This is a genomic window from Streptomyces sp. NPDC014623 (assembly GCF_043088245.1).
Classification (GTDB): domain Bacteria; phylum Actinomycetota; class Actinomycetes; order Streptomycetales; family Streptomycetaceae; genus Streptomyces.
The window spans coordinates 1-111,181 of the sequence record NZ_JBIBZU010000015.1 but is presented as its reverse complement, the minus strand read 5'-3'; the positions used below and the strand labels follow the sequence as shown (position 1 = coordinate 111,181).

Below are 111,181 nucleotides of genomic sequence, written 5' to 3'. Positions count from 1 at the left end.
TTCGTCCAGGACGTGGCCGGCTGGCTGGCCTCCGGTGAGCTCAAGTACCGCGAGACGAAGGTCGAGGGCATCGAGAACGGCTACGACGCCTTCGTCGGCCTGCTGCGCGGCGAGAACACCGGGAAGATGATCGTCTCGCTGGACGCCTGAGCGGCTCCGGCCGCCCGTGGAACCGTCCGTCACCGTCCTTCGCGGTCCGAGGAGGGCCACACGTACGGCAGATCGGGCGGCACGTCCGGGAACAGGGGGCGGTAGTACGCCGGGTCCTTGCGCACGAGTGCGGAGCGATGGCTCTCGTGCAGGGCCTCGTCGCCCAGCCACGGGGGCAGTTCGCCCGCCGCCGCGAGTTCCGTGTCCGTCCGGACGGACGTGCGCCGGAGCGATGCGGCGAGGTCCTTGCGCAGCGTCTCCGCACAGGTGTCCGCCCGGCCCTCGGCGGTCCACACGGCGCACACGTCCAGGCCGTAGCGCACGAGTGCCTCCTCGTAGCCGGTCCACATGCGGACCGCGGGGTGGTGGCGCCAGCCGTAGCCGGGGACGGTGAGGCCGCGCAGGACCTGGATCGCCTCGACCCGCTGCTTGCCCAGCCTTCGCGGGTCCAGCGCGAGGGCGCTCCGGCGGAAATCGGCGTACGGCAGGAATGTCTGCATGACCCATGCCTATCCCGTGTGCGCCCGACGGTGGTCCCGCTCACGCGGTGTCACCCGCTAGGCTCCGTTCAGGCCGTCGCGATCGTGGGCGCGAGTCGCGGCGCACCAACAGCAGGAGGATCACCCGCATGAGCATCCAGAACATCGACGTGGCCTACACCGCCGTCGCCACCGCGGAGAACGGCCGGGACGGCCGCGTCTCCACCGACGACGGCAAGCTCGACGTCGTCGTCAACCCGCCGAAGGAGATGGGCGGCAGCGGTGCGGGGACCAACCCCGAGCAGCTCTTCGCGGCCGGCTACAGCGCCTGCTTCCAGGGCGCGCTCGGTGTGGTCGCCCGCCAGGAGAAGGCCGACATCTCCGGTTCGACGGTGACCGCGTCGGTCTCCATCGGCAAGACCGAGGCGGGCGGCTTCGGCCTGGAGGTCGCCATCAGCGCCTCCATCCCGAACGTCGACACGGCCACCGCCCAGGCGCTCGTCGAGAAGGCGCACCAGGTGTGCCCGTACTCGAACGCCACCCGGGGCAACATCAAGGTCGAGCTGTCGGTCGCCTGACCCCGGCCTGACCGCGTACGCCCGAGGGCCGCATCCCGTCGCAGGGGTGCGGCCCTCCGGCGTGTGCGGACGGCTGTGGCCGTGGAAGCGCGCGCGGGGCATTGACGGCCGTGGAGGTTGAACCCTACGGTCCCGTTCGAGGTTACGATCAGTATTCGAAATATCGAACAAGTGAGGAAGCCATGACCCGCACCGCGCGCTTCACCCTCGATCCGGCCTTCACCGTCGGCGACGTCGACCCCCGGCTCTTCGGCTCCTTCGTCGAGCACCTCGGCCGCTGTGTCTACGACGGCTTGTTCGAGCCCGGCCACCCGTCGGCGGACGAGGCCGGGCTGCGCACCGACGTCCTGGATCTCGTCCGTGAACTCGGTGTCACCGCCATCCGCTACCCCGGCGGCAACTTCGTCTCCGGCTACCGCTGGGAGGACAGCGTCGGGCCCGCCGACGAGCGACCCCGCCGCCTCGACCTCGCCTGGCGCTCCACCGAGACGAATCGTTTCGGCCTCTCCGAGTACATCGACTTCCTCAGGAAGATCGGCCCGCAGGCCGAACCGATGCTCGCGGTCAACCTCGGCACCCGCGGCGTCCAGGAGGCCATCCAGCTCCAGGAGTACGCCAACCACCCGTCCGGCACCGAACTCTCCGACCGCCGCGCCGCCCACGGTGACAAGGACCCCTTCGGGATCAAGCTGTGGTGTCTGGGCAACGAGATGGACGGGCCCTGGCAGACCGGCCACAAGACCGCCGAGGAGTACGGACGGCTCGCGGCCGAGACGGCACGCGCGATGCGGCAGATCGACCCCTCCGTCCAGCTCGTCGCCTGCGGGTCCTCCAGCCGCGCCATGCCGACCTTCGCCGCCTGGGAGGCGACGGTCCTCGCCGAGACCTACGACCTCGTCGACTACATCTCGCTCCACGCCTACTACGAGGAGACCGACGGTGACCGCGACTCCTTCCTCGCCTCGGCCGTGGACATGGAGTCCTTCATCGAGAGCGTCGTCGCGACCTGCGACCACGTGGGGGCGCGCCTGAAATCCACGAAGAAGATCAACCTCTCCTTCGACGAGTGGAACGTCTGGTACCTGAGCCGCTACCAGCAGGAGGCGGAGGAGAACCCGCTCGACTGGCCCGAGGCCCCGAGGCTGCTGGAGGACAACTACAGCGTCACCGACGCCGTCGTCTTCGGCAGCCTGCTCATCGCGCTGCTGCGCCACGCGGACCGGGTCACCGTCGCCTGTCTCGCCCAGCTGGTCAATGTGATCGCACCGATCATGACCGAACCCGGAGGGCCGGCCTGGCGGCAGACCACCTTCTTCCCCTTCGCCCAGGCCGCGCGGTACGGAAGGGGCCAGGTCCTGGACGTACGGGTGGACTCGCCCACCTACGCGACGGCGAAGCACGGCGAGGCGGACCTGCTGCACGCCACCGCCGTCCGGGACCCGGAGACGGGGGCCGTCACGGTCTTCGCCGTCAACCGGAGCCAGGACGCCGTGCTGCCGCTCGAAGTGGCCCTGGCGGGACTGGATCTGGACCGGGTGGCCGAGCACCAGGTCCTCTCGGACACCGACCCGGAGGCCCGTAACACCCTCGCCGACCCCGAGCGGGTGCTCCCGCACGCCGCCGAGGGCACCGAGCTGGCGGGCGGCACGCTGAAGGCGTCCCTGGAACCGCTGTCCTGGAACATGATCCGGCTGGTCCGGTGACGGCGGACGGCGCCCTTCCCCGGTCAGGGGGAAGGGCGCCGTCCGGTCGGACGGGAAGGACTCAGCGCGCCGAGAAGGCGTGCACCGTCGTCGAGCGGAAGGTCTCGCCCGGCCGCAGCACCGTCGAGGGGAACGACGGCTGGTTGGGGGAGTCCGGGAAGTGCTGGGACTCCAGGCAGAACGCGTCCCCCTGGCGGTAGACCCGGCCCGAGGTTCCGGTCAGCGTGCCGTCGAGGAAGTTCCCCGTGTAGACCTGCATGCCGGGCTCCGTCGTGTACATCTTCATCACCCGGCCGGAGCCGGGGTCCGTCACGGTCAGCGCGTACTCCGGGCGGGCCGTGACCCCCTTGTCCAGGACGTAGTTGTGGTCGATCCCCTGCCCGTGACCGATCTGCTCGTGCGGGGTGCGGACGGCCTCCCCGAGGGCACGGGAACGGCGGAAGTCGAACGGCGTACGCGCCACCGGGGCGAGCTCGCCCGTCGGGATGAGCGTCGAGCCGACCGGCGTGTAGCGGGCGGCTGCCAGCTCCAGCAGATGACCGTCGACGCTGCCACTGCCCTCGCCCGCCAGGTTGAAGTAGGTGTGGCTGGTCAGGTTGAGGACGGTGGCACGGTCCGTGGTCGCCGTGTAGTCGATGCGCCAGTCACCCCGGGAGGTGAGGGTGTAGACGACACGGACGGCGAGCGTGCCCGGGTAGCCGGCCTCGCCGTCCGGGCTGGTCCGGGTCAGGACCAGTCCGACGGTGCCGCGTGAGGTGAACGGCTCGACGTCCCAGACCCGCTTGTCGAAGCCCTGGTCGCCGCCGTGCAGGCTGTTCGGGCCGTCGTTGACCGGCAGCTGGTGCGTGGCACCGTCGAGGGTGAAGCGCCCTTCGGCGATGCGGTTGCCGTACCGGCCGATCAGCCCGCCGAAGTACGGGGACTTCGCCACGTAGTCCGGGAGGTTGCCGAAGCCGAGCGAGACGTTCGCCGTGCGGCCCCTGCGGTCGGGGATCTCCAGGGACTGGACGACACCGCCCCAGGAGAGGACCTTCAGCCGGGTACCGCCGTTGGCGAGGGTCCAGCGGTGCACCTTCGTCCCGTCGGAGAGGGTGCCGAAGAGCTCCTTGGACGGGGTGCGCGCGGTGGCCGCGGCGTGCGCGGCCGGGGTGCCGGCGGCCACGGTCAGCCCGGCGGCTGCCGTGGCCGCCAGGACGGTGCGTCTGCTGGTTCCGGTCATGGAACGACTCCTGTCGGAAGAGGGGAGGTCACGAGCCGACCTTGCGCTTGTTCCAGACGTCGAAACCGACGGCGGCCAGCAGGACGAGACCCTTGATGACCTGCTGGTAGTCGGTGCCGATTCCGACGAGGTTCATACCGTTGTTCAGCACGCCCAGGACCAGACCGCCGATGATCGCGCCGAGGACCGTGCCGACGCCGCCGCTCATCGACGCGCCGCCGATGAACGAGGCGGCGATGGCCTCCAGTTCGAAGTTGAGGCCCGCCTTGGGGGAGGCCGCGTTGAAGCGGGCGGCGAACACCAGTCCCGCGAGGGCCGCGAGCATGCCCATGTTCAGGAAGACGAGGAAGGTGACCTTCTTGTCCTTCACGCCCGACAGCTTGGCGGCGGGCAGGTTGCCGCCGATGGCGTAGATGTGGCGGCCGATGATCGCGTTGCGCATCAGGTAGCCGAAACCGACGACCAGCACACCGAGGATGAGCAGGACGACGGGGGCGCCCTTGTAGCTGGCGAGCAGCAGCGTGACGACGAGGACGGCCGAGACCAGTGCGACCAGCTTCAGCACGAACAGCTTGGCCGGCGGCACGTCCAGGGCGAACTCCTGCTGCCGCTTGCGGTCCCGGACCTCCTGGAGCACCACGAAGACGATCAGCGCGAAGCCCAGCAGCAGGGTGAGGTTGTGGTAGTTCGTCTCGGGGCCGACCTCGGGCAGGAAGCCGTTGGCGATCTTCTGCAGGTCCTTCGGGAAGGGGCCGAGGGTCTGGCCCTCCAGGAAGATCTCCGTCAGCCCGCGGAAGAGCAGCATGCCCGCGAGGGTCACGATGAACGACGGTATGCCGAGATAGGCGATGAAGAAGCCCTGCACCGAGCCCGCGACGGCACCGATCGCCAGGCAGAGCACCACGGCGAGCGGCCAGGGGAGACTGTGCTCGACCATCAGTACGGCGGCCATCGCGCCGATGAAGGCGGTCAGCGAGCCGACCGAGAGGTCGATGTGGCCCGCGATGATGACGAGCATCATGCCGATCGCGAGGATCAGGATGTAGCTGTTCTGCAGCACCAGGTTGGAGACGTTGCGCGGCAGCAGCAGGTCGCCGTCCGACCACACCGCGAACAGCACCACGATCAGGCCGAGGGCCATCAGCATGCCGTACTGGCGCATGTTGCGGCGCATGCCGCCGAGCACCAGCTGCAGCAGGCTGCCGCCCGAGGCCGGTCCGCCCTTGCCGGGCGGTACGGGTGCCGGGGTCTTGGCGGTCAGGTCCGTGCTCATCGCGTTACCTCTTTGTCCTTCGTCATCTGACGCATCAGCGCTTCCTGCGAGGCCTCGGCCCGCGAGAACTCACCCGTCAGCCGTCCCGCGGCCATCGTGTAGATGCGGTCGCACATGCCGAGCAGCTCCGGCAGTTCGGAGGAAATGAAGACGACCGCCTTGCCCTGGGCGGCCAGTTGGTCGATGACCGTGTAGATCTCGTACTTGGCGCCCACGTCGATGCCGCGCGTGGGCTCGTCCAGGATCAGCACCTCGGGACCCGCGAAGATCCACTTGCTGAGGACGACCTTCTGCTGGTTGCCACCGGACAGCTTGCCCACCGGCTCGAAGACGGTCGGTGCCTTGATGTTCATGGACGTGCGGAAGCCCTCGGCGACCTGCCGTTCCTCGTGCTCGTCGACCACGCCCCGCTTGGCGACCTTGCCCAGCGCGGTCAGCGAGATGTTCCGGTTGATGGTGTCGATGAGGTTGAGGCCGTAGTGCTTGCGGTCCTCGGTGGCGTACGCGATGCCGTGCCCGACCGCCTCCGGGACCGACTTCGTCCGGATCTCGGTGCCGTCCCTGAGGACGGTGCCGCCCGCGTAGCGGCCGTAGGAGCGGCCGAAGACGCTCATCGCCAGCTCGGTCCGGCCGGCGCCCATGAGCCCGGCGATACCGACGATCTCGCCGCGCCGCACCTCGATCGAGACGTCGTCGACGACCTTGCGCTGCTGGTCGATGGGGTGGTGCACGGTCCAGTTGCGGATCTCCAGGGCGGGCGCGGTCCCCTCCTCGGGGTGGTGCGGTGTCCGCTCCGGGAAGCGGTTCTCCAGATCGCGGCCGACCATTCCGCTGATGATCCGGTCCTCGGTCGTCTCCGCCGCCTTCACGTCGAGCGTCTCGATGGAGCGCCCGTCGCGGATGATCGTGACCGAGTCGGCGACCCGGCGGATCTCGTTCAGCTTGTGCGAGATGATGATCGAGGTCATGCCCTGTTCCTTCAACGAGAGGATCAGGTCCAGGAGTTTGCCGCTGTCCTCGTCGTTGAGCGCCGCCGTCGGCTCGTCGAGGATGAGCAGCTTCACCTTCTTCGACAGTGCCTTGGCGATCTCCACCAGCTGCTGCTTGCCCACACCGATGTCGGCGACGCGGGTCTCCGGGTGCTCGTCGAGACCGACCTGGCGCAGCAGTTCACCGGCGTGCCTCAGGGTGTCGTTCCAGTTGATCAGCCCGCGCCGGGCGTGCTCGTTGCCGAGGAAGATGTTCTCCGCGATGGAGAGGTACGGCACCAGCGCCAGCTCCTGGTGGATGATCACGATGCCGTGCTGTTCGCTCGCCCGGATGTCCTTGAACCGGCAGGTCTCGCCATCGAAGAGGATGTCCCCTTCGTAGCTGCCGTGCGGATGGACCCCTGAGAGCACCTTCATCAGGGTCGACTTGCCGGCGCCGTTCTCTCCGCAGATGGCGTGGACCTCGCCCTGACGGACGGTCAGCGTGACGTCCGAGAGCGCTTTGACACCGGGAAAGGTCTTGACGATCGAGCGCATTTCCAGGACGGGTCCCGCCATGGTCTTGCCTTCCAATCCTTGAGGGGGCCCGGTTACTTGAGGTCGTTCTCGGTGTAGTAGCCGTCGTCCACGAGGGCTTCCTTGTAGTTGGCCTTGTCGACGCTGACCGGCTGCAGCAGGTAGGCGGGGACGACCTTGACGCCGTTGTCGTACGACTTGGTGTCGTTGGTCTCGGGCTTCTTGTCGTTCAGGGCGGCGTCGACCATGCTCGAGGCGACCTTGGCGAGCTTGCGCAGGTCCTTGTAGACGGTCTGGGTCTGCTCACCCGCGATGATGGACTTCACGGAGGCGAGCTCCGCGTCCTGCCCCGTGACGACCGGCATCGGCTTGGCCTCGGTGCCGTAGCCGTCCGACTTCAGGGCGGAGAGGATGCCGATGGAGATGCCGTCGTACGGCGAGAGCACGGCGTCGACCCGGGTGGAGCGGTAGCTGGACGTCAGCAGGTCGTCCATGCGCTTCTGCGCGGTGCCGCCGTCCCAGCGCAGGGTGGTGACCTGGTTGAGGGCGGTCTGCTTCGACCTGACGACCAGCTCGCCCTTGTCCACGTACGGCTTGAGGACGTTCATCGCGCCCTGGAAGAAGTACTTGGTGTTGTTGTCGTCGTTGGAACCGGCGAACAGCTCGATGCTGAAGGGGCCCTTCTTGCCGTCCTCCAGGCCGAGCTTGTCCACGATGTACGTGCCCTGCAGCTCGCCGACCTTCTCGTTGTCGAACGAGGCGTAGTAGTCGACGTTCTCCGTGCCGAGGATCAGCCGGTCGTAGGAGATCACCGGGATGCCGGCGTCCTTGGCCTGCTGCAGCACGTTGTTGAGGGACTTGTTGTCGATCGCGGCGACGATCAGGGCGTCCACGCCCTGCGTGATCATGTTCTCGATCTGTGAGACCTGCTGGTCCGGGTCGTCCTCGCCGTAGACGAGCTTGGTCTTGTAACCCTTGCCCTTCAGCTCCTTCACGACGTTGGCGCCGTCGGAGATCCAGCGCTCGGAGGACTTCGTCGGCATCGCGATGCCGATGGTGGCACCGGCGGCGCCACCCTTGTCCTCCTCACTGCCGCCCTCACCGCTCTGACCGCAGGCGGTCAGGGTGAGGGCCAGGGAGGCGGCGGAGGCCATGGCGGCGAGTGCGGCTCTGCGGTTGCGCATAGTCATCATCCTTGATGGGGGACAGGCTCGTTCCGGTGGCGCGGGCCCGCCCGGAAAGCTGCGGTCGGACGGCCGGGAACGGGTGTGTGGGATTGTGCGCGGCTGTGTCTTCTTCTGTGGAGCGAAGTGTCCGGAACGTTATGAGGAGATCCCGAACCGGTTGAGCGGGCCCGGCAGCCGGCTGCCGAGCGGAGCCATGTCCCCGTCCGCCCCGTGCCGCGCGAGCAGGTCCAGCGCGAGCCTTCCGCGCCGCACCCGCTCCTTGGCCGTGGACAGCGCCAGCTCCCGCAGGTGCTGGCCGTACGGATAGATTCCGGGAGACCTGGACAGGCCGAACTTCAGGTAGAGCGGTGCGCCGCGCCGGATCAGTTCGGCGACCTCGTACATCCGCACGTAACCGCCGAGATCGTCCGGCGCCTCGATGTAGAGGTCCATCGGGGCCCGCGAGACCCGGCGGATCTCGGTGAACTGGGCGAGCGTCAGGTCGGACGGGACGTTGATCGAGTCGGCGCCGAGCTGCTCGAACACGGCGTACGAGGCCGGGTTCACCGGTCCGATGAGCGCGGACACCTTGAAGGTGGTGTCCGCGGGCAGGACCTCCTGTTCACGCAGCCTGTGCAGGGTCCACAGCACGCCCTCGTCCGCCACGAGCAGGCACTTCACACCCAGTCCGGTGGCGCGCAGGGCGTCCTCGACACAGCCGGCCAGGGCGTCGTGGCCGCGGGAGCGCAGCCCCGCCCCGCCGGAGTCCGTGCGGACCGAGGCGCCGGTGTCCCAGGTGCCGCGCGGTCCCGTGAACAGGCAGAGCTCGATGTCCCGTTCGGCGCAGCCCTCCACCATCTCGGTGATCTCCGCGTCGGTCAGCATCCAGATGCCGCTGCCCTGGCTGATGCGGTGCACCGGGACGTCGAGCCTCGCGGACTCCTTGAGCACGACGCCGAGGGCCTCCGGTCCTTCCACGGACGGCACCTCGGTGCGCCAGCTCCCGCCGCCGGGGAAGGAGTGCGGGGAGGCGTCCGCCGGGGACAGGGGCGCCGGGCCGAGACCGAGCGCGGTGAGTGCGGCGTCACCGGGACGGCGGACGCCGGCGGCACCGGGGGGAGAGACAGGGACGTCGTTCACGGCTGGTCCTTCATGTTCGGTATTTCGGACGACATTCGGTTCTTTGGGAGTGCGCCGGTGAGTACACCGGTACGGAGGCGGCCAGGGTGCCGCCGCACCGGTCTGCGGCTCAGGTCGGGGCCGTCACGGCCGCAGCAGCACCTTCCCGGTCTCCGGATCCCCGGAGCCCACCAGCGCCACGGCCTCGGTGAACCTCTCCAGCGGGAACTCGTGGGTGATCAGCGGAGCCGGATCGAGCAGCCCGGCCGTGAACGCCCGCACCGCGTAGGACCAGGCGGCCGAGGGCGCACCGAAGACGCTGCGCACGGTGAGCTGGCTCAGCGACAGGTGCACCGGGTCGATGCCCACCGCACCGGGGGTGAACATCCCGGTCAGGACCACCCGCCCGCCGCGACGCGCCAGCAGGCAGGCGCCGGCCGCGGTGGACGGCGCTCCGGCGGTCTCCACGACCAGGTCGTAGCGGCCCCGCACCTCCTCGGCCTCCTCGGGTACGCGGGCCTCGCCGGCCCCGAAGTCCAGTGCCAGGGAAGCGCGTTCCTGCCGTGGGTCGATCACGGTGAGCTCCGCGGGCGACACCGCCGCCAGCAGCTGCACCGCGAGCAGGCCGAGTGTGCCCGCTCCCAGTACGGCGATCCGCTCACCCGGTTCGGGCGCCCCCGCCCGTACCGCCGCAGCGATCACCGCGGCCGGCTCCAGCAGGGCGGCGGCCCGCAGATCCGCGTCGTCGGCCAGCGGGTGCAGCAGCCGTGCCGGGACCACCAGGTGGTCGGCGAACGCCCCGGGCCGGGTGAACCCCGTCTCGTCGTACCCCGCCGTGCACAGGGAGGTCTCCCCGTACCGGCACCGCTCGCAGCGCCCGCACGCCCGGAAGCCCTCGGCGACCGTGCGCCGTCCGGTCAGCGCGGGGTCGACGCCCTCGCCCACCGCGTCGACGGTCCCCGACCACTCGTGGCCCGGCACCACGGGGTAGCGCACGTAGGCGGGGTCCCGGTGGCCGTCGTACACCTCGCGGTCGCTCATGCAGATCCCGGCGGCGGCCACCCGCACCCTGACCTCGCCGGGCCCCGGCTCCGGGAGCGGCCCCTCGTCCAGCCGGTGACTGCCCGGCCGGTCGACGGTCAGCGAGCGGGATACGGAGGTCACTTGGGCTGCCTCTTCTCCCAGCCGTCCGCCCACAGGTCGAACCGTGCCTGCTGCTGCGGGAACTCCGCCGCCGCGTCCACGTCCAGCTCCACGCCGAGGCCGGGGGCGTCGGAGAGCTCGAAGCAGCCGGTGGCGGGGTCGACCGTCGGGGCGCCCTTGACGACCTTCTTGATGTCCGCGTCCGCGAAGTCGTTGAAGTGTTCCAGGATCTTGAAGTTGGGCGTGCAGCCCGCGACCTGGAGGCTGGCCGCCGTCAGCACCGAACCGCCCACGTTGTGCGGGGCGACCAGCGTGTAGTGGGTCTCCGCGGTCGCCGCGAGCTTGCGGGTCTCCAGGATGCCGCCGATGTGGCCGACGTCCGGCTGGATGATGTCGACGGCCTGCGACTCGAAGAGCTCGCGGAACTCGATGCGGTCGTGGATGCGTTCACCGGTCGCGATCGGCAGATCGACCTTCCCGGCGACCTTGCTCAGCGCCTTGAGGTTCTCCGGCGGCACCGGCTCCTCCAGCCAGGCGGGCTTGAACGGCGCCATCTCACGGGCGATCCGCACCGCCGTCGACGGGCTGAACCGGCCGTGCATCTCCAGCATCAGCTCGGTGTCGGGCCCGATGGCGTCCCGCACGGCCTCGATGAGGGACACGGCGTAACGCGTCTCCTCCTGGCCCAGCTCGAAGTGCCCCGTGCCGAAGGGGTCGATCTTCAGAGCCCGGTAACCGCGCTCGACGACTCCCTGCGCCGCCTTGTGGTACGCCTCGGGGGTGCGCTCGGTGGTGTACCAGCCGTTGGCGTAGGCCTTGACCCGGTCGGTGACCTTCCCGCCCAGCAGCTGCCAGACGGGGACACCGAGCGCCTTGCCCTTGATGTCCCAGCAGGCCATCTCGATGACCGCGATGCCGGACATCACGATCTCCCCGGCGCGCCCGTAATCGCCGTACTTCATCCGGTTGACGAGGTCCTCGATCGCGAACGGGTCCGAGCCGGTGATGTGGTTGGCCGACGCCTCGCGCAGGTAACCGAGCAGGGCGTCCGTGCGGCCCAGCATCCGTGTCTCACCCACACCGGTGAGGCCCTCATCGGTGTGAACCTGCACGTAGGTGAGGTTGCGCCACGGCGTGCCGACGACATGCGTGCTGATTCCGGTGATGCGCACGAGTGTTGCCTCTCCACGTGTTCGGTATTTCGTCGCTCGTTCGAAATGCTGGCGTGACCGTAATGACGGGCCAGGGGAAGTGTCAATGGTTCGCGTAAGACCGGCCGGCACATGAGGGACGGAAGAAGGAGCGGGCCGGGTGCGGGCGGCTGCAGGGCGGAGGGCCGAGCCGGTCGGTCCTCCCCTGTTCGGGGCGGGCCGAGGGCTCGGGGAGGACCGACGGCAACGCCGCAGGCGTGCGGGCCCTGTTCCGCGACGCCGCTCCTCCGCGTGCCGGCCGGCCTGGGTACGCTGACGCCATGAGCGATCTCGGGGCGGGTTTCGGTTACTTGGTCAAGGGCCAGCGCTGGGCCTTCGGGCACGGCCGGTGGTTCGGCTTCGGCCTGCTGCCCGCCCTGGTCACCCTCGTCGTCTACGCGGGCGCGCTGGTGGGACTGGGCTACGGCGCCGACGACCTCGTCGCCTGGGCCACCCCGTTCGCCGACGACTGGTCCTCGCCCTGGCTCGGGCTCCTGCGCAACACCCTGGTCGCCCTGGTCTTCGTCTTCGGGCTGTTCCTCGCGGTCATCACCTTCACCGCGGTGACCCTGCTGGTGGGCCAGCCGTTCTACGAGTCGCTCTCCGAGGAGGTCGACCGCAGCGAGGGCGGCGAGGTACCCGAATCGGGTCTGCCGCTCTGGCGCGAACTGTGGATCTCCGCGCGCGACTCCGTCCGCATCCTGCTGCGCGTCGCGCTGTACGGGGTGGTGCTCTTCGCCCTCGGGTTCGTCCCCGTCATCGGGCAGACCGTGGTCCCCGTCCTCGGCTTCTGCGTCTCCGGCTACTTCCTCTCCGAGGAGCTCACCTCCGTCGCCCTCCAGCGCCGCGGCATGGTCCTGAAGGACCGGCTCGCGCTGCTGCGCGGCCGCCGCATGATGGTCCTGGGCTTCGGGGTCCCGCTCGCGCTCGCCTTCCTCGTGCCCTTCGTCGCCGTGTTCCTGATGCCGGGTGCCGTCGCCGGGGCCACACTGCTGGCCCGGGAGCTGACGGCGCCGCCCGCGGCGGCGCCGGTGCCGGCCCCGGCCCCGGCGCACGAGCCGCACTCACTGCGCAAGGGCCGGTGAGGCCGCCGGACCGTCCGGCCCGGCGGCCTGCCGCCCGTCAGGCGCCGTGGACCTCCAGCGCGGTCCGGACGGCGGACTCCAGGGCGCCCTCGATCCAGGCCGGCTTGACGGACGTGTGGCAGCCGGCGAAGTGCAGCGGCCCCTCCGGGGCGCGGACGTCGGGGAACAACTCGGTGTGCTGGCCCGGCAGCAGTACCGACGCCTCGCCGTACGCGTACGGGTCGCGCATCCAGGACTGGGTGCGGCCCACGCCCGTGTAGAACACCTCGATGCGCTGCCCGTACACGTCCTGCACCCCGCCCAGGGTGCGCGGATAGCGCTCGTCGTCGTCCAGCGAGTCCCACTTCAGGGCGTCGTCGGCCCAGCTGTACGAGGCGAGCAGGACCCCGCCCCTGCTGCCCTCGACCGGGTGTGAGGGCTGGTACATGAACCGGTTGGCGTTGTCCGTCACCGAGCCGCCGCCGATGACGCGGGCCGCCTCCGGCTGGTTGCGTGCGGTGGCCCGGCAGGCGGCGTAGTGCACCCGCTGGCCGGGCGGGATGTGGCCGTGCGGTACGGAGGGGTGCGCACCCAGCAGCGAACCGTCGGCCGGAGCCCTGCCCAGCCGGTAGGCGTCGTACAGGCCGGGGCGCACGGCCTCCAGTTCACGCTTCCAGTCCGCCTCGTCGAACTCCCACCAGCGGCGGCTGAATTCGAGCAGCACCTTGGTCGCCGCGTCGTAGTGGACCTCGGTGACCGCCCGCCGCTTGCCGTACGACAGCGCGGGAGTCACCGGAATGTGCCGCAGCCCGGAGAAGGGCACCGTGATGATCGCCCGGTCGCCGGTGAAGGTCTCCCGGACGACGGGGCCGGCCCGGCCCTCCGAGACCGTCTCGACGCGCACCCCGTCCTTGCCGTGGCCGATCCGGGTGACGCGGCGGTCCAGGCGCACCAGGCCCTTCACCTGCGCGTACATCGCGTCGGCCAGGGTCGCGGTGCCGTCGGGCAGCTCGAAGAAGGAGGTGGCGGGGCTGATCAGCGAAGCCCCGATGAAGCTGTGCAGGAACGCGAGGTGGAGGCGCGAGGTCATGTTCTCGACGGTGCCGATGAGATCGATGGTGCGCTCGTCGAGCTTGGCCGCCTCGGTCAGGTACCGGTACATCGACCAGTGCCCGTACCGCTGGAGGATCCGGGCCCAGCCCTCGACCAGGGCCGTTCCCTCCTTGCCCTCGATCTCCTCGCGCACGGGGGCGAAGGCGTCGCGCACGATCTGCGAGGCGGGGGTGTTCTCGTGGGCCGCGGGCACGCCGAAGGACCGGTTGACCGCCTGCGGCTTCGCCGCGTAGTCGGCGCGGCGCATCCGGACACCGTTGACGTGGATCCAGGTGCGGTTGGCGGGCCGTCCCTCGCCGTCCACGTCGACCAGGTGGAAGCGGCGCGTCTTCAGCCCGAGGTGTGCCATCAGGCCGGTGACCAGCGGGTGGCTGTCCGGAATGCGCATCGCGCCGGCCTCGGCGTACTGCTTCGGATCGGCGAAGGGCGGGGCCGACTTCTCGTGACCGCCGGTTCGGAAGGTCTTGATGCGTCCGCCGACACGGTTGCCGTTGGCCTCGATCACGGTGACCTTGTGACCGGCCTCGTGCAGCAGCCGCGCCGCGGTCAGCCCGGCCGGCCCCGCGCCGACGACCAGCACCTTCTTGCGTGCGCCCCGGGTGCGGGGCAGGCCCTTGCCCAGCAGGACCTCACGGTAACGGGGCACCAGGTCACGGTCGTTCCCGTCGCGCACGAGGATGGCGCGGGCGACGGTGAGACAGGTCTCCCAGTCGGATCCGGGCGCCGCTCCCGGAGCGGCGGCAGCGGTCCGGGGCGTCGCGGCGCCCGCGGAAGGGGTGACGGCGGTGACGGCGAGGGCCGCTGCCCCGGCCGTGACACCCGCGATCAAGGAGCGGCGGGACGTGGAAGCGAGTGGCGGTCCATCAGGTGTGGTCATGCCGATCACCCTGATGGCAACCGCCCTGCGGACGCGCCGGATCGGCGCCGGTTCACCCGCCGGTGATCATGGGCATGTGCGTGTTGACGCGGGCCGTAGCCCGCCGGCCCCGGGCGTCCTCAGCGCACCGAGAAGCCGTACACCGTGGTGGACGTGAACTCCTCGCCCGGCCGCAGCACCGTGCTCGGGAACTCCGGGTGGTTGGGCGCGTCCGGGAAGTGCTGCGTCTCCAGCGCGATCCCGGCGCACGGCACGAACGGATCCCCGCCGAAGTGGTCGGCGGTGTACAGCTGGAGCCCCGGTTCCGTGGTGCGCACGGTCAGCAGACGGCCCGACCCGGGGTCGTACAGCTCGGCGGCCGGCTCCCCGCCGGTCTCCTCCAGCGCGTAGTTGATGTCGTAGCCCGGGCCCACCGGCTTCGGCTCCCGGAAGTCGAACCGGGTCCCCTCCACCGGCAGGAACTCACCCGTGGGGACCGACTCCGCGTCCCCGGGGGTGATGTGCCCGGCCGCCAGGCGCAGTTCGTGCCCGAGCGCGCTTCCGCTGCCGGCCCCGGCCAGATTCCAGTACGTGTGGTTCGTCAGGTTCACCACGGTCGGCGCGTCCGTCGTCGCCCGGTAGGCGATCCGCAGCGCGCCGTCCCCGTCCAGGGTGTACGTCACCGAGACCTCCAGGCGCCCCGGGAAGCCCTCCTCGCCGTCCTCGGCGACCAGGGAGAGCCGCACACCGTCCGGCACCTCCCCGGCGCTCCACACCCGCTTGTCGAAGCCGCGCTCACCGCCGTGCAGGGTGTTACGGCCCTCGTTCCGCGTCACCCGGTGCGTACGCCCGTCCAGGACGAAGGAACCGCCCGCGATCCGGTTCGCGTACCGCCCGACCACGGCGCCGAAATAAGGGCTCGTGTGCGTCTCGTACCCCTTGACGTCCGGCAGCCCCAGGGCCACCTCGGCCCGGGTGCCGTCCCTGCCGGGCACCGCGACGGACTGCACCACCGCGCCGTACGTCAGCACCCGCACCCGGGTGTCCCGGCGCTCCAGGGTCCAGCGCCGGACCGGCGTGCCGTCCGCGAGCGTGGAGAAGTCTTCGCTGTGTACCGCTGCACCCGTCGTCACGATCAAGAACCTTACGCCGGGGGGCCGGCCGCCGTGACATTGCGGTAAGCGATTTCTGCCAGCCTGGCCTGCCCGTTGCGGCCGGGGTGGAACCAGTCCCATTCGCTGAGCTGCTCACCGGTGAACCGGTAGTCGAACACCGCCCCGCCGTCGTAACGGCAGCGCTCGTCCCGCGCGCAGACGTCCCGCAGCGCCTCGTTGTACGCGACGACCCTGTCCTGCACCGCGTCCCGCCGTGCGACGGCCGCGGCGCCCATGTCATCGGCGTCGCCCAGCATCGACCGGCAGATCCCCAGCTTCCAGATCTGCTTGCCCAGCGGATTCCCGCGGCCGGTCGACCAGAGCCGCTTGAGGTCGGGCACGCTCGACACGTAGACCTGCGCCTTCGGGGCCGAGGTGCGCAGCTGCCGCATCGACGCCTCGAAGGAGGCCCGGAAGCCGGCGACCGGAGTCATGAGATCCACCGTGTCCCGGCAGGCGTCGTTCGCGCCGATCATCACCGCGACCAGCTCGGGACCGTTCGCCGCGGCCAGCGCCATCTGTTCCGGCAGCTGCGCCATCCTCGCCCCGGAGACCGCGTGGTTCCAACTGTGCGAGGCGGCCTTCGACGCCCCGAGAAGACGTACGGCCAGGCTCCTCACCCCGTTGTCCGTGCCGGTCGCCCAGGACACCTCGGGGCAGTCGGCCAGCACCGCGCAGGCGTCGAAGCCACGGGTGATGGAATCGCCGACGGCTGCGACGGAGGCGGGGCTCGGGTCCCACGCAGGCGAGGGCGAAGGGCTCCGGGACTCCGTGGTGCTCCGGGCGGCGCCGCCGTCCGAGGTGCAGCCCGAGAGCGCGGCGGCACCGGTCAGCGCGACCGCCGCCAGGGTGACGGCGGCGCCCCGGACACGACGGGGTGACGAACGCTCAGGCATCCTTGCTCCCCTTTCGGCCACGCGGGTGATCGTGCCCCTGGCGCAACCGGACAGCCCCAGGTGGCGGGCCTCCGCGCCCTCACGGGTGAATGCTCTGCGAATCATGGCCCCGGGACCGACCGTACGTCACGCGGTCACTCCCGGGGCACGGTAGCTTTTCCCCGTCGAACCAGTGGCACCCGGCCGACACGCGTACGAAACAGCTGTTCCGGTAAGTTGTCTCATGTCACATACCGTTCCTTTTCAGGAGATTCACTCCCGATGCTGTTTACTGATGACAACCTCGGGAGCCGACCGGGAAGAGGCGGTGCGGGCGTGAGGCCGCTGGGGAAGGCGAACCTCGTCCCACACTGGAGGTCCCGGTGACGACACGTGGAGTCCTTTACGTCCACTCCGCACCGCGCGCGCTGTGCCCGCATGTCGAATGGGCGGTGGCGGGTGTGCTGGGTGTGCGGGCACAGCTGGACTGGACCAGGCAGCCAGCCGCGCCGGGCACCTGGCGGTCCGAGTTCTCCTGGAAGGGCCGTGCCGGCACGGCCTCGGAGCTGGCTTCGTCCCTCCGCGGCTGGGAGCTGCTGCGCTTCGAGGTGACGGCGGAGCCCTGTCCCACGGCGGAGGGCGAGCGCTACAGCTCCACGCCGGGCCTCGGCATCTTCCACGCGGTCACCGGCATGCACGGTGACATCCTGGTCCCCGAGGACCGGCTGCGGGCCGCCCTGGAACGGTCCCTGCGGGGCGAGGCGGACCTGGAGGCGGAGGTCGCGAAACTCCTGGGCAAGCCGTGGGACGACGAGCTGGAGTCCTTCCGCCACGCGGGAGAGGGCGCGCCCGTGCGGTGGCTGCACCAAGTGGTGTGACGCGGGCTCTCCCCGGCCCGGCTCCCTCGGGGCAGGGGGCGCGGAAACGTTTGCCCGCCGTCTCCGGCGGCCGCGCCGGTGACCGCCGTGCGAACCACGGGCAGTCCGTCACCCCGGGGCGGGGAGCCCCCGCCGGCCCGGCTGGGCGGCTCCCTGCCGTCCGGCAGCTCGACGTGTGCATGTCTTTCCCCCTCGCCGGCCGAACGGGTTGAGGGCGCTGCCCAGCTTCTTCGCGCCGTCGGCGATGCCGTCCCCGGTGTCCGAGGCCTTGTCACCCCCCGTTCCCGGCCGGCCGGCCCCACGAGCGGACCGCACGCATGCAGGAGGCCCGCCTCCCGGGGCGGGAAGCGGGCCTCGCGGCAGGAGAGCTCGGGTCAGACCGAACGGAACGCCAGGACCACGTTGTGGCCGCCGAAACCGAACGAGTTGTTGATCGCGGCGATCGGCCCCTCCGGCAGCGCCCGCGGCTCGGCACGCACGATGTCGGCTTCGACCGCCTCGTCGAGGTCGTCGACGTTGATGGTCGGCGGCGCCGTCCGGTGGTGCAGCGCCAGCACGGTCGCCACGGTCTCGATACCGCCCGCGCCACCCAGCAGGTGACCCGTCATGGACTTGGTGGCGGAGATCGCGACGTGGTCCAGGTCGTCACCCAGCACCGCGCGCAGCGCCTTGATCTCCGCGACGTCACCCTGCGGCGTGGACGTGGCGTGCGCGTTCAGGTGCACGACCTCCGACGGCTTCAGGTCCGTGGAGTCCAGCAGGTTCTGCATCGCCGCGGCGATACCGCGCCCGGTGGGCTCGGGCTGCGCGATGTGGTGGGCGTCGGCGGACAGGCCCTGGCCCAGAACCTCGCAGTAGACCCTGGCGCCCCGCGCGGCGGCGTGCTCCGCGGACTCCAGGATCACCACACCGGCGCCCTCGCCGAGGACGAAGCCGTCACGGGCCGTGTCGTACGGACGGGAGGCCTTCTCGGGCTCGCCGTTGCTCTTGGACATCGCCATCATGTTGGCGAAAGCCGCGATCGGCAGCGGGTGGATGGCCGCCTCGGTGCCACCGGCGACGACCACGTCGGCGCGGCCGGTGCGGATCATCTCGACGGCGTAACCGATGGCCTCGGCTCCCGACGCGCAGGCGGAGACCGGGGTGTGCACACCGGCCTGGGCGTTGACCTCCAGGCCGACGTTGGCCGCCGGGCCGTTGGGCATGAGCATGGGCACGGTGTGCGGGGAGACGCGGCGTACGCCCTTCTCCTTCAGCACGTCGTACTGGTCGAGCAGGGTGATCACGCCGCCGATGCCGGAGGCGATGACCGAACCCAGACGCTCGGGCTGGATCTTCTCGTCCTCACCGGCCCTGCCGGTGAAGCCCGCGTCGGCCCACGCCTCGCGGGCCGCGATCAGCGCGAACTGCGCCGAGCGGTCCAGCTTGCGGGCGAGCGGACGGGGCAGGACGTCACCCGGGTCGACGGCCGCGAGGGCGGCGATCCGGACGGGCAGGTCGGCGAAACGTTCGCCCTCGAGAGGCTTGACGCCGGAACGGCCGGCTACCAGACCTTCCCAGGTCGATGCGGAGTCGCCACCCAGCGGAGTGGTTGCGCCGATACCGGTGACGACCACGGTGCGATTGGTCGGGCTCACTGGAAAATCTTCTCCACGTGTAGAGGGTCGTGAATCAGCGGCGCCACCGCCGGGTGGCGACACACGGAACGGGCTGGGATCAGCCCTGGTGCTTCAGGATGTAATCGGCGGCGTCGCCGACCGTCTTGAGGTTCTTGACGTCCTCGTCGGGGATCTTGACGTCGAAGCGCTCCTCGGCGGCGACGACGACCTCGACCATGGACAGCGAGTCGACGTCCAGGTCGTCGGTGAAGGACTTGTCCAGCTGGACGTCCTCGACCGGGATACCGGCGATCTCGTTGACGATCTCGGCGAGACCGGTGACGATCTCTTCCTGAGTGGCGGCCATGTTGGCGCTCCTTCGATGTGTTTCTGCGGGGTTCTGGTGGACGGACCGAAAGGTCCGGTGTGCCTAGGGGAGGGTAACGACCGTCGCGGCGTAGACGAGACCCGCCCCGAAGCCGATGATGAGCGCCGTGTCGCCGCTCTTGGCCTGGCCGGTCGCCAGAAGCCGCTCCATCGCGAGCGGGATCGAGGCGGCCGACGTGTTACCGGTGGTTTCCACGTCACGCGCGACCGTGACGTGTTCCGGCAGCTTGAGCGTCTTCACCATCGAGTCGATGATCCGCATGTTCGCCTGGTGCGGAATGAAGACATCCAGGTCCTCCGGGGAGATCCCGGCCGCTTCCAGCGCCTGCTGGGCGACCTTGGCCATCTCGAAGACGGCCCAGCGGAAGACCGCCTGGCCCTCCTGCGTGATGGCCGGGAACTTGACCTCGCCCCGTTCGTTGAGCGGAAGGTTCGAGACGTCGCCGATGTGGAAGTCGTTCCACGCCACGGTCTGCTTGATCGTCTCGGACTTGTCGCCCTCGGAGCCCCAGACGGTGGGGCCGATGGCCGGCTCCTGGGACGGGCCGACGACGACCGCGCCCGCGCCGTCACCGAACAGGAAGGCCGTCGCGCGGTCCTCCAGGTCGGTGAGGTCACTGAGCCGCTCGACGCCGATGACGAGCACGTATTCCGCCGAGCCCTCGACGATCATGCCCTTGGCGAGGGTCAGGCCGTAACCGAAACCCGCACAGCCGGCCGAGATGTCGAAGGCGGCGGGCTTGCCCGCGCCGATCCGGTGCGCGATGTCGGTCGCGACGGCGGGGGTCTGCTTGAAGTGGGAGACGGTGGAGACGATCACTCCGCCGATCTGCGCGGGGGTGATCCCGGCGTCCGCGATCGCCTTGCCGGAGGCCTCCACGGACATCATGGACACGGTCTCCTCGTCGGAGGCCCAGTGCCGGGTGGCGATACCGGAGCGGGAGCGGATCCACTCGTCGGACGAGTCGATCGTCTCGAGGATCACCTCGTTGGGCACGACGCGGGTCGGGCGGTAGCCGCCGACACCCATGATCCGTGCGTACGGGGCGCCCTTGCTGGGCTTGATCTTCGACATGCTCTCGGGCTCCTTAGGCGCCTGCGTGCTCGGAGATGAGCGCGCGGGCAGCGTCGAGGTCGTCGGGGGTCTTGAGCGCGAGGGTCTTCACGCCGGGCAGCGCGCGCTTGGCGAGCCCGACCAGCGTCCCGCCGGGCGCGGCCTCGATGAGAGCCGTGACACCGAGCCCGGCGAAGGTCTCCATGCACAGGTCCCAGCGGACCGGGCTGGCGACCTGGCCGACGAGCCGCGAGATGACCTCGTCGCCGGTGGCGACCGTCTTCCCGTCCGCGTTCGACACGTACGTCACCTTCGGGTCGGTGACCGTCAGGGCGGAGGCGGCGGCACGCAGCTTCTCCACGGCCGGGGCCATGTGGTGCGTGTGGAACGCGCCGGCCACCTTGAGCGGCACCACGCGGCGTACGCCTTCGGGCTTGTCCTCGGTCAGCGCGGCGATCTGTGCCGCGGTGCCGGCGGCGACGATCTGCCCGCCGCCGTTGACGTTGGCCGGGGTGAGCCCCAGCTTCTCCAGGTGCGGGACCGTGATCTCCGGTTCCCCGCCGAGGAGCGCGGCCATGCCCGTCTCGGTGACCGCGGCGGCCTCGGCCATGCCGAGCCCCCGGGTGCGTACGAAACGGAGTGCCGCCGCGTCCTCGATGACACCGGCCAGCGCGGCGGCGGTGATCTCACCGACGCTGTGCCCGGCGACCACGCCGGGCGAGGCGTCCAGGGCCGCGGCGGAGAGGAGACCGGCGGCGACCAGCAGCGGCTGGGCCACAGCCGTGTCGCGGATCTCGTCCGCGTCGGCCTTCGTGCCGTAGTGGGCGAGGTCGAGCCCGATGGCGTCGGACCATCCCGCGATGCGGTCGGCGGCACCGGGGAGTTCGAGCCAGGGAGTCAGGAAGCCGGGCGTCTGAGCGCCTTGGCCGGGAGCGACGAGTACGAGCACCCTCACACTCTCTCTTGTGGACGGCCTCGGACGCCCGTGGGGACAGGGACGAAGAACCGTCGGGGGAATTGTTGAAGTTCGACAAAAGTCTAGGACTGAGTGTCTCCGGCGGCCAAGCGCCCCAGGATGAGGGCGATTCGCAGAGTGAACGCGGAACGGACGTCGGAAGGAGACCAGCCGGTGACGTCGGTCACACGTCGCAGCCGGTAGCGCACGGTATTGGGGTGCACGAACAGCATGCGTGCCGCGCCCTCGAGGCTGCTCGCCTGCTCCAGATAGACACTCAACGTCTCCAGAAGTGCTGAACCCGCTTCTTCGAGCGGTCTGTAGATCTCCTCCACCAGCTGATCGCGCGCGGCCGGATCACCGGCCATCGCACGCTCAGGAAGGAGATCGTCCGACAGGACGGGCCTCGGAGCGTCCTGCCACGCCGAACAGGCCTTCAGACCGGCGGCCGCGGCCTGCGCGGACCGGGTGGCCGCGAGGAGGTCGGGCACCACGGGGCCGGCGACGACCGGACCGGCCGCATAGGGGCCGATCAGCGACTTCGCGACGTTCAGAGGGTTGTCGCTGCCACCCGCGATCACGACCAGACGGTGTCCGAGGACCCCGGTCAGGACCTGGAGCTTGGCGTGCCTGGCCGCCCGGCGGATCGCCTCCACGGTCAGCTCGCTGTCACCGTCGGGAGCGGTCCCGAGGACGACGCACACGTGCTCGGGGGAGTTCCAGCCGAGGGCGGCGGCCCGGGAGACGGCACCTTCGTCCGCCTCGCCGGACAGCACCGCGTTCACCACGAGCGACTCCAGCCGGGCGTCCCACGCCCCGCGGGCCTCGGCGGCCTGCGCGTACACCTGGGCGGTCGCGAAGGCGATCTCGCGGGCGTAGACGAGCAGCGCCTCGCGCAGCGCCGACTCGTCGCCGGGCGCCGCGACCTCCTCGATGGCGGTCTCCATGACCTCGATCGTCGTACGCACCATCTCGACGGTCTGCCGGAGGGTGATCGCCCGGGTCAGCTCGCGCGGAGCCGTGCCGAAGACATCGGTGGAGATCGCCTGTGGTGTCTCCGGGTGCCGGAACCACTCGGTGAACGCGGCGATACCGGCCTGGGCGACCAGGCCGATCCAGGACCGGTTCTCCGGTGGCATCGCCCGGTACCACGGCAGCGTCTCGTCCATACGGGCGATGGCGTTCGCGGCCAGCCGGCCGGAGGACTGCTCCAGCCGTTTCAGGGTCGCGGCGTGGAGATGGGCGGCATGCGAGGCGGGCTGCTCAGGATCGGGTCGGGGCACGACACAAGACTGCCTTATCGGGACAGGGGGCCGGAGGGGTGGGGCGGAAGGCCGCCCGGCGGGGATACCTTGGGGGCGTGATGGACGTACGCCGCTCCGGGGACCGGTTCCGCGGCGGGGACCCGGCCACGGGTGACTCCGCCGGCATCGAGACGCTGCACGCGTTCTCGTTCGGGCGGTTCTACGACCCGGACAACCTGCGCTTCGGGCCGGTCCTGGCCTGCAACGAGGAACGGCTCGCCCCGGGCGCGGGCTTCGACGAGCATCCGCACAGTCACACCGAGATCGTCACCTGGGTGGTGGAGGGCGAGCTCACCCACCGCGACTCGGCCTCCCACGCCACCGTCGTACGGACCGGGGACGTCCAGCACCTGAGCGCGGCAGCCGGGGTGCGGCACGTGGAGCGCAACGACGGGGAACACCCGCTGACGTTCATTCAGATGTGGCTGGCCCCCGTGGAACCCGGAGGGGAGCCCTCGTACACGCACGTCGCGGGGATCGCGGACTCCACCCCCTACGCCCTCCCGGAGGCGGGCGCGACGCTCCACGTGTGCCGGCAGTCCGAGGGCGGGCGGACCGCCGTACCGGACGCGGCGGGGGTGTACGTCCACGTCGTGCGGGGCGAGGTGGGACTTGGCGACGAGCAGCTGGGGGAGGGTGACTCGGCGCGGATCACGGAGCCCCGGGACCTGGAACTGGTGGCGCTGCGGGACGCCGAGGTGCTGATGTGGGAGCTCGGCTCGGTGTGACGCGTCACGACTCCCTCCCCAGCAGTCCGGGTCCGAGCGCCTTGACCACCGTGTGCGCGCTACGGCGGTCAGCTCCGTCCTCAACCCCGCCACCCCGCCCGGGCCGGCCACATGAGCGCGGGCCGGCCGGCCGGCCCCGTCGCGGACTACGAGGCAGCCCTGCACGGGCCCCGGGAGGCCGAGGCCCGTATGGTCGAGGACCTGTGCGACGGCCTCGCGGAGACGGCCGAGGCCCATGCCGGGGAGGGCGTGCCCTACCAGCAGGCCGTCCGCCTGGCGGTGCGGGACTTCGGGGCCGCCGAGGAGATCGCGCCGGTCTGCCAGCGTGAACCGACCATCGCCCAGGCCCGGCACACGGCCCGGACGGTCATCCTCGTCGCGCTCTTCCTGATCGCCTGCTGGTACCTGGCCCGGACGTCCGGCCTCCCCGGAACGGCCTGGCAACTGCCGCGTACGGCCCAGTCGCTGGCGGTGTATCTGGCCGCCGTCGCGATCGCCGCCGCGCTGCTCGCCGCGTCGACGCTGGCCGCCACGGGCACACTCGCCCGTCGACTGCCCACGCCACGCCGGCTGCCCCTGGTGGTCGCATGGGCGGGCACCACGACCAGCGTCACCACGGCGGTCGCGACTCTCGCGCTCGCCGTCGCCGCCGCGCTCGCCACGGACTGGCCGCTGCTCGCCCTGGCCGGTGCCCTCTCGGCCGCCTCGCACGCCGTGGTGGCGTCCTCGGCCCGCGCCAGCCGCCGCTGCGCCCGCCTGATCCTCGTCCAGGGGCCGGGGGCACCCGGTGCCCGGTCCTGTCGACCCGGCGATCTCGACGGTGCCAGGTGAGAGGAGTCCGCTCTTCTCGGACCGGTGGTAATAGTCAGTTCTGCTTTCAGGTACGCGCGACGAGGACGACGGTCTGATGCGTCGTGGACGATCGTCAGCGAGGGAGATGGCGAGGGCAGGGGTGGCAGCGACCCCGGTGGGGGCCACGGCCACATCACGGGAGCCACTCGCTGAGTGCGACGTGAGGAGGCCGCAGGGGGGCCGCCGCCCGGCGGCCCCCCTGCGGCCTCCTCACTTGGCCTTCATGTCGCCGGCGATCATGGACGTGGTGGACGCCAGACGGCCGATGCCCTTCTGTACCTCGCGTATGCCCGCAGAGGCCCGTGCCTCGTCGTTCTTGCCGGCTCCGGCGACGCACTCGTCGCCTCCGTGCTCGAACGCCGTCAGGGCTTCCTCCCAGAAGCCCCGGGCGTTCTCGCTCGGGAGGGTGCCGAGCTCCTTGGCTTCGTCCACCTCTGTCAGCAGCTCCTCGCAGGCGCTGCTCCAGACATCCATCGGGCGGACACTCACCTCGTTGACCCGGCCCGAGGCGTCGGAGAGGGCCTTGATGCTGCTCTCGCCCCCTGAGGACCACCAGTCCTCCAGGTCTTCGGCCGGTGTCGAGCTACAGCCGACGAGCAGCGCCCCGGCGGCGGCGGTCGCGAGCAATCGGACGTGAAAACGCATGAAGCCCCCTTGTTCGGTCGTGCTGATGCTGTCAGGAATGACCCGGCCGGGTACGAACAAAGCGGGAACTGCGGGCAGGCGCCGAGGATCCCGACCAGCTCCGGTCCTCCGGCCCCCGGCCGACCGGCATCGCGGGCCGCCGGCCGGCTACTGCTTGCCGGTGCCGACGGGGTCCACCACGACCTCCTGGCCCGGCGCCGCCGCTGACTCGCGGCGGGTATCCACCCGGGCCGGCGTACCCCTCCGGAGTGCTCAGCCCTTGGGTGTCCGCGCCGGCCCGTCCAGTTCGCGCATGGCCTGCCCGTGGGAGCTCATCCGGCGCGACACGGTGCCGATGGTGAAGAGCCCCACCCCGGCGGCCGACACCGGCAGGGAGACACCGAGCACCGCTATGGCCTCGGGCCAGTCCCGTTCGTCCGCGCAGTGATCTCCGTTCCTGAGGCCCTCGTTGGCCGTGCCGCGATCGGTGAACAGACGGGACTCGCATTCCGCCGGATAATCGTCGTCGGGCACCTCGTCCACCTCGTACGGCATGAGCAGCAGTACGGCGCACCAGGCCCACAGCAGCGCGGCCAGGGAGAGCAGGACCAATCCCCACGTGCGTGTCTTCCCTGCCCGGGCCCGGAAGTCCTGGTCATAATCACGTGATCGCATAGCGGCCGAATCTATCGGAGCCCCCTCGCGGGGAGCCTGCCCGGTGTGACCGGCGGGATCAGCCCCCGGGAAGCCTCAGCCAGTCGTCCAGGGCAGTGAAGTCCGCGTCGGTGAGGCCTCGCCAGGCATCGACGCGAAGGAGGAGAGCCCGCCCCGGGTGGTGCGCCTCCACCCAGGCGCGGTCGGTGTCGTTGATCTCGTCGTCGACCCAGGCGAAGGGGCGTCCCGCGGCCCACCGGAGGAGGGCCGGGGTCTTCCAGTGGAGACCGTCGGTCCCGACCGCAGGGGGCGGTTCCGGCCGGCTCACGACGGGCAGTTCGGGCAGACCGAGCCACGGCGCGACGCACTCGTTCGCCTCGGACTCCCACGTCGTGGCCCACACCAGCTCGCACGGCAGCGCCCTCAGCCGGGGGCCGAGGTCCGGGTCGATCCTGGCAATCAGCGGATTCCCGCCGGTGCCGCCGGCTCCTTGCTCCGGCTCGAAGACCGGATACCCGTCCGGGAGTTGGCGCCGGGTCGCGCCGAAGGGGATGAGCGGACCATCGACATCGAGGAAGAGGAGCGGCGGCGCGGAATCGGACATGCCTGGAAGGTAACGCCCTCGGTCAGTCCCAGTCCGCGTCGACGTAACCGAGGCGCCGGTTCATCGCGATGACGCCCGTGTTCGCCGGGTGGTGGATGGTGCGTACGCGGTCCACTCCGCACAGGGTCGCGAACCCGATGCCGTACGTCTTCATGGCGAGCGCGACGCCCCGGCCCCGGTAGGGGGCCCTGACCCCGGTCATCTCGTTGAAGACGTGCCCCGACGCGCGGCGGTCCGAGGTCGCCGCCATACCGCACCACTCGTCACCGTCGAGTGCGATCACGACACCACGAGGGTCGTAGGAGGGCACGGCGAGCCGCCGCTCGACGTACTGGTCGTAGGTGTGGAACGCGCCGCGGCCGGGGATGTCCGCGGAGCACTCCTTGTTGAGCTCGTACAGGCTGCGCCACCGGCTTTCGGTGTCGCCCAGCTCGGCCATCGTGGTCAGCCGGATGCCCGCGTCGCGGCAGCGCTCGACGTACGGGGCGAAGCGGGCGGCCCGGAAGGCGGTGACGTCCAGCTCCAGCTTCACCCAGCGGACGTCCGGCACCTACCGCAGCCCGTCCACGAACGCCTGCCAGGCGTCGGCACCCAGGACGAGGACGGGACCGGCCGGGTTCTTGCTGTCGCGGACGGGGACGGAGGCGGAGCAGCCGTCGGCCACCTCGACGCAGTCGCCGCCGTTGGTTCCGCTGTACGAGGACTTCCGCCAGGCGGCGCCGCCGGTGACGGTGCACTCGACGCACTCGCCGCCGGTGCTCCCGCTGTAGCTGGACTTACGCCACACCGCGCTCTTCAGGTTCGGACCGGTCGCCATAACGCTCCTCCATCACACGGGTGATCAGTGCCGCGGAATCCTCGACGGAGAGGGCGGCGGCCTGCAAATGAGCGTAACGGCGCGCGGCCTCCCTGATGGTCTCGGGGTTGGCGGTCATGTGGCCGGAGATGAGGTCCTCCGTGTAGATGATGTCCGGGTCCTTCTCGAATCGCATCGCCGTGAACGAGCCATCCAAGCTTGTGTGTTCACCCATGACGAACGGCAGCACCTGGATCCGCATCCACCGGTGCCCGGTGAACTCCAACAAGCGGGCGAGTTGGTTCCGCAAGACCTCGTGGCCGCCGATCGGCCGGTGCAGCACCGCCTCGTCCAGGATCGCCCAGGCCAGCGGCGGCTGTTCCCGCTCCAGAATCCGCTGACGTTCCATCCGGGCTGCGAGGAGGCCGTCCAGATCGTCTGGCATGCCCGTCGTCAGCACCGCTCGCGCGTACTCCTCCGTCTGCAACAGCCCGTACACCAACTGCGCCTGTTACGTGGAGATGTACGTCGCCTTCGCCTCCATGTCCGCGTACTGCTGGAACCAGGTCGGCAACTGGCTCCGCAGGACCAGGCCGACCAGCCGCGAGAACACCCCGTCCGTGCCGAGCGCGGCGTCCAGGCGCTCCGAGAAGTCGCGGGTCGGCACCTTCTTCGTCGTCTCGATCTGGCCGATCAGCGAGCCCGTGCAGAAGATGATCTCGCCGAGCTGGCCCTGTTTGAGGCCGTTGGCCTCCCGCAGGCGGCGCAGCTCCCAGCCGTAGTAGTCCAGAGGAGAAGCGCTGGGGTCGAGTGACTGCACGTTGGCCACAGCGGGGTGCCTCTCGCTTCAACGCCTGGCGGCGTTCGTTTCGGGTCGTAGCCGAGAGTAATCAAACCAGTGCACTCTGGTGACATGAATCACGTATCCGATACCCGGACCGGTGACGCGGAGGCCGCGGTCTACCGCGCCGACCTCGCGATGGGGGAGCACTCCGCCCGTCATCTGCGCCGCATCCTCCGGCTGTATCTCACCGGCTGGGGCCTGCTCGACGTGGCGGACGCGGCGGAACTCGCCCTCACCGAGCTGATCGCCAACGTCGTACGGCACGTTCCCGGCCGCCGCTGCCAGACCCTCATCTTCCTGCTCCCGGCAGGAGGCGTGCGGGTGGAGGTCGCCGACCCCTGCCCCCGGCTGCCCCGCCCGGCCGTGGGGGACCCACTGGACGAGGGCGGGCGGGGGCTGCTGCTGATCGGCGCCGTCACCGACACCTGGGGCGTGGAGGTGCGCCGCGACGGCTGCGGGAAGACGGTGTGGTTCGAGTGCTCTCAGCGGCCCGAGGTGCCCAGCTCCGCCAGCACCGCGTCGGTGAACGGCGTCCAGACCTCGGCCGCCCACGGTCCGAAGGCGCGGTCCGTCAACGCGACGCACGCCGCGCCCGCCGTGGGGTCGATCCACAGGAACGTGCCGGACTGGCCGAAATGTCCGAAGGTCCCGGGGGAGGAGGAAAGCCCGGTCCAGTGCGGTGACTTGGAGTCACGGATCTCGAAGCCGAGTCCCCAGTCGTTGGGGTTCTGATGGCCGTAGCCGGGGAGCACGCCCTTGAGGCCGGGGTGGACGACGGTCTGCGCCTCCAGGACCGTCCGCGGGTCCAGGAGGCGCGGTGCCTGCACCTCCGCGGCGAACCGCACCAGGTCGTCGACGGTCGAGACACCGTCCTTCGCCGGGGAGCCCTCCAGGGTCGTCGACGCCATGCCCAGCGGCTCCAGGACGGCCTGGCGCACGTACTCGGCGAACGGGATCTCCGTGGCTTTCGCGATGTGGTCGCCGAGCACTTCGAAGCCCGCGTTGGAATACAGCCGCCGGGTGCCGGCGGGCGCCGTGACCCGGTGCTCGTCGAAGGCGAGACCGCTGGTGTGCGCGAGGAGGTGGCGGACGGTCGAGCCCTCGGGGCCGGCCGGTTCGTCCAGCTCGACGGCGCCTTCCTCGTAGGCCACCAGCGCCGCGTAGGCCGCGAGCGGTTTGGTCACCGAAGCCAGCGGAAAGCGGTGCGCGGTGGGACCATGGGTACCCAGGAGCGTGCCGTCCGAGGTGACGACGGCGGCTGCCGCGGTGGGGACGGGCCAGTTCTCGATCATCGCCAGGCTCTGCATGGGTACGAGCCTAACGGGAGCCCGAATCCGGGACCGGCCCTGATACCGCTTGCCTGGAGTGCACTCCAAGGTCCTAGCGTGGAGGACATGACGCTGATGGAAAGCATTTCCGCACGCACGGACACCTGCGCTTCGGCCCCGACCGCGCATCCGCGCCCCGAGGGCCAGGACCGCTACACCATCAGCGAGGTCGCCGCCTTCAGCGGACTCACCGCGCACACCCTGCGCTGGTACGAGCGGATCGGGCTGATGCCGCACGTCGACCGCTCCCACACGGGCCAGCGCAGGTTCAGCAACCGTGACCTGGACTGGCTGTCCTTCGTCGGCAAGCTGAGGCTGACCGGCATGCCGGTCGCCGACATGGTGAGGTACGCCGAACTGCTCCGCGAGGGGGACCACACCTTCGCCGAACGGCAGGAGCTGCTGGAGACGACCCGGCGGGACGTGAGGGCACGGATCGCCGAGCTCCAGGGGACTCTGGCCGTGCTCGACTACAAGATCGACTTTTATGGCGGCGCCCGTGCGGCGTCGGAAAGGGTCTGACGACATGAGCGAGACCGGAAAGACAGCGACCGTACGGCTCGGTGGCGACGGCCCCCAGGTCGGTGTGCAGGGACTCGGCTGCATGGGGATCAGCGAGTTCTACGGGGACACCGACGAGGCGGCCGCCCGGGACACCCTGGAGGCGGCGCTGGAAAACGGCGTCACGCTCTTCGACACGGCCGACATCTACGGGCGCGGCGCCAACGAGACCTTCCTCGCGCCGTTCGTCGGGGCGCACCGCGACGAGATCACGCTGGCGACGAAATTCGCCGTGGAGCGGACCGACGACCCGCACTACCGGGGCGTACGCAACGACCCCGCGTACATCCGTGAGGCCGTCGAGGCCAGTCTGCGCCGGCTGAACACCGATGTCATCGACCTGTACTACATGCACCGCCGCGACCCGCTCGTCCCGCTCGCCGAGTCGGTGGGCGCGATGGCCGAGCTGGTGCGGCAGGGCAAGGTGAAGCAGCTCGGGCTGAGCGAGGTCACCGGGGACGAGCTCCGCGAGGCGCACGCCGTGCACCCCGTCGCGGCCCTTCAGTCCGAGTGGTCGCTCTTCAGCAGGGACGTGGAGCGCAGCGGCGTGCCCGCGGCCGTCGAGCTCGGGGTGACCCTCGTGCCGTACTCCCCGCTCGGCCGTGGGTTCCTGACCGGGTCGTTCGCGGACGCGGCCAAGGACCTGGGGGAGGACGACTTCCGTAAGCACCAGCCGCGCTTCACCGGCGAGAACGCGAGGACGAACGCCGCGCTCCTGGAGCCGGTGCACGAGATCGCGGCGGCGCACGGTGTGACGGCCGCGCAGGTCGCCCTGGCCTGGGTGCATCAGCGGGCCCAGGTGCACGGCCTGACCGTGGTGCCGATCCCCGGCACGCGCAAGCGCAGCCGTCTGCTGGAGAACGTGGCGGCGGCCCGGCTCACACTGACCGGGCAGGAGCTGGAACTGCTGGAGCCCATCGCGGGCCGGGTGGCGGGGGACCGCTACCCGGACATGAGCAGCACGGCCACCGCGCGCGAGTAGCTGCGCCCACGCCTGCGGCCGAGGAGTTCCTGGCGGCCGGGGACTCCTCGGCCGGCTCACGGCCTCTCGCGTCACAGGAGCCGCTCGCACCCCCCCAGACGATGATGAAGGCGGCGGCGACGGCGAGCATGATGCCGGCTCCGAGCCGGTCCGGCCGCTGCCCGGCACGTGTAAGCGCAGCCGCCTGCCGGAGAACGCGGGGCGACCGGGCCGGTCCTGACCCCGCAGGAGCTGGAACTCCCGGAACCCGTCCCGGGCCAGGCGGTGGGGGCGGGCAGCCCGGGCATGAGCAGCACGGCCACCACGCGGGAGCAGACGGCTCCCGGCGGCCTCGGACCGGCGGTCAGCGCTCGGCCGGATAGTCGTGGGCCCACCTCTGTGCGACCGGATACCCGGAGCTCCCGAGCGTCGAATTGACCTGAGAGGGGAAAGAACCGCCGCCCTGGCCGTAAGGCGCGTACTGCACGTTCTCCCACTGCCCGTGGGTGCTGTCCGGGGGTGACCAGGAATGCTTCTCGTTCGGGCTCGGATAAAAGGGGCGGTCGAAGTTTCCGGTGTTCTCGAGGGCCCGGGTGAATTCGCCTGCGGGGCGCCGGTGGCGGCCCCGGTCGCGGCGCACCCGCGTGAGACGGCCGTCCGCGTACAGCAGCTGGGCACGGGAGACCAGTTGCGTCAGTCCGACGCCGAGTTGGGCGGCGAGGGCCGCAGCGTCGGTGCCTTTGTTCCAGCCGTCCACCAGCAAGGAGTCGCGGGCGTGTGACCACTCCTTCGTCTCCGTGGGCGCCGCAGGGCTCTCCTGCCGGGGCGCGAACTGTTCCACGCGGGGCGACGGAATGGAGGGCTGTTTGGGCTGCGGCCGTACGGTGACCGCGGGATCCGCCCCCCGGGGGGCGGACGGGGGCGCGCCGTTGCCGGAAGCGGACTTCGTCGCCGCGTCGACGTCCGGAGCACCGCCCGACGCGTGGCTGAGCAGTGCCCCGGCGAGCGAGCGGGCATCGCTCTTCCCGACGGTGCGACGGGCGATCCGCACCTCGCGTTCGTTCAGCCCCAGCAGTTCGGCGACCGCGGCGTCACTACCCACAGTGACGGCGAAAGCGGCAAGAGTCCTTGCACGCTCCGCCTGGGCCCCGTCGAACACCGACTGCGCCTCGCGCACGCGGTCGTCCGCACCGCAGAAGGCGTCGGCCAAAACGGCGTGCCGCTTCCACATCTCCCTGGCTTCCACAGTCGGACAACGCCGTTGCGGCTGAATAGGGTTCAGTGAGTTCCTGAAATGACCCGATTGGACCTGCGGGATCATACCTGACGAAAATCATCCCGACTGACATTCCCGGCCGTTCGTGCTTTTTGTTCGCGAACCGGGAGTGTTCGTGACCGTCCCGTCATCCGACCGGCATGATTTTCTGCAGGCGCAGTATCCGCAACGTCCGCTCCGTCTCCTCCTGATGGTGCCGGTAGGAGGTGAGCCGGTGCCATTCCGGATCCGGGACGCCGGGGAGCGTGTGGCCGCGAGCGACCCAGGTCCTGAACAGCTTTCCGTACATCGGCGTCTCCGTTCCCTCCCGGCCTGCTGCCGGGGATTCCGGATGCGGTCGCGACCCGGGCCGGGGTTCCGCAGTCCTGGGGCCGGGCACGCGTCCCGTTCTTCCGGACGCGTCCCCCGGAACGAAGAACGCGTAGCCGGTGCCCGTCACCGTTGCCGTTGCTGCCGGAGCATCAGGTGTACTCATGCTTCAGGAACGAACGCCCGCCCCGCTTGTCACTACTCGTGCAGGTGTCCCACGGCGACGGCTGCCTCCCGTGCGGCAGGCTCGGGCGAGCATCCAGGCGGTGGCCTCAGGCCGGCCGCAGGGCGAATACCGCGAAGCCCACCGCGAGCAGTCCGGCCGCCGCCCGGCGCGCATGCCCGGCACGGCTTACCGTCTCCCAGGGCGCCTCGAACCGGCGGGCGTAACGGGAGATCAGCACCAGCAGGGCGGCGAACAGCGGCATCCACGCCAGCCTGGCCAGGATCCAGCCGAGCGAGTCCGGACCGGTCGTCAGCCCCGGCACCGCGCCGGCGAACGACGCGGGGACGGCCGCGGCCAGCATCGCCGTCTGATGCCAGCACAGGATCGTCATCGCCGACAGGTTGATCACCACCACGGGAGCCCACAGCGCGGGGCGGCGCAGCGCTTGCCCGAGCCGGCCGTGCAGCAGGATCGCCGCACCGCTCTGCGCCGATGCCAGCGCGAGGACCAGCAGTGACGGGGGATGTGAATTGGTCCGCGCCTCACCCGGCACGCCGACCATGGACGCCGGGTAGTGGAAGGCCAGCAGCAGCACCGCGAACAGCGCCGTGCCACCGATCAGCAGGAGCCGGGCCCCGCGCCGGCCGATGCGGCCCTGCCCCCAGGAGACACCGAGCTGATAGGCGAAGAGCCAGCCGGGCAGGACGTTCAGCAGGCTCAGCCAGGACGGCACGGCCTCCGCGTACGGACCGTAGCGCAGGAAGTCGACGACGGCGACCGAGCCGATCAGCGGGGCCGCCGCCCAGCCGCCGAGCCACCGGGACAGCCGCACGCAGTACGGCGTGAGCGCCGTGACCACGGCGTACACCCCGACGAACCAGAGCGGCTGGATCACCAGTTTCGCCCCCGTGCGCAAGGTGGCCTCGGGCACCCCGACGGTGTACAGCACCGGGACCACCAGCGCCCACACGACGGTCACGCCGAGGACCGGCCTGCCCAGCCTGACCATTCGGGCGCGCAGCCAGGCGCCGGTGGTGGACGGCCTGCGGCGGTGGGAGAGGACGGAGGCGTAGCCGCCGACCAGGAAGAACACGCCCAGCATCTGGAGCACCCAGCTCACCGGCGAGAACACGGCGAACGTGGAGAGCGGGCTGGCGTTGTGCAGGGCGCCGTCGGCGTCCGGCGTGAATCCGCCGAGCAGCCAGTGACCGGCCGGGACGGCCGTCAGCGCCAGGGCGCGCAGCCCGTCGACCGCACGGTCGCGGTGGGCGGGAGTCCGCTCGTCGATCCGGGAGACGAGCTGCCGCACGCTCATCGGGAGACCCCCTCGGCGATGGCGGCGAAGGCGCGGAGCGAGTCCGTGCCGGGGACGAAGTAACCGGTGTGGCCCTCGGCGTCCCGCGCGGGTACCCTGCGGGCCCCGAAATCCGGGCCGGCCGGGTCGGCACCGTGCCCGAGACCCGCCACCTCCACATGCGGTACGTCATCGATCCAGTCGGTGTCGTCCTTGGCCGCCCAGACCCGCGCCCGGGTGCGCAGACCGGCCACGTCGTCGGCGCGCATCCCGGGGGAGCCGAGCACGACGAGATCCGTGGCGCGGAGCCCGGAGGCCGCGAGCCCGCACACCACCGAACCGTAGCTGTGGCAGAACACGACGGGTGCGGGCAGCCCGTCCGCCGCCAGCCCCGCCGCGAACCGGGTCAGCCGTTCCGCGCCCGCCTCCGCCAGCGTGCCCGTCGCCGCGTCCAGGCCGAGGCCGACCGGGGTGGTGTAACCGGCCCAGGCGATCACCGCGTTGCCCGGACCCGTCTCGGAGTACAGCGACTTCGCCATGCCCGCCGGAGTGCCGTACACGTCGCCGCGCCGGTCGAAGGTCCCGGCGTCGATGTCCGAGCCGGGCACCACGACGGACACGTGACGAGCGGAGCGCAGGTCTCCGAACACCTCGGCGACCTGGCCCCGCCCGCGCGGGTCGAACGCGAGGATCTGCCGTCCGGGTGCGGCGAGACCGGAGTACCGGGGGTCGTGGGAGGCGCGCAGGGCGCGGGCGTTCGCGCGGTAGCGGAGCTCCAGCGGGACCCCGTCCAGATTGCCGGTCACCAACGGGTGCCGCTCCAGAAGCGCCTGCCGCTCGGTGTCGCCCAACGTGCGGAAGAATTGCTGGACCTGATACGGCGTCGCCCGGGACGGATCGGGCAGCTCCCGTCCCAGCGCCCCGTCGGCGCGCCACGATGCGCTGCCGGGCGGCGGCCCGGTGACCGCCCGTTGGGTCTTCCCGGACGCCCAGCCGGCCGTCCCTGCCACCACTGCGGTCGCCAGTGCGACCGCGGCCAGCGTCCTCGCGAATCGGCGCATCGTGCCCTCCCCGTCCTGCTCGTGCACACCGCCCGGCGTGCAGGAGAGGAAGGTAGGGAGACGGTGGGGGGCGGGGCGTCACCCCGCGGAGCCAACTGTCCGGCGATACCGGAGTAGGGGGTGTACGGGGGGAGATCCCCACGCAGATCCGGGGGGCACCGTGACCTCACGCCTCCCCGGGCGTCACCAGCCCCGACTCGTACGCGAAGATCACGGCCTGTGCCCGGTCCCGGAGCCCGAGCTTGGCGAGCACCTTGCCGATGTGCGTCTTCACCGTCTGCTCGGCCAGCACCAGCCGCGCCGCGATCTCCTGGTTCGACAGGCCCCGGGCTATCAGCTCCAGGACCTCCGTCTCACGGGGCGTCAGGCCGTTCAGCCGCAGGGCGGATCCCCCCGACGGCGCCGCCGGCCGCTGACGCGCGAAGTCCGCGATGAGACGCCGGGTCACGGACGGTGCGAGCAGCGCTTCCCCCGCCGCCACGATCCGCACCGCCGAGATCAGGTCCGCCGGCGGGGCGTCCTTCAGCAGGAACCCGGACGCCCCGGCACGCAACGCCTCGTAGACGTAGTCGTCGACGTCGAACGTGGTGAGCATCAGGACCTTCGGCCGGTGGACCACACCCGCCGGCGGGCCCAACAGCTCACGGGCGGCTGCCAGTCCGTCCATCTCCGGCATCCGGACGTCCATCAGGACCACATCCGGATGCACCGTCCTGCTGACCTCGACACCCTTGCGCCCGTCCGGGGCCTCGCCCACCACGTCGATGTCGCTCTGCGCCGTCAGCAGCGCGGCGAACCCGGCCCGCACCATGGCCTGGTCGTCGACGATGATCACGCGGATGGTCACGGGTCCTCCGGATGCAGGGATGCCGAGGGCGGCTCGGGCGGTGGCAGCGGCAGCCGCGCGGCCACCCGGAAGCCCCCGTCCGGCAGGGGGCCGGTGCGGAGTGTGCCGCCGGTCAACCGTACGCGTTCCCGCATGCCCACCAGCCCGTGGCCCGTCCCCGACGTCTCCAGCGGCGAAACCCGTTCCCGCGGCCTGTCGTTGACGACCAGCACCGTCAGACGGCCGTCGTGCACCGTGACCGACACCCGCGTCCGCGCACCCGGCGCGTGCCGGACCACATTGGCCAGCGCCTCCTGCACGATGCGGTACGCCGACAGGTCCACCGCCTGCGGCACACCGCCCCGCTCCACCGCATCGGCCACCTCCGCCGCCAGCGACAGCTCGGCCGGGAGCCCGGCCCGCACCGTCGCCTCCACCAGCTGCTGCACCCGCTCGAGACCGGGCTGCGGGGCCAGTTCGCCCCGGCTGCCGTCACTGCGCAGCACCGACAGCAGCCGCCGCATCTCGGCCAGCGACTCCCGGGCCGCCGCCGCGATCGACGCGAACTCCGCCTGCGCCTCCTCACCGAGCCCGCTGATCCGGTACGGAGCCGAGTCGGCCTGCACGGTGATCACCGACATGTGGTGCGCGACCACGTCGTGGAGCTCCCGGGCGATCCGGGTGCGCTCCTCCAGCAGCGTGCGCTGTGCCCGCTCGGCCTCGCTGATGGTCCGCTGCTCGACGAGCCGGCGCTGTGCCTCGCTCCGCTCCCGTACCGCGGCTCCGCTCACGAGCACCACCGCGCCGAGTACGAACAGCAGGAGCGCGCCGCCGTCGCTGCGCGCCGGGGCGATCAGGTGCAGCAGCAGCCCGGCCGCGCCCGTCACCAGCCACACGCCGGTCACGGTCCGCCGGCTCTCGCGCAGTCCCAGGGCCAGCAGCACGAAGAGGTAGCCGACGAGGGCCGGCGGGGTCCACGGCCAGATGGTGCCCTGCTGCTCAGGCAGCGCCAGGAGCACCAGGGCGCCCGCGATGTCGGCGGTGCAGACGATCCACCAGGCCTGCAGGGGTCTGTGCGCCAGCATCAGCAGGGGGACGGCCTGCCCGGCGGCCAGGGAGCCGGCCACTCCGCCGGACACCCCGTAGTCGTTGGTCAGCACGTCGATGGTGACGGGGACGAAGACGGCGGCGAGGGCGATCACGACGGCGTACGGCAGCAGCCGCAGCCGGGGTCTCGGGGAATCGGCGAACAGCGCTGTCGGCGGATGGGACGCGTGGGACAGCCCGTGGGCGAGCTCGCGCAGATTGCGGCGGGCGGCGCTCAGCAGGCCGTCGGCGGGCGGGGGCCCGGCGGAGGAGGGAGGCATGACCGGGCCAGAGTAGGCACGCGGTGTGCCGGACGGCGTCATACCTGGGGGTGGACCACGGGCCCGGCCCCCGTACCGGGGTAGGGGGCGCGGAGCCCCTGCCGGCGCCGGGGCCGAGGACCCCGGGGCACCCCTACAGCTCGGCGAGGAGCTCCGCCTTCTTCGCGCTGTACTCCTTGTCCGTCACCAGACCCGCCTGGTGCAGGTCGCCGAGGTGGCGCATCCGCTCGGCGATGTCCGCCGGGTCGCGCCGAGCGCCACCCACCGGGACGGCCGCTGCCGTGACGGGGACCGACTGGGTCCTGCGCACCGCCTCCAGGACCGCCGCGGCGAAGGGCAGTGACTCGTGGACCGGCCCGTAGCCCAGACCGAACACGACAGAGGCGGGGTCCTGGTCCGGCTGGACCCGTGCCACGGCCGGCTGTCCCGCGCGGGACACCGGGCCCGTGGCGGGGCCGCCCGCCTCGGAGTCCGCCGCGCCGCGGGGCACCAGCCGGAGATATCCCTCGAAGGCCTCGGGCGAGCGCCACTCGATCCCGGCCAGTTCCGCCACGGGAAACGTCTGGTCGCCCGCCTTCCACTTGGCGCTCGACGCCCCCGTCCAGAACCACCGGAAGGAGACCAGGGTCCCGTCGAAGCCGGCCCGGCCGTCATACGCCTTGAAGTGCATCGGTGCCTCGGGGGCCGCCACCATGAAGCGTTCGGCGGGCCGGGACGCCTCCGGACCGAGCAGGGCACGCAGCTCGTCGGCGTAGTACTCGGCGAGTGTCTCGCGTTCGGCGGGCAGCACCAGGCGGTAGGGGTCGTCGCCCTCCTTGAGCTGCCCGGCCGCGGCCTCCAGCAGCGGATCGGCACCGGGTCTCGGCACCGCGCGCAGGACCACCGTGCCCCGCTTGCCCGGGGTGAGCGACACCGACGAGAGCGCCGCGTACGGAACGCGGCGTTCGTGCAGGCTCTGGAAGAGCCTCGGCGTACGGATCCCCCGTTCGAAGCGGATGAGCACGGAGTCGGTGTCGAACTCCCAGGTGGCATGAATTCCGGCCAGCACATCACCCATGTGCCTCATCGTATGTGGCACAGGCCCGCACGTCCCCCTTCGGTACAGGCGAAATCGGGCAGGACCGTTCGCCGCTCTTCACACGCGTCAGACGTGTTTCTACGCGCGTCAGACTTCTGGATCGCCGGAAATCTCCCGGTGGCACACCCCATCGGCGGTCGCGCAGCTGACCGAGTCGTAGGCACCCACGCCGATCGCGGCGAAATTGCTGAGGCTCTCCGTGCCCGGCTCGAAATAGCCGCTGTGCCCGACCGCGCCGCTCGCCGACACGATCCGCGCGCCGAAGGCCGGGTCGATCGGATCGGCGCCGTGTCCGAGCCCGCCGACCGCCATGTTCGGCACGTCCGCGATCCAGTCGCCGCCGTCCCGCATCGCCCACACCCTGGCCCGGGTGTGCAGGGCGTCGGCGGTGTCCGCCCGCATCCCGGGACTGCCCGCGACCGCGATGTCGGAGACCCTGGCCGGCAGTTCGTGCGCGGCCATCCCGCACAGCACGGAGCCGTAGCTGTGGCAGAACAGCGATACCCCCGACGTGCCGGGCAGCCCGTCCACCAGGGAGTTCAGCCGCACCGCCCCCTGCGCCGCGAGCCCGCCCAGCGCGGCGTCCATACCGATCCCCGCAGGCGCCGTGTAGTCGGCCCACGCGATGACCGCCGTACGCGAACCGGGGCGCGCCGAGCGCTCGGCGCCGTACAGCGACCGCGCCATGCCGACGGGCGCCGCGTTCCTCCTGATGCCGCTGCGCTCCAGCGTCAGAAGGCTCGTGTCGACGCCGGGCACGACGATCGAGACCCGCTCGGCCCGGTCGAGGTCGCCGAAGACCTCGGCCGCCCGGCCACGGCCCGACGGGTCGAAGGCGAGGATCTGCCGGTCACCGGCGAGCAGGGAGCGGAAGCGCGCCAGCCGGAGCACGGCCTGGTGCCGACCGTCCGGCGAGAGCCGTGTGTCCCGCGTCCGTTTCTCCTCCGCCGACTCCGCCTGCAGCAGGGCACGCCGGTTGGCCCGGTAGCGCAGGGTGACGGGCGCCCCGTCGAGATTCCCCACCACCAGCGGGTACTTGTCGGCCAGGGCGGTCCGCCGGCCCGCGGTGAGCGTCGCGAAGAAGTGGGCCAGCCGGTGCGCCGGGGCGCTCACGTCCGGAAGGGAGCGGCCGGCTGTCCGGTCCTTCGCCCAGGCGGCGAGCGCGGACTCGCGCAGCGACACGGCGTGCTGACTGCGCACGGCGGTCCACCCGGTGCTCGCCAGCATCACGAACACGACCGCGACGGCGAGCAGCGCTCGCCACGCGGTGAGAGTGGGGGAGGAGTCGAAGGAATTCACTGCGCCCCACCCTAGAAGACACGTGCGTGACGCCGAGGCGGGGGTGACGCGGATCACCCGACCGCGGGGAATCGGCCGTGCGTCCTTTACGCTCCGTGTGCGAAGACTTCACGCTCCACCGCTCCGGAGCCCTGCCCCGTACGCGAAACAGCGGGAGCGGCCGGAGCGTTGTGAGTTCGGTCATGCGCCGGCGACGAGGGGTGCGCCACAACTGCGAGGTCCGCGCGAGGGGGCCTACGCGGTGCGCCAGCTTCCGGAGAGCGCAGGTCCGAGCTGGTCCAGGTGGAGTTCGGTCAGTTCCCGGAGCGTGTCCTCGCCCGCGTCCTTCCGCCGCCCCCACAGCTGCCCGGTCAGCCGCATCACCCCGGAGAAGGCGGCGACGGCGACCCGGGGGCGCGGGTCCACCTCCAGGTCGAGTCCCTCACGCTCCGCGATCAGCGAAGCGATCTGCTGCTCCAGCCCTATGTGGCGCCGCATGTGGGCGGCGTGCAGTGCGGGGGTCGATTCGATCACCCGGTAGGCGCGCATCTTGAGTTCGGCCGTGACGTCCTCGCCACCGGTCTCGGAGGCGGTGTTCCACGCGTTCAGAGCGGCCCGGCGCATTGCCTCGACAGGGGCCTCGGCGGCGGGACGCCGACGCAGTTCCTCGAGGAAGCGCCCGTCCACCGCCTCCTGGACGGCGAAGACCACGGCCTCCTTGTTCGCGAAGTAGCGGAAGAAGGTGCGCTGGGAGACCTCGACGGCCTCGACGATCTCGTCGACGGTGGTCCGCTCGTACCCCTGGGTGGTGAAGAGCCGGAGGGCGGTGTGCAGCAAGGCCTCGCGGGTGCGCCGTTTCCTGCGTTCCCGCAACCCGTCCGGAGTCCCCGGTGCGGGAACTCCGGCTGTCTGCCTGCGTGTCACGTGCCAGACCTCTTCTCGCTGCTTTTCCCTGCTCAGCCTACCTGTGAGCTAAGTGACAGCTACTGTCTCGTGAAATACTTTGTCAACTGTCAGCGACTGACATAACGTCCTGCGCATGACTAGTCGGACCACTGTCGAGAAGGCGCCGCGGGAGCCTGAAGACACCCTTGCCCCCGCACCGGCGGAGGGACTGCGCGGTCACCCATGGCTGACGCTCTTCGCCGTCGCCATCGGCGTGATGATGGTGGCACTCGACGGCACGATCGTCGCGATCGCCAACCCCGCCATCCAGCAGGACCTCGGAGCCTCCCTCGCCGACGTCCAGTGGATCACCAACGGTTACATGCTCGCCCTCGCGGTCTCCCTGATCACCGCCGGCAAGCTCGGTGACCGCTTCGGCCACCGGCAGACGTTCCTGGTGGGCATCGCGGGATTCGCCGCCGCCTCGGCCGCCATCGGCTTCTCCGGCAGCGTGACGCTGGTGATCGTCTTCCGGGTGCTGCAGGGCCTCTTCGGGGCGCTGCTGATGCCGGCGGCGCTCGGTCTGCTGCGCGCCACCTTCCCCGCCGAGAAGCTGAACATGGCGATCGGCATCTGGGGCATGGTGATCGGCGCCTCGACCGCGGGCGGCCCCATCCTCGGCGGCGTGCTCGTGGAGCACGTCAGCTGGCAGTCCGTCTTCTTCATCAATGTGCCCGTCGGCGTGATCGCGCTCCTCTTCGGCCTTGTCATCCTCAGGGACCACCGTGCCGAGAACGCGCCGAAGTCCTTCGACATCGGCGGCATCGTCCTGCTGTCCCAGGCGATGTTCTGCCTCGTCTGGTCGCTGATCAAGGGTTCCGAATGGGGCTGGGGCGACTGGAGGACGCTCGGTTTCCTGGGCGCCGCCCTCGTCCTGTTCTTCGTGTTCGCGCTCTCCCAGAAGAACGTCCGCGAGCCGCTGATCCCGCTGGCCATGTTCCGTTCCGTACCGTTGTCGGCCGGTGTGGTCCTGATGGTGCTGATGGCGTTCGCCTTCATGGGCGGCCTGTTCTTCGTCACCTTCTACCTGCAGAACGTCCATGGCATGAGCCCGGTCGACAGCGGTCTGCACCTGCTGCCGCTCACCGGAATGATGATCGTCGGCTCCCCGCTCGCCGGCGCCGCGATCACCAGGTTCGGCCCCCGGGTGCCGCTGGTCGGCGGCATGGTGTCCGTCGCGGTCGCCATGTTCGGCATGTCACAGCTGGCCATCGGTACCGGCACGCTGACCATGTCGCTCTGGTTCGCACTGCTCGGCTTCGGCCTCGCGCCGGTCATGGTCGGCGCCACCGAGGTGATCGTGGGCAACGCCCCGATGGAACTCTCGGGCGTCGCGGGCGGGCTCCAGCAGGCCGCCATGCAGGTCGGCGGCAGCCTCGGTACGGCCGTCCTGGGCGCCGTCATGGCCGCCCAGGTCGACGCGAAGCTCGACGGCAACTGGAAGGCGGCGGAGCTTCCGCCGGTCGACCCGGCACAGCTGGACCAGGCGTCCGCCGCCGTCAAGGTCGGTATGCCGCCGACAGCCCCTGGCACCCCGCCGGAGATCGCGGCGAAGATCACGGGCGTCGCCCATGACACGTTCGTGTCGGGGATGAGTTCGGCCTTCATGGTCGCGGGCATCGTCGCGGTCGTCGCCGCCCTGGTCGCCACACTCACCAAGCGCGGTACGAACGCCGGGGCCGGGACGGGCGCAGGCCACATCTGACCTCCCGACGGCATCTGGCCGCCCCGGGCCCCAGGCGTCAACCCGGTGCACCCGACAGCCCCGCCGGACGGTTCCGGCGGGGCTGTCGCCTATCCGGGTGGTCCGCCCCCGGTCCCCTTCCCGGCCCGTGTCCGTCCGGGTCAGAGTGCGGACATGCGGGCCACCCGGCTCGCTCGACCACGGGGGTTGATCCACCATGCGCATGACCGTCCTCGCCGCCACCCTGGCGGCCACCGCACTCGTCCCGGCCACAGCCCTGCCCTCAGGCGCCGTGCCCTCCGCGCACTCCGCGCAGGAGCGCTCCCCCGGCGCCCCGCACGCCGTGCCGGCAGGTCTCGCACCCTGTGCGGCGGGACAGCTCTGCCTCTGGGCGGGACCCGACTTCACCGGGGCCAGGCACGCCCATGAGCTGTCCACCGTGGACATCGAGAGCTGCGTCCCCCTGCCCGCCGGCAGTCACGCCCAGGCGCTCGTCAACCGCACCGGGCGGCCCGTCACCACCTACCAGTCCGCCGAGTGCGCGGAGACCGGCGAGTTCGAGACGTACCCGGGAGACGGCACGTGGGTGCCCCGGTCGCCGTACACGGTGCGTGCCTTCAAGATCTGGGAGAACTGACCGGCCGGCGAACGCCGAAGGGCGGCGGAGCCGTGAAACTCCGCCGCCCTTCTTCCGGAACTCTGTGTTCCTTACGCGTCCCCGCCCGCCGGGCCGGGCTCGGCGGCGGCCACGTCCAGCAGCTCGTAGCGGTCCAGTGCCGTCTTCAGCGCCGAACGGTCGATCTTGCCCTCCTTCGCCAGCTCGGTCAGCACCGCGAGCACGATCGACTGCGCGTCGATGTGGAAGAAGCGGCGCGCCGCGCCCCGGGTGTCGGCGAATCCGAAACCGTCCGCGCCCAGCGACTGGTACGCGCCGGGAACCCAGCGCGCGATCTGGTCGGGCACGGAACGCATCCAGTCCGAGACCGCCACGAACGGGCCCTCGGAGCCGGACAGTTTCCGCGTCACATAGGGGACGCGCTGCTCCTCCTCAGGGTGGAGCAGGTTGTGGCGCTCCACCTCCACGGCCTCACGGCGCAGCTCGTTCCAGGAGGTCGCCGACCAGACGTCCGCCTTCACGTCCCACTCGTCGGCGAGGATCCGCTGGGCCTCGACCGCCCACGGGACCGCCACACCGGACGCCAGGATCTGGGCCGGGACCCGGCCCTTCTCGCCGCCGCGATAGCGGTGCACGCCCTTGAGGATGCCCTCGACATCCACATCCGCCGGCTCGGCCGGGTGCTGGATCGGCTCGTTGTAGACGGTGAGGTAGTAGAAGACGTCCTCGCTGTCCTCGCCGTACATCCTGCGCAGACCGTCCTTGACGATGTGCGCGATCTCGTATCCGAACGCCGGGTCGTAGGAGACGCAGGCCGGGTTGGTCGACGCGAGCAGCTGCGAGTGGCCGTCCGCGTGCTGCAGACCCTCACCGGTCAGAGTCGTACGACCGGCGGTCGCACCCAGGACGAAACCGCGCGAGAGCTGGTCGGCCATCTGCCAGAACTGGTCACCGGTGCGCTGGAAGCCGAACATCGAGTAGAAGACGTACACCGGGATCAGCGGTTCGCCGTGCGTGGCGTACGCCGAGCCCGCGGCGATCAGGGAGGCCGTGCAGCCGGCCTCGGAGATGCCGTCGTGCAGCATCTGGCCCGTCGGCGACTCCTTGTACGCGAGGAGGAGCTCACGGTCCACGGACTCGTACTGCTGACCGAGCGGGTTGTAGATCTTCGCACTCGGGAAGAACGCGTCCATGCCGAACGTGCGGTACTCGTCGGGTGCGATCAGCACGAAGCGCTTGCCGATCTCCTTGTCCCGCATGAGGTCCTTCAGGACGCGGACGAAAGCCATGGTGGTGGCGATCGACTGTTGTCCTGAACCCTTCTTCGCGGTCGCGTACGCCTTCTCGTCCGGAAGGGGCAGCGGCTTCGCACGCACCACACGCGTCGGGACGTAACCACCCAGACTCTTGCGGCGGTCGTGCATGTACTGGATCTCCTCCGAGTCGCGGCCCGGGTGGTAGTACGGCGGGTTGCCGTCCTCCAGCTGCTTGTCGGCGATCGGGATGTGCAGCCGGTCGCGGAAGCGCTTGAGGTCGTCGGCCGTGAGCTTCTTCATCTGGTGGGTCGCGTTGCGGCCCTCGAAGTTCGGTCCGAGCGTCCAGCCCTTGACCGTCTGCGCCAGGATCACCGTCGGCTGACCCTTGTGGGCCTTCGCCGCCGCGTACGCCGCGAAGACCTTCCGGTGGTCGTGCCCGCCACGGCCCAGGTGCAGGATCTGGTCGTCGGACATGTCCTTGACCATGTCGCGCAGCCGCGGGTCGTCACCGAAGAAGTGCTCACGGATGTACGCCCCGGTCTCGGTCGCGTACGTCTGGAACTGGCCGTCCGGGGTGGTGTTCAGCTTGTTGACCAGGATGCCCGTGCGGTCCTGCGCGAGCAGCGGGTCCCAGGTGCGGTCCCAGACCAGCTTGATGACGTTCCAGCCGGCCCCGCGGAACTGGGACTCCAGCTCCTGGATGATCTTGCCGTTGCCGCGTACCGGGCCGTCGAGGCGCTGGAGGTTGCAGTTCACCACGAAGGTGAGGTTGTCCAGCCCCTCACGGGCGGCGATGGAGAGCTGGCCGAGCGACTCCGGCTCGTCCATCTCGCCGTCACCGAGATAGGCCCAGACATGCGACCGGGACGTGTCGGCGATACCGCGCGCCTCCATGTAGCGGTTCATCCGCGCCTGGTAGATCGCGCCGAGCGGTCCGAGGCCCATCGAGACGGTCGGGAACTCCCAGAAGTCCGGCATCGACCGCGGGTGCGGATAGCTGGACAGCGCGTGCCCGGCCTTCGACTTCTCCTGGCGGAAACCGTCGAGCTGCGCCTCGCTCAGCCGGTCGAGCAGGAAGGCGCGGGCGTAGATGCCCGGGGACGCGTGCCCCTGGAAGAAGATCTGGTCGCCACCCCGCCCGTCGTCCTTGCCGCGGAAGAAGTGGTTGAAGCCCACGTCGTACAGCGAGGCGGAGGAGGCGAAGGTGGCGATGTGGCCGCCCACACCGATCCCGGGGCGCTGCGCGCGGGAGACCATCACCGCCGCGTTCCACCGGGTCGCGTTGAGGACCTTGCGCTCGATCTCCTCGTCGCCGGGGAAGAACGGCTCGTCCTTCGTGGCGATCGTGTTGATGTAGTCGGTGCTCCGCATCTCGGGCACGGCCACGCGCTTCTCCCGCGCGCGCTCGATGAGCCGGAGCATCAGATAGCGGGCCCGCTCGCGCCCGCGCTCGTCGACGGCGGCGTCGAGGGAGTCGAGCCATTCCTGGGTCTCTTCGGGATCGAAGTCCGGGACCTGGCTCGGAAGGCCGCCAATGATGATCGGGTTGCGATCGGATGCGGAAGCCACGCTGTTCCTTCGCTGTTCGGTGGTGCTCTTCGGGGCCTGGTTGTGGGCAACGTACCCCCGGGAAGGCTGCTGTACGCCGCCTCCATCGTGTACCGCGAGGGCGTGGACGTCATCTCTACCGTGGGGTAACCCAAGGTTCCCGGACGCCGTGTGCGGGCACCAGGATCAGCAGTACGGGGGGCGGCCCTGCCCAAACCGCAACCATACGCCCAACCCGTCCAAGTGTTCCCAAAGCCCGTTCGAATCCGAATGGCGGAGCGAAACGGCATAAGCTGAGGAAGGACGTAAAGGGTCCGGACATCGTTTCCGGCCCCGCAGGAGACATGCCGGAGGTTGCGGCGACGTGGCAGGGAACGTCACCGTTTAGGCGGTCTCGGACGCCGGGTACTTGCGCGATTCGCCGAGCCCGTGTGGACTACGGCCAACGCCCCGCGCACGCGCGTGGCTGAAGCATTTTCCGAAACATGATCAGGAGGCAACCCGTGAGCGCGACCGCGGACCACGCGGAGGAACGGACCAACACGGCCGCAAGGCTGGGGTTCGAACCCGGACAGGTGGTCCAGGAGATCGGCTACGACGACGACGTCGAGCAGGAGCTCCGTGAGGGCATTGAGGCCACAATCGGCCAGGAACTCGTCGACGAGGACTACGACGACGTCGCTGACGTCGTCCTGCTCTGGTTCCGCGACGAGGACGGCGACCTTACGGACGCGCTGGTGGATGCCATTGGTCTGATCGAGGACGGCGGGGCGGTCTGGCTGATGACGCCCAAGACCGGCCGCGACGGATACGTCGAGCCGAGCGACATCAACGAGGCTGCCCAGACAGCTGGTCTTGCCCAGACCAAGAGCATCAGCGCGGGCAAGGACTGGACGGGCAGCCGTCTGGTCACCCCCAAGGGGGCCAAGGCCAAGCGCTGAGCTCTTTCACCACCCGAGGCCCCCGGCGGCACCACGCCGCCGGGGGCCTTCGTACGCGCCCGGCGGGTCCGTGCGGGCCTCCCCGGGCACGGCGGGGGACGCTGCGTAGGGTGGGTGTCACCCGGACGGCCCAGGCCGGGGAAGTGTGACGTCTGTGAAGGGATGCGTTCTCCATGGTGATCGAGGTCGGTACGCAGGCTCCGGATTTCGAGCTGAAGGACAACCACGGGCGGACCGTGAAGCTCTCCGGCTTCCGTGGCGAGAAGAACGTCGTGCTGCTCTTCTACCCCTTCGCCTTCACCGGTGTCTGCACGGGGGAGCTGTGCGCGCTCCGCGACGAGCTGCCGAAGTTCGAGAACGACGACACCCAGCTGCTCGCCGTCTCCAACGACTCGATCCACACCCTGCGCGTCTTCGCCGAGCAGGAGGGCCTCGAGTACCCGCTGCTCTCGGACTTCTGGCCGCACGGGGAGACCTCGCGGGCGTACGGCGTCCTCGACGAGGACAAGGGCTGCGCGGTGCGCGGCACCTTCATCATCGACAAGGAGGGCGTGGTCCGCTGGACCGTCGTCAACGGCCTGCCGGACGCGCGCGACCTGAACGACTACATCAAGGCACTCGACTCGATCTGATCCCGGCAGGTTCCGGCGCCGGCACCGCGGGGGTCCGGCGCCGGGGGCCTGGTGTGCGGAATCGAGGGCCCGGGGTCCCGGAGGTGCGGGATCCGGGGTTTGCGGCCTGCCGGATCCGGGGATCTCCTGGCGGCGAGCGGCCAAAAGCCTGTTTTGGCCGGGAACCGGTCACTAGGATCCAATCGTTGATCCGATGCCAACGCACGACGGGGGTGCTGGTGTTCCGCCGGCCCTCGCAACACTTTTGGAGGACTCGTGGGAGTCAGCCTCAGCAAGGGCGGCAACGTCTCGCTGACCAAGGCCGCGCCGAACCTGACCGCCGTCATCGTCGGTCTGGGCTGGGATGCCCGGACGACCACCGGCGGTGACTTCGACCTCGACGCCAGCGCGCTGCTGACGAACGCCGAGGGCAAGGTCGGAAGCGACGGGAATTTCGTCTTCTTCAACAACCTCAAGAGCCCTGACGGCTCCGTCGAGCACACCGGCGACAACCTCACCGGTGAGGGCGAGGGCGACGACGAGGTCATCAAGGTCAACCTGGCCGGCGTCCCGGCCGACGTCGACAAGATCGTCTTCCCGGTCTCGATCTACGAGGCCGAGAGCCGTCAGCAGAGCTTCGGCCAGGTGCGCAACGCCTACATCCGCGTGGTGAACCAGGCGGACAACACCGAGCTCGCCCGCTACGACCTCAGTGAGGACGCCTCGACGGAGACCGCCATGGTCTTCGGCGAGCTCTACCGCAACGGCGCGGAGTGGAAGTTCCGCGCCATCGGCCAGGGGTATGCCTCGGGTCTGCGCGGCATCGCGCAGGACTTCGGCGTCAACGTCTGAGCCGGTCCGGAGGCGACTCCGGACACCCGCAACTCCATCGCGTCCGGCGTCGCACCTGTGTGCGGCGCCGGACGCGCTCGGCAGGGCGCTCCGCGTCCGTAAGGCGCCCGCGCCGGGCCGAAAGACCGTCCATCGACTCGGGGAGGACACACCATGGGCGTCACGCTCGCCAAGGGAGGCAACGTCTCCCTCTCCAAGGCCGCACCCAATCTCACGCAGGTGCTGGTCGGGCTCGGCTGGGACGCACGATCCACGACGGGGGCCGACTTCGACCTCGACGCCAGCGCGCTGCTGTGCCAGTCGGGCCGGATCCTCGGCGACGAGTGGTTCGTGTTCTACAACAACCTCACCAGCCCCGACGGCTCCGTCGAGCACACCGGCGACAACCTCACGGGGGAGGGCGAGGGCGACGACGAGTCCGTCATCGTGAACCTGACGCAGGTGCCGGCGCACTGCGACAAGATTATTTTCCCGGTATCGATTCATGAAGCCGACAATCGTGGGCAGACCTTCGGTCAGGTCAGTAATGCCTTCATCCGCGTGGTGAACCAGGCGGACGGTCAGGAACTGGCGCGGTACGACCTCAGTGAGGATGCCTCGACGGAGACGGCGATGATCTTCGGCGAGCTCTACCGCTACGGCGGGGAGTGGAAATTCCGTGCAGTCGGACAGGGGTACGCGTCAGGGCTCCGGGGCATCGCTCTAGACTTCGGGGTCAACGTTTCGTAAAGCCGCGCACGGCGCGGGGGAGCCCCGTACTCACCGGGGGAGACCCTTACACACATGATGGGGTAGCCAGTGGTTCTGAAAACCTTCGGCTGGTCGTTCGCGGTCACCGCGATCGGTCTGGTCGCAGCGGTGCTCTACGGGGGGTGGCAGGCTTTCGGCATCGTCGCGATCCTGTCGATCCTGGAGATCTCGCTGTCCTTCGACAACGCGGTGATCAACGCCGGAATCCTGAAGAAGATGAGTGCCTTCTGGCAGAAGATCTTCCTCACCATCGGCATCCTCATCGCGGTCTTCGGTATGCGGCTGGTCTTCCCCGTCGTGATCGTGGCCATCAGTGCCCAGCTCGGACCCATCGAGGCCATCGACCTCTCGTTCAACGACCCCGACCGGTACAAGGAACTGGTGACGGACGCCCACCCGTCCATCGCCGCCTTCGGTGGCATGTTCCTGCTCATGATCTTCCTCGACTTCATCTTCGAGGACCGTGACATCAAGTGGCTCGGCTGGCTGGAGCGTCCGCTCGCCAAGCTCGGCAAGGTCGACATGCTGTCGGTCTGCGTCGCGCTCATCATCCTGATGATCACGGCCATGACGTTCGCGACCCAGGCCCACCAGCACGGTGGCGGTCACGCGAACAAGGCGGAGACCGTCATGCTCTCGGGCATCGCCGGTCTGATCACGTACCTCGTCGTCGGCGGTCTCTCCGGGTTCTTCGAGAACAAGCTCGAGGAGGAGGAGGAGCGCGAGCACGAGGCCGAGGAAGAGGCCAGGAAGGCCGGCAAGCCGGTCTCCGGTGTGGTGCTGGCGGGCAAGGCCGCCTTCTTCATGTTCCTCTACCTCGAGGTCCTGGACGCGTCCTTCTCCTTCGACGGTGTCATCGGCGCGTTCGCCATCACCAACGAGATCGTGCTGATGGCCCTCGGCCTCGGCATCGGCGCCATGTACGTCCGTTCGCTCACCGTGTACCTGGTCCGCCAGGGCACCCTGGACGACTACGTCTACCTGGAGCACGGCGCGCACTACGCCATCGGCGCGCTGTCGGTCATCCTGCTCGTCACCATCCAGCACGAGATCAACGAGCTCATCACCGGCTCCGTCGGGGTCATCCTGATCGGCTGGTCCTTCTGGTCCTCGGTCCGGCGCAACAAGGCGCTCGCCGCGGCAGGCGGCGACGGCGGCGGTGGCTCCGATTCCAAGGCGGAAGCCTCCTCCGGGGTGTGACCCGGTAAGGAATGAGGAACGCTCTCTCTGCGGGGCGGCCATGGCGGCGGTTCTCCGGGAACACCCGGACCCGGCCGACGGCCGCCCCGCAGAGGTGTGCGGGGCGTGTGGGCCGTACGGACGGGGCCCGGCGGTACTTACCGATACGAGTGGGGGTTGGGATGGCCTTCTGGGACGGCCTGTTTCCGCGGCGGGCAGCGCAGTTCGACTCGGGTGACTCCGCGACGAGCTCGATCGTGCTCTCCAGGCGCAATGCCACGGTCTCGCTGAGCAAGCAGGGCGCGCTGACGGGCAATCTGCGTGTCAACCTGTCCTGGCGGATGCGCACGTCGGACTTCGGCGGCAGGTCGCGGCAGAGCGGACGGCTGCTGCGTCCGCTGAAGCTCTTCCAGCCCGATGTCGTGCAGGCGCACACCCAGGGCATGGTCAACGTGGACCTGGACCTGGGCTGCATGTACGAACTGACGGACGGGACGAAGGGAGTGGTCCAGCCGCTGGGCAACTTCATCGGCGACCTGAACGCGCCGCCGTACGTCAGGCTCAGCGGTGACGACCGCTTCGGGGCGCCCTCGGGCGAGACCGTCTACGTGAACCTCGACAAGCGCGACGAGATCAAGCGCCTGCTGTTCTTCGTGTACATCTACGACCAGACCCCGGCCTTCGACCGTACGCACGCCAAGGTGACGCTCTATCCGGGCAACGGACCGCGCATCGAGATCGAGCTGGACGAGCGGGCTCCGCAGGCCCGTTCCTGCGCGGTGTTCACGGTGGACAACGTCAAGGGCGAGCTGATCGTGCGGCGCGAGGTGAAGTTCGTGTACGGCTTCCAGTCGGAGCTGGACCGGATGTACGGCTTCGGTATGCAGTGGGGACGCGGCTACAAGACGCGGGCCTGAGTGAGCACCGCGAGGGCCGACCGCGCCTCCGGTTCACGACCGGAGGAACTGCGGGCCCTGCGGGGGGAGCACGAAATTCGGGTCGGCGGCATGCGCGGCGGCCGCAGCGGGCTGGGGGTAGCCGTACGCCGGCCGGTCCGCGGCAGGCTGTGGGTAGCCGTAGGCGGGCTGCGGCGGCGCGGCGGGCGGCTGCGGATAGCCGTAGGCCGGCGGGGGCGCCACAGAGGGCTGTGGGTAGCCGTAGGCGGGCTGCTGGTGCTGGACCGTGGCCTGGGAGTCGGGCGTGGGCGCGGTGGGCTCCGGCGGGGCCGACGCGGACGTCTCGGGGGCGCTGGGCACGGCAGGGGGGCCGGGCTCGGAGGCCGCCTCGGCCTCGTCCACCGAGATCCCGAAGGCGGTGGCAAGTCCGACGAGGCCCGTCGGGTATCCCTGCCCCACGGCCCGGAACTTCCAGCCGTCCCCGCGCCGGTACAGCTCGCCGCAGATGACCGCGGTCTCCTCACCGGTCTCCGCCCGCACGTCGAAGACCGCCAGCGGCTCACCGTCCGCCGATGCCGCGTCGTACAGCGATATGCGCAGATCCGTCACGTGCTCGAACGCCGCCTCGTCGCAGGACGCGGCGATGACCACCTGGTCCACGGAGGGGTCGAGCGAGGAGAGGTCCGCCTCGATCGTGTCCGTGAGCCCTTCGGGGGAGCTGCGCTTGGGCAGGCGCCGCACGAAGCCCGAAGGGTGCCGCGGCTGGTTGTAGAAGACGAAGTCCTCGTCGGAACGCACCCGCCCGGAAGGGCCGATCAGCAGGGCCGAGGCGTCCACATCCGGTACCCCGGCGCCCGGGGTCCAGCGCAGCACGGCCCGTACTGCCATGGCGTCGAGAGGGACGTTCGAGCCCTTCAGCATCGCGTGCGTCATGGCGGTCATCCTGCCTGCTGGTGGGGTGTCCGGACAACGCGGGGGTACGAGCCGGTGGGCCGGACTCCGTCCACGAGGAGCGCGCAGGCGCGCCACGAGGGGTGCGGGATGCGCCGGGGACACCCGAAGTTCATACGGACGGGGAACCCGCGACACGTCGCCGAACGTACTATTACCGGCCATACGTTTATTCGGCCTCTATGACAGTACGGGGGAATCACATGCGTCATTTCGGGCATATCTCGCCCGCTGTCCGGGAGAGTCTGTTCTTCAGGGAGCCGTGCGAATTCGATGCGGGCTCCTCCTCCCGCATGCTGTCCGCAGCCCTGGGCGCCACGCTCTACAGCCCTGCGACCCGGCCCGGGCTGGCCGGCGACGTGATCAAACAGGCAGGCCACGGTGTCGTCTCCATGGTGCTCTGCCTGGAGGATTCCATCGACGACGCCGAAGTGGTCGATGCCGAGGCCAACCTCGTCCGGCAGTTCGCCGACCTCGAGGCGCGGGACGCCGACGTCCCGTTGCTCTTCATCAGAGTCCGTGAGCCGGAGCAGATCTCCGACCTCGTGCAGCGGCTCGGTAGCTCCGCCCGGTTGTTGTCCGGATTCGTACTTCCCAAATTCACGGAGGACCGGGGTGAGCTCTTCCTGGAGGCACTCACCGCGGCCGAGGCGGACAGCGGGCACCGGCTGTTCGCCATGCCCGTCCTCGAATCGCCCGAGCTGCTGCACCTGGAGACCCGGAGCGAGACCCTCCGGGGAATCGCCCGCACCGTCGACAAGTACCGCGAACGCGTCCTGGCGCTCCGGCTCGGTGTCACCGACTTCTGCTCCGCCTACGGTCTGCGCCGGGCACCCGACATGACGGCGTACGACGTACAGATCGTCGGCGCCGTCATCGGCGACGTCGTCAACGTGCTGGGCCGGGCGGACGGTACCGGGTTCACCATCACCGGCCCCGTGTGGGAGTACTTCCGCCTCCAGGAGCGGATGTTCAAACCCCAGCTGCGCCGCAGTCCCTTCATGGGGCAGGCCGAGGAACTGCGCACCGCGCTCATCGAGCACGACCTCGACGGGCTGCTGCGCGAGATCGAGCTCGACCGGGCCAACGGGCTGCTCGGCAAGACCTGCATCCACCCGTCGCACGTCCTGCCGGTGCACGCCCTGTCGGTCGTCAGTCACGAGGAGTACAGCGACGCGCAGGACATCCTGCGGCCCGGGCGGGGCGGGGGCGGAGTGCTGCGCTCGGCGTACACGAACAAGATGAACGAAGTGAAGCCGCACCGCGCCTGGGCCGAGCGGACCCTGCAGCGGGCCGAGGTCTTCGGTGTGGCCCGCGAGGACGTCGGCTTCGTGGAGCTCCTGGCCGCCGGCGTGACGGCCTGAACGCGCAGACGGGCGAGCACGGCCCGGCGCACGGGCACGGGCGAGCACACGAGTACATACAGGAAGAAGAGGCAGTGGACGTGGAGTGGTCGGGTAACTGGGTCGCGGGGCGGCTCGGGGTCGAGCTCGCCGGTGACGGGGAACTCCGGGAGCTGCTGGGCCTCGCCCTGCGCCGCAACCCGAAGCGGGCCCATCTGCTCGTGTCGAACGTCCTGGGCAAGCACGTGCCGCAGCGGCCGTCCGTCGTCCACGGCGTGGGCTTCGAGCTCGGTGAACGGGTGCGGAACCTGCTGGGCGAGGCGGAGGCCCGCCGCGCCGTCGTCCTCGGGTACGCGGAGACGGCCACGGGCCTCGGCCACGCCGTCGCGGACGGGCTCGGGGTGGCGCCGTACCTCCACTCGACCCGGCGGCCCGTCGCCGGCGTCGCACAGGCGGGCGGCTTCGAGGAGGCGCACTCGCACGCCACCTCGCATCTGCTGCTGCCCGAGGACCCGGACCTGCTGAACGCCGCCGGGGAGGGCTCGCCACTGGTCCTGGTGGACGACGAGTTCTCCACCGGCAACACCGTGCTCAACACCATCCGGGCCCTCCACGCGCGCTACCCCCGCGACCGGTACGTCATCGTCGCCCTGGTGGACATGCGGTCCGAGGCCGACCGGGGACGGCTCGCCGAATTCGCCGGGGAGATCGGCGCCCGCGTCGACCTCGTGGTCCGGGCCCGTGGCACCGTGCGTCTGCCGGAAGGAGTCCTGGAGAAGGGGCTGAACCTGGTGGCCGAGCACGACGCGCAGGACGCGGAGCGGGCGGTCCACGCGGGGCACGCGCCTGGCGGGGGTCCCGTGCCGCCACGGCCCGTCCCCGCACGCGTGGCCCTCGACTGGCCGGCCGGCGTACCCGACGGCGGACGCCACGGCTTCACCCCTGTCCACCGCGCCGCCCTGGAAGCCGCACTCCCGGCCATGGCCGGCCGTATCGCCGACGCCCTGGGGGACGCCCGCAGGGTGCTCGTCCTCGGCTTCGAGGAGCTGATGTACGCGCCGCTGCGGCTCGCCACCGCGCTGGAGGACGCCGTCACGGCCGAGGTGCGCTACTCCACCACCACCCGCTCACCCGTGCTCGCCGTCGACGACCCCGGTTACGCGATACGCAGCCGCCTCGTCTTCCCCGCCCATGACGACCCCGCGGACGGGCCGGGCGACCGGTACGCCTACAACGTCGCGGGCGCGGGGTTCGACGCCGTCGTCGCCGTCGTCGACTCCCACGCCGACACCCCCGCGCTGCACGCCCCCGACGGGCTGCTGGCCCGGCTCGCCGGACACACCGACCAGGTGCTGCTCGCGGTCGTCCCCTCGTACGTCCCGTCGCCGGCCCCCCACCGGACCCCCCACAGGCAGGAAGCCGCCATGCTGCCCGCACCCCTCCGGGGCCCCGCCTTCTCCTCGTACGCGGCGGACGACGTCGGCTGGCTGCTCCAGGACCTCTCGGACACGCCGCTGGAAGCCCCCACCGAGGAGCGCGAGGAGGCCATCCAGAGCGGCGGCGCGCACTACGCCGAATCGCTGCCCGTCGAATACCAGCCCAGCCCTCGGTACCAGGAGCTGTTCAAGACCGCTCTGGACACCTCGGCGGCCCGTATCGCCCGGGCCGTCGGCACCGTCACCGAGACCGTCCTCGCGGAAAGGGGACCCCGCCCCGTCCTGGTCTCCCTCGCCCGGGCCGGCACCCCCGTCGGGGTGCTCATGCGCCGTTGGGCCCAGCACCGGCACGGCCTCGACCTCCCGCACTACGCCGTCTCCATCGTCCGGGGACGCGGCATCGACGCCAACGCCCTGCGCTGGCTCGCCGCCCACCACGACCCGGCGGACGTCGTCTTCGTCGACGGCTGGACCGGAAAGGGCGCCATCACCCGCGAACTCGCCTCCGCCCTGGAGGAGTTCGACGGATTCAACCCGGAGATCGCCGTACTGGCCGACCCGGGCGGCTGCGTACGGACGTACGGGACGCGCGAGGACTTCCTGATTCCGTCCGCCTGCCTCAACTCCACGGTGTCCGGGCTCGTCTCCCGTACGGTCCTGCGCTCCGACCTGGTCGGCCCGCACGACTTCCACGGCGCGAAGTTCTACCGCGAACTCGCGGACTCCGACGTCTCCGGGCTGTTCGTCGGCACGGTCGCCGCCCGCTTCGGCGAGGTCGCCGACTCCGTGGACGCCGAAGCGAAGGAACTGCTCGCCGCGGACCGCGCCCCCACCTGGGAGGGCTGGGCCGCCGTCGAACGCATCAGCGAGGAGTACGGCATCCACGACGTGAACCTGGTCAAGCCCGGTGTCGGCGAGACGACCCGGGTGCTGCTGCGCCGTGTTCCCTGGAAGATCCTGGCCAAGCGGGGAGCCGGCCCCGACCTCGACCACGTACGACTGCTCGCCGAGCAGCGTGGCGTCCCGGTCGAGGAGGCCGACGAGCTCCCGTACACCTGCGTCGGTCTGATCCACCCGAAGTACACCCGCGGCGCCACCGGCGCGGACGGCACGGCGGTGACGGCGAAGTGAGCGAAACCGTGAGCACGCCCGCGCACGCTGCGGGGGACGCGGCAGCGGACGCCCCCGTGACACTGGTGGCCAGCGACCTGGACCGCACCCTCATCTACTCGGCGGCGTCCCTCCAGCTGACGATGCCGGACGAGCAGGCCCCACGCCTGCTCTGCGTCGAGGTGTACGGCCGGGCACCCCTGTGCTACATGACGGAGACGGCGGCCGCGCTGCTCGACGAACTGGCCCGCACCACGGTCTTCGTCCCGACCACGACCCGCACCCGGGAGCAGTACGGCCGTATCCACCTCCCCGGGCCCGCCCCCCGGTACGCCATCTGTGCCAACGGCGGGCACATCCTCGTCGACGGCGTCTCCGACCCCGACTGGCAGGACCACGTGGCCCGCCGCATCGGCGACGAGTGCGCCTCCCTCGCCGAGATCCGCGCCCACCTCCAGGCCGGCAGCGACCCCTCCTGGCTGCTCAAGGAACGGGTCGCCGAAGACCTCTTCGCCTACCTCGTCGTCGACCGCGGCTCCCTCCCCGAAGGCTGGGTGAAGGAGCTGACCGCCTGGGCGGACCCCCGGGGCTGGACCGTCTCCCTCCAGGGCCGCAAGATCTACGCCGTACCCAAGCCGCTCACCAAGAGCGCCGCGATGCACGAGGTGGCCCGCCGCTGCGGCGCCACACTGACGCTCGCCGCCGGTGACTCACTCCTGGACGCGGACCTGCTGCTCGCCGCCGACCGGGCCTGGCGCCCGGGCCACGGCGAACTCGCCGACTGCGGCTGGGGCGCTCCCAACACCGAGGTGCTCAGGGAGACGGGCGGCGCGGCGGGTGAGGAGATCCTGCGCCGCTTCCTGCGCGCCGCCGGCCCTCAGCGGGCGGGTCGCTGAGCGGACGCGAGCGATGTCCGGCAAGCTGGCCGGGCCGCCGCTGACGGAGGAGACCCGCATGACCAAGGGCAACGACACCAAGATCACCGACGAGCTGTACGCGTACGCACTGGCCCACAACCCTCCGCTGGACGTGGTGCAGCGCGAGCTCGTGGAGACCACGTACACCGAGCTGCCCGACCACGCGGGCATGCAGTCCGCGCAGGAGCAGGGGCCGCTGCTCGCCTTCCTCGTCCGGCTGACGGGCGCGCGGCACATCGTGGAGGTCGGCACCTTCACCGGCTTCTCGGCGCTGGCGATGGCCCAGGCGCTGCCCGCGGACGGAACGCTGCTCGCCTGCGACATCTCGGAGGAGTGGACGGCGTACGGCCGGCAGGCGTGGGAGAAGGCGGGCGTCGCCGACCGGATCGACCTGCGGATCGCGCCCGCGCTGGACACCCTGCGCGCGATGCCGGCCGAGCCGCACATCGACATGGCCTACCTGGACGCGGACAAGGGCAACTACATCGCGTACTGGGAGGAGCTGGTCCCGCGGATGCGCCCCGGCGGGCTCGTCGTCACCGACAACGTCCTCTTCCACGGACGCGTCACCGATCCGCTGGCGACCGGTGACACGGCCGCCATCCAGGGCTTCAACGACCATGTGGCGGCCGACGCCCGAATGGACAGCGTGCTGCTGACCGTGGCCGACGGGCTGACGCTCTCGCGCAGGAGGTAGCGGGGCGCGCCCGTCCGGCCCGCCGGGGTCAGCCGCAGCAGCCGCCCCCACAGCACCCGCCGCCACCGCCGCCCGCCGGCGCGGAGGCCGGTGCGGACGCGGCGGAACCCCCCACGGCCACGGTGGAGAGCAGCTTCACGGTGTCCTCGTGCCCGGCGGGGCAGGAGGCGGGGTCGGAGGACTCGGCCATGGGGCGGCTGAGCTCGAACGTCTCGCCGCAGGGGCGGCAGCGGTACTCGTAACGAGGCATGACTCCAGATTAGAGCCTCTTGCCCTTCGCGACCTCGGGTATCGGCGCGTGGGGACGGCGCTCCTCCCGTGCGACCTGCTCGGGGTGGCGGGCCCGCCAGTACGGATTGTCATGCGGCAGTCCGCCGCTGACTCTGCCGTACATGCCGAACGTCATCAGCAGCAGCCCGGCCACGAAGCTGAACAGCACGTTCTGCATGCGGAAGGCCAGGAAGTTCATGCTGCTGTCCAGCAGGGCCAGATTCACGAAGCCACTGAGGACGAAGGCGATGCCCAGGACCATGTTCAGGGTCGAGGCGAAGTTGCCGCCGATGACCATGCCGACGAAGAGCAGCAGCCCGACGCAGATGGACAGGATGCTCAGCGCGCCGTTGGTGTTGAGGCCCGCCACCGTGTCGCCGCCGGTGTCGAAGAAGCCGATACGGTCGATGAGCCCCAGGATGCCGAAAGCGAGGAGCAGCAGGCCCATCAGGCCCGCTCCCGCCCGGTAGAACCGGCTGAGGCTGTGGTCGACGGGCAGGTGCTCGTCGAGCCGGATGGCCTGGTGGCGGGTGTGCTCGCCTTCGTGCCGGCGCGAGGGGCGCAGGAGGTGTGTGGCCATGACGGCCTCCTTCGGCCGCGTGCGGCCAGGAACGCCTCGGCGGGATCCGCTGCATACTTCCAGGATCGGCCCCCGCCCCGCCGGGGACAAATCCACCGTCTCCGCCAGTCCCCTGGCCGGCCGGCGGCGGGGCTCTCGGGGGCATGCGGCGGCCGCGCCGGCCGGAGACCACCACCGGGCCGTTCGCGGAGCGTCCGTGGCACGACGGTCCGGCCGGCCGGCCGGGGGCGGCGCGGTCAGGCGCCGCCCCCCAGCTCCTCGCGGATCGCCGACACCACCTGGTTCGCGGTCCGGCGCACGGCCTCGGTCTCCGTCAGGAAGTGCCAGTAATCAGGATGACGCTCCTCGAGCCCGGCGACCGCCCGCTCCAACCGCGCCACGGCGCCGTCCAGCGGACGGGCATGGCGCGGGTCGGGTGTGTGGCGCCCCGCCATGGCGAGGCGCTGGGCGTCCCGGATCGTGAACCGGGTGCGCTCGATCTCCGCCTGTGGATTCCTGGCCACCGCGTCGAGCCGCTGCAGCCGGTCCCCGGCGGCGGACACCGCCTCATCGGTCGCGTTGAGCAGCGCCCGGACCGTACTCAGCCGGGACGTCGCATCGGCCCACCGCTGCTCGGACCGCGCCTCGGCGGCTTCCGTCAGCTTCGCCTCGGCCTGCCGCACATTGACCGCCGCCTGCTCGGGAACCGGCTGCAGATCCTGCCAGCAGGCCACCGAGAAACGCCGCCGGAGCTCGCTGAGCACCGGCTCGACCTGTCCGGCGCGCGTCGTCAGCGCCTGCGCCCGGGTGCGCAGGGACACCAGCCTCCGGTCGATCTCGGCGGCCCGCTCGGGAAGCCTGTCCGCCTCCGCCCGGACCGCTTCGGCGTCCCGCAGCACGCGGTCCGCGCGCTGCAGCGTCTCGGCCACTCCGTGCCGCCCCGCGCCCTGGTTGAGCTTGGTCAGCTCCGGGGCGAGAGCCGCGAGCCGGGCGGCGAGATCATCGGCCCGCAGCCCGGAAGCGCGTACGGCGTCCAGGGCGTTGCTCGCGGCCAGCAGTGTCTGACGGGCCCGCTCCACAGCGGGGGCCAGCCGCGCGAGCTGGGTCTCCGCGCTGCTGAGCAGGGTCCCGAGCCCTTCGGCGAACCGGTCGAGCTCACCCTTCACCCGTACGAGCTCGTCCTTGGCCCGGGTCAGCTCGGTCCGGGCACCGGCCGCCGCCGAGGGCTCCAGATCGTCACGGTCGAGGTCGTGGGCGTCGACCGCGGCGATGTACCGGTGGCTGGCCTCGTCGATCCGCCGGCCGAGCGCCGTGAACTCCTCCGCAGCCTTGACCGCGCGGGGCGAGCTGTCCACGGCGGTGATCGTCTCGATCGATATCCGCAGATCGCGCTGAGCGGTGTCCAGCTCGTAGAAGGCAGCGGCCGCCGCGTCCTTCGCCGCCTGCGCGTCGGCCCGCTGACTCTCCCCGCGCCCCCCGAACCAGCGGCGCGTACCCCCGCCCGCGAAAGCACCCGGGACAGCCGCGAGGGCCAGGGGAACCGGCAGCAGCATCAGCACCAGGACGTCCCTGACGGCGGAACCAACACCCGCTTTCGCCTGCGGCCGCGTGTGTGTCGCCGTCACATCCCTCTCCCGTGCCGATTCGCCCCGCCCGGTTCATTCTCCCACCAGTGAGGACGAACGCGCGGGCCGGTTAGTTCGCACTTCGCACAGTGACTTCACCGTTGTCGCTGCGCGCCTTCACCACGTGCTTGCTGCTGTCGCTGCGGGGCACGTCGACGGAGACGTCACCGTTGTCGGCCTCGGCGGACACCGCGTACGCGTTCTTCCCGGCCGGGAGGTCGATGGTGATGCTCCCGTTGTCACTGACGGTGTCCACCAGATCAGGGACCCGCGTCAGCCCGAGCCGTACCGAGCCGTTGTCGGAGCGGGCGGTCACGGAACGACCGGAGATCCGCTCGGCCTCGATGGTGCCGTTGTCGGCGTTCAGCTTCAGCGGCCCGGACACGTCGCGTACGTCGACCCCGCCGTTGTCGGCGGAGATCGTGAGCGGGGCGGTGAAGCCGGCCGCGGTGACCTTCCCGTTGTCCCCCCGCACGGTCAGGGCCAGTCCGCGGGGCACCTTCACCTCGTGGTGCGCCGCACAATTACTGATCACCGCCCGGCACTTCACCTCGAGCCTCAGCTCGTCCCCCGCGAGTTCCCACACGGGGTCAGGCCCGCTGCCCAGCATGACCCACCCGTCGACCCGGCGGGTCACCTCGATCTGCTCGACATCGCCGGGCACCAGATCCAGGGTCGAGTTCTCGGCGTCGATGGTGAGCGCCTCCCCACCGAACGCGAACGACTTGTGCTCGGCGGCGGCATCCTCTGCGTCCGTACTGCCGCAGCCGCCGAGCGCGGCGACGAGAAGCACGGCCCCGGCAGCGGCCACGAGAGTGTCGGTACGTCGTGTACGGATGGTCATGGTGTCGAGTCCCCCTGAGAGCGCCGCCGATGTGGCTCCACCGTATGTACACACCCGCCTGCGGGACGATCCGGACGGCTACCGTCTCCGGGGTGGGGATATCCCCCGTACCGGCCGTCCACCGGCTTCCGGCCCGGTGAGCAGCGGGGCGGGGAGGGCCGGCGGGGAACCGGATTGCCGCGGAGGGCCGTGGGCCATGTAACCTGTTGCCTCATCCACGGGTGCGTAGCTCAGGGGTAGAGCGCTGCTCTTACAAAGCAGATGTCGGCGGTTCGAAACCGTCCGCGCCCACCAACACAAAGACCCCCAGCCGATCATGGCTGGGGGTCTTTGACATCCACTTCTGACATCAACGGGCGCGGTCACCCACGGTCGGGACGCTGCCGCTTCAACATCCGGTCGAGGTGACTCACGGCCTCGCGCTGCGTGTCCTGGACGACGTGGGCATAGATGTTCATCGTCACTGCGATCTGACTGTGCCCGAGGATTTCCATCACGACACGGGGCGGGACGCCAGCGGCGGTGAGCAGGGTCGCGCAGCCGTGGCGGGCATCGTGCAGCCGGATGACGCGAAGCCCTGCGGTGCCAGCGACCCGGGTGAACGAGCGGTACAGGTTGCGCGGCTCAATCGGCCGGCCGGAGCGGGTGGTGAAGACGTAGCCGGTCTCCTCCCACTGATCACCGGCAGCCTCACGCAGGGCCGCTTGCCTTAGACGTTCCCAGCGGAGCGGGGCCACGCACAGGGCGGGCAGGGGAAGCGTCTGCTTCCTGCGACGCCCCTTGGGATCGTCCTCGTACGCCTCACCGCGGACACGCTGCCGCTGAGTGCGGACCCGGATCTCCCGCTTGTCGAGGTCCACGTTCTCCCATCGAAGGCCCACGATCTCCCCACGGCGGAAGCCGAGCGCGATGGCGAGCACGAAGGCTGCGTAGAGCGGGTCCTTCCGGGCGGCGGTGAGGAAGGACAGGGTCTCGTCCAACGACCAGGGGGAGAGATCCCGAGCCACTGCCGAGGGCGGTTCCACGAGGGTCGCCACGTTCCGCATGACGAGTTCCTCCCGGCACGCAGCCGTCAGGGCCGTACGCAGGACGCGGTGGGACTCCTTGGCGGTCGCCGCGGTGGTCTGCTGCTCCAGCCGGACCAGGAAGCGCCGGACGTCAGCGACGCTCAACGATTCGAGGCGCTTCGAGCCGAGCATGGGCACGAGGTAGAGGCGGATGTGCGTCTCGTACTTCGCGTAGGTCGTGCGCTTGCGGCGCGGCTTGATGATGTTCTCCAGCCAGTAGGGCAGCCACTCGGCGAGCTTGGCCGACCGCGTGGGCACGGGTACGCCCTGGTCCACCTTGGCGAGCAGGTCACGGCGCTTGGCGTCGCACTCGGCCCAGGTCTTGCCGTAGGCGAACTTGCGGGCCCGGGTGCCGTCCGGCTGGAGCACGTAGACCGCGGCTTGATAGCGGCCGTCCTTGCGCTTGGTGATGGTGCCCGCGCCGTTGGGGTTGCGCTTGCGCTGGGGAGGCATCAGGCGGCTTCCTCGATCTCGTTGACGATGAAGTCCCGTACGGAGTCGGCGGGGATACGACGGGCCCGGCCGATGGTGATGGAGGTCAGTCGGCGGGAGCGGATCAGGTCGTAGACGGTGGAGCGTCCGAGCTTCAGCCGCGCCATGACCTCGGGCACGGTGAGGAGTTCAGCGGTGGCGGTGGTCACGATGCGGCTCCTTCCAGAGCGAGTTGGTCTTGCAGCTCGGCGCGGTGTTCGCGGGCGGTGTCGCGGTTGTGTTGGATGTCGCGGTGGATGTTGGCGGCGAGCCAGGATTCGCCGGGGGTGTGGCCGTTCCCGGCGTAGGCCCAGTGGGCGAGCGTGAGTGTGGTGGCTTCGGGGTGGTCGTCGGGGTCGGGGAGGCCGAGGGCGGCGCGTTGTTCGGCGGCGCGGTAGTCGGCGCGGACCTGGCGGAGGGCGCCGAGGGTGGTGGAGTAGGCGCGGGATTTGGTGGAGAAGTGGCCGCGGAAGCCGAGCATGTGGGCCCAGTCGCGGAGCTTGCGTTCCGGGTAGGCGTGGTGCAGGTCCAGGCACGCTTCGATCAGCCGCCGGGGGTGGTCGGGCACGTCGAGGAGGACGAGCGCTTCCTTGTTGCCGATCCGGTGGTCGACGGTGCCGGTGGTTTCGGCGGCTTTGGTGGCGTACTTGGCGACGTAGGAGGCGACGGCCTGTTCGGTGAGGTCTTCGCCGTTGCCGAACGCGCCGATGGGCTGCACGTCGAGCTGCGTGCCCCACCGCAACGTCCAACCGTCCGTGATCCCGGCTTCCGGAACGGCCGGCACGAGCACCTCAGCCCGGGCGGCGGCGGCGCGGATCGCGTCGTCCAGCAGGTCGAGGGTGGCCCAGGCCGGGGGCGGGGTGTCCGGGCCTTCGGGCCCGTCGAAGCGGATGACCGCGTGGAAGTGCACGGCACCGCGCTTCTGGTACTCCGCGACCTTCCCGAAGGACACCTTGGACTGTTCGCGGGCGACTTTCTGGGTGAGTCCGGCGCGGCGGGCGATTTCGCGGCGGAGGTAGATCGTGAAGTAGCGCCAGAGGTCGGAGGCGTGGTTGTTCCACAGCACCGCGCCCGCGTAGTCGTAGGTGTCGGGGTCGAGCGGTGTGCCGAGTTCCGGTGCGTCCTCGGGGTGCCGGGTACCGCAGCGGCAGGGCCGGTTGCCGGGCCGGTTGTGGACCGGGCCGAAGGAGGGGGCCGTGAGGGTGGCGAAGACCCTGGGGTGATCCCGGATCGTCGTAGGGGTGCCCTTATCCGGGTCGCCGGTGAGTCCGGCGCGGATGAGGTGGTAGGTGTCGCCTGCGTAGGTCCAGGCGCAGGCGGGGCAGCGGGAGGCGCGGCGGTTGCCGCAGGCGATCCGTAACCGGCCGCCGGGCTCGGTGTCCGTGGAGTAGTGGTGCAGCAGGGTGCCGGTTGTCCGGTCGATGGTCTTGGTGGCGCCGGTGAGGTGGATGGGCTGGGAGCAGCCTCCGGTGCGGCGGAGTTGTTCGGTGAGGCGGTCGAAGCCGGGAGACCCGACCACCCGGAGCAGATCGCCCAGGGTGGCCGGGTCCAGGCCCGCCGCAGCAGCAGCGGTGTTCATGGTCAGCGTCCCGTCCGGTTGTGGGAGGGACCGTGGTTGGCGGTGTAGCCCTCGACCAGGGCACGGACCTCGTTGTCACCCGTGGCGGTGGCTTTCGCGCCGCAGTGGCAGACCGCCGAACCGGTAGCCGGGGCGTTCGGGGACGGCTTGCTGACGTGGATGCCGGGACGGTCCGGGGTGGGAGTCAGGTCAGCCATGGCGCTCAGGCCCCGATCCGGGTGTGGGCACGGACGGGGGTCGTGGTGTGGCCGGTGCCGCGGCAGGCGGGGCAGTTCGCGGTGATGGTCTTGCGCTGCCCACCGGGGGTGCGGGTGCCGGTGGTGATGGTGACGGTGGGGAATCCGTCGCAGTGGCCGCAGATCGGCCGGGGCGGGGTGGGCTGGGGCATGATGGGATCTCCCTTTCGGGTCCGTTGGATCTGGAGTTGGGATGGGCGCCCGGGGCGGCGGAAACTTGGCGGTTGAGGCCGCCCCGGGGGCCGGTTAGCGGTTGTTCGGGCGGTTGAGGAGCGAGCGCAGGACCACGGCGCAGATCGCGACCGAGGCGGCGGTGATCGCGGTGGCCAGGAGCATGGAGACGAGGACCGTGCCGATGATCAGGACCATGGCGGTCCCGCCCGCGGCGGCGACGAGGAGCGAGCCCGGGGTGAGCTGAACGGCCGGCCGGGAGACCGGAGCAGCCGGAACGGGCGCCGGAGCCGCGGCGGGGTTGTGGTGGCAGGTGCAGGCCGGGGTGTGGGTGATGCCGGTGAGCGGCTGGACGAGGGACGTTGCCGGGGTGGGGGCGGTGTCCGGGGGCGGGATCTTCGGGGTGAACACGGGTGGACCTCCTGTCAGGGGTTGCAGCGGTGGGTGCGGGCGGCGAGTTCGGCGGCGGAGCGGTTGTCGTAGTCGGCGGAGAAGTTGCAGCCGGGGGCGGTGCAGGCGGCGGTGTGCTTGGTCCGGCCGCGGCCGTCGTGGTGGGTGCCGACCTGAACGGGGCCGACGCGGAGCACGTTGGTGAAGCGGTTCGGGCGGGCCATGGGTCAGTCCTCCTGTCGGAGGCTGTTGCCGGGGAACTCGGCGCGGATGCGGGTGGCTTCGGCCGGGTCGGTGGTGCGGTCAGCGGCCTCTTCCGCGAGGAGCCGGGCCAGAGTGGGGCGGCCGGAGTCGGCCATCTCCCGGGCGGCGTCGAGGTAGTCGGCGGGGCGGTTGAAGTTGAACAGGCCCATGCTGTTGTCCCTTTCTGATTAGGCGAGTTGTGCGGTGATGGCGTCCGCGAGGGGTGCGGGGACGCCGAGGCGGGCGCGCAGGGTGGCGGGGTCGATCCGGTTGCCGGTGGTGGCGTGGTGGGTGTCGGCGAGCTTCCGGGCGTGGTCGAGGAGGGCCGGAGGAACCGACACAGCCGGTGCCGTGACCGGGATGGGCGCCGGTGCCGGGGCCGCCTCAGGGGCAGGTCCGGGCGAGAGCTCGGGGGTCGGGTCGGGAACCCGTTCCACCGTCACGTCCGGGACCGGTTCAGCGGCCGGAGCGACCGGCGATGCAGCCACCACGGGGGCGGCTTCAGTCTCAGTCGGCGCAGCCTGAGGGCTGTGGACGAGGAGAGTGCCGCCGAGGAAGGCGAGGGCGGGCCATCCGGCGACGAGGATGCGCAACCAGGCCGGGACGTCACCGAGGTCGAGGAGTCCGGCGGTGGCGACGTTCGCGCCCAGCGACGCCGCGAGGGCGATGACGAACCAGGCCCAGGCCGCACGGTTGTCCGCGGTGGTGCGCATGCGCCGCCAGGCCGCGACCAAGAGCAGGTCCACGCTGACGGGGTAGGCCCAGGCTTTCCAGCCATCCTGCCCAGCCGCTTCGGCCAGGTCGTGCAGGTGGGCGAAAGACAGAGCACCGGCGATCACGGCCTGGATGAGTACGGCGTCAATACGGATGCGGGACACGGGTTCACCTCCTTTCGAGGGGGCGGGGCCGGGGCCGGGCGGGACACGGGGTTCACCGCCCGGCACCGGGGCAAGGGGGTCAGGCGTCGGGGTTGGTGCCGGAGCCGAGGCAGTTGAGGCAGAGGCCGTCCTGCTGGCCGACCGGGCGGCGCTTGCGTCCGACGCGAACCGTGGCGGAGACCATCCCGGACCCGTCGCACGGCGAGCAGGCAACCGGCGCGGGCGGGGTGTTCTTCGAGGGCTTGGTGGTGGTCCGACGGGTGGCCATGGCGGTGGTTCCTTCCGGTTCCGGGCATGGGCGGGGTAGGGACCTGGCGCGAAGCAGTCACGCCAACTGGACTCGCAGGTGCAGGAGTTAGCCGGTTGCCGGGCTGGGCTTGAGGAGCGGGGAGCCCGGGGCCGGGGCGGTAGAAACGGCCGGCCGGAAGGGTGCCAGAGCGGCAAGGTGAGGGGTGAGGTGCGCGTACTCGTGGCAGACTGCCACGGCTTCGGCGGGGGTCATGGCGGGGGTGCGGATGCGGGACCAGCCGCCGGAGGAGTCCCCGGCCACCGCGACGCCGGGTCGGTCGGGGGCGATGGTGGTGGCGGCGAAGACCGCTTCGGGGGCGATGTCCCCGAGGGCCATTTCGGCGGTCTGCTTGTCGTTGACCCGGTGCACCACACGGCCGGTGAGCTGGGCGCGCAGGGCGGTGGCTCCCTTGCCGAGGTCGGAGCCGAAGCGCTGCCCACAGACCTCCAGGAAGATCCCCACTGCGCGGGCCATCTGAGCGAGCCGGATCATCCGCATCACCATCCGGTCCCGACGCTCCTCGTCCTTCTTCGCAGCGACGAGGAACAGCTCCGCGACCTCGTCGACCAGGACGACCAGCGGCACCGGGCACATCCTTGCGGGCAGGCCCCACATGTCCGGGACACCGTGGGAGCTGAGGAGGTCGAAGCGCTCTTCCATCTCGCCCACGAGGGCTTCCAGGAGCCCGTCCGCCTCATCGGGAGTGACTGCGAGGGCGGAAAGGCGGGGTGCATAGCCGCGCTGTTCGACACCTCGTTTGCAGTCGATCCCGACCAGGCCGACTGGCAGCTTCGCGAGGCCGGAGATGAGGTTGCGCTGATACATCGACTTGCCCGACTGATTCGCACCGACCGTCAGGGCATGCGGGACCTTCTGATAGTCCCGGACGAACGCCGTACCGTCCTCCCGCAACGCCACCGGCACGACCAGCGGGCCAGCGGTGAGCTTGGGCGGGAGTCGGCGGGGCATCTTCACGCGGCGCAGGACGTCGTAGCCGGTCATCCGCAGTTCCACGAACCCCGGCTTCACCTCCACCACGTGGACGGAGTGGACGCCCCAGGCGTGGCGGAGCCGTTCGGAGGCGGCGGACACGTCGGCAGGCTCCAGACCGGCCGGGAGGCGAAGCGTCGCCCGCATGCCGGTGGTGGAGTAGCGGACGCGCCGGACCTGCGGGGGAACGGGCTGGACTTCCTGGCGGGCCACGTTGCGGACCATGAACGCCCGCAGGCGGGACGGCTGGACCGTCAGCCCGCACACATCCATCGTCGCCCGATACGTCACCGAGAAGCGGACCCGGGCGACCGGGGCACCGACCAGCGACCAGAACACCCGAGGAGACCGGGCCTTGGCGTAACCGAGGCCACCGGCGGCCGATAAGGCCCCCGCAACCTCGATCACCGTGGACAGGTCCGACATGATCAGGCCCCCAGCGGGGTCACAGCGACCGCGCGGAAGCTGATCCCGTGCCGGGTCTGGCCGTTGAACGTGTTCTCCCAGTCGCGGGCCTTAAGGCCGACGACCGTGACCGGGGTGCCGGGGGCCAGGTTCTCCGGGACGCCCGTGTTTGGCACGGTCACCTGGTAGAGGTTGCCCTCTCCCTCGTCCGCGACCAGCAGGCCCACCGTCGCGAGCGGGGCACCGGTCTCACGGTCGATGGCGATCTCACCGGTCTGCTTGCTCACGAGCTTCGGAGTCGGAGGCGTCGCCACGAACACGACAGCGGTCGAAACATCGATCTTGAAGGACGGCATGAGCTTGCTCCTCAGACAGAGGTGACTGACTTGGCTAGCCTTCTTGGCTACATGGCCAACGTAAGCAACGTGGCTAGTCATGTCAACACCTGACTGTCTTGGCTGTCCCAATGTTGGGGTCTCCGCGTACCATCGCCCCATGACCTTCGTTCCCGATCCCCTCGACCCAGACGATGACCGGCCGCCCTACGAGCAGGTTGCGAGCAGCCTCGGAGCAGCAGTCCGGACGAGGAAAATCGCACCAGGGGAGAAGCTGCCGTCGCAGAAGGAGCTGACGGAGCACTACGGCTTCGCGCGCGCGACCATCCAACGCGCACTGCGGGACCTCGAAGACGAAGGGCTAGTGGTCTCCCGCAAGGGAAGCGGAGTCTTCGTCCGCAGCCGGACGGAACGGCCGGCGGGACTACGTCCTTACGTAGAGCAGGCCTTTGCCGCCACGGACGTCACTATCGACTTCGCCGGGTTCTCCAGCGAAACCCTGCATGGAGCACTGCAAGAGCCGTTGGACAAGATTCGGATCGGCAGGCTGACACCGGCAAGCATCAAGGTCCGCATTCTCGTTCCGGACATGGCTGTCCCCCAGGCAGCTCCGGTCCGCCGTGAGGACTGCGGCGATGACGAACGGCTCCGGTCCCGCATGCACAACATCATGATCGGGTACGCCCGCAGCATCCGTGACTCAATGGCGGAGCTGAGCCACCTGGGCTTGGTTCCCGAGACGAGCGTTGACGTGCGAGTCCACAGTGGTACGCAGTTCTTCAAGCTGTACGTGATCAACGGAGCAGACGCCTTCTTCGGCTACTACCCGATCAAGCCCAACAAGGTTGTGGCGCAGGGCGAGCCCATCGAAATCTACGACCTGGTGGGGAAGGACACCGTCCTCTTCCACCACTCCGTCAACGACAGCGAGTCGTCTAGCGGCACGCAGCAGGTCCAGCAGGCAGGCATGTGGTTCGACAGCGTGTGGAACAGCATCGCGAGGGGATTCGACCTTGATGGACACTGACGACCTGGCCGCAGCGCTTGCCAGCACTACCGTGGTGCTTTTCGACTTCGACGGCCCCATCTGCGATGTGTTTGCGGGGCGCCCGGCCGACCAGGTTGCAAGGGATCTCACCGAGCTTGCAACCGAAAGCAACCCGGAGCTGGAAGGGAAGCTGTCCGGCATCGATGACCCTCTGGAGGTTCTGCGGCTGGCGCACGAAGCGGATGATGCCGCTGGACTGGCAATCGAGAGGGCGCTCACCACAGCCGAGGTAGAGGCTGTAGGGGTGGCTGGAGACCCGGTCACCGGAGCCGTTGCCTCTCTGAAGGCAGTTCGAGCGTCGGGGAGGGGAGCGGCGGTGGTGAGCAACAACTCCGCAGAGGCCGTCAGAGCATTCCTTGATCGACACGGGTTGTCGGAGCACGTGCTCACAATCGTTGGAAGGCCCGAAGGGCATCCGGAGCTGATGAAGCCGAACCCTCATTCGCTGATCGCAGCGGCTGAACGGTTGGACGTCGACGTCTCTTTGTGCGCCTTGATCGGCGACTCGCTGACAGACATCCAGGCCGCCCACGCGATCGGTAGTACAGCCATCGGCTTCGCCAACAAACCGCACAAGCACCAACTCTTCGTTGAGGCAGGAGCCGAAGCGGTTACCGACTCCATGCAAGCCATCGCCCAGGCGATCAGCCCCCAGCCGGGCACCTGACTACTCGCGTCGCCCGGAGTTGTTACAGGTTTCTCTACCTCATCAAGGCACCCGGCTGCGCTCCGCTCCGCCGGGCGCGCTTCCCGGCTCTGGCTGCGCCCGCGCTCCTGCCTTCGGCCCGCTCGGCGCTGCCGCCGCCGACGCGCGCCCGCAGTGGATAGGCCCGTGGGGCATGAGTCGAGAACCAAGCCCGCGGCTTCACGACGATGCCTCCGGCGGGGGCGCTCAGACTCCGGGATGGGACGGGGCGCCGTTCGCGAGTGCCGGCCGGAGCGGGGCGAGCGTCGTGGGGCTCCCATCCCGACCGCCTTCGACCCAGGCAGAGCCGAGCAGTCGCGGCCCAGGGCGTCAAGGTCGTTCGTACAGTGGCGCGCTCCACCTTGACGCCCTGAACCACGACCGCTCCACGGTGTGTGGGTCGAAGGCGGACGGGATGGGAGCTGAGGTGAGTGGTGGAGAGTTCAGGGCTCAGGTACGTGCTTTGGGCTGCCCAACCGATGGCAAACCGGATCCGCCTCGCCCACCCCTCATGCTGAGGGGGCGGACTCCTCCTCCAGCAGCGCTAGCAGGCGTCGACCAAGATCAGACAACGCATAGGGGCGGTACGTTCCGCCGTAGATTATTCCGTGCAGTGCACTCTCAACGAGCCCCAGCGATAGAAGCCTCTGAAGGATTGCGTGCGCGCCCAGTTGAAGACCTGGATCGATCTTGCACACATCCTTCAAAAGCATGCCGTACTTCACATTCTCCGCAGGGCTCTCAGGGGGCGGAGGTAGCGGCGTTGCTGCCGAGATAACGTGCATAAACCTAATGTGCGGGGGGTCTATGTTCCTGATGGCCGTCTGCATCAGCTCCCAAATGTCAAGGCGAGCAGGCGCGGGGTCTGCCACTGCGGCTGCTAGAGCACGGGCAAGCGCCTGCCGCTTTTCGGCCAGCGATATGTCCTGGGCGGCACCCATTACCCTCCCAGCGAATTCGAGCAACCGCTCATCCGCGAGGAGGCGACGTCCAAGTTCATCTGCCTCGATCCCCAACACCCGGGTGACCTCGCGCACCAGCTCTGTGCTGCGGTCCGCGCGGTGCGCCGCGATTCGGTCAGCTATCACGTCAAAGGTCGTAGCCAAGGCCGGTCCAGATGCCGCTCCGATGAGCGCTTCTCCCGGCCCCCCGGCCACGGCCCCAGCCGCTGCTCCAGCCGCAGCAGCGGCCATCTGCTTCAGGCCGTTGACGATCTGTCCCTCTGTCCGCTTGTTCACGGAGCCGACTGTATGCACTTGTCCAGCGGTACGTCCCGGTTTTCTGCACCCGTTGCTTCGCGCAGCCCCTGGGCCGTGCGAAGCTGCTCCACAACGGCTACTAGCGACAATCAGTGACATTTCAGCTCCTGGGCCGGACGCCCGGAGTGGCTGGTCAGAGGTTTCTGACGAGACGGGTTTCCTTCTGGGGATGGACGTCAGGCAAGATGGAGCGCTTCTTGCCGTGAGCTGAATCCATGGCGCCGACGCAGCCAGTAGAGGAACCCTATGAGCGCTGTCTACGTACGCATCGGGGAGTACCGGTCCAAGTACCACAGTGATGTTGACTGCCCATCGCTGAACGGGAAACGGGACACCTACATGGGCCAGGAGTCTATGGCCGAGGACAAGGCCAAGGAGCAAGGGCTCACAGCCTGCCAACACTGTAGGAGGTAGCTGTCGCTTCCAGACGAAGATGCCGTACGCCACGACGATGTGCTTGTCGGGCGCCGAGGGTGTTGTCAGTGCCCGGCCCTACGATCCTCCTATGCGAAGAGGAGCGATCACGCGAGAGTCCGTGCTCAAGGCCCTGACGGAGCATGACGAGTTGGGGCGTGAAGCCTTCCTGGCGAAGTACGGCTTCGGGGAGGCGCGGTCCTACGTCCTGGTTCACCAGGGTCAGGAGTACGACTCCAAGGCCGTCGCAGGGGTGGCCCACAAGTGGGATCAGGGGCGGGCCCTCACGCGGGACGAGTTCAGCGGGGGCAAGGATCATGCCGCGGCGTGGCTCAAGCGGGTTGGCTTCCAGGTCAAGGCCATAAAGAACCCGGACTGGGCTCGCGACGAGATCATCCTTGCCTGCCACCTCGTGATGGAGAACGGCTGGAAGGGGCTGGACGCCGAGGACGGCCGGGTGGTCGAGCTGTCTGCCCTCCTCCAGTTGCTTCCCATCCACGTGGAGGCGGACCGCAACGAGAAGTTCCGCAACTCCAACGGCGTCGCTCGCAAGACGTTCGACATCGCCACTCGCCACCCGGACTACCGGGGGAAGCCCACCAACGGCGGCGCGCTGGATGTCGCTGTGCTGCACGAGTTCCTTGCCCGGCCGCAGGAGATGACGGAGGCCGCGCGGCTGATCCGTCAGGGGATCGCGACTGGCGAGTTGCAGTCCTTCGCGCCGACTGAGGACGAGGAGTTCGGCGACGACTTCAGCGCGCCCGAGGGGCGGCTGCTCATGCGGAGACACCGGGCGCGTGAACGGAACAAGAGCCTGCGTAAGAAGAAGATCGCTTCTGTTCTTCAGCATGGTGGACAGCTCGCCTGTGAGGCGTGCGGTTTCGACTTCGAGAAGATCTACGGGGACCGCGGTGCCGGGTACATCGAGTGCCATCACGTCCTTCCGCTCCATGTGGCGGGGGAGGGCCGCACCAAGCTCAGCGATCTCGCCCTCATCTGCGCCAACTGTCACCGCATGATCCACCGGCGCGCGCCATGGCCGACCCCTGCGGAGTTGCGAGCCTCTATAGAGCAGAAGCACGCTGACGACAGGCGCGCCGCAGTGGCTTTGACGCGACCGCGCAGGGCAGCCGACGAGCAGATGTCGAACCCGTGAGCTGACATCCACGGCCGACATCAACGTCGGTGCACAACGGCAGCCCCGGAGAGCCATGGACGGCAGTCGCGGCCGGGCCCGCCAGGGTCCTTGACCATCTCCGGCCGAACTTACAAAGCAGATGTCGGCGGTTCGAAACCGTCCGCGCCCACCGGTGCGAAGGCCCCCAACCGATCATGGTTGGGGGCCTTCGGCATTTCCTTCTGACATCGACGGACGTGGTCGTCCACGGTCGGGACGCTGCCGCTTCAGCATGCGGTCGAGGTGACTCACGGCCTCGCGCCGGGTGTCCTGGACGGTGGGGCGCAGATGTTCCTCGTGACCTCGATCCGGCTGTGCCCGGCGGGGACCGCGTGTCCGTCGAGCTGGTGTCGACGCAGGTGCGGATCGCCCGGCCCGGTGAGATCGAGCCGCACGTACGGGCATTCGAGCAGATGCGGCGGACAGCTGTGTACGGGACGGAGGCGCGGGCGCTCATCGTGAAGGCGGTCGACGTGCTCAGCCGAGTCCGTTCCGGCGGTCGACGTGCAGGGAGGGGGCGGAGGGGGACCCCGCCTCGCCGTCATGTCGGCGGGGGCCGTTCGTCCAGGTGCCCGGTGCTGCGTAGTTCGTTCTCCACCCGCTGCAGTTCCGCGTCGGTGAGCTGGATCGTCCTCAGCTCCCGCATCCGGACATCGATCTCGGCCTGCTCGCCCAAGACGGTCGCGAGTTCGATCAGGGTCGCCAGGGCCAGCGCCTGCTCGACGGGGCGGGCCTGTGCTCCGTGCCTGCGCAGTCCCGATCTGACGGCCCGGAACGCTGAGCGGTCGTCGTTCTTGAACTCGCGGAGGATCCTGGCGTTGTCCAGAGCCTTCACCAGCCCGTGCAGCTTCTTGGAACCGCCGTACTCCAGCTCGGCCGGTTCGTCGCGCTGGATGAAGATCAGCGAGTTGCCGGACGGGTCGATGAGCGTGAAACGGGTCTGCCCCGGGCGGAAGCGCGTGATGCGTGGCCGCCCGGCCGCCAGGACCTTGCCGTAGGCGGCCCGCATAGCCTGGGTGAACGCGGCGTGGTACGGCGCGACGGTGTCGACCAGGACAAGACAGCCGCCGCCGTCCTCCCGGCTCGGATCGTGCCCCTGGGGCGGCTTGCTGAAATGTACGTCGAAGCCGCTCCGGCGGAGGGCGAGGTAGAGGTACGGCCTCGTCTGCTGGTGGGTGATCTCGAAGCCGAGGGCCTGGTAGAAGTCCAGGGTCTCCTGGGCGGACGAGCACGGCAGCAGGGGTACCGCCGTCTCGTTCATGTCCGTCGTCCCGTCGTGCCTTCCGGCAAGGCTTCTCCTCCTGGCTTCCGGGCTCACCGCTCCGACCGGCTCGGGTGCGGGGGCGGCATGCCCGGATCTCGGCCGCCCCCCGCAATCTACTATTCAAACTTTACTAGTGCTGTGCGGAAACGCGAAGAGGTTTGTCCGCCGACCTCTGGACCGCCCTCGACGCGAGCACGTGCGCAGGGCTCCGGGAGTGGTGACGGCACCTACGGCAGCGCTTGACCGCCGGGTGGCTGTGCGAGGCGACGGCTCAGGACCCAGCTCTGGACCTCCGCATCGGCGACGGCCTCGATTTCCTCCAGAAGGCGCCGGAGGTTCTCCTCATTCCTGTCGGCCTCGGGGGCCAAGGTGTAGCGCTGGACCGCCAGCCGCAGTCGTGACCAGGCCTCCGCGGCCTGTACGTAACGCTCCGCATGGCCGAACACCTGGCGGAACCCACCGACGAATACCGTGGCCCCTGCGATCGAGGCGGTGATGACGGCGGGGGCCTGAATGCCTGCGGCGACCACCGCGCCTGCCCCGGTGGCCAGGGCGGTCAGTTCCGTGACCGCGACCCAGCGACGGGAGCGCTTCGTGATGCGCTCGTACCAGGCCAGATCCCTGAGGGCCCGCTCCAGCACCGGATCTTCGTTCGCCTGGGGCACCGGCCGACTCCCTCTGCAGGGCAACTGCTCTGTCACCCGCGCGACTTGAGGGTGCATGGCACCCTGCGGCCCACGATAGCCGTAGGGGTGTCCGCCCAACCGCCCCTGTCTTTCCTACGCCGAGCGGAGGTCCCGGCCCCGGGCCGGAGCCGCGCGAGGAGGGCGTTTCGTGGTCGGCGGGGCTCGTCCCCCACCGGCTCACGGATCTCGCGTGGCAGTCCTTCGTGCGTGGTGAGCCGGTCAAGGCACAGTCCGGGCTTCCGCCCGGGCGGTGGTGAAGACCCGGATCATCTGCCGGCTGCCGGCGCACCTTCCGAGGCGTTCAACAAGGCCCTGGGGAGGCAGGCGGACGGGGCGTGCGGGGCTCAGCCGTGCACCTGGACCGCCAGTGCGGTCAGATCGTCATGCACCTCGTACTGGCAGCCACCACCGGCAGCGGATATCCGGCCCTTCACCTGAGAGGACCGGAGAAGTGGCGGCCTCGCACGCGGACGCGCCGAAGACGACGGGAAGACAGAACCGGCCGGATTCGAACCGGCGTCCTCACGGTTTTGGAGACCGCGCGCGACGACCTCTGCGCTACGGCTCTGCCCCGGCCCTCATCCTACGGATGTCTGTCGCCGGGGCCGTGTGCCTCAGGGGGTTTTGTACGTGGCTACGGCACGGGCCGGGACCCGGAAGCGGTCGTCGGCGCAAGGGAAGCATTCGACCAGGACGGTGACGGGGGAGCTGCCGTGGGACAGGGCAGGACCCCGGACGCCCCCTCCGCCGTGCGTGCTCCGCGTGTGAACAAGCGGATCCTACGCCGGTGATCACTGGCCACCGGTACCGCGTCGTGCGCCCGGGTGCGTGGCGAGCATGCGGTGTCGCAGGGCGCTCACCTCCCGGTGGCGGCGAGGAGCGTGCCGAGTGGGGCGGCCGCGTCGAGGAGGGCGCGGGAGCGAGCCGCGATGCTCGTGTCCCGGGCCGCCAGCGCGGTTTCGACGTCGTCCCGGCGGTACCCGCTCCGCAGGCTCGGCATCAGGGCCCGGAGCGGGGCGATGCGATAGCCCGCGCTGCGTAGCTGGTGCACGATCCGGGCGTCCCGGGCCTGGGCCGGTGAGTACCGTCTCGCGCCCCGCGGAGGGACCCGGTCCGGAACAGCGAGACCCTCGGCGTCCCAGTGCCGCAGGGCCGACGGGCGCACCCCGAGCGCCGCGGCGAGTTCGGAGACGCTCATGGAGTCCGACGGGCGTACGTCCGCGATCGGTTCGGCGGAGATCGCTGCGGTGGCCTCCTTGGCGAGTACCAGGTCCGTGCGCTCCCGGTCGAGCCGGGCGTGGGCGGCGTCGAGCAGTGCCAGTACCTCCGCGGCCGGGCCCTCGTGCACGGTGCGCACGATCCGTTTGGCCTCGACCGGACCGGTGGCGGTCGCGAGGGCTCGGTAGGCCAGTGCGGACTGCAGGTGGGGCTCCCCGTAGATCCGGTGACCCGAAGCTGTCCGTGCGGCCGACGGCAGGACACCCTCGCGTTCGAGGTTGCGGATCTGCTGGACGGAGTACCCGGCGAGGCGCGCGACATCGGCCGTGCGCAGGGACGGCGACTTGAGAGTTGACACCCGTTGCCCCTTTCCGTCCCGGCTCGAAGTCTCCACATGCACCTTAATGAAACGCTTGAGCACATGACCATCGACGAGATCATTGCTTTCGTGGAGGACCTCGAAGGGGTCCTGGCCGTCAGGCCGGCACCCGGCGACGGATCGCCGGAGATCAGCTGGGGGGACACGTTCTTCTACTACGCACCTGGCGGTGTCATGCCGGCAGCGACTCAACCGTTCGCGACGATCGTGACCAAGGACTGTCCGGGCGACGAGCGTTCGCGACTCGACCGTCCGGACACCTTCCGCGTCAACGTCGCCGCGGGAAAGCAGTCGTTCAGCGACTGGACCGGTCACGCTCCGCGCGAACCCGCCCACGACGACGACCCCGGCATCGGTGACGCCGTGATCGCCCACCCCGTTTACGGCTCCGCCGGCTGGCTGGCGGTGGTGAACCCGGGCCGGAGGACGGACGGGGCTGTGCGTGTGCTGCTCCGGGAGGCCCATCATCGTGCGCGTGCGCGCCACGAACGACGCGCAGGCTCGACGCCGGGCTGACAGGGCGGTTCAGGCACGCTCCAGCGGACGGCGCGGGCCCGGCGGGATTTCGACCACGACGGCGTCGTACGGGCGGACCCGGCCGCCGTGGCGGACCACGGACATGACGCCGGACCTGAAGGTGAAGTCCCCGGAGGCGGGGGCGAGAGCGAACATCTCGCCGAGCAGGCCCTGGTGGAAGGTGCTGGTCTTCGCGCACGGGTTGCGCAGACCCGTGACCCCCGCCACCGCCTGCTCGCCGAGGTGCAGCAGGGTGCCGGTCGGCGGACCGAGCAGGCCGGCCTCGCGGGTGGTGATGTTCTCGCCGGGCCGGCCCGCTGCGACCGCGTAGCCCTCGAGGGCCGGCTCGTCGAAGAGTTCCTCGTGCATCAGCCGCATCTGACGCGGGCTGGGCAGCTCCGCTTCGCAGGTCACGCGGAACTGGTGGCGGATCGTCCCGCCCGCGTGGGCGTCCCCCCGACGCCGAGGCCGGCAAGCAGCGTGGCCGGATCGCGGCTGGGCTTGCTGAACGAATACGTCCCGTTGCTGCTCACCGCTGTGCCCTGGCCCGCCCTCTCCCGCCCCGTCCGTCGGCACGCGTATTTTTCGGGCCCTGCCGAAGGAGCCGGCGTCAACGGGCCCGGGCCGTCGCGCGCTCCAGGACCGTCGTCCAGGGGAGCTCCCGGACCGCCGGGCCCTGACGGGGTTCGTACAGGGGCCAGACGTCCGCTCCGTACACCAGCTCCACGCCTGCTCGGCGCAGAGCCACGATGTGCCCTTCCCACGCCGGATGCCGCACATGTGCGGCGTTGACCAGAGGAAACACCACCACCGGGACGCCGGGAGTGCCCAGTGCCTCGCTCACTTGCGTCAGGGCTTGGTTGTCGGCGATACCCGTCGCGAGCTTGGCGACGTAGTTCGCGCTCGCCGGTGCGACGACATAGCAGTCGGCCACGGGGTGCGGGCGGGGTTCGGCCGGCAGGCGGGGCGTGTCCCGCACCGGGAGACCGGTCAGGGCCTCCAGCCGCTCCCATTCGCCGTTCGCCCTCAGCCACCGGCCGGCGTTCGGTGTGAGCGTCACCGCTGCCTGCCAGCCCTGTGCCACGGCCGGCCCGACCAGCCCGGTGCGCAGCGACTCGACCCCGTCGGCCGCCGTGCCCACGATTCCCAGCACTCCGCGGCTGCCCGCACTCACCATGTCCTCCACCCTGCGCCGGTTCGCCACCCGGCCGACGGCACAGCAGAGACCTACCACGTCCCGGGCGGCTGCCGGTAGCCGCTGCGTGCGCGGCCCCGCTCCGGTCGGATCCAGCCTGAGGTGCCGAGGTGCTGACGCATGATTCCGTGCAGGCGCTGAGCTCGGGACCTGCGGCCTCGGGATCCAGGAGCAGCTGGCCGGCTGTCGCTCCGTCGTGGGGCGCACCACGGCCGACGCGCTCGAACGCGGCGTCCGCCCCGGTGAGGACCACACTGATCTCGCGGGAGCCGGCGAGGACGGTGCCGGGGACGATCATCCGGGTCTCGGCGTACCGGTCGCGGTGGTCGCGTCGTCCTTCCTCGAGCTGCGCCCGGTCCTCGTCGGTGCGGACACCGTCACACGTGCGGTGCGGGGCGTCCTCGAGGGTGTGGAAGCGGCGGGTCGCCCGGTCCGTCGCGCTGCACGAGGCGCACCGCTCCTCGAAGAGCCGCCGCTGCTCCTCGACTTGGCGTTCCCGTGCACGTGGGCGCTTCGTCACCCAGCTGGTGATCACCGGCGCGAAGAGCGAGCCGGGCGTACCGGCGACCGTGGTGATCACGGTGGCTGTGGCGGCACTCGCACCGCCGGCCTCGCGGGCTGTCCCGCGATCACCGCACCGGCTGAGCCCACTCACTCATGCCGGTCCGAGTGCCGAGTGCTGAATGCCGAGTGCTTGCCCGCTGTGTGCGGTGCCGGGAGGACGGGCCCGTGCGCCGACTGCTGCTGCTCGCCCCGCTGTTGCTGTTCATCGTCGGCTGCGGGGTGGTGCGGTCCTCCGAGGGCGAGGCGGCGGACGCCGCGCGGGTGACGGCCAGGAAGGCGGGCGAGCGGCTCCACGGGCAGCGCCCGCGCACGGCGGAGGAGGTCGGGCGCTCCGCCTCCGGCATCGACGGGGTGGAGGTGCTGCGGGTGACGGGTACCTCGACACACGACGGGGACGGTGTCGACGTGGTCGTCCGCACGTCCGGAGCGGCGCACGACGGGTGGATCGACCCTGAGGAGGTCACCGTGCGGCGCTGTTTCACGGTGCGGGTGTCGCCCGGGTCGGAGTGGCGTGAGGATCCCCGTGAGGTGGACTGCCCGGACGGTCCTCCGCCGGCCTTCGCCCCGCCACCCGAACCGCCCCGGCTGCCGTACGAGGAGCTCCGCGTGAAGCTTCCCCGGGTTCCGGAGAGCGGCCGGGTGGACGAGGCCGAGGTGCGCCGCGGGCTCGCCGGCCTGGATCTTCATCCGGCGGTCCGTACCGAGGTGAAGGCGGACGGCGGACGGGTCGGCGTTCTCCTGTCGGTGAAGGGCGACGGCTCCGACGCGCAGGACTGCCTTCTCGCCCGCGTGGGCCCCGGTGCCACCGAGGTGTGGGTGCCGCCCCGGATCCAGCGGATGCCCGGAGAGGGCGGCTGCACCGTCGGCAACGCCTTGGACCCGCAGCCGGCACCGCACTGAGCGGGTGCCCGGCTCCCACGGGCCACAGGCCCGCGTGCCCCCTTCAGGGAGATCGGCAGCCGGGGTGGCGTGGCCGCCGGGGCGGACCAGGGCGGTGCCCGCGGTGGCGCCGGGGGTGCCGGCCGCCTCACGGGCTCCGGATGCGGGCCGGCGGGGCGCGGGAGACCGTGGAGGCATGTCCGGACATCCACCTGTGATCGTGTATCCGCCCTCGCCGACCGGCGGGCGGCGGGTGACCGTGCGCGGGCGGATCGCCGGGCTGGCGCACGGGCGTGGGGACGTGGCCTCGCTCCTGCGGCGGGCCGGGCTCGCCCAGGGGGCCGAGGAGATCGACCTGGACCAGCCGGAGCTGATCGAGTGGCTGGGCGGGGATCTCGACACCTGGAGGTGAGCCACATGAGGCGTCGGACGGCACGGTGCGGGCCACCGGCGCGAGGCGTCCCCCCGAACCTCCTCCCGGTCGATACGGGGAGAGGGGAGGGAGAGGGCCCCGGTGCCACGCAGCGGGGCCGGTCCCCGGCCGCCTGCCCGCGTACGAACATGAGCACGACCCTGAGCAGGCATTGCTGCCAGGCGTTGCTGTCACCCGAACGGGTGCGTCCGGGTCGTGGTGGGGAAGTCCGTCGCCCAGGGTCGGACCTGTCCGCAGCAGCGCGGAGTGATCTGTCGAGTGGAGGAACCCCATGACCCGGTCAGCATCCGCACCCGGCCCCTCACGGTCCTCCGCCTCCGGCCCCGACAGTCCCTGGGCGGCGGGCGGGGTGACGTTCGCGGGGGTGCTGCTCCTCGTCGACGGCGTCCTCGCCGTCGTCAAGGGTGTCGCGGGCATCGCGTCCGACGAGGTGTACACACGCATCAGCAACTACACGTTCAAATTCGACGTCACCGCCTGGGGATGGATCCACCTGATCCTCGGGGTGGTCCTGGTGCTCGTCGGATGGGGCATCCTCAAGGGCGCGGCCTGGGCCAGGGGCGTGGGCGTCGGGCTGGCGGCGCTGAACCTGGTCGCCAACTTCGTCTGGCTGCCGTACCAGCCGGTGTGGGCGGTCATCTCCATCGCGATCGACACTTTCGTGATCTGGGCGCTGTGTGCCCACCGGGCGAAGCCGGTCATCTGACGTGGCCCCGGGGCGAGGCGGTTTGCAGCCGGACGCGATCACGGCGCTGGCCGCCGACGCCTACGTCTACGGGTCCCCGCTCGTCCGCCAGTTGTCGGCCGTCCAGGCCTGTCTCCGGGAGGGCTGCGGGATGCTGGCGCCCGCACCGTTCAACGACTTCGCCCACGCGGCCGGACCGGCCGCACCCGGCACGCGCGTCCCGTTCGCCCCGGCCGACCTCGTCGACGCGCTCGCCCAGCTCGATCTCTCCGGAGGGCCGGTCCGGCTGCACGTCCCGGACACCGGCGGGGCGTACTACGTCCTGCAGTTCGTGGACGCGTGGGGCAACGCCTTCGCCTACCTCGGCCCCCGGGCCACCGGCACGGGCGAGGGGGACTGGATGGTCGTGCCGCCCGGGTGGGCCGGCACCGTGCCCGACGCCGTGTCCGGAGTGATCGACGCGCCCACCTCCGTCGTCTCCGTGGTCGGCCGCCTCGCGTGCGACGGGCCCGATGACATGCCCCGGGTCAGGGCGCTCCAGCAGGAGCTCACGCTCACCCATCTGGGCGACCGCGCCCACCGGACCGGGCTCCCGGCGACCGAGTCCGGGGTGCCGGGGGAACTGCGCTTCTTCGAGGAGCTCCGGGTGTGGATGGCCGACTTCCCGCCCTCCGCGGCCGATCGCGCCCACCAGGACCGTTTCCAGCCCCTGGGGCTCCTGGAGGAGGGCCTCTCGCCTTACGTGTCGGCCGGGCCCGCCCTCGTGGGGGCGCTGGGGCGAGGGCTGGCGCTGGGCCGGCTGCGGGTGGAGGAGGCGGCCCGCCGGCCCGCGGACGCCACCGGCGGCCCCCAGGGGGCCTGGCAGACGGTGCCGCACCTGCGCGACCACAACCTGGACCACTTCGGCGTCGGCACGCTCGACTCCCCGGAGTGGACGATCCCCGACCGGGATGCTTCGTACCTGGTCAGGGCGGTGGCGGCCCGGCGAGGACGCTGGTTGCCCCACGGGTACGAGGCGCTCTACGCGCACACGTCACGCGACTCCCGGGGCCGGCCGCTCGACGGGGCCCATCGCTATGTGCTGCGTCTCGCGCCACCGCCGCCGGTCCGGGCGTTCTGGTCGCTGACCGTGTACGACAGCCCCGGGGGCCACCTCGTCGTGAATGCGGCGGAACGGTACGCGGTCGGGGACAGGACGCCGGGCCTCGTCCACGGCGCCGACGGCTCGCTGACACTGCACCTGTCCGCACAGCGGCCGAAGGACCCGGCCCAGGAGGCGAACTGGCTGCCGGTGCCGGCCGGCGCCTTCCGTCCCGTGCTGCGGCTCCACCTGCCGGAGCAGGCCCTTCTCGACGGGCACTACGTCCTCCCGCCACTCGAGCGGCGCGGGACGTAGTTCCTCGCGGCGCGAGGCCCCCAGGTGCCGGGGCGCCGCGTTCCGGGACCCGCGCACCACCGCCGGTGTCAGTGGTGCGTCGCACACTGGAGGCATGTGCCGCAGCATCAAGACGCTTCGTCCACCAGCCATCCCCGAAGAGGCCACCGAGGAGGAGATGAGAGCAGCCGCCCTGCAGTACGTGCGCAAGGTGTCGGGCTTCCGCGCGCCCGCCGCGCACAACCAGGAGGTCTTCGACCGCGCGGTGGCCGAGATCACCGAGGCGACCCAGCGGTTGCTGGACGGCCTGGAGATACGCGGCGCCGCCCGGGTCTGAGCAGCGGCGCGGGCCGTCAGGTCCCGGCCGGGGCTCCGGCGGCCGCAGCCGTGGGGGCGTGGGCGGGACGCCGGACGACGAGAGCGGCGAGGGAGCCCGCCAGGAACAGGGCGAGGACCGATACGGCCGTGCCGAGCCAGCCCGCGCCCAGCCACTGGCCGCCGAAGTAGCCGAGGCCCACGCTGTAGAGCGCCCAGGCCACTCCTGCCACGGCCGACCAGGGCAGGAATTCCTTCACCTTGCGGTGCGCGGCGCCCGCACCCAGGGAGACGACGGACCGGCCGGCCGGTGCGAAACGGGCGACGACGACGAGCGCCCCTCCGCCACGGCTCAGCGCCGCACCGAGCCGTTCCTGTGCGGAGGTGAGCCGGCGGGAGCGGGCGATGGCCCGGTCGAGGCGGTCGCCGCCGCGCCAGGCGAGGCGGTAGGCCACGAGGTCACCGAGCACCGAAGCGGTGGCCGCGCAGAGGATCAGAACCAGGAGCGAGGGCACCTGCCGGGTCGCCTCACCGGCCGCGGCGGTGACCGTGGTCGTGCTCGCGGCCGCAGCCGTGGCCGCGGTGATCACCAGCACACCGCTGGGGAGGACGGGCAGGAAGACGTCCAGGAGCACCGAGAGGACGACCACCGCGTAGATCCATGGGCTGCCGGTCAGCGCGCCCACACTCTCGAGCACTTTCTACTCCCCGTTCCCGTGTTCCGTGTCAACGCCGCGACGTCGCAGGGGAGCGGCAGGAGCGGCAGGGCCAGCTGTACAGCGTACGCCTGACGTTCACCCGGTTCACCTGGTATTCGCAGGACGGGCGGCCGATGTCGTGGAGGTCATGTACGGCCCCGGCCCCCTCCCCGGGAGGGGGAGGGGGCCGGGGCCGCGGGGAGCACGTGGTCAGACCGAGACGGTCCGGGCCTTCTCGTGGGAGGGCTCGCTCGCACGCTCGGAGCCGCCGCGCGAGGAGAACAACCGGTCCAGGGCCATGGCGCCGGGACCGGTGAAGACCAGCAGCAGGAAGGCCCAGCAGAAGAGTGCCGAGGCCTCGCCGCCGTTCTGCAGGGGGAACAGCGACTCGGGCTGGTGCACCTTGAAGTACGCGTAGGCCATGGAGCCGGAGGTTATGAGGGCCGCGAAGCGGGTGCCGAGGCCGAGCGCGACCAGGGTGCCGCCGACGAGCTGGATCACGGCGGCGTACCAGCCGGGCCAGGTGCCTGCGGGCACGGTGCCGCCGCCGTTGGAGCCGCCCAGGACTCCGAACAGCGAAGCGGCGCCATGGCAGGCGAAGAGAAAACCGATGACGACGCGGAAGAGGCCGAGTGCGTAGGGCTGGGCCCGGTTCAGGGATTCGGACATGGGGGGCGGGGCTCCTTCGGTCTGGGGACGGGAACCGATCGGGGCCCCTCAGGTTAGGTTCACCTCAGTAGTGCTTGCAAGTTCAACATTCTGTCGAGTGGCTGAAAATCGGTCATTCGTTCGGCGCCAGTGAGCGTTCCAGAACGGGCACGAGCTGCGCCCCCGCGGGCGTGGCTCTGGCCTGGACCAATGTCAGGGCAGCTTTCCGGCCGTGCAGAGTGAGGGTCATCAGCTGGTTGCCGAACCACGGCCCGCCCGTCTTGCGCCAGGGCATCGGAGGGCTCCCCGTCCGTCCGTGGAGCGCCAGCGCGCGCCCGAGCCACCGGCCCGCCCGGCTCCAGCCGAAGCGGAAGCCGGCACGGATGTACCCGGGGACGGAGTTGTGCACGGGAGAGCAGGTCAGCTGTAGTACGTGTGCGGTGGGAGCACCGCCCGGGACGGCATCGGACCACTGGGGTTCGGCGATGTACGCATGGTGCACATCGCCCGAGAGCACGCATACCGTCGCAGGGGCGTCGGGGCCGCGCCCCACGTCCCTCAGGAGCTCCGAGAGGCGGCGGAAGGATTCCGGGAAGGCCGCCCAGTGCTCCAGGTCAGCGGCCCGGCGCACCTTCTCCCCGAGGCGCGCCCAGCGTTCGCCCCGCCCGCCGCGGCACAGTGCCGCGTTCCAGGTCTCCGCCTCGTGTATCAGGGGCGGCAGCAGCCACGGCAGCGAGGTGCCGATCAGCAGGTGGTCGTACGAGCCCGGGTCCGCGAGCACCTCGTCGCGCAGCCACCGCTCCTCCTCGTCGTGGAGCATCGACCGCTCCTGCTCCTCGAGGGTCCGGGCCGCCCGGCTGTCCACCATGAGCAGGCGCACTCGGCCGAAAACACGCCGGTAGCTCCACCGGGCCCGCGAGGGGTCGGCATCAGCGGCCGCCGCATGGCCGCGAAGGATCTCGGTGCCGTCGGGGGCGGCGCGTACGGCCGCGTAGACCGGGTCGGCCTCCAGGGCCTCGGGGGACAGGTTGCCGAGGTGCTGGTAGACCCAGTACGACATGAGCCCGCTGACGATCCGCTCCTGCCACCACGGAGTGCGACGCATGTCCCGGACCCAGGCGGCGCTGGTGTTCCAGTCGTCGATGACGTCGTGGTCGTCGAAGATCATGCAGCTGGGGACCGTGGAGAGCAGCCACCGCACCTCCGGGTCGCGCCAGGACTCGTCGTAGAGCTGGGTGTACTCCTCGTAGTCCGCGACCTCCACGCCGGGAGCCTCGTCCAGATCCCGGCGGACCGCGAGCCGTCGCTGGGTGGCCGCCGAGGTCTCGTCCGCGTACACCTGGTCACCGAGGAGCAGGAGGACGTCGGGCCGCACCGCTTCGGGGTCCTCGGTGAGCCGGGCGGCCAGCGCGTCGAGCGCGTCGGGACCGATCGGGTCGTGCCCCTGGGCGGGCGGGGCCGCCCACCGGCAGGAGCCGAAGGCGACCCGGACCGGACCGGCCTCCTCCGCCTGCGGTACGGCGGGCGTGGTGATGGTGCTCGGAGGGAAGCGGGATCCCTCGGGAGGCCATACGCGGCGGCCGTCGAGCAGCACCTCGTAGGGCGTGGTCGAGCCGGGTGCCAGGCCCCTCACCACGACCAGGGCGTAATGGTGCCCCTGGACGGCGAACGTGGGGGAGACGCCGCCCGCCCCGTCCGCGCAGCGGACCTCCGCCGTGCAGGGTCTGGTCGCCTCCACCCAGACGGTCGCCCGTGAGCCGGACTCCCAGTCGACGTACCTCAGCAGCGGTCCCAGGCGTAGCCCGGTCATGTGTGCCCTCCTCGCGTTGCCGTGACCGATGGCTCCGTAGAGTACGGAACGGCGGAAGGGGGCGGGGTGGTCCGCCGGGCTGTTTCGCCGAAGGAGCGGCAGAAGCAGCCGGGGCGGGGTCCGTTCCGGCGGCCAGGGGGAACCGTCGGATGCCGGCCGAAGAGAGCGCCGTGCCCATGGCCGGCGCCCGCATTCCCGCCCAGGTGTACCGGCGCCCGGGAGAGGCAGGCCGACGAGGTCCCCGGGAAGGGCCCGGCCCGCCCTCCTCGCGTCACCGGGACCTGCGGCTCCGGAGGAGGGCGGCTGATCTCGTGGGGCGGGTGGCCGTCAGCAGCCGTTGAGGACGGACTGCAGGGCGCTCTTCTCCGTGGAGTCGACGCTGAGGTCGTAGTGGTGCTTGACGTGCACCCACGCACGGGCGTAGGTGCAGCGGTAGGCGGTGCGTGAGGGGAGCCACTCGCCCGGGTCCTGGTCGCTCTTGGACTGGTTGACGTTGTCGGTGACCGCGATGAGCTGAGGGCGGGTCAGGTCGTTGGCGAAGGACTGACGCCGGGTGTTGGTCCAGCCGCCGGCCCCGGAGCGCCAGGCCTCGGCGAGCGGAACCATGTGGTCGATGTCCAGGTCGGCGGCGGCGGTCCAGGTGGCACCGTCGTACTGCGAGTACCAGCTGCCGCTGGTCGCGGCGCACGCGGAGTCCTGGACGACGCCCGTACCGTCGCGCTTCAGGACCACTTCACGGGTGTTGCAGGCTCCCGACTGGGTGATCCAGTGCGGGAACTTGTCGCGGCTGTAGCCGGACGAGGAACCCTCGGCCGAGACGGTGAGCTGGCCCAGATACGTACGGGCGGTCGAGGCGCTGACCGGGGTGGGCATCGCTGCCTGGGCGGTCGGGGCCGTGAGAAGTCCGGTGGCGGCGGCGAGCGCGGCCGAGGCGGCGACGACGGCTATACGACGCGCGTAGATGCCGGTCATGTGAACTCCCTTGATGTGGGGGGATGTCGGACGGGCGACCTGCGGAGCCCGGCCATCGTGGCGGCGCCGGGTTTCGGTGGGGTGGTCGTCAGGTAACAGAGTGACGACATGCGCACGTCACATCAAGGGGTAGGGCGGTCGGTCTGACGTCCCGTCCGAAAGCTGTTCGAGAGGCCGGGTTGACGGAACGACGGCTCCGGGGGCGGTTCTGTGCCCGTGTGCGGAGGAGCCGCCCTTAGGGTGGCCGCGTGCTGCTTCCGGTCGGTCCCGCGCTCGGCGTCGTGCTCGCCGTGCTTCTGGTCCTCGCCGCGGCCGTCGCCGCATGGGCCTCGCTCGGCCGGTCCCGCGAGATCGCCGTCGCCGGACTGCGGGCCGCGGTACAACTGGCCGCCGTTTCCCTGCTCATCGGCTGGGTGGTGCGCGCTCCGGGGCCGTTGCTCGGTTTCCTGGCGTTGATGTCCGCGGTCGCGGTGCGTACCGCCGGCCGGCGGATCACCCGTAACCGCACCTGGTGGTGGGCCGCGCTGCCGATCGGCGCGGGCGTCGTGCCCGTGGTCGTGGTGCTCCTGCTCACCGGCCTCCTGCCGGTGCGCGGCATCGCGCTGATCCCGGTCACGGGCATCCTCGTCGGAGGTGCGCTCACCGCGACCGTGCTCGGCGGGCGGCGGGCGCTGGACGAGCTCGGGACGCGGTGGGGGGAGGTGGAGGCCGCGATGGCGCTCGGTCTGCTCGACCGGGACGCCCGGCTGGAGATCGCCCGCCCCGCGGCGTCGGACGCGCTGCTGCCGGGGCTGGACCAGACCCGCACCGTGGGACTCGTCACCCTGCCCGGGGCCTTCGTGGGTATGTTGCTGGGCGGCGCCTCGCCTGTGGAGGCGGGCGCCGTGCAGCTGTTCGTCCTGGTGGCACTGATGGTGGTGCAGACGGTCGCCGCCGCGCTGGTCCTGGAGCTCGTCGCGCGAGGGCTGCTGCACCGGGAGTGAGATGCGACGAGCCGCTCGGGCACTGTGCCGCGGGTGAGCCGGACCGGGTCCGGCGGCCCGGAGAAGGGGCAGGCGGCGCGGAGAAGGGCCCGGCGGCGCGGGGAAGGGTCAGGCGGCGCCGATGTGCAGACGGACCGAACCGTCCGCACACGCCTCCACCCGGAGTCGCGTCAGGTCCGTGACGTGGGCGTCGGGGGAGAGCGCGGCCGCACGCGGGCCGACGCCCACCACGCGCATGCCGGCCGCCCGGCCCGCCGCGATGCCGGCCTCGGAGTCCTCGAACACGATGCAGTCCGCCGGGTCGAAGCCCAGTTCGGCCGCGCCCTTGAGGAAGCCCTCGGGGTCCGGCTTGCTGGCGCCGACCATCTCCGCGGTGACGCGGGTCTCCGGCATCGGCAGGGCCGCTGCGGCCATCCGGGCCTGGGCGAGCGCCTCGTCGGCCGAGGTCACGAGTGCGTGGGGGAGGCCGGCGATCGTCGCCATGAAGGCGGGGGCGCCGCCGATGGGCACCACGCCCTCCGTGTCGGCGGTCTCCTCGGCGAGCATGATCCGGTTCTCCGCGTAGTTCTGCTCCATCGGGCGGTCCGGCAGGAGGACGGCCATCGTGGCGTAACCCTGACGGCCGTGCACCACCTTGAGCGCAGCCTCGGGGTCGAGCCCCTGTGCGATCGCCCAGCGGCGCCAGCAGCGCTCCACCACCGCGTCGGAATTCACGAGGGTCCCGTCCATGTCCAGCAGGAGGGCGCGGGCTTCGAGGACGGTGGCCGGCATCGGCATGCTCCAGAGCGCGGGGGCGCAGCTCATGGCTGCGGAGGGGGGAACAAGCAGCCCCGCCCGCCGGTCAGGGAGAACGGGCGGAGGCTACTTTGTTTCTCCACGGTACAAAAACGGGAGCCAAAACGCCAATCCCGCGCCGGGAACGCCGTGGAGCCCGCCGTCGACGTGGCCCCGTCCCGGCGCCTCAGGAGTGGTGTCCCCTGCCGCTCGTCCGCGCCTCCAGGGCGCGGCGGGTCTCCGGTCCGTAGACGCCGGAGGGGTCGCCCTTGACCGAGACCCATCTCTGGAACTCGGCGACGGCTTCCTCCACCCGCTCCGAGTAGGCACCGTCATCGGGTCCCCGGTAGGCCCAGATCTCCTGGAGCCGGCGCTGGAGCTCGGAGACCTCCGGGCCGCGGTCCCCGTGCTGCAGGGTGCTCCCGGAGACCTCCTCGGACGGAGGTGCCGCCGCTGCCGTGGTGGGGATCTTCGTCGCGGACGGCGAGGGCGACGGTGGCGTGGAGGCGACAGCCGGACGCGACGCCGAAGGGCTCCTCGACGGAGAGGGGGACGCCGGAGGCGATGGCGATGCCGACGCCGGCCCGGACGGTGCGACGGAAGCGGGCGCTGATGCGGACGGGGGCGCCGGCGCGGACGCGGACGGCTCCCCGCTCGCGTCCGGTGCGCTCGTCGAGATCTCGGGCAGCGCCGTCTCCCTGCTGTCCTCGTCGTCGTCGAACAGGCCGCCCGCGAAAGCGGCCGTGCCCACCACCGCGGCGACCGCCGCCCCCACCGCGATCACGGCGAACGGCCGCCGGCGCCGCGGCTGCACCGGATCGGGGCCGCCGCCCGCGTAGGCGGCGGCATGACGCCGACGGCCCTCGTCCGCGGCGGCGGCGGGCAGCGGGCCCCGGGCGGGCCCGGCCCCCGGTGCTCCGCCGGGCGCCCTGTCCAGGAACAACGGCATCGTCGTGGCAGCCTCGGGGGCGCCGTGGTCCTGCGTGTCGTCGCTGTTCAGCGTCACGTACGGCCGGATGCGCAGCGGGTCGAAGTCCTCGGCCGCCGCGATCTCCGCCGCACGGGCGTCCCGCCCCGCCCGCGCGGCCGTGCCGGCTCCGCAGGCGCACTCCGCCCCGGGTCTCGCACCCTGCTCGCCGCCGCACTCCGGGCACATGTGTCCGGTCATCGTGGGTTCCCCTCCCCTTCGAACTGCCTGCGATTATGCAGGCCACCGCAGGGAAGCCCAACGCCCGCAGTGCCGCTCGGCAGGCCATAACGGCACACAGCGGCCAGGATGGGGGTGAAGCGGACCCGAGGAGATGTCCATGGCCCAGCAGCTGAGCCCGCCACCCCTTGCGGAAGGTGAGGGGCGGCCCCGGCGGAGTGTCCTGGTGTCCATCGGCGCACTGCTTCTCGGCATGCTGCTCGCCGCACTCGATCAGACCATCGTGTCCACCGCCCTGCCCACGATCGTCAGCGAGCTGGGCGGTCTGGACCACCTGTCGTGGGTGGTGACCGCCTACTTGCTGGCGGCGACCGCGGCCACCCCGCTCTGGGGCAAGCTCGGCGACCAGTACGGGCGCAAGAAACTCTTCCAGACGGCCATCGTCATCTTCCTCGTCGGCTCCGTGCTCTGCGGCGTGGCCCGGGACATGCCGCAGCTGATCGGCTTCCGCGCCCTCCAGGGGCTCGGCGGCGGCGGGCTGATGGTGCTGTCGATGGCGATCGTCGGCGACATCGTCGCCCCGCGCGAACGAGGCAAGTACCAGGGCCTGTTCGGGGCGGTCTTCGGTGCGACCAGCGTGCTCGGACCACTGCTCGGCGGCTTCTTCACCGAGCACCTCAGCTGGCGCTGGGTCTTCTACATCAACCTGCCCGTCGGCGTCGTCGCGCTGCTCGTCGTCGCCACGGCCCTGCACATCCCGGTCCGCCGCACCAAGCACACCATCGACTACCTGGGCACCTTCCTCATCGCCTCGGTCGCCACCTGTCTGGTCCTCGTGGCCTCGCTCGGAGGGACCACCTGGCCGTGGGGCTCCGTGCAGGTCATCGCCCTCGTGGTCCTCGCCGTGGTGCTGCTCGTCGCGTTCGTCGCGGCCGAGCGCCGGGCGGTCGAACCGGTGCTGCCGCTGAAGCTGTTCCGGAAGAGGACCTTCAGCCTCGTCGCCGTCATCAGCTTCGTCATCGGCTTCGCGATGTTCGGCGCCATGACCTACCTGCCGACCTTCCTCCAGGTGGTGCACGGCATCACCCCGACCCTGTCCGGTGTGCACATGCTGCCGATGGTCCTCGGCCTGCTGCTCACCTCGACCGGCTCCGGCCAGATCGTCAGCCGCACCGGCCGCTGGAAGGTCTTCCCGATCGCCGGCACCGCCCTCACCGTGATCGGCCTGCTGCTCCTCCACACGCTCTCGGAGAACAGCTCCACCTGGACGATGAGCCTCTGCTTCTTCGTCTTCGGCGCCGGGCTCGGCCTGGTGATGCAGGTGCTCGTACTGATCGTGCAGAACTCCGTCGGCTACGAGGACCTCGGTGTCGCCACGTCCGGCGCGACGTTCTTCCGGTCCATCGGTGCGTCGTTCGGCGTGGCCGTGTTCGGCACCATCTTCACCAACCGGCTGACCGGCAAACTCGAAGAGGCACTCAGCGGCCGTCCCCTCCCGCCCGGTGCCGACGCCGGAGCGCTGGCCGCCGACCCCCGGGCCATCGGCCGGCTCCCGGCGGACCTGCGTCCCTCCGTCCTCAGCGCCTACTCGACCTCGATCACCGATGTCTTCCTCTACGCGGCACCCGTCGTCCTCGTCGCGTTCCTCTTCACCTGGTTCCTCAAGGAGGAGCCCCTGCGCGGGTCGGTGACGGCACCCGACACCAGCGAGACCCTGGCCCCGAACCCGGTCCAGCGCTCCTCGTACGACGAATGCGCCCGGGCCCTGTCGGTGCTCGCCACCCGTGAAGGGCGCCGGGAGATCTACGAGAAGATCACCGCCAAGGCCGGATACGACCTGCAGCCCGCCGCCAGCTGGCTGCTGCTGCGCATCAAACGGCACGGCACCGTCGAACCCGGGCGGCTGGCCGAGGTCGCCCCCGTGCCCCTGAGGGTGATCACCTCTGCCGCGCGCCAGGTGGAGGGGCGTGGCTTCGCCCGGCGCGAGGGGCTGCAGCTGGTGCTCACCGAGCGGGGCGCAGAGGCCGTGGTCCGGCTGTCGCGGGCCCGTGAGGAGTCCCTGGCCGAACTGCTGGGCGACTGGTGGGGCCCGGACCGGCCCACCGACCTGGTCCGCCTGGTGACGGAACTGTCGGCCGAGGTGAGCGGGTCGAACAGGGAACGGCCGCACATGCCGGTTCCCCGCCGGGACCACGCGGCGGGCTGACCGTGCGGGCGCGGGGTCCCGGAGCGGAACAGGGGCGCAGGCCACACAGGGTCTCGCAAGGACTCCCGAGAGCCCGCAGGGCCCCGGCGTCCGCAGGCGCCGGAGCTCCCAGGGGGCTCACAGCTCCTTGGCGAGCCAGTGCTCCGCGTAAGGGCCCTGGTTGAACGCCGGCACCTCCCGGTACCCGTGCTTCGCGTACAGCCCGCGTGCCTCCACCAGGTCGTCACGGGTGTCGAGGCGGATCCGCCGCACCCCGTAGGCCCGTGCGGCGTTCTCGATGCCGGCGAGAAGCAGGCCGCCGCCGCCCGTCGAGCGGAACGGGGGCCGGACGAACACCCGGGTCAGTTCCGCCGTCCCCTCGCCGACCAGCCGCAGGCCCGCGCAGCTCCCCGGCTTGCCGTCGTACCGTCCCACCAGGAACTCCCCGGTGGGCGGGGCGAGCTGGTCGACGCCGTCGTCCCTCAGACCGTCGTCGATCTCCGCCGTGGTCGCCGGCCGGCCCCAGTAACGGCTCGCCACCTCGTCGTAGTAGTCCCGTCGCAGCAGGGTCGCCTCGGGGCTGCCGAAGTGTTCGGGGATCACGGTCCAGGTCATTGGGTCATTCTGTCCTTGGTGTGAAGGGATGACGAACCATCAATACGTGCAAGGGGAAGCGATGACGCGGGAGACTTCCGTCGAGGCAGCCGTCCAACGGCTCGGGGAGCAGTGGGTACGGGAGCTGGCGCGACCCGGCGACCGCAGCTTCGTGTGCGCGCCCGCCGGACTGTGGCTGGCGCTGACCGCCGTCGCCGCCGGCGCCCGTACGGAGACGGCGGCGGAACTGCGGGCGCTGCTCGGCGTGGCCGGGCCGGAGGCCGCGCACGTGGTGACCGGAGCGGCACGGGCCTGGGGGCGCACCGAGGCGCTGAACGTGGCGACCCGGGTGTGGAACGGCGTGCCGCTCCACCCGGAGTACGAACAGTCGCTGCCGGACGTCGCTTTCGGCCCGGTGGACGTCGCGGAGATCGACGCGTGGGTCCGCGAGCGGACCGGCGGCCTGATCGAACGGCTGCCGCTGGACCTCGGCGGTGCCGTCGCGCTCGCCCTGGTCGACGTGCTGGCCCTGAAGGCGTTCTGGGAGACGGCGTTCGACGTGACCCGTACCCGTGACGCCCCCTTCACCGACGCGGCGGGCACGAGCACGCCGGTGGCGACGATGCACGCGCCGGTCGGGCCCGCGGACGTGTGGACGGTCCCGGGCGCGTACGTCGTCGAACTGCGCTGCCGTGCGGAGCCGGGCGGCCCCGCCCCGGTCCGGGCCAGGTTCGTCCTGGGGGAGCCGGACGAGGGGGCGGCCCGGGTCCTGCCGCTGGCGTGGGCCCCGGAGGAAGCGCGGGCCCCTCTGCACGCCGACGCGGTGACCCTCGCGCTGCCGCGCTTCACCCTGCGGACGAACCACCGGGTCACCGACCATCTGCCGGCACTCGGCGTGCGGCTCGCCACCGACCCCGCCGCAGCGGACCTCTCCGGTCTCGCGCCCGTGCCCCTCTGCATCACGGAGGTGGTCCAGGAAGCGGTGGTGAAGGTCGCGGAGAAGGGCGTGGAGGCGGCGGCGGTCACGGTGGTGGCGACGCGGTCCTCCGTCCCCGGGCCGCGGGTGGTGAAGCACATCGCCTTCGACCGGCCCTTCGGCGTGGTCGTCCTGGACGGATCGTCGGACGTCCCCCTCTTCACGGGCTGGCAGGCGGACATCCCCGCACACGAGGAGTGATCCGGGCCCCGACGGGCCTCCCGATCACCGCCCGGCGGCCACCGCCTGAGAGGCCGCGACCGGAATCCCACGCGGTCTTCCGGCACATCGGTGGTGACAGTCAGGCGAAGAGGGGGTTGATTGTGTCTACCTCACAGGGCAATGCGAGGCTTCATCCGCACATACCCGGGCCGAGGGGACAGTGCATGAAAAAAAGGGGAGGGTCGGCGCAGCGTGACAGATGTGGAGCGCAGTGTGCGGGGGGACGCGGCGGCGGATCCGGGGGGCAGGGTCCTGTGTCCGGATCAGGCCGGACCCGGCCTGATCCGGACACAGGACCCCAGGGCCGCGGTGGCCAGGGCCGTTCTCTGGCTGCTCGTCGGCGTTCTGACGGTACGGCAGGTGGCGCTGGTGCTGCGCCGGCCGCCCGGCGAACGTCTCATCGATCTGGAGACCTGGACCGGTGCGACCGGGGTCCTGCACATGGCGGGATCCCTGTACGACCCGGGCCGGTTCACCGGGACGCCGTTCGCCGGCCTCGTGCTGAAGCCGTTGACGCGCTCGGCGGAACAGACCCTCGGCGTCATGTGGACGTTCGGTTCGCTGCTGCTCGTCGTGGGGCTCGGCTTCGTCGCCGTCCGCGCGCTGCCCGCGCCGGTGAGCCGGCGTACCGCCTTCCTGGCGGCGCCCGTCGCGATCACCCTGCTGATGGTCTCGCTGCCCGTGCGCAACACCCTGCACCTGGGCCAGACCAGCATCCTGCCGGTCCTGCTGGTGCTCCTCGCCTGCTTCGCCCTGCGGAGTGAGCGGCTTCCGGGTGTGCTGACCGGTATCGCCGCGGCCCTCCAGCCCGCCGCGCTGCTCTTCGCCGTCCTGTTCTGGATCACCGGCAGACGCCGGGCCGCCGCGAGCGGCGGTGCCACTTTCGCCGCCTGTACGGCGCTGGCCTGGCTGGTGATGCCGCGTGACTCCTGGGCGTACTGGGTGCACCACTTCGCGGGCGCCGGGCTCGGGGAACGTCCGGACAGCCTGGCGAACCAGTCCCTGCACGGTGCGCTGTTGCGCTTCGGACTCGAAGGCCCGCTCGAGATCGCGCTGTTCCTGGCCCTGGCCGCCGTCGTCGTCGTCCTCGGGCTGCGCCGCGCGGCCCGCTACGCGCGGGACGGACAGCTGCTCCTGGCCGTCGCCGTCACGGGCTGCGTCGCCGTCGCCGTGTCCCCCACCGCCTGGCAGCACCAGCTCCTGTGGGTGCTGCTCGCCGTCGTGGGGCGCGTCGGCACCCGGGCCTCGGACCGGCTGGTCTGGCCGGCGGTCGTGGTGCTCGTCCTCACCCTGCCGGGAAAGATGCTGCTGCCGAACGTCGGCGTGGTCCTTCCCGTGCGCGACAACGCCCTGCTCGTCGTCGCGCTCGGCGCGGCCTGCGCGGTGCCGTTCCTGTCCCGCGCGTCGCCCCACTGGCAGCGGCCGGTTCCCACCGACTACGCGAAGCCGGTACCGGCGCGCTACGCGTGGGTGCCGCTGCTGCCGTTCTGGCGCCGGGTGCTCAGCCGGCCCAACCTGCTCCTGGAACTCCTGCTCATCCGGGTCGTCTACTCCGCGTACGCGAAGGTCCGGCTGGCGGCGACCGCCGGACGGTCCACCGCCGAGGAGCACGGCCGGCAGATCCACTCCGCCGAGCAGTGGCTGCACATCGACATCGAGCACCGGGTCAACCACACCGTCGTCGGCATCCCCTGGCTGCGCGAGTTCTTCGACTACTACTACTCGACGTTCCACTTCATCGTGCCGCTCGCGATCCTCGGTGTGCTGTACGTGCGCCGGCCCCCGGACTACCGCTGGGCCCGCAGCACCATCGGTTTCGCCACGGTCCTCGCCCTGGTCGGTTTCTGGCTCTACCCGCTCGCCCCGCCACGCCTGATGCCGGGGCTCGGCTTCATCGACACGGTCCACGGGGTGCAGGACCTCGAGAGCCCCGATTTCGGGGCGCTGACCGCGGTGACCAACCAGTACGCGGCGATGCCGTCGCTGCATTTCGGCTGGTCCCTGTGGTGCGGTGTGGTGATCGCGCTGCTCGCGCCGAAGGTGTGGATGAAGGCCCTGGGTCTGCTGCACCCGCTGTTCACGGTCTCCGCCATCGTCGCCACGGGCAATCACTGGGTGCTGGACGCGGTCGGCGGTGCGGCGGTGGTCGTCGCGGGCTTCGGGCTGGCCTACGCGCTGTCAGGGCCGCGCAGGCTCCGGACCGGTGCCGGGACGGCCGGACGGCCCGGCCGGGAGGCGGGGGACACAGGCGGGGGAGCCGCCGGGGAGCCGGTACCCGAGCCGGCGGGCACCAAGGCGTAGCGCCCGTGGACGGGCCGGAGGGGTGGGGGGCGGCCCGGGAGGGCCGCCCCCCACCCCTTCGGCGTGGATCGCCGCGTCCTTCGAGGATCCGCCCGGGACGGGCGCCCCGCCACTCGAACGGCTCAGTGCCGGCCCGGCCTTCGTGGTCCGGTCGCCGCCCCGCTCCCCGAGCGCCTCCGCCTCCACGCGCGCCGTCCCGCGGGCGGCGGGCGCCGCGACGGCCGGCGGCACACGGAGCGCTGCGGGGAGAAGGGCGGCACCGGCCCGGACGCCGCCGTCGGGGCCGGTGATCCGCGAGGCGAAGGCAACGGCGGAACCGGCGACGGCGAAGCCGGTCCGGACCGGCCGCGTCTTCCTCGGACTCGTCGAGCGTGGCGGCGGTGCCGACGGACGCGGCGCCCGTGACGCCCCCGTCAGGCTCGCCGCACAGTACGCCCCGGCCGGCCGGTCAGTCCGCAGGGCCCTCGAAGGCGGGCCGCGCGTCGAACGCGGCGCGGCGGGTGGCCCGGCGCAGGGCTCTCAGCAGCGTGGGGCCGATGGACACGGTCAGAGCGACGGTCAGGACGGCGCGGCCCAGGTCCCAGCCGAGCGACGTGGCGGCGCAGTACGCGAGGAAGCGGACCAGGTTCTCGTGGAGCGGGTCGCCCGCGACGAAGGAGACGCCCGAGCCGAGCCCCGGCACGATCGTCCACCCGTACAGATTCATCACCGTGCCGTACGCGAACGCCGCCACGAACCCGTACAGCGCCAGCATCAGCAGCTCGCCCCGGCCGCGCAGCCGGTCAGGGCCGGGCAGCAGGCCCGCGCCCATCGCGAACCAGCCCGTCGACAGCATCTGGAACGGCATCCACGGTCCGACGCCGCCGGTGAGCAGCGCCGAGGCGAACATCGTGACCGAACCGAGCACGAATCCGAAGCCGGGGCCGAGCACCCGGCCGCTCAGCACCATCAGGAAGAACATCGGCTCCAGACCGGCGGTCCCGGCGCCCAGCGGGCGCAGCGCCGCACCGACCGCGGCGAGGACACCCGTCATCGCGACGGCCTTCGCGTCCAGACCGGAGTCGGCGACCGTCGCGAGGACCACCCCGACGAGCAGGACGAGCAGGACGGCGAACAGCCAGGGGGCGTCCTGCGCGTGGGCGAGCCCGGAGCCCGCCCCGGCCAGCAGCGGCCATCCGAACGCGGCCAGGCCGACCGCGCTGACCAGGGCGAGGGCGGCGACGGCGTGCGGCCCGAGCCGTACCGGGCGCGTGGACCGGGCCTTCACGCGAGCCCCTCCAGCGCGGTGCGTACCTGCCCCACGGTCAGCCACTGCCGGGGAGCGAGTATCTTCGCGGTCTGCGGGGCGAAGGCGGGGGAGGAGACCACGACCTGCCGGGTCGGGCCGTCGGCGACGACCTCACCGTCGGCCAGGATCACCACCCGGTCGGCCAGCTCCGCCGCCAGTTCCACGTCGTGCGTGGCCAGGACGACGGCGTGGCCCGCACCCGCCAGCCGGCGCAGTACGCCTGTGAGCCGCGCCTTCGCCGCGTAGTCCAGCCCGCGTGTCGGCTCGTCCAGGAGGAGGAGCGGGGGCCGGGCGGTGAGCACCAGGGCGAGGGCCAGCGCGAGCCGCTGGCCCTCCGAGAGATCGCGGGGGTGGACACCGTCGGGCACCCCGGGCAGCAGTTCGGAGACCAGGGCCCGGCAGCTGCCCCCGGGCGCGCCCGCGTCGGAGTCCGCCGCCGCGCACTCGGCGGCGACCGTGTCCGCGTACAGCAGGTCACGGGGCTCCTGCGGCACGAGCCCGACCCGGCGCACCATGTCGCGCGGCGGGGTGCGGGACGGGTGCAGACCACCGACGAGAACGGAGCCCGTGGCCGGTTCGGTCATCCCGACGAGGGTCGTCAGCAGGGTCGACTTGCCCGCTCCGTTACGGCCCATCAGTGCCACGGTCTCGCCGGGCGCGACGGACAGCGTCACCCCGCGCAGCGCCTGCACCCGCCCGTGCCGCACCCCGAGCCCCTCGGCACGGATGACGGGGCCGCGGGCCGCGGGCTCCTCGGGTGCCGTGACCGGGCGACGGCCGAGCAGCCGGCCGAGGAAACCGGGCCGGGCGGCGGCCGGTGCGGGGAGCGGGGCCACCGCGGCGTCCACCGGAGCCTCACGCGCGGGCGGCTCCACGTCGGCCAGCCGCTCCCGCAGGTCCACCGCCCGGCGCCGGGCGTCGCGCACCGACAGGGGCAGCGGCTCCCAGCCGGCCAGCCGGCCCAGCGCCACCACCGGCGGACGGACGGGCGAGAGCGCCATGACGTCCGCGGGCGCGCCCATCACGGGGGCGGCGCCCGGCGCGGGCAGCAGGAGGACCTGGTCGGCGTACTGCACGACGCGCTCCAGCCGGTGCTCGGCCATCAGGACGGTCGTCCCCAGGTCGTGCACCAGCCGCTGGAGCACCGCCAGCACGTCCTCGGCCGCCGCCGGGTCCAGGGCGGACGTCGGCTCGTCGAGGACCAGGACCTTCGGGTGCGGGGTGAGGACCGAGCCGATCGCGACCCGCTGCCGCTGGCCCCCGGAGAGCGTGGCGATCGGCCGGTCCCGCAGGCCGGCGAGCCCCAGCAGATCCAGCGTCTCCTCGACCCGGCGCCGCATCACGTCCGGGGCGAGGCCCAGCGACTCCATGCCGTACGCCAGTTCGTCCTCGACGGTGTCCGTCACGAAGTGGGCGAGCGGGTCCTGGCCCACCGTCCCCACCAGATCGGCGAGCTCACGCGGCTTGTGGGTGCGGGTGTCACGGCCGCCCACCGTGACCCGGCCGGTCAGCACCCCGCCGGTGAAGTGCGGCACGAGACCGGAGACCGCGCCCAGCAAGGTCGACTTGCCGACACCGGACGGTCCGACGGCCAGCACCAGTTCACCTTCGGGGATCGTGAGGTCGATTCCGGACAGGGCGGGGCGCTCGACGCCCTCGTACCGCACCGAGACCTGCTCGAACCGGATCATGGGTACTCCTTGGAATCCGAGGGGGAAACGGGCAGGGGCGCCACCACGGCGGGCAGCAGCCCGATCAGCACGGCGGCGGCCGGCCACAACGGCAGCACGGGAGCGGTGAGCGGCACGACACCGGGGTGCAGGGCGTCCGGGGCGGCGGCACCGGCCCAGAACATCGCCGCCGCGACGGCCACGCCCGAGGCCGCGACGAGCCAGGCACGCACGCCCCAGCGGTCCGGCCGGTAGCGGCTGCGGACCGAGCGGCGCCCGCCGAGTCCGAGACCGGCCATCGCCGCGGCCAGCCCGGCCAGCAGCAACGGCAGCCCGTGCACGGCGCCCTGCGCGGCCAGCAGCCCGTACGTCCCCGCGCAGACGCCCAGCAGCCCGCCGAGCGTGAGCACATGCGTGATGCGCCGGACGGCGGGCGGGACCCGCGCGGTGCGCCCGTAACCCCGCGCGTCCATCGACGCCGCGACGGCCACCGAGCGCTCCAGCGCGCCCTCCAGCACCGGCAGCCCGATCTGGAGCACCGCCCCGATCCCGCCGGCCGGACGGCCGCGCAGCCTCCGGGCCGCCCGCAGCCGTGCCACGTCGGCGACCATGTTCGGAGCGAACGTCATCGCGACGACCACGGCGACCCCCACCTCGTACAGGGCGCCGGGCAGGGACTTCAGCAGCCGGGCCGGATCGGCCAGCGAGTTCGCCGCACCGACGCAGATCAGCAGCGTGGCCAGCTTCGCGCCGTCGTACAGCGCGAAGACCAGCTGTTCCGCCGTGACCCGGCCGCCGATCCTGACCCCCTGAGCCCAGTCGGGCAACGGCACCTCGGGCAGCGCGAACAGGGTGTGCGTGCCGGGCACCGGGGAACCGAGGAAGACCGAGAAGACCAGGCGCACGGCGACGACGAACAGCCCGAGCTTGATGAACGCCCCGTACGAACGGGCCCACGGCGCGTCCGTACGGCGCGCCGCCACCACATAGCCCGCCACCCCCACGAGCAGCCCGAGCAGCAGCGGATTGGTGGTACGGGACGCCGCGGTCGCCAGCCCGAGGGCCCACAGCCACCAGGCCCCGGCGGGCAGCGCGTTGCTGCGGGTGGCCTCGGGGGCGCGCAGGGCGGCGTGCCGCCGGGCCGCACCGGGGGAGCGGGTCATCGGCGGCGGCGGGCCCGCAGCACGGCGGCGGCACCCAGGACGAGTACCGCGCCGACGCCGGTGAGCACCCCGGCCGAGGGGCCGCCGCCTTCCGGAGCGGCGTCCGCACCGGCCACGGAGTCCGAGGCATCCGCGGCGTCCGTGGTGGGCGCCTCGGCCGGGCCGCCGCCCTCCACGGCACCGGAGTCCCCGCCGGCCTGTTCGCCGCAGCCCGAACGCGGATAGCCCGAGATCGCGCAGAGCATCGCGGAGCTGTCGTACCTCAGCGGCTTCGCCACCGAGGCGAGGGCCTGGGCCGTGTTCGCGTCCGGCGGCACCTGGGCGCAGGCGGTGCGCGGCGCGGGCGGCTTCTCGCCGTCCGGCGCGTCCACCGCCGTACCCGGGTCGATGACCAGGGCGATCCGCTTGAGACCGTCCTTCACCGGGGTGTCCGCGCAGACGGCCCCGAAGTCCGGTGCGCGGCGCGGCTGCGCCGAGTCCCGGGAGTCCTCGCTGACCGAGAAGCGGAAACCCTGCACCGCGCCGTCGTCCGGCCGGACCACGGAAGGCCCCTGGGTGGCGTAGGTCCAGCCCTTCCCGCCGTCACCTTCCCAGAACGACCAGTAGCGGTAACCGGCCGCCTGCGCGCTCCCCGCGCCCAGCACGGCCAGGACGGCGCCGGCGAGGAGGAGCAGCACCGCTGTGACCGGCGGACGCCTCACAGCTGCTGGTTCTTCCGGCGCCCGCTCAGCAGGAAGCCGATGCCCGCGCCGAAGGCGAGACCGATGCCGATGATCCACCAGAGGCCGAGCCCCTCGTCGTCGCTGCTCGTGTCCGCGGGCTTCGAAGGCGTCGTCGCGGCCGGCGAGGGAACGGCGGTGGCGGCGGGCGCCGGACCCGTCGAGTTGAGCTGCCGGACGAGGTCGACGCCACCGAAGTCCCGGGCGTCGGTACCGGTCGCGTGGGCGGCGAGCACCAGCTGGGCGGTCGCGGCGGGGCCGCCCTCCTCGGCCCAGCCCTGGGCGTGCTTCTCCAGATACGCGACCGCCCCGGCCGCCTTGTCCTTGTGCCCGGACGCCGCCAGCGCCACGACCGCGTCCGCCGTGTTGCCGAAGTCCGGCTGCGGGGCGGAATCCTCGGCGCCGGGCATCGGCGGAAGGTCCAGGTGTCCCGATCCGGCGAGAGCCTTCGCCAGGTAGAAGGCACCGTTCTGCGCGGACTGCTCGGGGGTGAGGCCGGTGCCCTCATGGCAGACGGGGGCCTTCACCGCGTTGTAGTTCCCCGCGGCCATGCCCTTGCCCATCGAGCCGAGGACCGCGGCCGCCGTGGCGTCCGCGTTGGCGGTGAGTCCTCCCTTCTTGTCCGGCTGATAGGCGAACGCCCCACCGTCCTCGCCCCCGCAGGGAAGCGCGAAGGTCTGCAGCGCCGTGTACGGCGTCTTCCCCCCCGCCTTGGTGACCTCGGCGAGAGGCACGCCCGCCCTGGCCATGGCCCCGGTCACGACGCCGGTGGAGTTGGCGTCGCTCGGGCTGCCCGGGTTGTAACCCCAGCCGCCGTCCTCGTTCTGCACGGACTTCAGCCAGCTGACCCCGTTGTCCACGACCTCACGGTGCACACCCAGCTCCACCAGGGCCTGCACCGCCGCCGCCGTGGCGTTGGTGTCCGCGACCGTTCCGGCGTCGCAGGGCTCGGAGGCGTCACGGTACGAGGCGAAGGCCCCGCTGTCGCACTGCTGGCCGACGAGCCAGTCCACCGCCCGGGTGGCGGGGGTGACCAGCTCGATCTTCTGCGCGAGGAAGGCCAGCGACTGGCGCCACACCCCGTCGTACGTCGGGTCCTTCGTGCCGTACAGCCCCGCCGGAAGGTCAGGAGCGGACGGGGACGGACTCGGCGCGGCGACCGCCACCGGGGCGGCCGCTCCACAGAGCACGGCGGTGAGCGCGAGCGCTGCCGCGCGGCGGCGTACGGACATGACGGGCCGGGCCTCTCGAATGGGGTTGCCCCTGCTCGAGCTGGGCCGAGCGCATGAGGGTCGGCGCCGGATTCGCACCGGCTTCCCCCCGTACGGGCATGACGACGACCAGCTCACTCTACCGGGGCGCTCCCGGTCTCCTCCGGGCGGAGAGCCGGAACCCGCACACGAACCCTTCCCAGCAGGTCAGACCCCATGCGAAACTCCGGCGGGGGTCACACGGGCGCGGGCCCGTGGGGGAGGAACGACCGGGGTGGGAAGCATCCAGTGCGCGGAACGAGAAGAGGCACGACGGCAGCCGCCGCCGTGGTGGCCGGATTCATGACGGTGACGACGGGCTGCGGCCTCATCGGGGAGAGCGACGCCGCGCAGGCACCCTCCCCGGAGCCCACTCCGCCGTTCACCTCGCGGACGGTCGCCGACGAGATAGCAGGCTTCGCCCGGGCCGCGGGGCTTCCGGACGGTGACACCTCCACGGCCGGGCTGCCGGAGGGCGACTGGCACACATGCGTCGTGCCCTGGACGGCCGACGCACCGGCGACGGACGCCGCCGACGCCTTCGAGGCGGCGGTGATGCGGATGCGGCAGCACGACTGGGAGATCGTCTCCAGCCATGCCGAGCGGGACGTCACCTACCGCACGCTCGCCAAGCGGGGCTGGAAGCTGTACGCCCGGCACCGCACCGCGGGGGGCGCCGGGCGGGCCGTGACCCTCACCGCGGTCGAGGACGGCTGCGAGCTGCCCCGGAGGATCAGGGACGGCTACGAGGACCCGGCCTGACAGCCCGGACCGGCGATCACGAAGTGGCCCGCCGGCGGCTTCCGGAGGGTGCGGGTGACGAACACGTTGTACAGCCCCATGTCCTGCTCCGAGCCCTTCGCGTAGGCACGGCCGCCCGGGGGGTGTACGCCCGGCCGGCCACCAGGTGCGCGTAGTTTCGACGCCGTGAAGCACCGGGCCGGGGCCGTGCCGCCCGGCGTGGTCGCGGTCACGGCGGACGAGCCCGCCCCGCCCGCCCCCCGAGGAGCCGGCCGCGGTCACGGAGCAGCGGTAGGAGGTGCCGGCGGTCAGCCCCGTGTCGGTGTAGGACGTCGAGGCGGTCGTGGTCACCTCCGCACCGTCGCGGTGCACCGCGTAGGAGGCCGCTCCCCCGACCGAGTTCCACGCCAGGGAGGCACCGCTGTCCGTGACACCGGTGACCTCCGGTCCGGCGGGGGCGGGCAGCCCGCCGCCACCGCCCGGCGTGTCCTTGCGCGTCCCGCCTGCCCGCCGGACGCGCGCCACGCCCCGCGTCCGCACCATGTACGCCGTCACCATGCGGCCGCACGGGGGTGTGTGCACCGACCCCGTGTGATGCGGACGGGGACGTCCTTACGGTGACGCCCATGCAGACTTCCCTGACCTCCCGGCACGACCCTCTCGCCCCCGCCGCCCTCGCCGGACGTACCGCCCTGGTCACCGGGGCGGCGAGCGGTATCGGACTGGCCTGCGCGCAGGCACTCGCCGCCGCGGGAGCCCATGTGCACGTGGTGGACAAGGCGGGCGCGGCCGCCGAGGACCTCGCCGAACGGATCGGCGGAACGGCCTGGGTGGCCGACCTCTCCGTGGCGGAGGCGGTGGACGGCCTGCCCGCCGACGCGGACATCGTGGTCAACAACGCCGGGCTCCAGCACGTGGCGCCCGTGCACGAGTTCCCGCCGGACCGCTTCGCGCTGATGCACCGCGTCATGGTGGAAGCACCGTTCCGCATCTTGCGCCGCACGCTGCCCGGCATGTACGAACGCGGCTGGGGCCGCGTCGTCAACATCTCGTCCGTGCACGGGCTGCGCGCCAGCCCTTACAAGTCGGCCTACGTCTCGGCCAAGCACGCACTGGAGGGGCTCAGCAAAGTGGTCGCACTCGAAGCGGCGCCCCACGGCGTGACGAGCAACTGCGTCAGCCCCGGTTACGTCCGCACCCCCCTGGTCGAGGACCAGATCGCGGATCAGGCGCGCAGCCACGGCATCTCCGAACAGGAGGTGGTGGGCCGGGTGCTGCTGGAACGCAGCGCCCTCAAGTCGCTGATCGAGCCCGCCGACGTGGCCGGCGCCGTCCTGTGGCTGTGCGGGCCGGGCACGTCGCACGTCACCGGAAGCTCGCTCACGATGGACGGCGGCTGGACCGCCGGCTGACTCCCCGTCCCCGGAAGAACGATGGCCGCCCATGTCTGAACAGCCCCCCTCCGCCGCGCCCCTCCTGGCACGCCTCCTCGACCTGCTGGCCGACGACGCCCCCGCCGAGGAACTCGGCGCCGTCGCCTCGGAGGCGAGGGCCGCCGGTGTGCTCGCGGCCGACCTGGCCGAGGTGGAGCGGGCGGCCTCCACCGCCCTGCGGATCAGAGGCGCCCTGCGCCAGCACCGGCGCAGGGAACTCCAGCTCACCGCCCTCTTCGACACGGCCGGCGACCTCGCGGCCTCCCGGGACCTGGACGACGTGCTGAAGGCGATCGTGCGGCGGGCCAGGATGCTGCTCGGCACCGACACCGCCTACCTCACGCTCCCCGACGAGGAGGCCGGGGACACCTACATGCGGGTGACCGACGGGTCGGTGTCCGTGCTCTTCCAGCGGCTCCGGCTCGAACTGGGCGAAGGACTCGGCGGCCTCGTCGCGCAGACCGCGAGCCCGTACGCGACCCCCGACTACCGCACCGACGAGCGCTTCCGGCACACCCGCAACATCAACGCCGGTGTGCTGGACGAAGGACTGGTGGCGATCCTCGGCGTACCCCTGCTGCTCGGCTCCAGCCGGGGCGGCACGGGGAAGGTCATCGGGGTCCTCTTCGCCGCCGACCGCGCCGCGCGGGTCTTCAGCCCCGACGAGGTGGCCCTGCTCTGCTCCCTCGCCGCGCACGCCGCGATCGCGATCGACACCGCCCGGGCCCTGGACGACACCCGGACCGCCCTCGCGGAACTCGCCGGTGCGAACGCGGAACTGGCCGGGGCCAACGCAGCCGTACGCGCGCACTCGGAGGCCATGCGGCGTGCCGAGGAAGCCCACGACCGGCTCACCGACCTGGTGCTGCGCGGCGGTGACGTGAAGGACGTCGCCGTGTCCGTCGCCGGGCTGCTCGACAGCCCCCTGACCATCCACGACCCCGGCGGGCGCCCGCTGGCGGCCGTACGGCCGGACGGCACCGGATGCGCGGCCGACAGCATGGACGCCGGCCGGCTCGCCGGCACCGCCGAGGAGTCCCGCCACGGAGCGCGCGCCGTGCACCGCGACGGCCGGTGGATCTGTGCCGTGCTCGCCGGTCAGGAGCTCCTCGCCGTCCTGGTGCTGCACCGGCCGGGCCGGCTCGACGACTCCGACCGGCGGCTCTTCGAGCGCGCCGCCGTCGTCACCGGCCTCCTGCTGCTGCTGCGCCGCACGGTCGCCGAGACCGAGAACCGGATACGGGGCGAGCTGATCAGCGATCTGCTCGGCGACCCGGGGCGCGACCCGGCAGGGCTGGCCGAACGGGGCCGGAGACTGGGCATCGACCTGGACCGGCCGCACCTGCTGCTGGTGGCGGAGGCGGCGGCCAGGGAGAAACTCGGCGGCGCGGCCATGCGTTACCTGTTCGGCGGGGACATCCACGGGGTGAGCGCCGAACACGCCGGCACCGTCGTGCTGCTGATCGGCTGCGACGGCGAGGACACGCCCGCGGGCGACGCCGCGCGCGCGGCGGCCGCCCAGCTCGGCCACCTCGTCCAGGCGCCGGTCACCGTCGCCGGCACGGGGCCGGCGGCCGGCCCCCGCGAACTCGCCGCCGCCTACGCGGAAGCCGCGCGGTGCCTGCCTGCCATGCGGGTACTGGGGCGCGAGGGCGAGGGGGCCTGCGTCGACGAACTCGGCTTCCTGGGCGTCGTCCTGGGCAACGTGAAGGACGTGAACGGCTTCGTCACCGCGGTACTGGGCCCGCTGCTGCGGTACGACGAGCGGCGCGGCACCCATCTCGTACGGACGCTCCGGGCGTACTTCGGCGCGGGCGGCAGCCTGATCCGGGCCAAGGACGAACTGCACGTGCACGTGAACACGGTGGTGCAACGCCTCGACCGGATCCAGGTGCTGCTCGGCCGTGACTGGAACGAGCCCGACCGCGCGCTCGAACTCCAGCTGGCCCTGCGGCTGCACCTGCTGACGGGCGGCCGGGAGGGCTGAGCCCGGCCGCCCGCCCCCCTCGGTGCGGGAGGGCAGCTCACCGCGTCCGTGGCGGCCGGGCCGTCGGCGTACCGCACCTTCCGCACACGGGCACGTCTCAGCGCGTGTCCGCCGGAAGGTCGATCAGCCCGCACACCGTCTCGATGTCCCGCTTCACCTGGGCGGCCGACTCCCGTCCCGCCAGCCAGGTGATCAGCGCCGAGTGCCAGGTGTGCTCGATGACGCGGACCACGGACAGCTGCTCCTGCGTGGGGTCCTCCAGCCCCATCGCGTCCAGGACGATCGCCGTCGTCAGCCGGGAGACGGCGTCCACCTCGGAGCTCACCCCGCGGTCGGCGAAGATCAGCGCCCGCACCATGGCGTCCGCCAGGTGGGGATCGCGCTGGAGCGCCCGGAAGGCACGCATCAGGGTCTCGGCGACCCGCTGGGCGGCGTCGTCCCCGGCGGGCGGCCGCCTGCGGAGCGTGACGTGCAGGTGCTGGAGCTGGTCCTGCATGACCGCGACCAGCAGATGGACCTTGGAGGGGAAGTAGCGGTACAGCGTGCCGAGGGCCACTCCGGCGGCGTCCGCCACCTCGCGCATCTGCACCGCCTCGAAACCACCCCGCCCGGCGAGCCGGGCGCCGGCCCGCAGGATGCCGCGGCGGCGGGCCTCCTGGCGTTCCGTCAGGGGAGCCGCTGCCGGTCTGGCTTCCGCTGTCATCTGTCCCCATCCAGAAAGGGAGAACCGGTTCCCCGTACGGCCGGACGCCGGTTCCGGGCGCGCACAGCCTGCCAGGGCGTCCGTCGTGGCGCGAATCACCTGATCCGGGCGTCACGCCGACGCTACCTGCCGGTAGATTCGGTGCGTGTTGAACGAACGAGTCTGAAACTTGTTCTAGATTAGCGCGACCGGTTACGCTCCGGCCAAAACGCAGTAGAAGGGTGCCGAGTGTGACCGCTGAGGCCATAGAGTCCGGCCCCTTCGCGGGCGGCAGTGCGTCGGGCACCGACGGTGACCGGCCGTTGCGCATCGCGCTCCTGACCTACAAGGGCAACCCCTTCTGCGGTGGCCAGGGCGTCTACGTCCGCCATCTCGGCCGCGAACTGGCCCGGCTCGGCCACAGCGTCGAAGTCATCGGCGCCCAGCCCTACCCCGTGCTCGACGAGGGCGTCCCGCTCACCGAGCTGCCGAGCCTCGACCTCTACCGTCAGCCCGACCCGTTCCGCACCCCCGGGCGCGGGGAGTACCGCGACTGGATCGACCTCGCCGAGGTCGCCACCATGTGGACCGGCGGCTTCCCCGAACCGCTCACCTTCAGCCTGCGGGCACGGCGTCACCTCCGCGCCAGGCGCGGTGACTTCGATGTCGTGCACGACAACCAGACGCTCGGCTACGGCCTGCTCGGGGACCTCGGCGCGCCCCTCGTCACCACGATCCACCACCCGATCACCGTCGACCGCCGGCTGGACCTGGACGCCGCGGACTCGGTGCGCCGCAGGCTCTCCGTGCGCCGTTGGTACGGCTTCACCCGCATGCAGAAGCGCGTCGCCCGCCGCCTGCCCTCCGTCCTCACCGTCTCCGGCTCGTCGCAGCAGGAGATCACCGAGCACCTCGGGGTGCGCCGGGACCGTATCCAGGTCGTCCACATCGGGGCCGACACGGACCTCTGGTCACCCGACCCCTCGGTCGCGGAGATCCCCGGCCGGATCGTCACCACCTCCAGCGCCGACGTGCCGCTCAAGGGCCTCGTCCACCTCGTGGAGGCACTCGCCGAGCTCCGCGCCGAGAACCCGGCCGCACACCTCGTGGTCGTCGGCAAGCGGGCCGAGCGTGGTCCCGTCGCCCAGGCCATCGAGCGCCACGGACTCCAGGACGCCGTCGAATTCGTCAAAGGCATCAGCGACGCCGAGCTCGTCGACCTGGTCCGCAGCGCGCAGGTCTCCTGCGTGCCCTCGCTGTACGAGGGCTTCTCGCTGCCCGCCGCCGAGGCCATGGCCACCGGGACCCCGCTGGTGGCCACCACCGGCGGCGCCATCCCGGAGGTCGCGGGGCCCGACGGGGAGACCTGCCTCGCCGTGCCGCCCGGCGACGCGGGGGCGCTGGCCGCGGCGCTGGGCCGGCTCCTCGGCGACAGCGGTCTGCGCACCCGTCTCGGCCGGGCCGGCCGTGCCCGGGTACTGGCCAACTTCACCTGGGCCAAGGCCGCCCTCGGCACCGTCGAGCTGTACCGTCAGTCGATCGCCGCCCGGGGAGCCCGCAGGTGAGCGCCCCCATGACTCCCGGAATCCGTACCTCCGACCTCGAAGGCAGGCCCCCGTGCTGACCGTCGACTTCACCCGCTTCCCGCTCGCCGCCGGCGACCGGGTGCTCGATCTGGGCTGCGGCGCCGGCCGGCACGCCTTCGAGTGCTATCGGCGCGGCGCCCAGGTGGTGGCCCTCGACCGGAACTCCGAGGAGATCCGCGAGGTCGCGAAGTGGTTCGCGGCGATGAAGGAGGCCGGTGAGGCACCCGCGGGGGCGACGGCCACCGCGATGGAGGGCGACGCGCTCAACCTGCCGTTCCCCGACGAGTCCTTCGACGTCGTGATCATCTCCGAGGTGATGGAGCACATCCCCGACGACAAGGGCGTGCTCGCCGAGATGGTCCGCGTGCTGAGGCCCGGCGGCCGGATCGCGGTCACCGTGCCCCGCTACGGGCCCGAGAAGGTCTGCTGGACGCTCTCCGACGCGTACCACGAGGTCGAGGGCGGTCACATCCGCATCTACAAGGCCGACGAACTCCTCGGCAAGATCCGGGAAGCCGGACTCAAGCCCTACGGCACCCACCACGCGCACGCCCTGCACAGTCCCTACTGGTGGCTCAAGTGCGCCTTCGGCGTCGACAACGACAAGGCGCTTCCCGTGCGCGCCTACCACAAACTGCTGGTCTGGGACATCATGAAGAAGCCCCTGGCCACCCGGGTCGCCGAGCAGCTCCTCAACCCGGTGGCCGGCAAGAGCTTCGTGGCGTACGCGACCAAGCCGCACCTGCCGAAGGCCGAGGCGTGAGCACGCCGGAGCAGACCGAACACCTCGTCCTGCCGGGCGTCCTCACCGCCGAGCAGGCCGTCGAGACCGTGGCCGCCCTGCTCGCCGTGCAGCGCGAGGACGGGGCTCTGCCCTGGTTCCGCGGCCACCACCTCGACCCGTGGGACCACACCGAGGCGGCGATGGCGCTGGACGCGGCCGGCGAGCACGAGGCCGCCGCCCGCGCCTACGCGTGGCTGGCCCGCCACCAGAACGAGGACGGCTCCTGGTATGCGGCCTACCACGACGGCGATCCCGGGAAGCCGACCGACCTGGGGCGCGAGACCAACTTCTGCGCCTACGTGGCGGTCGGCGTCTGGCACCACTACCTCGCCACCGGCGACGACGCCTTCGCCGACCGGATGTGGCCGACGGTCTACGCGGCGATCGAATTCGTGCTGCGGCTCCAGCAGCCCGGCGGCCAGATCGGCTGGAAGCGCGAGGCCGACGGCACCCCTGTCACCGACGCCCTGCTGACCGGCTCCTCCTCCGTGTACCAGGCGCTGCGCTGTGCGCTGGCGCTGGCCGAACAGCGCGAGGAGGCCCAGCCGGACTGGGAGCTGGCGGCCGGTGCGCTCGGCCACGCGATCCGCAGCCACCCGGAGTACTTCCTGGACAAGAGCCGCTACTCGATGGACTGGTACTACCCGGTCCTCGGCGGCGCGGTCACCGGGCCCGACGCGACACGGCGCATCGAGGGCGGCTGGGACAGCTTCGTGGTCCCCGGTCTCGGCGTGCGCTGTGTGCTCCCCAACCCGTGGGTGACGGGTGGCGAGAGCTGTGAACTGGCCCTGGCGCTCTGGGTGACGGGGGAATCGGACCGCGCACTGGAGATCCTGCAGTCCATCCAGCACCTGCGGGCCGAGGGCGGCCTCTACTGGACGGGGTACGTCTTCGAGGGCGAGCAGGCCATATGGCCGGAGGAACTCACCACCTGGACGGCCGGATCACTCCTGCTGGCGGTGGCCGCGCTCGGGGGGGACGAGGCGACCACCGCGGTCTTCGGCGGCGAACGGCTGCCGAGAGGGCTGGAGCCGGACTGCTGCCGTGAGAGGCCGCTCCGCTAGAAGCGGCGGACCCGGCCCGCCACGGCGTGACCGATGAACAGATAGACGGCCGCGGCCAGTCCGTAACCGGTGACGACGCGCGCCCACGCTTCATCGAAGGTGAACAGGTCGTACGACCAGCCGGCCAGCCAGTGGGCCGAGTCCTGGACCCACTGGACCAGGTCGTTGCCCCGGTTGGCGTCGAGCAGGTACATCAGGATCCACAGAATGATGATGAAGGCCATGATGTCCGCGACGACGGCTATGACGCGTGCAGCGGTACTGCTTCCTGTGCCTGTTCTGGGAGACATGCTCTGCGGATTGCCGCTCCGCGATGAGTGAAACCCGTACGGCGGGCACCGGGTGGCGGGCCGTCCACGCACGGGCGAGCCTGGCGGAGAGTGCCGGACCACGGCACCCACCGTGAGGACCCCGGCCAGGGAGGCCCGTCGTGCCCCGTTCCGTACCGCTCCACCGCCTCCTCGTGACGCTGCTGCTGTCCTGCACCGTGCTGGTGGGGACCACGGCCTGCGGTGACGGCGGGGGCGCCGGGGCGCCGAGCAGCTCCGCGAGCCCGAGCCCCACGACGTCGGCCCAGAAGCAGAAGTTCGCCAAGACCAGGTTCGTGGCCAACGCGGGCCTGGCGGCAGGGGCCACGTACCAGTGGATCGTGAAGCCGTACAGAGCCGGGAAGTTCAAGAAGGGCGCGGACGGGCGGACTTTCGCGATGGTCAAGGCGGGAGTCGCGGGCGCGTTCGCGTACAACCGGCTCAAGGCCGCGGCGGACAACGCCAAGGGCGACCCGCTCCTCTCGAAGGCCGTCGCACCGCTGACCGCCGGGATCGACTCGCTCAAGGACGTGGCGGCCAGGATGGGCAAGGGCGAGACGGGCGCCGGTGACGTGGGTGCCTTCGAGAGCGTCATCGACAACGTCAAGGAGGCGGGGAGGAGCGCGGGCGCCGAGGTGAGGAACAAGGTCCCGTCGACCTCGCAACTGGGCGGATAACCGGCTGTGGAAAGCGTCGTGTGCCCCGTAGTGTGCGGGGGATGACCCTCCTCACGCACGCGCGCTACTGCGACGAAATCCTTGCTGGGACAGGCCGGTTGGCGGAACTGGTCAAGGAAGCGGACCTGACCCGGCGCGTCCCGAGCTGTCCGGACTGGAACCTGCGCGAGCTCGTCGTCCACGTCGGCGGGGCGCACCGCTGGGCCGGTGAGATGGTCCGCAGCCGGGCGGTCGACCAGCTGCCCGAGGACCGGATCCCGGGCGCCGGCGGCCCGGCCGGCGAGGACCCGGCCGCGCTGGCGGACTGGCTGTCCGCAGGTGCCACCGCGCTCGTGGACGCCCTGCGCGAGGCGGGCCCCGACATCGAGGTCTGGACCTGGGGGTGGGAACGGCGCACCGCCTTCTGGGCCCGGCGCGTGGCCCACGAGACGGCCGTCCACGGGGCGGACGCGGCCCTCGCCACGGGGACGGTGTACGAGGTGGCACCCGGCCTGGCGGCCGACACGATCACCGAATGGCTGGAGATCGTCGCCTTCGTCCAGGCGCAGGGCGACCCGGAAGCAGCACAACTACGCGGTGACGGGCGGTCCTTGCACCTGCACGCGACGGATGTGCCGGGGGCGGAGTGGCTGATCCGCCTCGGCGAGGACGGCTTCACCTGGCGCCACGCCCACGAGAAGGCGACCGTCGCTCTGCGGGGACCGCTGACCGAACTGATGCTGGCCTTCAACCGCAGGCAGAAGCCGGACGAGGGCGGACTGGAGGTCCTGGGCGACCGGGAGCTCCTGGACTTCTGGCTGGAGCGGACGTCCTTCGGCTGAGGACCGGCCACCAGGGACACGACAGCGGCCCCCGCCCTTCTTGGGTTCAGGGGGTCATTGCAACACCGCCTGGTTTTAGGTGGTGAGTAGATCACGCAGACGCTCGGCTGGGGTCTCCCAGCCGAGCGTCTTGCGTGGGCGGCCGTTGAGTT

Annotated in this window: 110 protein-coding genes, 2 tRNA genes and 4 pseudogenes (1 of these 116 cut by a window edge); 44 read left to right on the top strand and 72 right to left on the bottom strand. The window is 71.3% G+C overall.

The features are described from left to right. Positions 1-150: the final stretch of an NADP-dependent oxidoreductase gene (locus ACF1FZ_RS23705; protein ID WP_391775389.1), read on the top strand. Its footprint begins 870 nt before the window's first position; only the last 150 of its 1,020 coding nucleotides appear in the window; its start codon lies off the left edge, out of view; the stop codon is at positions 148-150. A 29-nt stretch (positions 151-179) separates the two neighbouring features. Here ACF1FZ_RS23705 and ACF1FZ_RS23700 read toward each other — a convergent pair whose 3' ends face one another. Beyond that, complete coding sequence (locus ACF1FZ_RS23700) at positions 180-650, bottom strand: MSMEG_6728 family protein (RefSeq protein WP_391775388.1); 471 nt, start codon at positions 648-650, stop codon at positions 180-182. Positions 651-778: 128 nt separating this feature from the next. On the opposite strand from ACF1FZ_RS23700, the gene ACF1FZ_RS23695 reads away from it, so the two are divergent. Continuing rightward, complete coding sequence (locus tag ACF1FZ_RS23695; protein ID WP_391775387.1) at positions 779-1,207, top strand: organic hydroperoxide resistance protein; 429 nt, start codon at positions 779-781, stop codon at positions 1,205-1,207. A gap of 182 nt (positions 1,208-1,389) precedes the next feature. Then, positions 1,390-2,910, top strand: a complete 1,521-nt coding sequence (locus ACF1FZ_RS23690) for an alpha-N-arabinofuranosidase (protein ID WP_391775386.1) — start codon at positions 1,390-1,392, stop codon at positions 2,908-2,910. A gap of 61 nt (positions 2,911-2,971) precedes the next feature. Here the strand turns inward: ACF1FZ_RS23690 and ACF1FZ_RS23685 are convergent, their stop codons facing one another. The 7 genes from ACF1FZ_RS23685 to ACF1FZ_RS23655 form a co-directional block, all read right to left on the bottom strand. Then, positions 2,972-4,129, bottom strand: coding sequence for an aldose epimerase family protein (locus tag ACF1FZ_RS23685; RefSeq protein WP_391775385.1), 1,158 nt, complete (start codon positions 4,127-4,129; stop codon positions 2,972-2,974). 28 nt (positions 4,130-4,157) lie between these two features. Continuing rightward, positions 4,158-5,402 carry a multiple monosaccharide ABC transporter permease gene (gene mmsB / locus ACF1FZ_RS23680; RefSeq protein WP_391775384.1) on the bottom strand — a complete coding sequence of 415 codons (1,245 nt, stop codon included), beginning with the start codon at positions 5,400-5,402 and terminating at the stop codon, positions 4,158-4,160. Beyond that, on the bottom strand, positions 5,399-6,949 hold the full coding sequence (gene mmsA / locus ACF1FZ_RS23675; RefSeq protein WP_391775383.1) for a multiple monosaccharide ABC transporter ATP-binding protein: 1,551 nt from the start codon (positions 6,947-6,949) through the stop codon (positions 5,399-5,401). Before mmsA ends, mmsB begins: the two co-directional genes overlap by 4 nt. Positions 6,950-6,981: 32 nt before the next feature. Continuing rightward, positions 6,982-8,091, bottom strand: a complete 1,110-nt coding sequence (gene chvE, locus ACF1FZ_RS23670; protein WP_391775382.1) for a multiple monosaccharide ABC transporter substrate-binding protein — start codon at positions 8,089-8,091, stop codon at positions 6,982-6,984. Positions 8,092-8,229: 138 nt separating this feature from the next. Continuing rightward, positions 8,230-9,213, bottom strand: coding sequence for a hypothetical protein (locus tag ACF1FZ_RS23665; protein WP_391775381.1), 984 nt, complete (start codon positions 9,211-9,213; stop codon positions 8,230-8,232). Positions 9,214-9,336: 123 nt separating this feature from the next. Then, positions 9,337-10,356, bottom strand: coding sequence for a zinc-binding dehydrogenase (locus ACF1FZ_RS23660; RefSeq protein WP_391775380.1), 1,020 nt, complete (start codon positions 10,354-10,356; stop codon positions 9,337-9,339). Further along, positions 10,353-11,507 carry a mandelate racemase/muconate lactonizing enzyme family protein gene (locus ACF1FZ_RS23655; protein ID WP_391775379.1) on the bottom strand — a complete coding sequence of 385 codons (1,155 nt, stop codon included), beginning with the start codon at positions 11,505-11,507 and terminating at the stop codon, positions 10,353-10,355. The genes ACF1FZ_RS23660 and ACF1FZ_RS23655 overlap by 4 nt, the downstream gene beginning before the upstream one ends. A gap of 299 nt (positions 11,508-11,806) precedes the next feature. Here ACF1FZ_RS23655 and ACF1FZ_RS23650 point away from each other — a divergent pair, with 299 nt between their 5' ends. Then, the gene (locus tag ACF1FZ_RS23650) at positions 11,807-12,610 is read left to right on the top strand and encodes an EI24 domain-containing protein (protein WP_391775378.1); all 804 of its coding nucleotides are present in this window, start codon (positions 11,807-11,809) and stop codon (positions 12,608-12,610) included. A 37-nt stretch (positions 12,611-12,647) separates the two neighbouring features. Here ACF1FZ_RS23650 and ACF1FZ_RS23645 read toward each other — a convergent pair whose 3' ends face one another. The 3 genes from ACF1FZ_RS23645 to ACF1FZ_RS23635 form a co-directional block, all read right to left on the bottom strand. After that, a complete protein-coding gene (locus ACF1FZ_RS23645; protein ID WP_391775377.1) occupies positions 12,648-14,579 on the bottom strand; it encodes a flavin monoamine oxidase family protein in 1,932 nt (643 codons plus the stop codon). 119 nt (positions 14,580-14,698) lie between these two features. After that, positions 14,699-15,697, bottom strand: coding sequence for an aldose epimerase family protein (locus ACF1FZ_RS23640; protein ID WP_391775376.1), 999 nt, complete (start codon positions 15,695-15,697; stop codon positions 14,699-14,701). A gap of 5 nt (positions 15,698-15,702) precedes the next feature. Next, positions 15,703-16,608 (bottom strand): SGNH/GDSL hydrolase family protein, encoded by a 906-nt coding sequence (locus ACF1FZ_RS23635; protein ID WP_391775375.1) that lies wholly within the window; start codon positions 16,606-16,608, stop codon positions 15,703-15,705. 362 nt (positions 16,609-16,970) lie between these two features. On the opposite strand from ACF1FZ_RS23635, the gene ACF1FZ_RS23630 reads away from it, so the two are divergent. Beyond that, on the top strand, positions 16,971-17,465 hold the full coding sequence (locus tag ACF1FZ_RS23630; RefSeq protein WP_391775374.1) for a DUF3145 domain-containing protein: 495 nt from the start codon (positions 16,971-16,973) through the stop codon (positions 17,463-17,465). A 374-nt stretch (positions 17,466-17,839) separates the two neighbouring features. Here the strand turns inward: ACF1FZ_RS23630 and fabF are convergent, their stop codons facing one another. From fabF to ACF1FZ_RS23605, 5 genes are all read right to left on the bottom strand, one after another. Then, the gene (gene fabF, locus ACF1FZ_RS23625) at positions 17,840-19,102 is read right to left on the bottom strand and encodes a beta-ketoacyl-ACP synthase II (protein ID WP_391775373.1); all 1,263 of its coding nucleotides are present in this window, start codon (positions 19,100-19,102) and stop codon (positions 17,840-17,842) included. A gap of 79 nt (positions 19,103-19,181) precedes the next feature. Further along, positions 19,182-19,430, bottom strand: coding sequence for an acyl carrier protein (locus ACF1FZ_RS23620; protein WP_014045780.1), 249 nt, complete (start codon positions 19,428-19,430; stop codon positions 19,182-19,184). A gap of 63 nt (positions 19,431-19,493) precedes the next feature. Continuing rightward, positions 19,494-20,525: a ketoacyl-ACP synthase III gene (locus ACF1FZ_RS23615; RefSeq protein WP_391775372.1), complete on the bottom strand. Its 1,032-nt coding sequence runs from the start codon at positions 20,523-20,525 to the stop codon at positions 19,494-19,496. Positions 20,526-20,538: 13 nt separating this feature from the next. After that, on the bottom strand, positions 20,539-21,453 hold the full coding sequence (locus tag ACF1FZ_RS23610) for an ACP S-malonyltransferase (RefSeq protein ID WP_391775371.1): 915 nt from the start codon (positions 21,451-21,453) through the stop codon (positions 20,539-20,541). Between the two features lie 89 nt (positions 21,454-21,542). Then, positions 21,543-22,742: a helix-turn-helix domain-containing protein gene (locus ACF1FZ_RS23605; protein WP_325751129.1), complete on the bottom strand. Its 1,200-nt coding sequence runs from the start codon at positions 22,740-22,742 to the stop codon at positions 21,543-21,545. Between the two features lie 80 nt (positions 22,743-22,822). On the opposite strand from ACF1FZ_RS23605, the gene ACF1FZ_RS23600 reads away from it, so the two are divergent. Both ACF1FZ_RS23600 and ACF1FZ_RS23595 read left to right on the top strand, forming a co-directional pair. Beyond that, positions 22,823-23,491 carry a pirin family protein gene (locus tag ACF1FZ_RS23600; RefSeq protein ID WP_391775480.1) on the top strand — a complete coding sequence of 223 codons (669 nt, stop codon included), beginning with the start codon at positions 22,823-22,825 and terminating at the stop codon, positions 23,489-23,491. Between the two features lie 111 nt (positions 23,492-23,602). Then, complete coding sequence (locus ACF1FZ_RS23595; protein ID WP_391775370.1) at positions 23,603-24,322, top strand: permease prefix domain 1-containing protein; 720 nt, start codon at positions 23,603-23,605, stop codon at positions 24,320-24,322. 231 nt (positions 24,323-24,553) lie between these two features. Here ACF1FZ_RS23595 and ACF1FZ_RS23590 read toward each other — a convergent pair whose 3' ends face one another. From ACF1FZ_RS23590 to ACF1FZ_RS23565, 6 genes and pseudogenes are all read right to left on the bottom strand, one after another. After that, positions 24,554-24,988 (bottom strand): hypothetical protein, encoded by a 435-nt coding sequence (locus tag ACF1FZ_RS23590; protein ID WP_391775369.1) that lies wholly within the window; start codon positions 24,986-24,988, stop codon positions 24,554-24,556. A gap of 252 nt (positions 24,989-25,240) precedes the next feature. After that, entirely contained in the window at positions 25,241-25,642 is a 402-nt protein-coding gene (locus ACF1FZ_RS23585; RefSeq protein WP_391775368.1) for a hypothetical protein, read from the bottom strand. A 58-nt stretch (positions 25,643-25,700) separates the two neighbouring features. Continuing rightward, positions 25,701-26,225, bottom strand: a complete 525-nt coding sequence (locus ACF1FZ_RS23580) for an HAD domain-containing protein (protein WP_391775367.1) — start codon at positions 26,223-26,225, stop codon at positions 25,701-25,703. A gap of 22 nt (positions 26,226-26,247) precedes the next feature. Continuing rightward, entirely contained in the window at positions 26,248-26,775 is a 528-nt protein-coding gene (locus tag ACF1FZ_RS23575) for a GNAT family N-acetyltransferase (protein ID WP_391775366.1), read from the bottom strand. Beyond that, positions 26,776-27,042, bottom strand: a complete 267-nt coding sequence (locus ACF1FZ_RS23570; RefSeq protein WP_391775365.1) for a DUF397 domain-containing protein — start codon at positions 27,040-27,042, stop codon at positions 26,776-26,778. Further along, positions 27,002-27,850 (bottom strand): annotated as a pseudogene (locus ACF1FZ_RS23565) (helix-turn-helix domain-containing protein). Before ACF1FZ_RS23565 ends, ACF1FZ_RS23570 begins: the two are co-directional and overlap by 41 nt. An 84-nt stretch (positions 27,851-27,934) precedes the next feature. Between ACF1FZ_RS23565 and ACF1FZ_RS23560 the strand changes: the two are divergent. After that, a pseudogene (locus ACF1FZ_RS23560) lies at positions 27,935-28,345 on the top strand (ATP-binding protein); the annotation flags it as partial. A gap of 2 nt (positions 28,346-28,347) precedes the next feature. Here ACF1FZ_RS23560 and ACF1FZ_RS23555 read toward each other — a convergent pair. Next, positions 28,348-29,172 carry a serine hydrolase domain-containing protein gene (locus ACF1FZ_RS23555; protein ID WP_391775364.1) on the bottom strand — a complete coding sequence of 275 codons (825 nt, stop codon included), beginning with the start codon at positions 29,170-29,172 and terminating at the stop codon, positions 28,348-28,350. Between the two features lie 87 nt (positions 29,173-29,259). Here ACF1FZ_RS23555 and ACF1FZ_RS23550 point away from each other — a divergent pair, with 87 nt between their 5' ends. Beyond that, a complete protein-coding gene (locus ACF1FZ_RS23550) occupies positions 29,260-29,715 on the top strand; it encodes a MerR family transcriptional regulator (RefSeq protein WP_391775363.1) in 456 nt (151 codons plus the stop codon). A 4-nt stretch (positions 29,716-29,719) separates the two neighbouring features. Beyond that, positions 29,720-30,736 carry an aldo/keto reductase gene (locus ACF1FZ_RS23545; RefSeq protein ID WP_391775362.1) on the top strand — a complete coding sequence of 339 codons (1,017 nt, stop codon included), beginning with the start codon at positions 29,720-29,722 and terminating at the stop codon, positions 30,734-30,736. Positions 30,737-31,079: 343 nt separating this feature from the next. Here the strand turns inward: ACF1FZ_RS23545 and ACF1FZ_RS23540 are convergent, their stop codons facing one another. From ACF1FZ_RS23540 to ACF1FZ_RS23500, 9 genes are all read right to left on the bottom strand, one after another. After that, positions 31,080-31,946 (bottom strand): hypothetical protein, encoded by an 867-nt coding sequence (locus ACF1FZ_RS23540; RefSeq protein ID WP_391775361.1) that lies wholly within the window; start codon positions 31,944-31,946, stop codon positions 31,080-31,082. 172 nt (positions 31,947-32,118) lie between these two features. Beyond that, a complete protein-coding gene (locus tag ACF1FZ_RS23535) occupies positions 32,119-32,280 on the bottom strand; it encodes a hypothetical protein (RefSeq protein ID WP_391775360.1) in 162 nt (53 codons plus the stop codon). A 292-nt stretch (positions 32,281-32,572) separates the two neighbouring features. Beyond that, complete coding sequence (locus tag ACF1FZ_RS23530; RefSeq protein ID WP_391775359.1) at positions 32,573-33,781, bottom strand: acyltransferase; 1,209 nt, start codon at positions 33,779-33,781, stop codon at positions 32,573-32,575. Beyond that, positions 33,778-34,821 carry an alpha/beta hydrolase gene (locus tag ACF1FZ_RS23525; RefSeq protein ID WP_391775358.1) on the bottom strand — a complete coding sequence of 348 codons (1,044 nt, stop codon included), beginning with the start codon at positions 34,819-34,821 and terminating at the stop codon, positions 33,778-33,780. The genes ACF1FZ_RS23530 and ACF1FZ_RS23525 overlap by 4 nt, the downstream gene beginning before the upstream one ends. A 166-nt stretch (positions 34,822-34,987) precedes the next feature. Then, entirely contained in the window at positions 34,988-35,668 is a 681-nt protein-coding gene (locus tag ACF1FZ_RS23520; protein ID WP_391775357.1) for a response regulator, read from the bottom strand. Next, a complete protein-coding gene (locus ACF1FZ_RS23515; protein WP_391775356.1) occupies positions 35,665-37,014 on the bottom strand; it encodes a histidine kinase in 1,350 nt (449 codons plus the stop codon). The genes ACF1FZ_RS23520 and ACF1FZ_RS23515 overlap by 4 nt, the downstream gene beginning before the upstream one ends. A gap of 133 nt (positions 37,015-37,147) precedes the next feature. Further along, positions 37,148-38,071: a DUF4429 domain-containing protein gene (locus ACF1FZ_RS23510; RefSeq protein ID WP_391775355.1), complete on the bottom strand. Its 924-nt coding sequence runs from the start codon at positions 38,069-38,071 to the stop codon at positions 37,148-37,150. A gap of 108 nt (positions 38,072-38,179) precedes the next feature. Next, on the bottom strand, positions 38,180-39,391 hold the full coding sequence (locus ACF1FZ_RS23505; RefSeq protein WP_391775354.1) for an alpha/beta hydrolase: 1,212 nt from the start codon (positions 39,389-39,391) through the stop codon (positions 38,180-38,182). 234 nt (positions 39,392-39,625) lie between these two features. Next, positions 39,626-40,294: a TetR family transcriptional regulator gene (locus ACF1FZ_RS23500; RefSeq protein WP_391775353.1), complete on the bottom strand. Its 669-nt coding sequence runs from the start codon at positions 40,292-40,294 to the stop codon at positions 39,626-39,628. Between the two features lie 115 nt (positions 40,295-40,409). Here ACF1FZ_RS23500 and ACF1FZ_RS23495 point away from each other — a divergent pair, with 115 nt between their 5' ends. Then, entirely contained in the window at positions 40,410-42,020 is a 1,611-nt protein-coding gene (locus ACF1FZ_RS23495; protein WP_391775352.1) for an MFS transporter, read from the top strand. Between the two features lie 196 nt (positions 42,021-42,216). Further along, positions 42,217-42,636, top strand: a complete 420-nt coding sequence (locus tag ACF1FZ_RS23490) for a peptidase inhibitor family I36 protein (RefSeq protein ID WP_391775351.1) — start codon at positions 42,217-42,219, stop codon at positions 42,634-42,636. A gap of 71 nt (positions 42,637-42,707) precedes the next feature. Here the strand turns inward: ACF1FZ_RS23490 and aceE are convergent, their stop codons facing one another. Beyond that, the gene (gene aceE, locus ACF1FZ_RS23485; protein ID WP_391775350.1) at positions 42,708-45,440 is read right to left on the bottom strand and encodes a pyruvate dehydrogenase (acetyl-transferring), homodimeric type; all 2,733 of its coding nucleotides are present in this window, start codon (positions 45,438-45,440) and stop codon (positions 42,708-42,710) included. A gap of 482 nt (positions 45,441-45,922) precedes the next feature. Here aceE and ACF1FZ_RS23480 point away from each other — a divergent pair, with 482 nt between their 5' ends. From ACF1FZ_RS23480 to ACF1FZ_RS23455, 6 genes are all read left to right on the top strand, one after another. Further along, a complete protein-coding gene (locus ACF1FZ_RS23480; RefSeq protein ID WP_033299694.1) occupies positions 45,923-46,360 on the top strand; it encodes a DUF3052 domain-containing protein in 438 nt (145 codons plus the stop codon). Positions 46,361-46,533: 173 nt separating this feature from the next. Beyond that, complete coding sequence (locus ACF1FZ_RS23475; RefSeq protein WP_391775349.1) at positions 46,534-46,992, top strand: peroxiredoxin; 459 nt, start codon at positions 46,534-46,536, stop codon at positions 46,990-46,992. 255 nt (positions 46,993-47,247) lie between these two features. Further along, positions 47,248-47,823 (top strand): TerD family protein, encoded by a 576-nt coding sequence (locus ACF1FZ_RS23470; protein ID WP_203185949.1) that lies wholly within the window; start codon positions 47,248-47,250, stop codon positions 47,821-47,823. A gap of 153 nt (positions 47,824-47,976) precedes the next feature. After that, positions 47,977-48,552, top strand: coding sequence for a TerD family protein (locus ACF1FZ_RS23465; RefSeq protein ID WP_391775348.1), 576 nt, complete (start codon positions 47,977-47,979; stop codon positions 48,550-48,552). 69 nt (positions 48,553-48,621) lie between these two features. Continuing rightward, the gene (locus tag ACF1FZ_RS23460) at positions 48,622-49,773 is read left to right on the top strand and encodes a DUF475 domain-containing protein (RefSeq protein ID WP_391775347.1); all 1,152 of its coding nucleotides are present in this window, start codon (positions 48,622-48,624) and stop codon (positions 49,771-49,773) included. A 161-nt stretch (positions 49,774-49,934) separates the two neighbouring features. Then, positions 49,935-50,669 (top strand): Tellurium resistance, encoded by a 735-nt coding sequence (locus ACF1FZ_RS23455; RefSeq protein WP_391775346.1) that lies wholly within the window; start codon positions 49,935-49,937, stop codon positions 50,667-50,669. Positions 50,670-50,702: 33 nt separating this feature from the next. Here the strand turns inward: ACF1FZ_RS23455 and ACF1FZ_RS23450 are convergent, their stop codons facing one another. Continuing rightward, entirely contained in the window at positions 50,703-51,590 is an 888-nt protein-coding gene (locus ACF1FZ_RS23450; RefSeq protein ID WP_391775345.1) for a TerD family protein, read from the bottom strand. Positions 51,591-51,802: 212 nt separating this feature from the next. Here ACF1FZ_RS23450 and ACF1FZ_RS23445 point away from each other — a divergent pair, with 212 nt between their 5' ends. From ACF1FZ_RS23445 to ACF1FZ_RS23430, 4 genes are all read left to right on the top strand, one after another. Then, the gene (locus tag ACF1FZ_RS23445; protein ID WP_391775344.1) at positions 51,803-52,963 is read left to right on the top strand and encodes an HpcH/HpaI aldolase/citrate lyase family protein; all 1,161 of its coding nucleotides are present in this window, start codon (positions 51,803-51,805) and stop codon (positions 52,961-52,963) included. Positions 52,964-53,037: 74 nt separating this feature from the next. Further along, on the top strand, positions 53,038-55,509 hold the full coding sequence (locus tag ACF1FZ_RS23440) for a phosphoribosyltransferase (RefSeq protein WP_391775343.1): 2,472 nt from the start codon (positions 53,038-53,040) through the stop codon (positions 55,507-55,509). Then, positions 55,506-56,384 carry an HAD family hydrolase gene (locus ACF1FZ_RS23435; protein WP_391775342.1) on the top strand — a complete coding sequence of 293 codons (879 nt, stop codon included), beginning with the start codon at positions 55,506-55,508 and terminating at the stop codon, positions 56,382-56,384. The genes ACF1FZ_RS23440 and ACF1FZ_RS23435 overlap by 4 nt, the downstream gene beginning before the upstream one ends. 58 nt (positions 56,385-56,442) lie before the next feature. Next, the gene (locus tag ACF1FZ_RS23430) at positions 56,443-57,102 is read left to right on the top strand and encodes an O-methyltransferase (RefSeq protein ID WP_391775479.1); all 660 of its coding nucleotides are present in this window, start codon (positions 56,443-56,445) and stop codon (positions 57,100-57,102) included. A 28-nt stretch (positions 57,103-57,130) separates the two neighbouring features. Here ACF1FZ_RS23430 and ACF1FZ_RS23425 read toward each other — a convergent pair whose 3' ends face one another. The 4 genes from ACF1FZ_RS23425 to ACF1FZ_RS23410 form a co-directional block, all read right to left on the bottom strand. Further along, complete coding sequence (locus ACF1FZ_RS23425; RefSeq protein ID WP_391775341.1) at positions 57,131-57,352, bottom strand: zinc ribbon domain-containing protein; 222 nt, start codon at positions 57,350-57,352, stop codon at positions 57,131-57,133. Positions 57,353-57,361: 9 nt separating this feature from the next. Continuing rightward, a complete protein-coding gene (locus ACF1FZ_RS23420; protein ID WP_391775340.1) occupies positions 57,362-57,952 on the bottom strand; it encodes a DUF4383 domain-containing protein in 591 nt (196 codons plus the stop codon). A 236-nt stretch (positions 57,953-58,188) separates the two neighbouring features. Beyond that, entirely contained in the window at positions 58,189-59,556 is a 1,368-nt protein-coding gene (locus ACF1FZ_RS23415; RefSeq protein ID WP_391775339.1) for a hypothetical protein, read from the bottom strand. Positions 59,557-59,626: 70 nt separating this feature from the next. Then, the gene (locus ACF1FZ_RS23410) at positions 59,627-60,400 is read right to left on the bottom strand and encodes a DUF4097 family beta strand repeat-containing protein (RefSeq protein WP_391775338.1); all 774 of its coding nucleotides are present in this window, start codon (positions 60,398-60,400) and stop codon (positions 59,627-59,629) included. Positions 60,401-60,619: 219 nt separating this feature from the next. Here ACF1FZ_RS23410 and ACF1FZ_RS23405 point away from each other — a divergent pair. Continuing rightward, a tRNA-Val gene (locus ACF1FZ_RS23405) sits at positions 60,620-60,694 on the top strand. A 68-nt stretch (positions 60,695-60,762) separates the two neighbouring features. On the opposite strand, the gene ACF1FZ_RS23400 is transcribed toward ACF1FZ_RS23405, so the two are convergent. From ACF1FZ_RS23400 to ACF1FZ_RS23345, 12 genes are all read right to left on the bottom strand, one after another. Then, positions 60,763-61,920 (bottom strand): site-specific integrase, encoded by a 1,158-nt coding sequence (locus ACF1FZ_RS23400; RefSeq protein ID WP_030118375.1) that lies wholly within the window; start codon positions 61,918-61,920, stop codon positions 60,763-60,765. Further along, the gene (locus ACF1FZ_RS23395; protein ID WP_364691454.1) at positions 61,920-62,108 is read right to left on the bottom strand and encodes a helix-turn-helix domain-containing protein; all 189 of its coding nucleotides are present in this window, start codon (positions 62,106-62,108) and stop codon (positions 61,920-61,922) included. Before ACF1FZ_RS23395 ends, ACF1FZ_RS23400 begins: the two co-directional genes overlap by 1 nt. Beyond that, positions 62,105-63,517: a replication initiator protein RepSA gene (gene repSA / locus ACF1FZ_RS23390; protein ID WP_391775337.1), complete on the bottom strand. Its 1,413-nt coding sequence runs from the start codon at positions 63,515-63,517 to the stop codon at positions 62,105-62,107. Before repSA ends, ACF1FZ_RS23395 begins: the two co-directional genes overlap by 4 nt. A 2-nt stretch (positions 63,518-63,519) precedes the next feature. Further along, positions 63,520-63,714 (bottom strand): hypothetical protein, encoded by a 195-nt coding sequence (locus ACF1FZ_RS23385; RefSeq protein ID WP_364551926.1) that lies wholly within the window; start codon positions 63,712-63,714, stop codon positions 63,520-63,522. A 5-nt stretch (positions 63,715-63,719) separates the two neighbouring features. Then, the gene (locus tag ACF1FZ_RS23380) at positions 63,720-63,905 is read right to left on the bottom strand and encodes a hypothetical protein (protein WP_391775336.1); all 186 of its coding nucleotides are present in this window, start codon (positions 63,903-63,905) and stop codon (positions 63,720-63,722) included. 94 nt (positions 63,906-63,999) lie between these two features. Then, positions 64,000-64,335 carry a SpdD protein gene (locus ACF1FZ_RS23375; RefSeq protein ID WP_390397577.1) on the bottom strand — a complete coding sequence of 112 codons (336 nt, stop codon included), beginning with the start codon at positions 64,333-64,335 and terminating at the stop codon, positions 64,000-64,002. A gap of 14 nt (positions 64,336-64,349) precedes the next feature. Then, a complete protein-coding gene (locus ACF1FZ_RS23370) occupies positions 64,350-64,538 on the bottom strand; it encodes a mobile element transfer protein (protein ID WP_094213972.1) in 189 nt (62 codons plus the stop codon). A gap of 3 nt (positions 64,539-64,541) precedes the next feature. Next, the gene (locus ACF1FZ_RS23365) at positions 64,542-64,727 is read right to left on the bottom strand and encodes a hypothetical protein (RefSeq protein ID WP_164275107.1); all 186 of its coding nucleotides are present in this window, start codon (positions 64,725-64,727) and stop codon (positions 64,542-64,544) included. Between the two features lie 18 nt (positions 64,728-64,745). Then, positions 64,746-65,435, bottom strand: coding sequence for a DUF2637 domain-containing protein (locus tag ACF1FZ_RS23360; RefSeq protein WP_391775335.1), 690 nt, complete (start codon positions 65,433-65,435; stop codon positions 64,746-64,748). Positions 65,436-65,514: 79 nt separating this feature from the next. Next, positions 65,515-65,703, bottom strand: a complete 189-nt coding sequence (locus ACF1FZ_RS23355; protein WP_103536239.1) for a hypothetical protein — start codon at positions 65,701-65,703, stop codon at positions 65,515-65,517. 87 nt (positions 65,704-65,790) lie between these two features. Next, positions 65,791-67,140, bottom strand: coding sequence for an FtsK/SpoIIIE domain-containing protein (locus tag ACF1FZ_RS23350; protein ID WP_391775334.1), 1,350 nt, complete (start codon positions 67,138-67,140; stop codon positions 65,791-65,793). A 2-nt stretch (positions 67,141-67,142) separates the two neighbouring features. Further along, positions 67,143-67,475 (bottom strand): hypothetical protein, encoded by a 333-nt coding sequence (locus tag ACF1FZ_RS23345; protein WP_007452857.1) that lies wholly within the window; start codon positions 67,473-67,475, stop codon positions 67,143-67,145. 139 nt (positions 67,476-67,614) lie between these two features. On the opposite strand from ACF1FZ_RS23345, the gene ACF1FZ_RS23340 reads away from it, so the two are divergent. Beyond that, the gene (locus tag ACF1FZ_RS23340) at positions 67,615-68,481 is read left to right on the top strand and encodes a GntR family transcriptional regulator (RefSeq protein WP_266424150.1); all 867 of its coding nucleotides are present in this window, start codon (positions 67,615-67,617) and stop codon (positions 68,479-68,481) included. Continuing rightward, entirely contained in the window at positions 68,471-69,169 is a 699-nt protein-coding gene (locus ACF1FZ_RS23335) for an HAD family hydrolase (protein ID WP_391775333.1), read from the top strand. Before ACF1FZ_RS23340 ends, ACF1FZ_RS23335 begins: the two co-directional genes overlap by 11 nt. A gap of 527 nt (positions 69,170-69,696) precedes the next feature. On the opposite strand, the gene ACF1FZ_RS23330 is transcribed toward ACF1FZ_RS23335, so the two are convergent. Further along, positions 69,697-70,425 carry a hypothetical protein gene (locus ACF1FZ_RS23330; RefSeq protein WP_391775332.1) on the bottom strand — a complete coding sequence of 243 codons (729 nt, stop codon included), beginning with the start codon at positions 70,423-70,425 and terminating at the stop codon, positions 69,697-69,699. Between the two features lie 526 nt (positions 70,426-70,951). Between ACF1FZ_RS23330 and ACF1FZ_RS23325 the strand changes: the two genes are divergently transcribed. Beyond that, positions 70,952-72,016, top strand: a complete 1,065-nt coding sequence (locus ACF1FZ_RS23325; RefSeq protein ID WP_391775331.1) for an HNH endonuclease — start codon at positions 70,952-70,954, stop codon at positions 72,014-72,016. A gap of 562 nt (positions 72,017-72,578) precedes the next feature. Here the strand turns inward: ACF1FZ_RS23325 and ACF1FZ_RS23320 are convergent. The 4 genes from ACF1FZ_RS23320 to ACF1FZ_RS23305 form a co-directional block, all read right to left on the bottom strand. After that, positions 72,579-73,298, bottom strand: a complete 720-nt coding sequence (locus ACF1FZ_RS23320; protein WP_391775330.1) for a glyoxalase — start codon at positions 73,296-73,298, stop codon at positions 72,579-72,581. Between the two features lie 230 nt (positions 73,299-73,528). Then, on the bottom strand, positions 73,529-73,966 hold the full coding sequence (locus ACF1FZ_RS23315) for an SLATT domain-containing protein (protein WP_391775329.1): 438 nt from the start codon (positions 73,964-73,966) through the stop codon (positions 73,529-73,531). Positions 73,967-74,480: 514 nt separating this feature from the next. Continuing rightward, a tRNA-Trp gene (locus ACF1FZ_RS23310) sits at positions 74,481-74,555 on the bottom strand. A 288-nt stretch (positions 74,556-74,843) separates the two neighbouring features. Then, positions 74,844-75,563 (bottom strand): MerR family transcriptional regulator, encoded by a 720-nt coding sequence (locus ACF1FZ_RS23305; protein WP_391775328.1) that lies wholly within the window; start codon positions 75,561-75,563, stop codon positions 74,844-74,846. Between the two features lie 63 nt (positions 75,564-75,626). On the opposite strand from ACF1FZ_RS23305, the gene ACF1FZ_RS23300 reads away from it, so the two are divergent. After that, positions 75,627-76,100: a DUF6194 family protein gene (locus ACF1FZ_RS23300; protein ID WP_391775327.1), complete on the top strand. Its 474-nt coding sequence runs from the start codon at positions 75,627-75,629 to the stop codon at positions 76,098-76,100. 9 nt (positions 76,101-76,109) lie between these two features. On the opposite strand, the pseudogene ACF1FZ_RS23295 reads toward ACF1FZ_RS23300, so the two are convergent. Continuing rightward, positions 76,110-76,633 (bottom strand): annotated as a pseudogene (locus tag ACF1FZ_RS23295) (MOSC domain-containing protein). A gap of 77 nt (positions 76,634-76,710) precedes the next feature. Beyond that, positions 76,711-77,277: a flavoprotein gene (locus ACF1FZ_RS23290; protein WP_391775326.1), complete on the bottom strand. Its 567-nt coding sequence runs from the start codon at positions 77,275-77,277 to the stop codon at positions 76,711-76,713. A 747-nt stretch (positions 77,278-78,024) separates the two neighbouring features. Here ACF1FZ_RS23290 and ACF1FZ_RS23285 point away from each other — a divergent pair. The 5 genes from ACF1FZ_RS23285 (at position 78,025) to ACF1FZ_RS23265 (ending at position 81,568) form a co-directional block, all read left to right on the top strand. Then, the gene (locus ACF1FZ_RS23285; protein WP_391775325.1) at positions 78,025-78,759 is read left to right on the top strand and encodes a translation initiation factor IF-2; all 735 of its coding nucleotides are present in this window, start codon (positions 78,025-78,027) and stop codon (positions 78,757-78,759) included. Positions 78,760-78,934: 175 nt separating this feature from the next. Next, a complete protein-coding gene (locus ACF1FZ_RS23280) occupies positions 78,935-79,150 on the top strand; it encodes a hypothetical protein (protein WP_391775324.1) in 216 nt (71 codons plus the stop codon). 292 nt (positions 79,151-79,442) lie between these two features. Then, positions 79,443-79,877, top strand: coding sequence for a hypothetical protein (locus ACF1FZ_RS23275; RefSeq protein WP_391775323.1), 435 nt, complete (start codon positions 79,443-79,445; stop codon positions 79,875-79,877). 1 nt (position 79,878) lies between these two features. Continuing rightward, positions 79,879-81,252 carry a DUF1254 domain-containing protein gene (locus tag ACF1FZ_RS23270; RefSeq protein WP_391775322.1) on the top strand — a complete coding sequence of 458 codons (1,374 nt, stop codon included), beginning with the start codon at positions 79,879-79,881 and terminating at the stop codon, positions 81,250-81,252. A 94-nt stretch (positions 81,253-81,346) separates the two neighbouring features. After that, positions 81,347-81,568, top strand: coding sequence for a DUF2277 domain-containing protein (locus ACF1FZ_RS23265; RefSeq protein ID WP_099172367.1), 222 nt, complete (start codon positions 81,347-81,349; stop codon positions 81,566-81,568). A gap of 16 nt (positions 81,569-81,584) precedes the next feature. Here ACF1FZ_RS23265 and ACF1FZ_RS23260 read toward each other — a convergent pair whose 3' ends face one another. The 4 genes from ACF1FZ_RS23260 to ACF1FZ_RS23245 form a co-directional block, all read right to left on the bottom strand. Next, the gene (locus ACF1FZ_RS23260; RefSeq protein ID WP_391775321.1) at positions 81,585-82,244 is read right to left on the bottom strand and encodes a DedA family protein; all 660 of its coding nucleotides are present in this window, start codon (positions 82,242-82,244) and stop codon (positions 81,585-81,587) included. A 210-nt stretch (positions 82,245-82,454) separates the two neighbouring features. Next, on the bottom strand, positions 82,455-82,913 hold the full coding sequence (locus ACF1FZ_RS23255; RefSeq protein ID WP_391775320.1) for a DoxX family protein: 459 nt from the start codon (positions 82,911-82,913) through the stop codon (positions 82,455-82,457). A gap of 112 nt (positions 82,914-83,025) precedes the next feature. Next, on the bottom strand, positions 83,026-84,702 hold the full coding sequence (locus ACF1FZ_RS23250) for an alkaline phosphatase D family protein (protein WP_391775319.1): 1,677 nt from the start codon (positions 84,700-84,702) through the stop codon (positions 83,026-83,028). A gap of 327 nt (positions 84,703-85,029) precedes the next feature. Next, on the bottom strand, positions 85,030-85,674 hold the full coding sequence (locus ACF1FZ_RS23245; RefSeq protein WP_391775318.1) for an HNH endonuclease family protein: 645 nt from the start codon (positions 85,672-85,674) through the stop codon (positions 85,030-85,032). Positions 85,675-85,922: 248 nt separating this feature from the next. Here ACF1FZ_RS23245 and ACF1FZ_RS23240 point away from each other — a divergent pair, with 248 nt between their 5' ends. Next, positions 85,923-86,657, top strand: a complete 735-nt coding sequence (locus ACF1FZ_RS23240; RefSeq protein WP_391775317.1) for an ABC transporter permease — start codon at positions 85,923-85,925, stop codon at positions 86,655-86,657. Between the two features lie 108 nt (positions 86,658-86,765). On the opposite strand, the gene ACF1FZ_RS23235 is transcribed toward ACF1FZ_RS23240, so the two are convergent. Further along, positions 86,766-87,428: an HAD-IA family hydrolase gene (locus ACF1FZ_RS23235; protein WP_391775316.1), complete on the bottom strand. Its 663-nt coding sequence runs from the start codon at positions 87,426-87,428 to the stop codon at positions 86,766-86,768. A 190-nt stretch (positions 87,429-87,618) separates the two neighbouring features. Further along, entirely contained in the window at positions 87,619-88,599 is a 981-nt protein-coding gene (locus ACF1FZ_RS23230; protein WP_391775315.1) for a peptidoglycan-binding protein, read from the bottom strand. Positions 88,600-88,738: 139 nt separating this feature from the next. Here ACF1FZ_RS23230 and ACF1FZ_RS23225 point away from each other — a divergent pair, with 139 nt between their 5' ends. Continuing rightward, the gene (locus ACF1FZ_RS23225; RefSeq protein WP_391775314.1) at positions 88,739-90,784 is read left to right on the top strand and encodes a DHA2 family efflux MFS transporter permease subunit; all 2,046 of its coding nucleotides are present in this window, start codon (positions 88,739-88,741) and stop codon (positions 90,782-90,784) included. A 117-nt stretch (positions 90,785-90,901) separates the two neighbouring features. On the opposite strand, the gene ACF1FZ_RS23220 is transcribed toward ACF1FZ_RS23225, so the two are convergent. After that, a complete protein-coding gene (locus tag ACF1FZ_RS23220; RefSeq protein ID WP_391775313.1) occupies positions 90,902-91,378 on the bottom strand; it encodes a GNAT family N-acetyltransferase in 477 nt (158 codons plus the stop codon). Between the two features lie 61 nt (positions 91,379-91,439). Between ACF1FZ_RS23220 and ACF1FZ_RS23215 the strand changes: the two genes are divergently transcribed. Both ACF1FZ_RS23215 and ACF1FZ_RS23210 read left to right on the top strand, forming a co-directional pair. After that, positions 91,440-92,534 (top strand): serpin family protein, encoded by a 1,095-nt coding sequence (locus ACF1FZ_RS23215; protein ID WP_391775312.1) that lies wholly within the window; start codon positions 91,440-91,442, stop codon positions 92,532-92,534. Positions 92,535-92,747: 213 nt separating this feature from the next. Then, positions 92,748-94,856 carry a bifunctional glycosyltransferase 87/phosphatase PAP2 family protein gene (locus ACF1FZ_RS23210; RefSeq protein WP_391775311.1) on the top strand — a complete coding sequence of 703 codons (2,109 nt, stop codon included), beginning with the start codon at positions 92,748-92,750 and terminating at the stop codon, positions 94,854-94,856. A gap of 448 nt (positions 94,857-95,304) precedes the next feature. On the opposite strand, the gene ACF1FZ_RS23205 is transcribed toward ACF1FZ_RS23210, so the two are convergent. Genes ACF1FZ_RS23205 through ACF1FZ_RS23185 form a run of 5 tightly spaced genes read right to left on the bottom strand, consistent with a single transcriptional unit; the run spans position 95,305 to position 100,928 of the window. Continuing rightward, positions 95,305-96,123, bottom strand: coding sequence for an ECF transporter S component (locus ACF1FZ_RS23205; protein WP_391775310.1), 819 nt, complete (start codon positions 96,121-96,123; stop codon positions 95,305-95,307). Continuing rightward, positions 96,120-97,835, bottom strand: a complete 1,716-nt coding sequence (locus ACF1FZ_RS23200) for an ABC transporter ATP-binding protein (protein ID WP_391775309.1) — start codon at positions 97,833-97,835, stop codon at positions 96,120-96,122. The genes ACF1FZ_RS23205 and ACF1FZ_RS23200 overlap by 4 nt, the downstream gene beginning before the upstream one ends. After that, on the bottom strand, positions 97,832-98,977 hold the full coding sequence (locus ACF1FZ_RS23195; protein ID WP_391775308.1) for an energy-coupling factor transporter transmembrane protein EcfT: 1,146 nt from the start codon (positions 98,975-98,977) through the stop codon (positions 97,832-97,834). Before ACF1FZ_RS23195 ends, ACF1FZ_RS23200 begins: the two co-directional genes overlap by 4 nt. After that, positions 98,974-99,678 (bottom strand): SCO2322 family protein, encoded by a 705-nt coding sequence (locus tag ACF1FZ_RS23190; RefSeq protein WP_391775307.1) that lies wholly within the window; start codon positions 99,676-99,678, stop codon positions 98,974-98,976. Before ACF1FZ_RS23190 ends, ACF1FZ_RS23195 begins: the two co-directional genes overlap by 4 nt. Next, positions 99,675-100,928 carry a prenyltransferase/squalene oxidase repeat-containing protein gene (locus ACF1FZ_RS23185; RefSeq protein ID WP_391775306.1) on the bottom strand — a complete coding sequence of 418 codons (1,254 nt, stop codon included), beginning with the start codon at positions 100,926-100,928 and terminating at the stop codon, positions 99,675-99,677. Before ACF1FZ_RS23185 ends, ACF1FZ_RS23190 begins: the two co-directional genes overlap by 4 nt. Positions 100,929-101,249: 321 nt before the next feature. On the opposite strand from ACF1FZ_RS23185, the gene ACF1FZ_RS23180 reads away from it, so the two are divergent. Continuing rightward, a complete protein-coding gene (locus ACF1FZ_RS23180; protein WP_391775305.1) occupies positions 101,250-101,708 on the top strand; it encodes a hypothetical protein in 459 nt (152 codons plus the stop codon). 291 nt (positions 101,709-101,999) lie between these two features. Here ACF1FZ_RS23180 and ACF1FZ_RS23175 read toward each other — a convergent pair. Next, positions 102,000-102,230: pseudogene (locus tag ACF1FZ_RS23175) on the bottom strand (hypothetical protein); the annotation flags it as partial. An 83-nt stretch (positions 102,231-102,313) separates the two neighbouring features. Between ACF1FZ_RS23175 and ACF1FZ_RS23170 the strand changes: the two are divergent. Then, a complete protein-coding gene (locus tag ACF1FZ_RS23170) occupies positions 102,314-103,099 on the top strand; it encodes a 3-hydroxybutyrate dehydrogenase (RefSeq protein WP_391775304.1) in 786 nt (261 codons plus the stop codon). A gap of 31 nt (positions 103,100-103,130) precedes the next feature. Beyond that, a complete protein-coding gene (locus ACF1FZ_RS23165; RefSeq protein WP_391775303.1) occupies positions 103,131-105,107 on the top strand; it encodes a helix-turn-helix domain-containing protein in 1,977 nt (658 codons plus the stop codon). A gap of 97 nt (positions 105,108-105,204) precedes the next feature. On the opposite strand, the gene ACF1FZ_RS23160 is transcribed toward ACF1FZ_RS23165, so the two are convergent. Then, on the bottom strand, positions 105,205-105,810 hold the full coding sequence (locus ACF1FZ_RS23160) for a TetR family transcriptional regulator (RefSeq protein ID WP_391775302.1): 606 nt from the start codon (positions 105,808-105,810) through the stop codon (positions 105,205-105,207). A 230-nt stretch (positions 105,811-106,040) separates the two neighbouring features. Between ACF1FZ_RS23160 and ACF1FZ_RS23155 the strand changes: the two genes are divergently transcribed. The 3 genes from ACF1FZ_RS23155 to ACF1FZ_RS23145 are packed head-to-tail and all read left to right on the top strand — an operon-like array spanning position 106,041 to position 109,223. Further along, the gene (locus ACF1FZ_RS23155; protein ID WP_391775301.1) at positions 106,041-107,354 is read left to right on the top strand and encodes a glycosyltransferase family 4 protein; all 1,314 of its coding nucleotides are present in this window, start codon (positions 106,041-106,043) and stop codon (positions 107,352-107,354) included. Between the two features lie 52 nt (positions 107,355-107,406). Beyond that, positions 107,407-108,138 carry a class I SAM-dependent methyltransferase gene (locus ACF1FZ_RS23150; RefSeq protein WP_391775300.1) on the top strand — a complete coding sequence of 244 codons (732 nt, stop codon included), beginning with the start codon at positions 107,407-107,409 and terminating at the stop codon, positions 108,136-108,138. Beyond that, positions 108,135-109,223, top strand: coding sequence for a prenyltransferase (locus tag ACF1FZ_RS23145; RefSeq protein ID WP_391775299.1), 1,089 nt, complete (start codon positions 108,135-108,137; stop codon positions 109,221-109,223). The genes ACF1FZ_RS23150 and ACF1FZ_RS23145 overlap by 4 nt, the downstream gene beginning before the upstream one ends. On the opposite strand, the gene ACF1FZ_RS23140 is transcribed toward ACF1FZ_RS23145, so the two are convergent. Next, the gene (locus ACF1FZ_RS23140) at positions 109,220-109,513 is read right to left on the bottom strand and encodes a hypothetical protein (protein ID WP_391775298.1); all 294 of its coding nucleotides are present in this window, start codon (positions 109,511-109,513) and stop codon (positions 109,220-109,222) included. The genes ACF1FZ_RS23145 and ACF1FZ_RS23140 overlap by 4 nt on opposite strands. A 140-nt stretch (positions 109,514-109,653) precedes the next feature. Between ACF1FZ_RS23140 and ACF1FZ_RS23135 the strand changes: the two genes are divergently transcribed. Both ACF1FZ_RS23135 and ACF1FZ_RS23130 read left to right on the top strand, forming a co-directional pair. Next, positions 109,654-110,208, top strand: coding sequence for a hypothetical protein (locus ACF1FZ_RS23135; RefSeq protein ID WP_391775297.1), 555 nt, complete (start codon positions 109,654-109,656; stop codon positions 110,206-110,208). A 41-nt stretch (positions 110,209-110,249) separates the two neighbouring features. Then, on the top strand, positions 110,250-111,029 hold the full coding sequence (locus tag ACF1FZ_RS23130) for a maleylpyruvate isomerase family mycothiol-dependent enzyme (protein WP_391775296.1): 780 nt from the start codon (positions 110,250-110,252) through the stop codon (positions 111,027-111,029). Positions 111,030-111,181 lie beyond the last annotated feature (152 nt).

Coding starts and splice junctions, on each gene's coding strand:
- ACF1FZ_RS23700 (WP_391775388.1), bottom strand. CDS start 650: ATGCAGACATTCCTGCCGTACGCCGATTTCCGCCGGAGCGCCCTCGCG.
- ACF1FZ_RS23695 (WP_391775387.1), top strand. CDS start 779: ATGAGCATCCAGAACATCGACGTGGCCTACACCGCCGTCGCCACCGCG.
- ACF1FZ_RS23690 (WP_391775386.1), top strand. CDS start 1,390: ATGACCCGCACCGCGCGCTTCACCCTCGATCCGGCCTTCACCGTCGGC.
- ACF1FZ_RS23685 (WP_391775385.1), bottom strand. CDS start 4,129: ATGACCGGAACCAGCAGACGCACCGTCCTGGCGGCCACGGCAGCCGCC.
- mmsB (WP_391775384.1), bottom strand. CDS start 5,402: ATGAGCACGGACCTGACCGCCAAGACCCCGGCACCCGTACCGCCCGGC.
- mmsA (WP_391775383.1), bottom strand. CDS start 6,949: ATGGCGGGACCCGTCCTGGAAATGCGCTCGATCGTCAAGACCTTTCCC.
- chvE (WP_391775382.1), bottom strand. CDS start 8,091: ATGCGCAACCGCAGAGCCGCACTCGCCGCCATGGCCTCCGCCGCCTCC.
- ACF1FZ_RS23650 (WP_391775378.1), top strand. CDS start 11,807: ATGAGCGATCTCGGGGCGGGTTTCGGTTACTTGGTCAAGGGCCAGCGC.
- ACF1FZ_RS23645 (WP_391775377.1), bottom strand. CDS start 14,579: ATGACCACACCTGATGGACCGCCACTCGCTTCCACGTCCCGCCGCTCC.
- ACF1FZ_RS23635 (WP_391775375.1), bottom strand. CDS start 16,608: ATGCCTGAGCGTTCGTCACCCCGTCGTGTCCGGGGCGCCGCCGTCACC.
- ACF1FZ_RS23620 (WP_014045780.1), bottom strand. CDS start 19,430: ATGGCCGCCACTCAGGAAGAGATCGTCACCGGTCTCGCCGAGATCGTC.
- ACF1FZ_RS23615 (WP_391775372.1), bottom strand. CDS start 20,525: ATGTCGAAGATCAAGCCCAGCAAGGGCGCCCCGTACGCACGGATCATG.
- ACF1FZ_RS23600 (WP_391775480.1), top strand. CDS start 22,823: ATGGACGTACGCCGCTCCGGGGACCGGTTCCGCGGCGGGGACCCGGCC.
- ACF1FZ_RS23595 (WP_391775370.1), top strand. CDS start 23,603: ATGAGCGCGGGCCGGCCGGCCGGCCCCGTCGCGGACTACGAGGCAGCC.
- ACF1FZ_RS23590 (WP_391775369.1), bottom strand. CDS start 24,988: ATGCGTTTTCACGTCCGATTGCTCGCGACCGCCGCCGCCGGGGCGCTG.
- ACF1FZ_RS23585 (WP_391775368.1), bottom strand. CDS start 25,642: ATGCGATCACGTGATTATGACCAGGACTTCCGGGCCCGGGCAGGGAAG.
- ACF1FZ_RS23580 (WP_391775367.1), bottom strand. CDS start 26,225: ATGTCCGATTCCGCGCCGCCGCTCCTCTTCCTCGATGTCGATGGTCCG.
- ACF1FZ_RS23570 (WP_391775365.1), bottom strand. CDS start 27,042: ATGGCGACCGGTCCGAACCTGAAGAGCGCGGTGTGGCGTAAGTCCAGC.
- ACF1FZ_RS23555 (WP_391775364.1), bottom strand. CDS start 29,172: ATGCAGAGCCTGGCGATGATCGAGAACTGGCCCGTCCCCACCGCGGCA.
- ACF1FZ_RS23550 (WP_391775363.1), top strand. CDS start 29,260: ATGACGCTGATGGAAAGCATTTCCGCACGCACGGACACCTGCGCTTCG.
- ACF1FZ_RS23545 (WP_391775362.1), top strand. CDS start 29,720: ATGAGCGAGACCGGAAAGACAGCGACCGTACGGCTCGGTGGCGACGGC.
- ACF1FZ_RS23540 (WP_391775361.1), bottom strand. CDS start 31,946: ATGTGGAAGCGGCACGCCGTTTTGGCCGACGCCTTCTGCGGTGCGGAC.
- ACF1FZ_RS23535 (WP_391775360.1), bottom strand. CDS start 32,280: ATGTACGGAAAGCTGTTCAGGACCTGGGTCGCTCGCGGCCACACGCTC.
- ACF1FZ_RS23530 (WP_391775359.1), bottom strand. CDS start 33,781: ATGAGCGTGCGGCAGCTCGTCTCCCGGATCGACGAGCGGACTCCCGCC.
- ACF1FZ_RS23525 (WP_391775358.1), bottom strand. CDS start 34,821: ATGCGCCGATTCGCGAGGACGCTGGCCGCGGTCGCACTGGCGACCGCA.
- ACF1FZ_RS23515 (WP_391775356.1), bottom strand. CDS start 37,014: ATGCCTCCCTCCTCCGCCGGGCCCCCGCCCGCCGACGGCCTGCTGAGC.
- ACF1FZ_RS23510 (WP_391775355.1), bottom strand. CDS start 38,071: ATGGGTGATGTGCTGGCCGGAATTCATGCCACCTGGGAGTTCGACACC.
- ACF1FZ_RS23495 (WP_391775352.1), top strand. CDS start 40,410: ATGACTAGTCGGACCACTGTCGAGAAGGCGCCGCGGGAGCCTGAAGAC.
- ACF1FZ_RS23490 (WP_391775351.1), top strand. CDS start 42,217: ATGCGCATGACCGTCCTCGCCGCCACCCTGGCGGCCACCGCACTCGTC.
- ACF1FZ_RS23475 (WP_391775349.1), top strand. CDS start 46,534: ATGGTGATCGAGGTCGGTACGCAGGCTCCGGATTTCGAGCTGAAGGAC.
- ACF1FZ_RS23465 (WP_391775348.1), top strand. CDS start 47,977: ATGGGCGTCACGCTCGCCAAGGGAGGCAACGTCTCCCTCTCCAAGGCC.
- ACF1FZ_RS23455 (WP_391775346.1), top strand. CDS start 49,935: ATGGCCTTCTGGGACGGCCTGTTTCCGCGGCGGGCAGCGCAGTTCGAC.
- ACF1FZ_RS23450 (WP_391775345.1), bottom strand. CDS start 51,590: ATGACCGCCATGACGCACGCGATGCTGAAGGGCTCGAACGTCCCTCTC.
- ACF1FZ_RS23445 (WP_391775344.1), top strand. CDS start 51,803: ATGCGTCATTTCGGGCATATCTCGCCCGCTGTCCGGGAGAGTCTGTTC.
- ACF1FZ_RS23430 (WP_391775479.1), top strand. CDS start 56,443: ATGACCAAGGGCAACGACACCAAGATCACCGACGAGCTGTACGCGTAC.
- ACF1FZ_RS23425 (WP_391775341.1), bottom strand. CDS start 57,352: ATGCCTCGTTACGAGTACCGCTGCCGCCCCTGCGGCGAGACGTTCGAG.
- ACF1FZ_RS23420 (WP_391775340.1), bottom strand. CDS start 57,952: ATGGCCACACACCTCCTGCGCCCCTCGCGCCGGCACGAAGGCGAGCAC.
- ACF1FZ_RS23410 (WP_391775338.1), bottom strand. CDS start 60,400: ATGACCATCCGTACACGACGTACCGACACTCTCGTGGCCGCTGCCGGG.
- ACF1FZ_RS23400 (WP_030118375.1), bottom strand. CDS start 61,920: ATGCCTCCCCAGCGCAAGCGCAACCCCAACGGCGCGGGCACCATCACC.
- repSA (WP_391775337.1), bottom strand. CDS start 63,517: ATGAACACCGCTGCTGCTGCGGCGGGCCTGGACCCGGCCACCCTGGGC.
- ACF1FZ_RS23385 (WP_364551926.1), bottom strand. CDS start 63,714: ATGGCTGACCTGACTCCCACCCCGGACCGTCCCGGCATCCACGTCAGC.
- ACF1FZ_RS23380 (WP_391775336.1), bottom strand. CDS start 63,905: ATGCCCCAGCCCACCCCGCCCCGGCCGATCTGCGGCCACTGCGACGGA.
- ACF1FZ_RS23370 (WP_094213972.1), bottom strand. CDS start 64,538: ATGGCCCGCCCGAACCGCTTCACCAACGTGCTCCGCGTCGGCCCCGTT.
- ACF1FZ_RS23365 (WP_164275107.1), bottom strand. CDS start 64,727: ATGGGCCTGTTCAACTTCAACCGCCCCGCCGACTACCTCGACGCCGCC.
- ACF1FZ_RS23355 (WP_103536239.1), bottom strand. CDS start 65,703: ATGGCCACCCGTCGGACCACCACCAAGCCCTCGAAGAACACCCCGCCC.
- ACF1FZ_RS23350 (WP_391775334.1), bottom strand. CDS start 67,140: ATGTCGGACCTGTCCACGGTGATCGAGGTTGCGGGGGCCTTATCGGCC.
- ACF1FZ_RS23345 (WP_007452857.1), bottom strand. CDS start 67,475: ATGCCGTCCTTCAAGATCGATGTTTCGACCGCTGTCGTGTTCGTGGCG.
- ACF1FZ_RS23340 (WP_266424150.1), top strand. CDS start 67,615: ATGACCTTCGTTCCCGATCCCCTCGACCCAGACGATGACCGGCCGCCC.
- ACF1FZ_RS23335 (WP_391775333.1), top strand. CDS start 68,471: ATGGACACTGACGACCTGGCCGCAGCGCTTGCCAGCACTACCGTGGTG.
- ACF1FZ_RS23325 (WP_391775331.1), top strand. CDS start 70,952: ATGCGAAGAGGAGCGATCACGCGAGAGTCCGTGCTCAAGGCCCTGACG.
- ACF1FZ_RS23320 (WP_391775330.1), bottom strand. CDS start 73,298: ATGAACGAGACGGCGGTACCCCTGCTGCCGTGCTCGTCCGCCCAGGAG.
- ACF1FZ_RS23300 (WP_391775327.1), top strand. CDS start 75,627: ATGACCATCGACGAGATCATTGCTTTCGTGGAGGACCTCGAAGGGGTC.
- ACF1FZ_RS23290 (WP_391775326.1), bottom strand. CDS start 77,277: ATGGTGAGTGCGGGCAGCCGCGGAGTGCTGGGAATCGTGGGCACGGCG.
- ACF1FZ_RS23280 (WP_391775324.1), top strand. CDS start 78,935: ATGTCCGGACATCCACCTGTGATCGTGTATCCGCCCTCGCCGACCGGC.
- ACF1FZ_RS23275 (WP_391775323.1), top strand. CDS start 79,443: ATGACCCGGTCAGCATCCGCACCCGGCCCCTCACGGTCCTCCGCCTCC.
- ACF1FZ_RS23265 (WP_099172367.1), top strand. CDS start 81,347: ATGTGCCGCAGCATCAAGACGCTTCGTCCACCAGCCATCCCCGAAGAG.
- ACF1FZ_RS23255 (WP_391775320.1), bottom strand. CDS start 82,913: ATGTCCGAATCCCTGAACCGGGCCCAGCCCTACGCACTCGGCCTCTTC.
- ACF1FZ_RS23250 (WP_391775319.1), bottom strand. CDS start 84,702: ATGACCGGGCTACGCCTGGGACCGCTGCTGAGGTACGTCGACTGGGAG.
- ACF1FZ_RS23245 (WP_391775318.1), bottom strand. CDS start 85,674: ATGACCGGCATCTACGCGCGTCGTATAGCCGTCGTCGCCGCCTCGGCC.
- ACF1FZ_RS23235 (WP_391775316.1), bottom strand. CDS start 87,428: ATGCCGGCCACCGTCCTCGAAGCCCGCGCCCTCCTGCTGGACATGGAC.
- ACF1FZ_RS23230 (WP_391775315.1), bottom strand. CDS start 88,599: ATGACCGGACACATGTGCCCGGAGTGCGGCGGCGAGCAGGGTGCGAGA.
- ACF1FZ_RS23225 (WP_391775314.1), top strand. CDS start 88,739: ATGGCCCAGCAGCTGAGCCCGCCACCCCTTGCGGAAGGTGAGGGGCGG.
- ACF1FZ_RS23220 (WP_391775313.1), bottom strand. CDS start 91,378: ATGACCTGGACCGTGATCCCCGAACACTTCGGCAGCCCCGAGGCGACC.
- ACF1FZ_RS23215 (WP_391775312.1), top strand. CDS start 91,440: ATGACGCGGGAGACTTCCGTCGAGGCAGCCGTCCAACGGCTCGGGGAG.
- ACF1FZ_RS23200 (WP_391775309.1), bottom strand. CDS start 97,835: ATGATCCGGTTCGAGCAGGTCTCGGTGCGGTACGAGGGCGTCGAGCGC.
- ACF1FZ_RS23195 (WP_391775308.1), bottom strand. CDS start 98,977: ATGACCCGCTCCCCCGGTGCGGCCCGGCGGCACGCCGCCCTGCGCGCC.
- ACF1FZ_RS23185 (WP_391775306.1), bottom strand. CDS start 100,928: ATGTCCGTACGCCGCCGCGCGGCAGCGCTCGCGCTCACCGCCGTGCTC.
- ACF1FZ_RS23180 (WP_391775305.1), top strand. CDS start 101,250: ATGACGGTGACGACGGGCTGCGGCCTCATCGGGGAGAGCGACGCCGCG.
- ACF1FZ_RS23170 (WP_391775304.1), top strand. CDS start 102,314: ATGCAGACTTCCCTGACCTCCCGGCACGACCCTCTCGCCCCCGCCGCC.
- ACF1FZ_RS23165 (WP_391775303.1), top strand. CDS start 103,131: ATGTCTGAACAGCCCCCCTCCGCCGCGCCCCTCCTGGCACGCCTCCTC.
- ACF1FZ_RS23160 (WP_391775302.1), bottom strand. CDS start 105,810: ATGACAGCGGAAGCCAGACCGGCAGCGGCTCCCCTGACGGAACGCCAG.
- ACF1FZ_RS23140 (WP_391775298.1), bottom strand. CDS start 109,513: ATGTCTCCCAGAACAGGCACAGGAAGCAGTACCGCTGCACGCGTCATA.
- ACF1FZ_RS23130 (WP_391775296.1), top strand. CDS start 110,250: ATGACCCTCCTCACGCACGCGCGCTACTGCGACGAAATCCTTGCTGGG.